Genomic DNA, 105944 nt, shown 5'->3' on the forward strand with positions numbered 1-105944 from the left:
GCAGGGTCGTGCGGTGGTGCGCCCTTAGATATTATTAAGAAATACATTCAAAACCAACAAGGTTAAAATCTGTGAAATTCACCTCCACCCTGACTGTCGGGTGGAGTCCTCTTTCACTTACAGATAGATGATATCGTACTTGTCCTTACCTAGACCTTGCGTTGCCAGCAAGGCTTCATTTTCCCAAGATAATAGTACATCGCCAATACCGCGCTCGGCAAAAGTCGTCAGTGAACCACGGGCACCGGAATCCAACACTTTGACATTTTGATAAAGCTTTTTGACCAGATCTCGGGCTTTGGCATCATTGCCACCGGGCTGTTTCAGCGCATAGCCCGAAGCAGACAGATAGATCCAACGTGGCGCTCCACCAGTTTTCGGGTTAGGTGTAATAATCTCGACACCCGGTTTGGTCAGATCATTCCAGTCCTTGATTTGCTTGGGATTGGCCTTACACACCAAAAAAACAATGGTAGACGTATAAGGTGCAGAATTACTCGGAAATTCTTTTTGCCAGCCTTTCTCGATTAAATCGGCATTGACGATTTCCTCAATGTCATTGGCCAAAGCCAAAGTCACCACATCGGCCTGTAAACCATCGACGACCGAACGTGCCTGCTTGCCTGAACCGCCATGTGACTGTTTAAAATTGATTGTCTGTCCGGTTTTCTGCTTCCAGAACTGGCCAAACTCCTGATTATATTCCTGATTATATTCCTGGTAAAATTCACGGGTCGGATCATAAGAGACATTCAGGAAATCTTTGGCCATTACATTTTGCATGGTGGTTGCTTTAAATATTGTCAAGATTGCGGTTGCTATTATTTTTTTCATGTTATGTGACTCATTATTGAGATAACCACACTGTATAAATAAAAAATAAATATAACAATCATGTGTTTATAATAATATTGATGATCTATTTCTGATTTTGAGATATCTGCTAACAATTAAACCTGGATACATATTCTGCTAAAAAATTAATCTCCTGCTACAATATAAGACAGTTCTTCACGTTCTCTTCACAGTTGTCTGTTAAAAATAGGCCGCCAAAAGAGAGAATTACGATTTTTAGTAATTTTCCATAGATGTTATATTAATTTTTTGTAAAAAATGTGACTTGGTTCTACTTCTTTATAATCAACTGTGATTAAATTGTAGACGGAGTATTAAAAAAACATTTTTAACAGAATAAAACCAACCAGAAGCAAGGAGGAAGTTTGGATATGAAATTTAAATTATTCACAGCTAGCATCCTAAGTCTGATCATGCTGTTTTCGATTCAACTGGGTCATGCCGTCGTTGTGAAGACAGATTTGCAGAAGGCCTCAGTCACTACTGTTGAAAGCAAGACATCGCCGATTGAAAAAGCAATTCAACAACAAAAAAGCGAAAAAACCCTGCATACAGACGATAATCTTAAAGTCTTAACTGCGCTGAAAGTCGCACCTTCACAAAATTTCTTTGCAGCACAAAATTATCGCTTTACCCGCTTCGTACAAAGCATATTTTCTAGCGATCATTCTTAATCAGTTTTAACCAACTCGAATAACAGCAGGATTTAAAGCCACATCACTGAATGTTGAATAAAGCATTAAGTGATGTGGCTTTTTCGCTATAATAGAACCAAATTTATATTCTAGATTATATCCGGCTATGACTGTTCGTACTCGTATTGCACCTTCTCCTACAGGTTTTCCTCATGTAGGTACTGCCTATATTGCCTTGTTTAACTTATGTTTTGCTAAACAGCATGGGGGTGAATTCATCCTTCGTATTGAAGATACCGACCAACTGCGCTCAACACCTGAATCTGAAAAAATGATCCTGGATTCATTGCGCTGGCTCGGTCTCAACTGGTCTGAAGGTCCAGATGTGGGTGGCCCACATGCACCGTACCGCCAGTCAGAACGCATGGATATTTATAAAAACTATGCGCTGGAACTGGTTGAAAAAGGTCATGCCTTCTACTGTTTCGCTACTGCCGAAGAACTGGATCAAATGCGTGCTGAACAGCAAGCACGTGGTGAATCTCCACGTTATGACGGTCGAGGCTTAAACCTTTCTCAAGAAGAGGTCGAGCGTCGTTTGGCTGCTGGCGAAGCACATGTGATTCGCATGAAAGTACCGACTGAAGGTATTTGTAAATTTAATGACATGCTGCGTGGTGAAGTCGAGATTCCATGGGCGCAGGTCGACATGCAGATTCTGCTGAAAACTGACGGCTTGCCAACTTATCATTTGGCCAACGTGGTGGATGACCATTTAATGCAAATCACGCATGTGATTCGTGGTGAAGAATGGATTCCGTCTGCACCGAAGCATCAGTTGCTGTACCAGTATTTCGGTTGGGAGATGCCGGTACTGTGTCACATGCCACTGCTACGCAACCCGGACAAATCAAAATTGTCTAAGCGTAAAAACCCAACTTCAATCAACTATTACAAAGATATCGGTGTACTGCCTGAAGCCTTGTTGAACTACTTGGGTCGTATGGGCTGGTCAATGCCAGATGAAAGTGAAAAATTCACATTGGCAGAAATGATTGAACATTTTGATATCAAACGCGTATCACTCGGTGGTCCAATCTTTGATGTTGAAAAACTCAACTGGCTCAATGGTCAATGGATCAAAGCCCTTTCTCCTGCTGAATTGCTCGATACGCTGCTGGCATGGAAAGCAGACCGTGCCAAATTAGAAGAAATTGCAGCTGCGATTCAACCACGTATCAACTTGCTGTCTGAAGCAGTGAACTGGTCTGCGCATTATTTCAACCACTTCCCGACACTGACTCAGGAGCAGTTTGTCAGCAAAAAACTGTCTGACGAACAGGTACGTCAGAGCTTGCAGTTTGCCATTTGGCGTTTAGAAAGCCTGTTCACCTGGAACAACGACACGGTCAGCCAAACCTTGATGGATTTGGCAGCACAAATGGAAATTAAACTGCGTGACTTCATGCCGGCCTTTTTTATTGCCATTGCCGGTTCAACTGCGTCTACCCCGGTGATGCAGACTATGGTCACCATTGGCCCTGATTTGACCTTCGCACGTTTACGTCATGCGCTGGAAATTGTCGGTGGCCCAAGCAAAAAAGAGCTGAAAGTCTGGGAAAAACTCAATGAAAGCTTAAAATTGCCGAAAAATGAAGCGGTTGATCAAGCTTAATTAATTTTTTTGTTGACGTGTGAGCGCGATATCCCTAATATAGCGCTCACACAGACTGGGGTCATAGCTCAGTTGGTAGAGCGCTACAATGGCATTGTAGAGGTCAGGAGTTCGATCCTCCTTGACTCCACCAAATCAAGTCTTGCTTTAGCTGTGTAACGCCTCAATTGTCCCTATCGTCTAGAGGCCTAGGACATCGCCCTTTCACGGCGGTAACCGGGGTTCGAATCCCCGTAGGGACGCCATATTCAAGATTACTTTTGAAGTGGTCTTTTAAAAAACCCAAGCATTATGACTTGGGTTTTTTATTGCCTGTATATTTTATGTTGGGCAATATTTCGGTTTCTTCGCATCTTCCGATAAAATAATCAGTAATTTAGAATTTTGGAGTTGTAATGCAATATCGTTGCCCTAAGTGTCAAAGCCCGAAAATCATGCCGGTGGCCCAGCCAGGTCAAGCAGCTCCACGTCCGGTGGTTCCTAAAAGCCTGATGTTTCTGGTGCCCGCCCTGTTCCTATTATTATTGCTGGTGATCATCAGTATCGCGATGTGGATCTTTGGTGATGGTGCAGGTACAACTTTACAGACTGCAACCGTCATCGTCTTTATTCTTTCTTTGATTGCAGGCTTTATATTCTATAAAGATTTGCCTGATTTTAAAATTTCCATGCAGGCCTTCATGCAGACCCAAAAGAAATGGAAATGTCGCGAATGTAATCATGAGTGGGAAATCTAAGTCATTACCCACCACCCTATAAGCACAAAAACCAGCCCGAAGGCTGGTTTTTTATTTTAAAATCAGGGATTAAACACCAATTTTACGGTATTTTTGACGCTTCGCAACCAGATCATCACCATCGCGCTTACGGCGATATTCTTCAAACTCAGCATAGTTACCGGTGAAGAATTCAGGTGTTTCGCCTTCAAATGACAAAATGTGCGTTGCAATACGGTCCAGGAACCAACGGTCATGCGAGATCACCATCACAGTACCCGGGAACACCAGAATGGCATCCTCAAGCGCACGTAAGGTTTCGATATCCAGGTCGTTTGACGGTTCATCGAGCAAGATTACGTTTGCGCCCATTTGCAGGATTTTAGCCAGTTGTAAACGGTTACGCTCACCACCTGACAATTGACCGACACGTTTTTGCTGATCCTGGCCTTTAAAGTTAAAACGACCGATATATGCACGAGATGCAATTTCGTATTCGCCAATCTTCAAGATGTCTAAACCGCCAGAAACTTCTTCCCAAACCGTTTTGTTGTCATCAAGCGTGTCACGAATCTGACCCACATAAGCCACTTTCACCGACTCACCCAGTACCACAGAACCGGTATCCGGTTGTTGTTCACCGGTCATCATGCGGAACAGTGTGGTTTTACCTGCACCGTTCTCACCGACGATACCCACGATCGCAGCAGGCGGTACAACGAATGATAAATCTTTATACAGGGTACGATCACCAAACGATTTGCTGATGCCTTCAACTTCTACAACCTTGTTGCCTAGACGTGGGCCAGGTGGAATGTAGATTTCAGAGGTTTCGTTACGCTGTTGGAATTCACGCGAGTTAAGCTCTTCAAAACGCTCCATACGCGCTTTGTTTTTCTTTTGCTGGCCTTTGGCATTTGAGCGAACCCATTCAAGTTCTTTTTTCAATGCTTTAGCAAAAGATTCTTCTTGCTTGTTCTCTTGCTCTAGACGGGCATTTTTCTGCTCTAACCAAGAAGAGTAGTTGCCTTGGTATGGAATACCCATGCCACGGTCAAGCTCAAGAATCCACTCAGCCACGTTATCCAGGAAATAACGGTCGTGCGTAATCGCAACGATGGTACCCGGGAAGTCTTTCAAGAAACGTTCTAACCAGGCAACAGATGATGCATCTAAATGGTTCGTCGGTTCGTCAAGAAGCAACATGTCTGGCTTAGACAAGAGCAAACGGCACAGTGCCACACGGCGGCGTTCACCACCTGAAAGCAGTTTAACATCGGCATCCCAAGCTGGAAGGTTCAGTGCAGCAGCTGCCTGATCCATCTGATTGGCAAGGTTATGTGCATCCCATGCATGGATAATGGCTTCGAGCTTTTCTTGCTCTTTTGCAAGTGCATCAAAGTCAGCATCTTCTGCTGCATATTCTGCAAATACTTCGTCAAGACGTGCCAAAGCATCCAGCGGCTCACGCAGACCATCTTCAACGTTGCCACGCACGTCTTTAGTTTCATCTAAAGGCGGCTCTTGCTCGAGATAACCGATTTTAGTACCTGGTTGTGCACGTGCTTCACCAGAGAAATCTTTATCTACGCCCGCCATAATACGAAGCAAGGTCGATTTACCTGCACCGTTTAGACCAAGCACACCAATTTTTGCGCCCGGGAAAAATGATAAGGAGATATCTTTCAGGATTTCGCGTTTCGGCGGCACCATCTTAGACACTCGGTTCATCGTATAAATATATTGGGCCACGTAGGACTCCTCAACTGAAAAACCAAATGGGGTTAAAACAACCACCCCAGCTCAAAAAAGAGCGAAAAAATAATCGGCTATTATACGCAGAAAGCTGCGAAAACATAAGCCATTGCCATGAACTTCAATGCATTGTTACAAGTTTATTTATGGTGATTTTTCAAACAGCTGATTTAAGTCAAATAAGTGCGTCGAATCCCAATTTATATATGATTATTTCATCTATCTATTTCAGTAAAATTGCACTTTTACTTATATATGAAAATGTTACACTCAAGTCATAAACTTAAACACAAGAAGATCAGTCATAATGAGTTATAAAGCAGAAACCCTTGCGATTCATGCAGGTTATAGCCCTGAAGCCACCACCAAAGCAGTTGCAGTGCCAATTTACCAAACTACGTCTTATGCCTTTGACAATACTCAACATGGGGCCGATTTGTTCGATTTAAAGGTACAGGGCAATATCTATACCCGGATCATGAACCCGACCACGGCGGTGTTAGAGCAACGTATCGCCGCACTTGAAGGCGGGATTGGCGCACTTGCTTTAGCGTCTGGTATGGCTGCAATTACCTATGCGATTCAGACCATTGCTGAAGCCGGTGACAATATTGCATCCGTATCTACGCTCTATGGCGGCACCTATAACCTGTTCGCACACACCCTGCCGAAGCAAGGTATTGACGTGCGTTTCTTTGATTATGAAAAACCGGAAAGCTTGCGTAGTTTAATTGATGACAAGACCAAACTGGTCTTTGTGGAATCCATTGGTAATCCACTGGGTAATATTATTGATCTGGAAGAGATTGCAAAAATCGCGCATGAGTACGGTGTGCCTGTGGTCGTGGACAACACGGTGGCAACGCCAGTGCTACAAAAATCTTTTGATTTTGGTGCCGACATTATCGTGCATTCATTGACCAAATATATCGGCGGTCATGGCAATTCGATTGGTGGCATCATTGTCGATAGCGGTAAATTCCCGTGGGGTAAATATCCTGAACGCTTTCCCGCGCTGAATACCCCCGATCCAAGTTATCATGGCGTAAACTATGTCGAAGTTCTCGGTGAAGCGGCTTATATCGCTCGAGCGCGTGTGGTGCCACTACGCAATACTGGGGCCGCGATCAGCCCGCAGAATGTGTTTCTGATCCTGCAAGGTTTGGAAACTTTAAGTCTGCGTATGGAGCGTCATACTGAAAATGCGCTTAAAATTGCGGAATATTTACAGCAGCATCCTAAAGTAAAATGGGTCAATTACGCTGGTCTGAAAGATCATCCACAACATGCCTTGGCACAAAAATATGTGAAAGGTAAACCATCTGCGATTCTAACCTTTGGCGTAGAGCATGGTCTTGAAGGCGGCACACGTTTTATTGATGCGCTGCAACTGTTTACCCGTCTGGTCAATATCGGCGATGCCAAGAGTCTGGCCTGCCACCCGGCGACCACCACACATCGTCAGCTGAATGCTGAAGAACTCAAATCTGCCGGTGTTAGCGAAGACATGGTGCGTTTATCGATTGGCATTGAACATATTGATGACCTGATTGCCGATCTGGATCAGGCACTGGCAACCGTTTAAAGCCCGACTACATCAGCCCCAAAACTCCATCCATACCGGTGGAGTTTTGATTTGTTTTTCTAAAACAGCCACTTGCTTTGCTTTTTATTTTCATGGTAAAAGTTAAATGAAATAGCGAACACAAATAGAGCAATTACTCTAATTTTTATTTTAATTTCAATAGTTTAATATATAGATTTTCCTGAAGAATTGTTTATCATATCTGTACTCACCTTCGCTCTCATTTTTTGTTAGAGCGCCATAGACCTTTAATAAAAACAATTTGAACGTTGACTTCAAATTAGGGATAACAAACGTGAAAACTAGACTACACAAACAACTGGAAAAATCTGTTGCAGGTAAAACCATCCTGATTACCGGTGCATCCAGCGGTATTGGTTTAACGACAGCACATCAACTGGCCGATGCAGGCGCCCATGTTTTACTGGTGTCCCGCACACAAGAAACCCTAGAACAAGTAAAATCAGAAATTGAAGCCAAAGGCGGCAAAGCCTCGATATTTCCATGTGATTTAAATGATATGGAAGCCATTGATGAAGTCTCCAAACAGATCATTGCTTCAGTCGACCATATCGATATTCTGATCAATAATGCAGGACGTTCGATTCGCCGTGCGGTACATGAGTCAGTGGATCGTTTCCATGATTTTGAACGTACCATGCAGCTGAATTATTTTGGCGCGGTGCGTCTGGTCATGAATATCCTGCCACAAATGATGATTCGCCGTGCAGGTCATATTATCAATATCAGTTCAATTGGCGTACTGGCTAACGCCACCCGTTTTTCGGCCTATGTTGCCTCAAAAGCAGCATTAGATGCCTTTAGTCGCTGCCTGTCTGCAGAAGTACATTCGCACAAAATTGCAATCACCTCGATCTACATGCCTTTGGTACGCACCCCGATGATTGCACCGACCAAAATCTATAAATATGTACCGACACTTTCTCCGGAACAGGCGGCTGACCTGATTGCCTATGCAATCGTGAAACGTCCGAAGAAAGTCGCCACCGGTTTGGGTCGTCTGGCATCGATCACCTACTCAATAGCCCCAGATATTAACAACGTGTTGATGTCGATTGGTTATAACCTGTTCCCAAGTTCAAGTGCCTCTGTGGGACAACCACAAAAACTGAACCTGGTACAAAAAGCATATGCGCGTCTGTTCCCGGGCGAACACTGGTAATTTTTACTGGAATAATTTCCTGAAAATACAGGCCGCCTACCGGGCGGCTTTTTAATGCTTCAGTCTTGAAACATCCAGATCAAAGCCGGTGATTCTGATGTATACACGACACAGCCTGTCCTGTCGATACAGATTTTTGTCGCAAATGCTGCGAGATCACGTACACTATCAGCGGATATTTCCTATCCGTATTTTTATATTTTGATTGAAATGATGGAAACCCTTATGAATAACGCGCAATGGCTCGATGAAGTAAAATTTAACGAACAAGGATTAGTCCCTGCCATTGCCCAGCATCATCAAACTGGTCGTGTGTTGATGGTGGCCTGGATGAACCGTGAAGCGCTGGCACTGACTGCTGAAAAAAATCAGGCGGTATATTTTTCCCGTTCACGCAACAAGTTATGGCATAAAGGTGAAGAATCCGGACATTTTCAAACGGTACATGAAATCCGTCTGGACTGTGATGCTGACGTGATTGTGCTGCAAATTGAACAGCATGGTGGCATCGCCTGCCATACCGGCCGTGAATCGTGTTTTTATCGCAAACTCACGCCAAATGGCTGGGAAATTGTCGATGCACAACTCAAAGATCCGTCTGTGATTTATGCTGAAAAGTCTAGTAATCCACATACGCTGGCGATGGAAGCATCAACCGCCCAATCTGAACAGGTTGAAGTTTTGTCTTATCTGGGACAGATGATGGCAGAACGCAAACAGGCCGATCCGGATTCATCTTATGTGGCCAAGCTCTATCATAAAGGTTTAAACAAAATCTTGGAGAAAGTCGGTGAAGAAAGCTTTGAGACTGTACTGGCAGCTAAAGACTTTGACCAAGATGCATCTATCGACAATAAAAATGACCTGATCTATGAAGTTGCTGATTTGTGGTTCCACACCATTGTCATGCTGGGTTATTTCGATATCGAACCGCAGCTGGTCTTGAATGAACTGGCACGTCGTCAAGGCTTATCCGGTCTGGTCGAAAAAGCCAGCCGTCAGCACTAAATATTGAACTCATCTGTGTCTGATTTAAAAAAACCGAGCGCAACCTATGAGCAGGCAACTGCCATTGATAACGCACGTCTGGGCAAATCCTTTAAGGTGATTGCCTATGCAGGCACCGGTAAAACCACCACCCTGCAAATGATCAGTGATGCCATGCCGCAAAGACGCGGCATGTATCTGGCCTTTAACAAAGCCATTGCCAGTGAAGCGCAAGCCAAGTTTCATCGTGGCGTAGATTGCCGCACATTTCACTCGCTGGCGTTTCGTAGCGTTCCACGTGGAGTCACCGACAAACTGCGTCTGCCACGCCTGAGTCCAAGTTTTATTGCCAAGGAATACCGGCTTGAACCGATAACCATGCGTCGTATGATGGGTGGGCGTTATGAAAAATATGTACTGATGCCTTCGCGACTGGCCAGTCTGGTCGCCAATGCGGTCGGTTATTTCTGTTCGACCAGTTCGCAATACCCTGCCCCGCGGCATATTCAGGCGCCAAGCTGGTTGCATCCGGATGATATCGAGACGTTGCAGAAGAAACTCTATCCGGCGGTAGAACGGCGCTGGTTAGAGTCAATTGATCCGAATCATCAGGCCGGGATCGGACATGATATTTACCTGAAACTCTGGGCACTGTCCGAGCCGAATATTCCGGCCGATTATGTGCTGTTCGATGAAGCCCAAGATGCCGACCCACTCATGCTCGGAATTTTGCTGAAACAGCGGAATACTCAGGTGATTTATGTCGGTGACGCGCATCAGCAGATTTATGCCTGGCGCGGTGCGGTGAATGCCATGCAGCAACTGCCTTTACCCGAATCACGCCTGACCACATCGTTTCGTTTCGGCCCTGAAATCGCGTTAAATGCCAATGCCATTTTAGGTGCACTGAATGAAACCGTGCCTTTGCTTGGCAATCCGTTGTTAGATTCTAAAGTCGTGAATAAACCGCATACCAAAATGCGGGATGCAATTTTATGCCGGACCAATGCCCGGGCCATGGAACTGTTACTTGCCGGACTGGTGCGTGGTGATAAAGTCAGCCTGCAAGCCGATCATGTCAAACTGAATCGTTTTGTCGATGCGGCTGCCATGTTGAAACAGGGCAAACGTGTGGTCGATGTGCCGGAATTGGCTTGGTTTAATTCCTGGCATGATGTGCATGAATACTGTGAAACCAATGAAGGTAGCGATATCAAACCGCTGGTTAAACTGGTCGATGAACATGGCACCGATCCATTGAAAAAAGCCCTGGCCAAAATCACCCCGATTGGACAGGCGGACTATATTATTTCCACTGCACATAAGGCCAAAGGTCTGGAGTGGGAACGGGTGCATATTGAAGATGACTATCAGTTTAAGCTGAATGAAAAAGATCATAAAATTAGTGATGAAGAGCTACGTTTACTTTACGTGGCCTGTACACGTGCTAAAGTAAGCTTAAATATTCATCACATTTATGACCTGATTCAACAACTGAAGATCAAGATGCCGCAGTCGCTTCGTCAAGCCGTCGGTTAAGGTATGGATGTAAAATCATGGTACAGGTGATCTATGCACATCGAAGCGCTTCAACTGAAACACACCCTGCATTTTCCAGAGATTCAGCTTCAGCTTGATTATTCACAATATCCGCTTACCTTAATTTTGGGCAATCAGGGTACTGGCAAAACCACTTTGTTACGCTGTGCTTATCAGGCGCTGACCTGGTTTGCAGCGCGTTATCTCGATAGCCGGGCTGCCGGTCTGGTGATGCCTGATCAGGACATCATGCAACACCGGCTGCAATCCAAAATTGATATCCGGGTTGGCTTTCCCGAAGAGGTTTCAGCGCTTACAGAATCCAGCCAGACTGAAGCTGCACAGCAACAGAGCTGTTCCTGGCAAGTCTATAAGACTTTAAATAGTCAGGGACTCGGCTTTAGCAAAGCAGAAACCGCGCAACTGGACAGCATGCTTGGGCTTTATCAGAAAGCCCGACTCAATGATCCTCTGCTCGGCTTGCCGCTAATTGCCTATTATCCTACCGACCGCTTTGTCAATGACGTCAATCTGATCAGCAAAAACAATCCGGCCATTTTCCATACAGCGTATGCTTACGACATTGGCGCGATTCCGTTTACGACCTTTGCCCGTTTCTTTGAATGGTTGCGTGAAGTCAGTGATATTGAAAATGCGCAAAGCGCCAAGATCATGGATCAGATTTTAGCGCGTGCCTTGCAGCAGCCTGAAGATATTCGGGGAGATGAACTGGCGCGGCAGATTGAAAAAGCGCAAGCACAGCTGCATACCCCGCATTTAACGGCCTTAAAAAACGCCCTGTCGCAGGTACTGCCTGACATCAGCCAGATTGAGTTAAAATACCAGCCCAAGCTGCAACTGATGCTGACCTATCAGGACAAGAGTTTTACTTTTCAGCAACTTCCCAATAGCATCCGCACCTGGATTGCACTGGTGGGCGATATTGTACGGCGTCTTTGTCTGCTCAACCCGAACAGTTTATTTCCATGTCAGGAAGGTACAGGAGTGTTGTTGATTGATGCCATTGATCATCAGCTGGATCAGGATCTGGCAGCAGAGATTCTGCCACGTCTGCATCAGGCATTTCCTAACTTGCAAATTATTGCCACCGGCAACCGACCTGAGTTACTGGAACATGCACAGGCCTTTCAGTGCTTAAGACTCGAAAATAAACAGTTGCATCCAATTCATCTTGAAAGCATGAAAATCCAGTTTGATCAGATCTATGCCGAAATGGGTCTACATACTGATCCAGACGCAATTCCTGCCGAAGAAGCGCTAATAGAAACCGTCACCGAACCGACTACACCGCTTGCTGTATTACAGCGGATTCAGCAACAGTTGAATCCTGAACAGCAGCAGGAATTGTTACGTTTACTTGCTCAGGATCAGCCGACGCTACCGCAATCGCTCTAAGTAACGTTGAAAAACAGTAATGATCGTTTCGATGAATATCGAGATTTATCCAGACCATTTTAGTGCTGTCTTTTTGCAATTGTAAAACTGTATTTAGTCATATTTACAATCAATGCTTGCAATTTAATCTTAATTTTCGGTCACTTCTGGATGATCTGTTTAAGCATCCACCCCACGCCAAAAGCCTGCTCACGTATAATTTATAAGTTCGACATAAAAACGTTGATGTTGTTGTTATCCTGTAATATGATCGGTTTTATTTGCGAATTTCATTGTAAAATCGGAATTTGCTATCGTTTATAAGTTGCGCAATACAACTGTTTTTATATTCTTTTTGAATATTCTTTTGGCTTTCAAGATTGAGAAGTTTGGGTTGCTCCTTGTAATCCTGTAGTCCTTGAAAGATGAAGATTCACCCTAGGTTGGTCACAACCTAAATCACGACAATGGATACGAGTGTGCTGCCGATTATTATATTGTTACCGTTAGTATTAGGCACAACCCTTGTCTCGTGGCTGAAGCAATTTTCGCGCGGGGTAACGGCTTTAGGGGCAATTGGTGTCAGCCTCAGCAGTTTCTTATTATTATTAAGTCAGGCGCCTGCCATCTTTGATGGTGCCGTGATCATTCAGACCTGGTCCTGGCTGCCCCAGCTCGGGATCGATTTCAGTTTCCGTCTGGATTCTCTGGCCCTGCTGTTTGCCTTGCTGATCAGTGGCATAGGCACCCTGATCTATATTTATGCCTATTATTATCTCAATCCTAAAAATTCGCTGAGCAAACTTTATTTCTTGCTGATGCTGTTTATGGCAGCCATGCTCGGAATTTCATTGTCGAATAACTTGCTGATCCTGCTGGTTTTCTGGGAACTTACCAGTATTTCATCATTTTTACTGGTGGGCTATTGGAGCAATTACGAAGCCGCACAGCGCGGCTCACGTATGGCCTTGACCATTACCGGCATGGGTGGCTTGGCCATGCTTGGTGGCTTCATCCTGCTGGGTCAAATTACCGGCACTTATCAGATTGATCAAATCCTGACGATGACTGAACAGATCCAGTCACATGCGCTATTTGTTCCCACTTTGTTGCTGATTTTACTCGGTGCCTTTACCAAGAGTGCGCAGTTCCCCTTCCATTTCTGGTTACCCAATGCCATGGCAGCACCGACACCGGTCTCTGCCTATTTACACTCGGCCACCATGGTCAAAGCCGGCCTGTTTCTGGTCGCACGTTTACTCCCGATTTTTGCGGGCGCGGCACTGTTTCATAATATTGTGACCTTTGTCGGTCTGTTTACCCTGTGCATGGCCGCCTTTTTTGCCATTTTTAAGGAAGATCTGAAAGGCTTGTTGGCCTATTCAACCATCAGTCATCTGGGTCTGATCATGTGTCTGCTCGGGATTGGTTCTCCACTGGCAGTCGCAGCGGCAATTTTCCATATTATTAACCATGCCACCTTTAAAGCGGCCCTGTTTATGATTGCCGGTATTATCGATCATGAATCTGGCACCCGTGATTTACGTAAGCTTTCAGGTCTATGGCAACTGCTGCCCTTTACTGCAACGCTGACCATGATCACTGCGGCCTCTATGGCCGGTGTTCCATTGACCAATGGTTTCCTCTCCAAAGAGATGTTCTTTACTGAGCTGATGGCCAATTTAAGCGGGCCAGTGCTGGTCGGTTCAGCCATTGTGGCAACATTGGCCGGAATTTTTGCAGTCACTTATTCGATTCGTCTGGTGCATGGGGTATTTTTCGACGGCCCACTGGGCAAGCAAGTCCCGAATAAAAATGCACATGAGCCACCATTTGGCATGCGCGCACCCGCCACTTTACTGGCATTTCTATGTATTTTAGTGGGTCTATTGCCAGCACTTTTGGTCGAAAAAATCGTGAATAGTACCACGCAGGCAACGACTCAAAATTTTGCTTTTGAAGGTACGCATCTGGCCCTCTGGCATGGGTTTAATCTGCCATTATTAATGAGTGTGATTGCTTTGGCCGGTGGTGCAGTGTTTTACTTTTCTCTGGCCAAAGGTGGTGCCTTACGTGAAATTGATCTGGATCCAAAACTGGGCCGCTTACAGGGTCGGATCCTGTTTGACCTGTTCCTGAAAAATCTGCTGTTAAATTCACGTCGTTTCCGCCGTGCCACTGAAACTGGCAAATTACAAAGCTATTTATTATGGATTGTGATCTTTACCATCGGTCTGGTTGGTTTCCCATTGCTATCCAATGGTATCGGTAGCGGTACGCGTGAGCTGACCCACGCCCCTGCCCTGGCCATTGTCTTGTGGATGTTGCTATTTTCTGCCTGCTGGATGCTGCTATGGTTCCATCATGAACGGATTAAAGCGGTACTGATCAGTGGTGCAGTGGGTCTGGTGGTAACCATGGTCTTTATTGGCTTCTCGGCACCTGACCTGGCATTGACCCAAATTACAGTCGATGTGGTAACCACCGTCTTGTTATTAATGAGTTTATCTCTGCTACCGCAGCTAACCCCTTATGAATCCAGTCCAACCCGGCGCTGGCGCGATGCGATCATTGCGCTGGGCGGCGGTCTCGGTATTGCCACCATCGCCTGGCTGATCATGACCCGTGATCATAATTCTATTTCATGGTTCTTCCTGCAGCAGTCAATTCCACTCGGCGGCGGCACCAATGTGGTCAATGTGATTCTGGTCGACTTCCGTGGTTTCGATACCTTCGGCGAAATTACTGTACTCGGGATTGCCGCGATTGGTGTGCTTAGCCTGATGGATGGCATGCGTGCGCATGGCACCACCATGACCCAAGGTTTGACCTATCGATTTAATCCCTCCCCCTTGATGTTACGTATCACGGCATCATGGATTTTACCTGTAGCTCTGGTAGTCAGCCTGTATATCTTTATGCGTGGCCATAACCTGCCGGGCGGTGGATTCATTGCAGGATTAGTCACCTCACTGGCCTTAATTATTCAATATATTGCAGTGGGACAGGATAAAACTGAACAGTTGCTGGGTGCCAAATCTGGTCGTTTGTATGAAATCTGGATTGGCGTGGGTTTAACCATTGCCGGTTTGACCGGGGTTGCAGCCTGGTTCTGGTCACGCCCATTCCTGACCAGTGCGCATATTTATGTCTCGCCACCCGTGATTGGAGAAATGCATCTGGCTTCGGCGGCGCTGTTTGATGTCGGTGTCTATGTCACTGTAGTCGGTGCGACCATGCTGATGATTTCTGTGCTGGGCGATTCACGTCACTCCAGTATGACTGGCCCAGTACCAAGAGGATAATAGAATGATGAGTTTAGAATTTTTATTAGCCTCCGCCATTGGTCTACTCGCCGCCACCGGAATCTATCTGATTCTGCGTGCGCGTACTTTTCCGGTGGTGCTGGGCTTGGCCATGATTGGTTATGCGGTCAACCTGTTTTTATTTGCCATGGGGCGGATCCAGATGAATTCGCCTGCCGTATTGACCGAGGCCTCCAGAGTCACCGATCCCCTTCCGCAGGCACTGGTGCTGACCGCCATCGTGATTGGCTTTGCCACCACTGCCTTTATTGTTCAGCTGGCACTGCGTAGCCGTTATGAATCAGGAACAGACCACGTTGATTCAAAAGAAGAAACACCTCAGATTGACCCACGTGAGGATGAGCCTTAATGACTGATCTTCTTCACTTCTGGTCTCAACATACGCCAATTTTCAGTATTCTTTTACCGGCCCTTACCGCTTTTAGTCTGGTACTTTTAGGCAATCCGGGTTCTGGCTCCCTGACCACAGACTGGCGTCAGCCTTGGCGTCGTGGTATCAGCCATATCTCGGGTATCTTGGGTCTGATCATTGCGGTCAGTTATTTAATTGACAGCAGTCAGGGGCAAGTCAGTGTATATACACTGGGCGAATGGGCGGCACCTTTTGGGATCGTGCTGGTGTTGGACCAACTCTCTGCCATGATGCTGGTGTTGACCTATGCCCTGGCAGTACCGGTGGTCTGGTATGCCAGTAAAGAATGGGATACCCGTGGCCGTTATTTCCATACCATGGTGCATTTCCTGCTGATGGGCCTGACCGGCGCCTTCCTGACTGGTGACTTATTCAACCTGTTCGTATTCTTTGAAATCTTGCTGATGGCGTCCTATGTGCTGCTATTACATGGACAGGGCAAGGCGCGTTTCCAGCTGGGAATTCATTACGTCACCATTAACCTGCTGGCTTCTGCGCTGTTCCTGATTGGACTCGGCATGATTTATGGCAGTGTCGGCAGTCTGAACATGGCCGATGTGGCGCGCTTAATGCCTACCTTGGCAGCAGATCAGCATAAACTGGCCGTTGCCGGTGGACTCATGCTATTCGTGGTCTTCGGGATTAAGGCGGCAATGCTGCCGGTGGGCTTCTGGTTACCCAAAACCTATGCCGTAGCCACCACCCCTGTTGCCGCACTCTTTACCATCATGACCAAAGTCGGGATCTATGCGATTTTGCGAATCAATGGAACTGTTTTTGATGATGAGTATAGCCATCAGATTCTAATGAACTGTCTACTGGTGATTGGTCTGATTACTTCAGTTTATGGTGTCATTTGTGCGATTGGTACAGAACGCCTGCGCCGTTTTGTCGGCTTTATGGTGCTGTCTTCAGTCGGTACGATTCTGGTGGCCATTGGCATGAATACGACGGCAGCCTGGGCCGGCGCCCTATACTATATGGTACACAGTACCCTGATTGCTGCGGCATTTTATATCCTGTCTGGCTGGATTACCTCACAGCGCGGTGAGTTCAAAGATCATTTTAAAATCGCACCGCTGATGAAACAGAACAAGCTGGTTTCGATTGTCTATTTCATCATTGCCTTGATGATGGCCGGTCTGCCACCGTTCAGCGGCTTCTTTGGCAAAGTCTTTATTTTGCAGGCTTCTGCCAATTCAGAGCATCAGATGATCATTATCCTGACCATTCTGCTGGTGAGTTTCCTCAGTATTCTGGCTTTTACTCGAGTCGGCTTTATGCTGTTCTGGCGCTCGACCAAACCTGAAGATGATTTGAATTCTGACGATTTCCACAAATATGAAGCTTTACCCAGTAAGGCACCTGCACGTAATGATCACACGATCTATTTGCTACTTGCCGGCTTAACAGCTTATGTTGTATTTGCTGGACCGATCTATCAATATAACTATCAGACGGCAGAACAGATTAAAAACAATCCGGTCTATGAAGCTGCCCTGTTAAAACGTGATGCAGAAGGTCAATTTATTAGTGTGCAACCCTTTGATCCAAGTTATTTGCCAGAAACCAAATATGGTGGCGAGGTGGTGGATCCAAATGCACATCTGATTCCTTATATGATTTCAGAAGCCACTTTGGAAGGTGAAAATATTTCTGAATTCAAACAACGTCAGATTGACCAGCAGCATATTGAACAAACCCAACATGATGATAATCAACTTAAACCGGCGGAGGGACCTTAATGGCTGAATCATTCCTGCAACGTTGGTTCCCGCACCCGTTGGTTTCTGTAATCGTGGGACTCAGCTGGACTTTACTGTCACATAGCACAGAAGCCGGAACCTTGCTGGTGGCCCTGCTTCTGGCGATTGTCATTCCCAAAATGGTCGCGCCGTTTATTGACTATACCCCGAATATCCAGTGGCGGCCTGCGCTGCGTCTGTTCTTTGTCGTGGTCTGGGACATTGTGGTGGCCAATCTTAAAGTTGCAAAACTGGTCTTGGGGCCGACCAAAAACCTACATCCCAAATGGTTCCGTGTGCCTCTGGAAACCGAGCATGAAGAAGTCAACACCTTACTGGCCATGATTATTACCACTACACCGGGCACAGTCACTGCCGGTATTGATCAGGATCGTGGTGATATTCTGGTGCATGCTTTAAGCACGGATGATGAAGCAGCTGAAATCGAGCTGATCAAACAACGTTATGAACAGCCCTTGCTTAAAATTTTCAGCGCACAGACAGGAGAAAAAATATGACGATTCTGCCTTATGCATTAATGATTTGCCTGGGTGCAGTCACTGTCTCGATGTTACTCTGCCTGATCCGACTCATTACCGGCCCTTCTATCGTTGATCGCCTCCTGGCACTCGATACCCTGTTCCTGAATGCCACCTGTCTGATTGTCATTTTGGGAATTTACTGGAGCAGCACTTTTCTGTTTGAAGAGGCCTTACTGGTGGCGATGCTCGGCTTTGTCTCTACAGCAGCTTTGGCGCGTTATTTCACCACTGGCCATGTCATCGACTAGGAGTTTTTAAATGCCGTTAATTTTAGAAATACTAGTTTCGATTTTTTTATTGATTGGTGCTTTCTTCATGCTGGTCGGTGGGATCGGGATGGTGCGCCTGCCCGATCTGTTTATGCGGCTGCATGCACCGACCAAATCCAGTACCTTGGGCTTGGGCAGTTTTCTGATTGCCGCGATTATTTTTTCTGCCATGTACGGCCGTTTCGGTTTTGCTGAAGTGCTGATTACCCTATTTGCCTTTATCACTGCACCCGTATCGGCCAATCTGATGGCGCAGGCAGCATTGCATTTACGTTTACGCTCACTAAGTGGTGAGGTTCCAGAAACACTAGAGCGTCCCCTGCCTTGGCAACGTTCACGTCGCCGTGCTTTTTATGAGAAAAAAATGAATCATAAAAATGATGATCTCACTTGATTTTGACTATTTTTAGATAGGTCGATTCACTTCTAATGTTTAAAGTTTCAATAAAGCCAGCTATAAAAAAGCCACCCGAAGGTGGCTTTTTTATTGTCCTAAGACTTATTCATCATCTTTTTTTGCTTCAGCTTCAGGTAAGTCCTTCACAGCTTCAGCAATCAGACCAAACATATAGTTACCATAGGCATTGGTCTTGTCGTAATGGAAACGTAGACGAGGTGTAATACGGGTTTTGATACGACGGCTCAGTTCGTGACGCAGGAAACCAGAGGCTTTGTTTAATACCTCTAAAGTTTCTTTATTCGCCGCTTCACTTTGTTCATCGCCCAGCTCACGTCCCATAACAGTGACATAAACTTCCGCATATCCCAAGTCCGGGCTCACCTTCACGGCAGAGATGGTCACCAGACCACCTAAGCGTGGATCTTTCAGCTCCTGACGGATCAGTTCTGACAACTCGCGTTGTACTGTATCCGCCATACGCTTCAGACGTTGACTACCCGCCATTAAAGACTCCGTTTGATCAGTTGAACATCGTACACTTCGATCTTATCCAGTGCTTTGATGTCTTTATAACCTTTCACCGCAAGACCACATTCCATACCGGCACGAACTTCTTCAACCACTTCTTTATAGCGACGAAGAGATTCAAGCTCGCCCTGGAATACCACCACGTCATCACGGAGTACGCGAATCGGTTTGTTACGATGCAATACGCCTTCAAGAACCATACAGCCCGCAGCCGCACCGAATTTACTTGAGTGGAATACTTCACGTACTTGTGCAACACCCAGAATTGTTTCACGATGTTCAGGTGCCAGCTTACCGCTCATTGCTGCTTTCACATCATCAATCAATTGATAGATGATTGAGTAGTAACGAATGTCGATGCTGTCTGCATCGGCTTTTTGCCGCGCAGTGTTGTCCGCACGAACGTTAAAGCCAAGTAAAACTGCTTCTGAAGATTCAGCCAGTGTTACGTCAGACTCGGTGATTGCACCAACGCCCGAACCAATAATACGTACTTTCACTTCATCCGTTGCAAGTTCAGCAAGTGCAACATGCAAGGCTTCCAGTGTACCGCGTACGTCAGTTTTCAGCACCACGTTCACGATAGGCACATCTTTCTTGCCCATAGACGCCATGATGTTTTCAAGACGCATTGCAGATTGACGCTCAAGACGTTTTTGACGTTCACGATCCATACGTGCATCGGCAACTTCACGTGCTTTTTTCTCATCGCTAACAACAAGAACTTCGTCACCTGCCATTGGCGCTTCTGGAAGACCCAAAATTTCCACTGGAATTGAAGGACCTGCAGATTTGATACGCTGACCATTTTCATCGGTCATTGCACGAACGCGACCATAAGATGAACCAGCAAGAACCAGGTCACCCACTTTCAAGGTACCGTTTTGAACCAGAATAGACGTGACCGCACCACGGCTGTTGTCTACACGTGCTTCAATCACCACACCTTGTGCAGCACCTTCTTCCGATGCTTTCAATTCAAGCAATTCAGCCTGGATCGAAATCAGGTCTAGAAGTTCATCGATACCTTGACCAGAATGCGCCGAAACCATGGCAACTGGTACATCACCGCCCCATTGTTCAGGTACGATCTGTTTGGTGGTCAATTCGTTCAATACGCGATCTGGATCAGCAGATTCTTTATCCATCTTGTTGATTGCAACAATGATTGGTGTACCTGCAGCACGTGCATGGTCGATTGCTTCCGCAGTTTGTGGCATAACACCATCATCTGCTGCAACAACCAGTACAACGATATCCGTTGCTTTGGCACCACGTGAACGCATTGCAGTAAACGCTGCGTGTCCCGGAGTATCAAGGAAGGTAATAATACCTTTGTCGGTTGTAACGTGGTAAGCACCGATATGCTGGGTAATACCGCCTGCTTCGCCTTGCGCCACTTTGGCACGGCGGATACGATCAAGAAGCGATGTTTTACCATGGTCAACATGCCCCATGATGGTAACCACTGGTGCGCGCGTTGTTTGTGCACCACGTGCTTCTTCAGCCGCTTCAAGCAGGTTATCTTCAGCTTGCGTATCAGAAACCAATACCGGGTTATGACCCATTTCTTCTACGATTAATGCTGCAATTTCCTGATCAATGGCTTGGTTCTGAGTAACCAGCTCACCCATTTTCATGAGAGATTTAATAACTTCACGAACCTTGATCGCCATTTTCGCAGCCAAATCAGCCACAACAATGGTTTCACCAATTTCAACATCGTAAACCTGTTTCTTCACAGGTTTTTCGAAGCCGTGCTTGTTGCCCTGGCTGGTTTTCAAACCGCGTTTAGGCTGTTTGCTGAAGCTCTGCTCTTCCTGACCACGACGTCCACCTTTTTTCGGTGCACGTGCAGCTGGGGTATTGGTACCACGTTTGATCTCGCGGTCTTCTTTGGCAAATGAGTCTTCATATGCCTGACCCACCAGACCGGCAGCAAGCGGAGAATCGTCTACGACACGAATCGTTGCTGTTGTATCTTCAGCGGTGTACTTAGACGCCATCTGACGCATTTGTTCAAGCGTACGTTGCTGCGCTTCTTCAGCCGCTTTACGACGTGCTGCTTCTTCAGTCGCTTTTAATTGCGCTGCCTGAGCTTCACGTGCTTTTTTCTGTTCAGCCGTTTCAGTTTGTTTAACAACCTGTTTTACAATCGGCTTGTTGGTCGATTTGCGTTTTACCACGACTGCCGCTTTAGAAACTTCTTGCTTGTCGCTGGTTTGTTTTGCAGCAGCACGCATCGCTTCTAGAGCTTTACTCGCGTTATTTACGCCAGTTTTCGGAGCTTCAGCAGAAGAAGCAGCTTGTGCTGTATTCTGCTCAGGCGCAGCTTTGGCCTGTTGTTCAGCCTTGGCTTTCGCCAATGCTTCTGCTTTGATCTGTTCTGGATCAGGCTTAACAAATGTATGCTTCTTGCGAACTTCTACATTAATCGTTTTCGCCTTACCTGAAGTACTCGCAACTTTTGCAGTACTGGTTGTTTTACGTTTCAACGTGATTTGCCCTGCTTGGCTTTCTGAACCTTGTGATTTCTTCACATGGCTCATCAAGCTATCTTGTTGTTCGGTGGTAATAATATCGTCAGCTTTACGCTGTGGTAAACCTGCCTCACGAACCTGCTCTAGGAGCTTCTCAACTGGACGACCCACGCTGAGGGCTAACTCTTTAATCGACTTGTCCGTCATATACTACCTCCTAGTTAAACCATGATTCGCGCGCTTTCATAATGAGTTGACCGGCTTTCTCAGCACCCAAACCTTCAATATCTTCGATATCGTCGGTCGCCTGATCTGCCAAATCGTCAACTGTTACCACACCACGAGCTGCTAGAGCTTGCGCGATCTCTGCTGTCATGCCTTCCATTGCAACAAGTTCTTCACTTGGCGCTTGTATATTCTCTTGCTGTTGTAATGCATCAGCAAGTGCAATTTCTTTCGCACGGCTTTGCAATAATTCAACCAGTTCAGCATCAAGTTCGATTTCATCAAACGTTTCTGCAGGGACATAAGCAATTTCTTCAAGCGAGGTGAAGCCCATTTCTACCAGTGCCATCGCCAAATCTTCCGCGATATCCAGACGTGTTACAAACATGTCCAGATACTGTTGCGCTTCGTTTTGTTGACGGGCGTAGTATTCCTCTTCCAGCATCATGTCCAGCTTGTAGCCAGTCAATTCTGATGCCAGACGAACGTTCTGACCTTGTGAACCAATCGCACGAGCCAATTGATCACTCGTTGCAAAGATGATGTCTGCAGTACGGGCATCTTCATCGATGACAATACTCGATACATCTGCTGGTTCCAGTGCGCTGGCGATGTACTGGGCAGGGTCGTCAGACCATACCACGACATCGATACGCTCACCGTTCAATTCTTGTTGAACAGCCTGGATACGTGTACCACGCATACCAATACATGCACCAACCGGATCAATACGGTGATCATTTGTTTTTACTGCAATTTTAGCACGCACGCCTGGTTGACGAGCTGCTGCTTTAATTTCAATAATTTCTTCAGAAATCTCAGGGATCTCTTTCTTCATCAATGCGATCAGCATATCCGGCTTGGCACGTGACAACTGGAGTTGCGCACCACGACCTTCACGGTTCACATTGAACAGAATCGCATTCATACGTTGCTTCGGACGAAGAATTTCTTTCGGAATCATTTCTTCACGTGCAAGGTATGCTTCAGCATTATCACCCAAGTCAATGATAAAACCATCTTTGGTTTGTTTCTTCACTTCACCATAGATCAGCTCGCCGACTTTAGATTCGTAAGCATCGGCCACAAGTGCGCGTTCTGCTTCACGGATCTTCTGTACAATCACTTGCTTGGCAATTTGTGCTGCAATACGACCGAAATCAATCGATTCTACTTCGAGTTCACGAATATCACCAATTGACCATTGTGCAGGATCAAGATCAGAAATCGCATCCTGACACGCTGGCATTTCATGATCTTCGTCAGCGACTACTTCCCACTGACGAAAAGTACGGTAGTCACCTGTTTTGCGATCAATTTCCACACGTAAACGTGCTTCTTCAGAGCGAGTTCCTTCGTAGAATTTTTTCTTGGTCGCCGCAACTAAAGCTTGCTCAAGCGCTTCGAAAATTGCTTCACGAGGTACACCCTTTTCGTTACTAACCGTTTCAACGACGGTCAGAATTTCACGTGCCATACGTCACCTATTCGTTAAATTTTTATTTATTCAATTAATCTTGGAAGACCAAATTTGCTTTATCGATATTGTGACTGTCGATCTCCAATACCTGTTGCTTTTCTACTTCAACTTGAATCATTTCATTGTCTAGGTCGACTGCAACCAGTTTGGCCTGGAATTTACGACGGTTATCTACTGCACTAATCAGACGTAATGCTACGCTATGACCAATATAGCCTGACATCTGTTCGAGCTGGAAGAATGGACGATCCCAGCCTGGAGAAGACACTTCAAGTGAATATTCACCCGAGATCGGATCATGAACATCCAGCATGGCGCCGACTTGCTGCGTTACACGCACACAATCCTGAACACCAATACCACGCCCCTGTTCCTCTTCACCGTCTTCATTAACGGCCGGTTCAGCGCTTGCATCGACCGGTTTGTCGATGTAGATACGTAATAACGAACGTTTACCCTGTGGCAGGAACTCAATCCCCCAAAGGTTTACATTACAGGCTTCAACTGCCGGTGCAATCAAGTCCTGAAGTGCTTGAGTTTTATTTGATAGCTTCATTTACTCTCGTCATCTGGTGCGATTTTATGATCTATTTGACCACTACAAACCAATACAAACTATAGTAGTAGTGAAACATGGAGACGTGACCAAATAATGTCGACACTACACGATAGCCAATAAAAAAGGGCGTAAATCGCCCCAATTAAGCACAATAGCGATTTTTTTCAAATCCCACTGTGCAAAAAGGCCCACCTTGTTGTGAGCCTCTTTTTAGAAACTTGGTAGCGGGAGCTGGATTTGAACCAACGACCTTCGGGTTATGAGCCCGACGAGCTACCAGACTGCTCCATCCCGCATCAACGTGCAAAAATTATATACAAAAGATGAGAGCTTTTCAATCAAAACTGCATCATTCTGCATATTTGTCATCTGTGACTGAAAAAATGGTAGTGGGTGCTGGATGTAAACCAACAACCTTCGCCAGTTTATAGAGAGTTGAGCCCGACAAGCAATCAACTAAATCCATAAATAACGTTTACCAAACCATTTAAATGGTAGCGGGAGCTGGATTTGAACCAACGACCTTCGGGTTATGAGCCCGACGAGCTACCAGACTGCTCCATCCCGCATCAGCGTACAAATAACATTCAGCTTAAAAAAACTTAAACTGCTTTTAAAGTTTGCATCTTTAAAAGATTGGTAGCGGGAGCTGGATTTGAACCAACGACCTTCGGGTTATGAGCCCGACGAGCTACCAGACTGCTCCATCCCGCAACAACATGCAAATTATATTTCTCAGCTTAATAACTTATTAAACTGCCTCTTAAAAGTTTGCGTCTTTAAAAAGGATTGATTGGTAGCGGGAGCTGGATTTGAACCAACGACCTTCGGGTTATGAGCCCGACGAGCTACCAGACTGCTCCATCCCGCATCAACAGAAGTTTTTTCAGCTGCATACACCAACTTAAATTTCTGGATTATAAGTTGGTGCGGAAGGGGGGACTTGAACCCCCACGCCCGAAAGCACTACCACCTCAAGGTAGCGTGTCTACCAATTCCACCACCACCGCAGCTGTGACGCATTCTAGTCGCATCACTGGAAAAAAGAAAGGACTAATTAAAACTATTCGGTCGTTTCTGGTGCAGTTGGTGAAGTTTCATTCGATTGCACAGGCATGGTCGGCGCAGATTGAACCGTTCCCAAACTATAGGCATTTGTGCTGTCTTTCTTGGCCAAAACAGCCAGAGTCAAACTGGTCACAAAAAATAGCGCCGTTAAAATGGCAGTCAAACGGGTCATAAAATTGCCGGAACCCGATGCCCCGAATACTGTCGCCGCACCACCGCCACCGAAAGAGGCACCAGCATCTGCACCTTTACCATGCTGAACCAAAATCAAGACAATCATCAAAACAGCTAAGATAATATGTACTACCAGCACAAAAGTTTGCATGCTGAACTCCTAATTATTGTGTATTTGCAAATGCGTGAGCAATTTTATGGAACGACTCAGCATTGAGTGATGCACCACCGACCAGTGCTCCATTGATATCCGGGCAGGCTGCTAACTCTACTGCATTTTCCGGCTTGACACTACCACCATATAAAATCGCCATGGTTGCACCATAGCCGGTGATCTGGCTCAAACCTTGACGGATTTGTGCATGCATGGCTTGTGCATCTTCAGGAGAGGCGGTTTTACCGGTACCAATTGCCCAGATCGGCTCATAAGCAATCACGATATTTTTCCATTGCTCAGCGTCCACTACCGCTGCAATATCACAAATCTGTTGCAATACGACCGCTTCAGCCTGCCCTGCTTCACGTTGTTCCAGGCTTTCACCCACGCAGTAAATCACCGTTAAACCGGCAGTTAATGCATGCTTGATTTTGGCATTCAGAACTTCTGCGTTTTCTGCGAAAACTTCACGACGCTCAGAATGACCAATCAGTACATAATGAATCTGGCTGTCTTGCAATAATTCAGCGCTCACTTCACCGGTATAAGCACCCGTTCCTGAAATACGTGAAACATCTTGTGCTACAGTGTAAACAGGACGAGTCGCAGATGACAGTTCCGCCTGAATCTGGGTCAGGGCAAGAGCAATCGGGGCTACACCGATATGACATTTATCTGCGGCGATTGGTGCAGTTTCCAGTAAATTTTTAATACCGTGCACCAGTGTTAATGCATCTGCCTGCAGCGGATTCATTTTCCAGTTACCTATTACCCAAGGGGTAATCGTCGAAACTGACATAATTAACCTATTTTATTTACATATTTCGAATTGGGCACATTCTACACGGAATTGGAAAATTTAAAGAATAGTTTTCTTATCACTTATTCTAGGTTTAGACTATTCAAAATGGTTGTTTTTTGTTATCACTTAAAAAAATGGGAACTTCTTCTAACCAGTTCAAAGTTTTACTGGATATGAGGAAGGTAGCAGCACTCTTAGCTATGGTATTTTTACGTAACAAACGTATAATTTTAATATAGCAATTAAAAAAATTTGATTTATAGGCATTTATAGCATGACAGCATTACAGGGGTCGCCAAGATTTACCGGATTTATTCGTCGTTTGGTCGAGGAAGGCGTCATCTCGGCTGAAGATATGCGCAGTGCTTTGGCACATGCCAAGCAAGAAAAAATAGATATTGTGGCGGAGCTGATTAACCAGCAACAGCTCTCCCCAACCGTTATTGCTGAAACGATTTCAGTCGAATTTGGTGAGCCGCTGTTTGATATCAGTGCCTATGATCCTGCGCAAATTTTGCGGGATATCATTGATGAGAAGCTGATTACCAAGCATCGCATCCTGCCAATTTTTAAAAATTCCAGTATTTTATATATTGCCATCAGTAATCCGACCAATATTGAAGCGATTGATGCCGTTCGCTTTTCAACCAAGCTCAATATTGAAACCATTATTGTTGAACACAATAAACTGGAAAAACTGATCGAGCAGAATTTTACCGAAGAAAGCACTTTTGAGTTTGATGAAGACTTTGATCTGGATGTAGATTTCGATTCATCTGATCCGAGTAAAGAAGAAGATGAAAAAGACAAAGGTGAAGAAGAAGCACCGATTGTCAAATATATCAATAAATTATTAATCGATGCGATTCGTATGGGTGCTTCGGATCTGCATTTTGAACCTTATGAAAAAATCTACCGGGTTCGTTATCGAGTCGATGGGGTATTACGCCAAATTGCAACACCGCCGCTGCAGTTGGCAACCCGCCTGTCTTCACGTTTAAAAGTCATGTCGCAAATGGACATTTCTGAAAAACGTGTTCCTCAGGATGGCCGTATCAAGCTGAAACTCTCAAAGAACAAAGCCATTGATTTCCGTGTCAACTCATTACCGACCCTGTTTGGCGAAAAACTGGTACTGCGTATTCTAGATCCATCTAGCGCGATGCTGGGGATCGATGCACTCGGTTATGAACCGGAACAAAAAGAACTGTTTATGCAGGCGCTGGATAAACCGCAAGGCATGCTGCTGATTACCGGGCCAACGGGTTCTGGTAAAACGGTTTCACTTTATACCGGTTTGAACATCCTGAATCGTGAAGATACCAATATTTCCACCGCGGAAGATCCGGTCGAGATCAACCTGCAAGGAATTAACCAGGTCAACGTCAACAATAAAGTCGGCCTGACCTTCTCTGCTGCCTTGAAGTCATTCTTACGCCAAGATCCAGATATCGTGATGGTCGGTGAGATCCGGGATCTGGAAACTGCAGAAATTGCCATTAAAGCGGCACAGACCGGTCATATGGTGATGTCAACGCTGCATACCAACAGTGCGCCTGAGACCCTGACCCGTTTACGCAATATGGGCGTGCCGTCTTTTAATATTGCCACTTCAGTGAATCTGGTTATTGCACAACGACTGGCACGTCGCCTGTGTTCACAATGTAAAAAACCTGCCGACATTCCACAGCAGAGTTTATTGGAAATGGGTTTTACCGAAGCAGATCTCCAGCAACCAGAGTTCCAGATCTATGAGCCGGTAGGTTGCAATGAATGTCGCGAAGGCTATAAAGGTCGTGTAGGTGTTTATGAAGTCATGAAAGTGACGCCTGAGATTTCTAGAATTATTATGGAAGATGGCAATGCACTTGAAATTGCCGATGCTTCTGCCCGTGCAGGTTTTAACAATTTACGTCGATCAGGTTTAATCAAGGTGATGCAGGGGGTGACTTCTTTACAGGAAGTCAATCGTGTCACCAGCGAATGATCGTGCGCTGATCTAAAATAAGGATAAAGGTATGGCAGCAGTAAAGAAAGGCCAGATGATGCCGATCTTCAGCTATGAAGGAATTGATCGTAAAGGGGCAAAGATCAAGGGGGAATTGCCAGCACGCAACATGGCACTGGCCAAAGTGACGCTCAGAAAACAGGGCATCAGCATCAAGACCATTCGGGAAAAGAAAAAAAACATTCTCGAAGGCTTAATGAAAAAACGTGTCAGCACACTGGACATCACGATTTTTACCCGACAGCTCGCGACCATGATGAAAGCCGGCGTACCTTTAGTACAAGGCTTTGAAATTGTTGCAGAGGGTCTGGAGAATCCAGCCATGCGTGAAGTCGTTCTGGGGATTAAAGGTGAGGTGGAAGGTGGTAATACCTTTGCCGGTGCACTGCGTAAATACCCGCAATACTTCGATAAACTATTTTGTTCACTGGTCGAATCGGGTGAACAATCCGGTGCGCTAGAAACCATGCTGGATCGGGTCGCGATCTACAAGGAAAAAAGTGAACTGCTCAAGCAAAAAATTAAAAAAGCCATGAAATATCCTGCAACAGTAATCGTAGTAGCATTGATTGTAACCATCATTTTGATGGTCAAAGTAGTGCCTGTCTTCCAAGACGTTTTCTCTTCATTTGGCGCTGACTTACCGGCTTTTACTAAAATGGTGGTCAATATGTCGGAATGGATGCAAAAATATTGGCTCCTGCTCATTATTGCCATTGGGGCCATCATTACGGCTTTTCTGGAAGCAAAAAAACGCAGTAAAAAATTCCGCGACTTTCTGGATAAAGCAGCACTTAAAGCACCGATTTTCGGTGATCTGGTGTATAAAGCGATTATTGCCCGTTATAGCCGTACCTTGGCCACCACTTTTGCAGCCGGTGTACCCTTGATTGATGCACTGGAATCCACTGCCGGCGCAACCAATAACGTGGTGTATGAAGACGCCGTCATGAAAATCCGCGAAGATGTTGCCACTGGTCAGCAATTACAGTTTGCCATGCGGGTGACCAACAAGTTTCCATCTATGGCCGTGCAAATGGTCGCCATTGGTGAGGAATCCGGTGCGTTAGATGCCATGCTGGATAAAGTTGCTACCCATTATGAAAATGAAGTCGACAATGCCGTAGACGGTCTCACTTCCATGATGGAACCCTTGATCATGGCTGTTCTCGGTGTACTTGTCGGTGGTCTGGTGATTGCCATGTACCTTCCAATCTTCCAAATGGGTTCTGTGGTTTAATGCAAGATCTTATTCAATATTTCATTCAAAACCCAACAGCGCTGTATAGCGCAGTTGGGCTTTTTAGTCTCTGCATTGGTAGTTTCTTAAATGTGGTGATTTATCGCACTCCCAAGATGATGGAGCAGGAATGGCGTACCGATTGCCAAATGTTCCTGCATCCGGAACAGCCAATTATTGATGAGACCAAATTAAGTTTAAGCAAACCCGATTCGACTTGCCCCAAATGTCATCAGCCAATCCGCTGGTACCAGAATATTCCCGTCATCAGCTGGCTGGTCTTGCGCGGCAAGTGCGGCAACTGTCAAAATCCCATCAGTATCCGCTATCCATTTATTGAGCTTCTGACCGCGGCCTGTGCGCTGATGGTGGTGGCTGTTTTTGGTCCGACTGTCCAGATGTTATTTGGCCTGATTCTGACTTATGTCTTAATTGCACTGACCTTTATTGATTTTGACACCCAGTTATTGCCGGACCGTTATACCCTACCCCTGGCCGCGCTGGGTCTGGGCGTCAATAGTTATGCCCTCTATACCTCACCGAGCGCTGCCATCTGGGGCTATATCATTGGCTTCCTGTGTTTGTGGGTGGTGTATTATGTCTTTAAAATCGTCACTGGCAAGGAAGGTATGGGCTATGGCGATTTTAAATTGCTTGCCGCCTTGGGTGCCTGGATGGGGCCTTTGCTATTACCATTAATTGTGCTCCTTTCTTCTTTAGTGGGCGCGATTATCGGGATTATCCTGCTGAAAGTCCGTAAGGAAAATCAGCCTTTTGCCTTTGGTCCCTATATCGCGATTGCCGGCTGGATTGCTTTTCTGTGGGGCGAGCAGATTATGAAAGTGTATTTAGGTCAATAAAGTGAAATTTATACTCGGATTAACCGGCGGGATTGGTAGTGGCAAGTCTGCGGCCAGCCAATGGTTTGAAGCACAAGGCATTGTCGTTGTGGATGCCGATGTGGTGGCGCGTGAAGTGGTCGCGATTGGCCAGCCTGCACTTGCCCAGATTCAGCAAGTTTTTGGGGATTGGGTACTGCTTGAAGATGGTTCACTGAATCGTCGTGCCTTGCGCGAATATATTTTCCAGTCTCCTGAAGCACGTAAAACCCTGGAAAATATTACTCATCCAGCAATTCGCACCTCGATTATTCAGCAGTTAGATGCTGCGCAAAGTTCCTATGCCATTCTGGTTTCACCGCTCCTGTTTGAGACCAATCAACATGAGCTCACTCAGCATCGCTTACTGATTGATGCCACAATCGAATTGCAAATTGAACGTGCCTCACAACGTGATGGTCAAAATATTGAGCAAATCCGAAACATTATTGCCGCACAAATGCCACGTGAACAGAAACAGGCCATGGCTGATGATATTGTGCTGAATGATGGTCATCTGGATCATCTTTATGCCCATCTCCGCCCATTGCATGAAAAATATTTAAACATGGCAGCTGCCTGAGGTATAAAAAAAGCAGTCCGATTAAGACTGCTTTTTCTGTGCTGCAAGTTGTGCTTCTAAACTATCTTTACGGCCAATCCAGCGCCAAGGCTGTAAGGCCCCAATTGCCATCCCCACCAAGCCACAAATCATCGCCTGGCTCAGCGCTTCATTTAATAAAGGCACCGCCAGAATCGCAGCAATAAATGGTGCAAGATTGGTAATGCTACCGGCTTTAAATGCACCGAGACGCTTGATTGCTTCGACATAGCTTAAAGTGGCAATAATTACCACAAAAACCCCATGAAAGATGGTTTGAAACAATAAGTGCTGGGGTTCTGGCACACTCAAATTTTTGGGTAAAAACAGCAGATAAACAGGTACGTAAACCACTGCTGACCAGATCGCGACACCGCTCATTGCCTGCCATGCAGTTAACTGATATTTCCGCAATAACACGGTAAAAATTGCCCAGAGTATTGCACTGATAAAAAATAGCCCATCCCCTGCCCCGAATGCCACTCCGGTTTCCTGATACATCAACAGACTCATGATACAGAGCACCGCAATCATAATAATCAGGCTGGCCCAGGTATGCTTATCAAAAGCCTGCCCCATCAGGAAAAAAGCCATGATGGCAGTACAAATCGGAATACAGCCATTCAAGAAAATCGCGGCATGGGCGGTAGGCGCATAATGAAAGGCGCTATAGGCAAACAGACAGTAAATTACTCCGCCAATCATGGCCAGAATAAAGGGTTCTTTTTTCAGTAAAAAAGCCGCCTCCTTGCGATAGAGCAAGATCGGCATCAGAATCAGAAAAGCCAGAGAAAACCGCAGAGCCACGATATCCCAGGCACTGATGTTCCAAAGCGCATTCAGACGGGCGGTTAAAGTAAAACCGCCCCAGATACACATAGTCGTCAGTAGAAAGACATAGCCCTGTGTACGATCTGACAATGCCATCATCAATTACAGGTTACGCTGGCGGCAAGCTTCATACAGTGCCATACCTGTTGCAACACTGACATTCAGGCTTTGCAGATTACCCGCCATCGGGATATACACCGTCTGATCGCATTGGCTTTGTGTAATTGGACGTAGACCGGTATCTTCCGCACCCATCACCACACAGACACCAGTACCGGTGAAATCAAACTCCTGAATCGGCAGCGCTTTTTCATCCAGCATGGTACCGACGACTCGCACATTAAAGTCTTCTTTGATTTGCCCCAAGGTACGCGCCAGATTAGTCACCTGAATAAATTTGACTTTGTCAGCACCACCGGCAGCCACTTTACGTGCAGTCGGAGTCAAGCTTGCAGAACGATCACGTGGTGCAATCACCGCCTCAACACCCATCGCAGCGGCGGTACGCACACATGCTCCGAGGTTGTGTGGATCGGTAATATGATCAAGGGCCAATAACAAGGCTTGCGGATTTGCGCTCAATAATGTCTCAAGATCTTTTTCATTCAAGACCGGATGGGCACGAACGGCTGCTACAACACCCTGATGAAAGGGTTGACCGGCCAATTTTTCCAGTTTGTCACGGCTGGCTTGCTGCACACTGATGCCAAACGGTTCAGCCAGTTCCAGTACACGTTTTAAACGCTGATCATCGCGTCCTTTGAGAGTGAATAATGTCAAGACACGTTCAGGCTCAAGCTCTAACAATGACTCCACTGAATGTACGCCATAAAAATATTCAGGTTTTGCCATGAACGACCTCTAAATTAAATTTATATATAAAAGAAAAATCCCGTAAAGCTGACTTCACAGGATTTCTATAGAATGATTAGTTTAACCGATTCGCACTGAAATTTCTTGCCCGGTTTGCACTGATCTTGCGCTGTACTTAACCTTCAAAATGGCAGACATAGTCCAGCACATCATCGGTTTCGATTTTAAAACGGCTATTACCCGGCACATAGAAGGACTGGCCTGCACGGAACAGCTCACTTTCTTCGCTATCTCCGATCTGAACACGACATTCACCTGAAACAATTTCCATGCGCTCAGGCACATGCGTTTCAAAGGTTAAGGCATTTTCTGATGGTAAAATGACCCCCAAAGTCTTTTTGGTGCCATCTTCAAATTGAACAATATGGCTGATACATAAACCGCCGAAATATACATTTGATTTTTTAAGTACAGATACATGATCAAACTGAGCTGACATGCGATTTCTCCAGATAAAGCATTTTGTAATATTTTGATTGCTGTAGTTTAAATGTGCACTCTCAACTAATCAATCGAAGTTTGTCGGCAGCGGTGAAATATTCTATCTCGCCTGAATGCCTGTTGCGAAAGGGGTATTCTGGCCGCTTGTTTACTGGCTTGATGGTATATTCAGCCCGCCAGATTTGGTTTCTAGCTTAAACTTTGACAATGTCAAAACTATGGAAACAAGCAGTGAATTTGCCGGCTTTTGAGTCAGCTTCTTTCGAAAATACAGTGAAATAAGCATATATGAATCGCTAAAATTTAAGATAGAATGAAATTGATTCATCCTGATTTATAATCACAGCCGTGTTGTGACCCCAATCCAACATCAGGCTATTTCACTCAAACTTTTCGCAGCCCGGATGCGTTTATGCTGACACATTTAACTCTGATCAATTTTGCTTTAGCTGAGCACCTTGCTATTGATATTGATAAAGGTTTTAACGTTTTAACCGGTGAAACCGGTGCAGGTAAATCCCTCTTGTTAGATGCCTTGTCTGCCTGTCTGGGTGAGCGAACCGATACCAATTATGTGCGTTATGGTTCCGAAAAAGCCGATGTGACTGCAAGCTTTAGCTATCAGGAACATAGTCCTGAAGCCGCGTGGTTAAAAGAACATGAGCTGGATGATGAATCAGGTGAAATCCATTTACGCCGGGTAATTTTTGCCACCGGTCGCAGCAAAGCCTGGATCAATGGACGACCGAGCAGCCTGTCCGAACTAAAAGAAATTGGACGTTTACTGGTTCAACTCTATAGCCAGCACAGTCAGCAACAACTACTCGAACCCCCTTATCCGAAGCATTGGCTGGATCGTTATTATCATTTTTATGCGCCGGCGCAAGCGGTACGGGATGCTTACAGTACCTGGCAGAAAAATATCCGCCAGCATCAGGCAGCACTGGATGCACAAGCCACCCGTAAACAGCGTATCGAAACCCTTGAGCTGCAACTGGAAGAACTGGAAGACATCGTTCAGACTGATTATCAGGAGATTGAGCAGGAATTTGACCGGCTTTCCCATCATGAAGCCATCATGCAGGATTGTGTCTATAGCCTGAATGTACTCGATGAGGCTGAACAGAACATGATCCAGGAGCTGGCATCAATTATGCGTCGGGTCGAATCGCATGCCGGTCGTAGTGAGCAGCTTTCCGGAATTTATAATTCCTTATTAAATGCACAAAGCGAACTTGAAGATGCTGCGGCGAATTTACGTCAGTTTATGGATCGTCAGAGTTTTGACCCGGAACGCATGGAAGAACTGAATTCAACTTTAGAGGTTTTCCATCGTCTGGCACGTAAATATCGTACTCAACCGGAATTGCTCAAGGCAGAATATGAAACCTGGCAAACCGAATTAGAACAGCTGCATCAACTGGAAGACCCGGAAACACTAGCTGAACAGGTTGCAGTCTCTTATCAGGATTTTCTGGAGAAAGCCCAACATCTGGAACAGATTCGCCGTGAAGCCGCAGCACCTCTGGCCAAACAGCTCACAGAACAGGTTAAACAACTGGCACTACCAGAAGCCCATTTCGAGTTTAAGTTTGAAGCTTTGGAACAGCCATCGAGTGAAGGCCTCAGCTTTATTCAACTCCTATTTACTGCCAATAAAGGAATTCCAGCACAACCCCTGGCTCGCGTGGCATCAGGTGGTGAGCTGTCGCGTATTGCACTGGTGATGCAGGTCATGAATGCAGAAAAAACTGAAGCCGAAGTACTGGTCTTTGACGAAATTGATGTCGGGATCAGTGGCGGTACGGCAGAGATTGTCGGGCGTTTATTGGCAGGTTTGGCCCAGCATGTACAGATTCTGTGTATTACCCATCAGGCACAAGTGGCCGCACAATCCGATCAGCATTTACTGGTGAAAAAGCAGCAAACCGACCCGGCCAGCAGCACCATTCTGAGTTTGCAAGAAGATGCACGTATTGATGAACTCGCGCGCATGACCGGTGGTGTTGAAATCAGTGAAACGACTTTACAACATGCCCGTCAGTTACGTCAGTTGAAATTTCAGCAGGTTTAAATATCACAATCCAGACAAATAAAAGTTGGTAAATCCATAAAGCTCGAGTAACGTAGCGGTTAGGATCATACGATTTCTTTGCGAAGAAATTGATTTTAAGGAGAACTGCTCAGGTGACCAAACAGTTTCTGACACATCGTTGTCTGATTGCGCCGCCACATGCGGATGATGATTTTTTTGCCCAGACGGTGATCTATCTGGCTCGCCATGATGAAGATGGTGCACAAGGCATCATCATCAATCGCCCTGCCGGTATTCAAATTAAAGAATTGCTGAATGATCTTGATATTGAAGCAGACAATGTCAATCCGCATGAAGTCTTGCAAGGTGGCCCTTTACGCCCTGAGGCCGGCTTTGTGCTGCATACCGGTCAGCCGACCTGGCATTCCTCTATTGCGGTGGGTGAAAACGTCTGTATCACCACCTCCAAAGATATTCTGGATGCAATTGCGCATAATGAAGGTGTGGGTCGCTATCAAATCGCACTTGGCTATGCCAGTTGGGGCAAACACCAGCTAGAACAGGAAATTGCCCGTGGTGACTGGCTGATTTGTGATTCTGATATGGATCTGATTTTTAACTTACCTTATAACGACCGTTGGGATGCTGCCTATAAAAAGATGGGCGTCGACCGCAACTGGTTATCTTCCGAGATTGGACATGCCTGATGTAAACACGCCACAAACCATTATGGCGTTTGATTTTGGTACACAAAAAATGGGAATGTCTGTTGGACAATCCCTGATTGCAAGTGCCAGTCCCCTACCTTTATTTCCCATGAAAGACGGTATTCCGAACTGGGATGAACTGCTCAAAATAGTAAAAAGCCATCAACCGAATCTATTTCTGGTCGGTTTGCCACTGAATATGGATGATAGTGAATCGGAGCTTTCGACACGGGCACGTAAATTTGCGCGCCGTTTACGGCACCAGACCAATATTGCAACCTTGATGGTGGATGAGCGTCTGACCACCCGTGAAGCACGCGATGAGCTGGATCATTATCAGGCGCAAGGTCGCGGCAAGAAACTTTCTGCTGATAGTATCGCCGCAGCCTTATTGATTGAAAGTTGGTATCGCCATCCTGCCGGAATCACCCCTTAAACTGCTGATGAAATTTTAAAATCAGCATCCTTTGGGATGCTTTTTTATGCCTAAAAACATGATTTAAGGATAAAAATAACGAAAGGTCAGATTAATTCTGGGTGTCAAAACTTTGCTACTTTTACCAATGCTGTGTTTCCAGTACTGCTGGGTCTGGCCGCGCATTACAATCAGTTGGCCACTGTGTAACAGTAACTCGACTTTATCCCCGTGAGTTTTATGTTTAAAACTCATTTTACGGATCGCGCCCAGACTCAGAGAAGCAATGACATTTTCCCGAGAACTTCCTGTATATAAGGCAGGCTCATCATCGCTATGCCAGCCCAAGCCTTGTGAACCATCTTCATATAAATTGGCCAGACAGGAATTAAAGGGATGACCCACCAGCTGTTCAATATGCTGCTTTAAACGCAATAATCCCGGGGTCCACAACTGAGCTTGCTTGAGCGTCCCCGAATAGCGATATTGATAGTGCGCATCGCCATACCAGACCACCTTGCGTGCTGTGACATAGTGCTTGCCGAACAACCGTACTTCATCATGTTGCCAGGCCAACTGGCTCAGAAAATACTGCAAATACTGCTGGCTTTGTGCCTGATCCAGAATCAGACCATAGTCCTCCACCACCCCATCAAAGGGTAAGATATTCGTTTCAGGTTGGGGCGCAAATAAATCTAAAGTCATCTCAATTAGACCGAGTATCTTACTGAAAATACTGACATTGACTTTGACTTTGAAAAAGTACAACCGGATTTCACAAATGACTACAAGATTTGCTCTTGTGACTTGTCCTGTTCCTGCCTAAACTGAATTTAACTTTCACAATAAAAATAATCCTTTATGAACTTATGGCAGCTGTTTCAGAAACTTCGTCCTTTTGTTCAGCCCTATCGGGTACTGGTCATTGCCACGCTGATTTTGACCCTGATCGGTTCCTTTACCGCACAGGTCAATGCGCTGACCCTGCAATATGCAGTCGATAGTATCAATGCGCTGCTGGAACAAGGTCAGGGACTGGAGCAAGGCTGGCATATTCTGATTACGATTTCAGCGATCTTGCTCGGTAAAGAGATTATCAATGCCTTTGTCCAGTTCGGCCAGAAGTTTTATGGAGAAAAGCTACGGATTTTTGTTTCTCAAGATCTGGCCCAAGGAATTATTGAAAAATTCTTAAAATATCGTCTGGAATTTTTTAATCAGGAAAATAATCAGGCCGGAAAATTACAGACCCGTATTGATCGTGGTATCGGCTCACTGACCCGTCTGGTACAGATCTTCTTTATTGATATTTTACCGTTATTTACCAGCGCAATTGTGGCTTTGGGCCTGATGTACTATGCCAATATTTATGTCGGCCTGGTGGCCACCGCCATTGTCCCAATCTATTTCTGGCTGACCTATAAGCAGGCACAAAAGCTCGGTGGCTGGCGCCGTAGTTTAAGAGATGGCCGCGAGAAAAAGAGTCAAGGTATTCTCAGTATTATTAATTCAATTACCGTGATCAAATCCTTTAACCGGGAAGCGATTGAGTCGGAAAAGCAGTTAGGATTGCAGCGCGAACTGACCGACAACCAGATGAAAACCCGCCAGACCAGTTTCCTGTTTGATGGTCTGAAAACGTTCCTTGAACAGATCGGCATTGTGCTGATTATTATTCTGACCTCTTATTTTGTGCTGGATGGCCAGATGAGTATCGGCATGATCATGTTTCATGTGCTGCTGTTTAATAATGTCTCCGCCCCGATTCGCTCACTGCACCGGATTTATGATGAAGTGAATGATGCCATGATCTATTCAGAAAGCTTCTTTAAGATTCTGGAAGCAGATCAGGAAATTGAACAAAGTGGTCAACAAAAACCGCAAGTGACTGGTAAATTTGAACTGACTGGGGTGAATTTTTATTATCCGAATGGCCATCATGCCCTGAAAGATATTGAGATGGAAATTCGTCCGAATAAGATCACGGCTTTGGTCGGCTTATCCGGTGCGGGGAAATCTACCCTGATCAGCCTGCTGGATAAATTTTATGAGCCGCAACAAGGCCAGATTAAACTGGATGGCATTGACCTGAAAGACTATGACACCCAATTTTTGCGTGATCATATTGGTCTGGTGTTGCAGAAAAATCATATTTTTCAAGGCACCATTTTTGAGAATATACGTTATGGAAAAATTACAGCTTCAATGGACGATGTCATTGAGGCGGCAGAAAAAGCCTCGATTCATGCGCAGATTTTACAGTTACCGGATGGCTATGATAGTGATGCTCTCATGCTCTCTGGCGGACAGCAGCAACGCATTGCCTTGGCGCGGATGTTCCTGAAAAATCCACCGATTATTTTTCTGGATGAACCGACGGCGAGTCTGGATGCCATCGCTACCGAACAGATCAAGCAAAGTCTGGATCAAATCAAGCAAGGCCGTACCGTGATCATCATTTCACATAGCCTGTCGCAAATTATTGACGCGGATTATACCTATGTGATGAAAGAGGGAAGGATTGCCGAACATGGTGAGCACGCTCAGCTTTATCATCAGCAAGGCGTGTATAAGGAAATTTTTGATGCGATGGCCAAGAGCCTGAATATTGAAAAAATCGCCAAGACTTTTGAGGATGATGCCGAGGAAGAAACCCATAGTTAGAGCCTCTTCCAAGCCAATAAAAAAACCTCCGAGCGGGAGGTCTTTTATTGAGAGATAATTGTTTTAACGCTGAACTTTTTGCTCAATTTCTTCGACGCTGGTATGACGTACGTCAAAACCTTTGACCATATAGATCACCTGTTCAGAAATATTCCGGGCATGGTCGCCAATTCTTTCGAGTGAACGAAGCACCCATAGCACATTGATAACACGACTAATATGTCGCGGATCTTCAATCATATAGGTCATGAGGGTACGTGTTGCTGACTGGTATTCACGGTCGATATCCGCATCTGCCAACATCACTTTTAAGGCCTGATCTACATCCAGACGTGCAAAAGCATCCAGTGCATCATGAATCATCACCCGAACCTGGTTGCCAATATGCCGGGTTTCCATATAACCGCGCGGTGAGCTACCCTCTTCGCTCAGGCTTTGTGCAATCCGGCCTATTTTAGACGCTTCATCACCAATACGCTCAAGATCGGTATTGGCCTTGGACATGGCAAGCACCATCCGTAAATCAATCGCAGCAGGATGACGGCGTGCCAGAATCAGGGTCAGTGCTTCATCAATGTCTCTTTCCATCTGATTGACAACATTGTCCTGAAACTGCACATCAATTGCCATGGCGACATCGGTATCCAGTAAGGCATGAATGGCGTTGGCCACCTGCTGTTCCACCAGTCCGCCCATGGTCATGAATTTGGTATTGACGTCCTGCAACTCTTCATTAAATTGCGAAGAAATGTGATGACTTAACACAGGATTATTTGGACACAAGGAAGTCTACTCCTGAAACGGCATATAGCGATGATCAATAATAAAGCACATTAAAGCATATTTATGATGAAAGTTTGATGACAATCGTAGCGTCATCTGGGCTGAGGTGAATCATATTCGATCAGCCAGGCATTCAGCTCTGCCAGCTCCTTTTCGGTCAGCTGCCCGACTGAAGCCTGTAACTGGAGTACATGCAGCAGATAATCATATTTGGCATTCAGATAATCCGTTTTGGCAGAAAAAGCATTGCGCTGGGCCAGCAACACATCGACCATGGTCTTTAAGCCCTCCTGATATTGGGCTCTGGAGGCTTGTGAAACCATTTCCGAAGATTCCATCGCCGCTTTACGCGCATTCAGTTTGGCCTGATCGGTTTCTACCTGCATGAAGGACTGCTTCACATCGGTATTGGCTTTGCGGATCGCAGCGTCTAATTGGGCTGCACTTTTTTGTACATTGACCCCAGCCTGACGAATACTTTTCTGGGTACGGCCACCACTAAATAGGTTCCAGTTGACTTCCACCCCAATCTGGTCGAAATCACCATTGCTGGACATAATCGTTTCTGGTGTCTGTTTCAGATAGCCATAGGTGCCGACCGCTTCAACCTGCGGATAGAGAGCGGCCTGCTCAACCCGTTTGGCATCTTCAGAATAGCGTTTTTGCAGACGGGCTTGCAGAATGTTCAGATTCTGGCTTTGTGCCAAATCTGTCCAGGACTGCATGTCACTTGGAATCGGTTTCTGAAACTGGAAGTCATTGCGTAATACCGCCAGATTTTCCTGATAAGGCCCGATCAGCTGAGCCAGTTGCTCCTGAGCGAGAACCAGCTGAACTTGGGTCGAAATCCGGTTGGCTTGGGCACTTTGATACTGGGCATTGGCTTCACTGACCTCACTACGTGCCACCAGACCTTCTTTTAGTTTGGCATTCATCATGCGCAGCTGCTCAGATAGAGCCTGTTCTTCCTGCAAATATGCCGTGGTCAAAGACTGCTGACGCAAGACATTAAAATAGGCTTCTGCCACCTGTAAAATATGCTGCTGTTTTTGCAGACGTAAGTTGACTTCGCTGAGTTCGACCGAAGTTTTGACCTGTTTATAGCCCTGCCAGGCATCCCAGCGGAATAAAGGCTGGCGTGCAGTTAAAGCCAGCTGGCGGGTGGTATTACTGGAAGTAATGAAATTAGAAAACTGTGGATCGGCAGGTGCATCAACAGACTGGTTTTTACGGGTGATATTTCCTGAAAGGCTCACGGTCGGCAGTAAATTTCCGCTAGCAATCCCCAGATTGAGCTGATCGGCCTGATATTGCAACAGATTCGCTTGCCAGTTCGGATCGTTTTGCTGGGCGCGCGCATAGGCTTGTTGCAAATCCAGGGCAAAAATCGCCGGACTACTGCACAATAAACCGGCCATGACACTGAGTTTTAGTTTCATTTTATAGTGTTAACCCCTAACAGCCATTCAGATCAAAAATTCTGGCGCTTTAAGCTAAGCCATACTAAAGAGATTTTTTGCATTTTTGCGTATGATTTTTATTAACTTTTTAATATAACTCTCGGGTTTTATCCACGATTAATTCAATTTTCAAGATCTATACCCGCAATGTAACAAAGCAATTCACAATACTAAACATAGTATTTTTATTTGATCTATACAATATATCTCCCAGCAAGGCCGTTATTTTCTGAATTCACCTATACAGAGTCCTGAAACATAGTGTTAATGCCATTCCCGTCGATATTCAAAGCCTGTCTAATTTCCGGCAGCCTGCTGTTTCTGGCAGGCTGTCAGCAGCCGTCAGAACCACAGATCCAGGTTGAACAGACTGAGACCAATCAGAAGCAAAGTCCAGTCAATGACTTTAGCCTGATGTGCAAGAATATTGAAAAAAATATGTCCCAGATTAATGACCAGCGCACCACTTTTGCGCTGGAACAGGTTAATCAGGATCTTAAAGTGTGTCTGCCCCTGATGGAATTGGCGGAGCAGAAGCATCTGATGCTGCGTTCTACTGAAATGTATCAGCGCTTTTTAGCCGTCGACCGTACTGAGTTCCAGCAACGCGCCTTTGAACAGTATGCGCTGGAAATGGCCCAGCATCCGACCATTCAGCAAGCCCATTTTCAGCAGCTCACCTCACGTGACCAGTACCTGTTAAAACACAAAGGTCAGGCTTATGTCGAACTGCTGGATCTTGGCGATGGCAACTTACATTATCGTCGTAGTCCGGAATATCTGGCCCGCATTTTTGCGCCTTATTTACCCGACGCTGAAAAAGCCTTTATTGAACATCTGGCTGAACAGAATATGCAGCCGGTACTGGTGGAAAAACGCCTGCAAATTGAAGCAGCTGACATTGCAGCCCGCAGTCTGCTTTGGGAAGATTATCTCAAGACCTATCCTGAGAGCAGCTATAAGCGGGATGCCGAATACCTGCTGAAACAATATACCTATTTTTTGTTTAGAGGCACCGAAGCATCTCCCGTTTCTGAGGATTATCGCGACCGTTATGCAGTCGATACCAGTCATCTGGAAACCATTATTGGTCTATCCAGCGGTCAGAAATCAACGCTTTCGACCCAGGCTCGCCAATTTCTGGAGTTTCTGGACATGAATCCGCAACAGCGCCAGCAAGCCTTGCCTGCCGACTATCGAAACCGTTCGGATGCTGAACAGATTCTGTATTATGCCAAGATCAGCCCACCCTCACAAAAATATGATAAAGACTGTTTTATGGATGCGTTCTGTATCTAGCTGGAACGATTTAGATCAGAGTCCAGCTTCCCCTGCCTGAAGAGACCATCGCTAAAGTTGAGAGATTTAGACCTGTTTATTCGGCATAAACTGAGCTAAGCTTTAGCCTCGCTTGACGGAGCGCGAGTAATCCCTCGCTGAGATCATGTAATTCCTTTTATCTTTATCAGGAATTGAGCATGGGTACCGTTGAACCTGATCAGGTTAATACCTGCGTAGGAATCAAGCCAGCTAAAAACCCAGCCCCTGCTTTATCTGCTCAGGATAAATCTGCCCGCGTTTTTGGTCGTGCTTGATTCGTTGATGTCATTCATAAGGATCATAGCCATGAACCAGTTAACGAATCTTTCTTCTGAAACTTCTCTCTCCGCTCATGAACAGGAAGCACGTGATTTAACGCGCATTCTACCCGCTTCACGTAAAGTCTATCTGCCAGGCTCGCGTCCTGATATTCAGGTGCCGATGCGGGAAATTTCCCTCAGTGAAACCCCGACCGGCTTGGGCGGTGAATATAATCCGCCCTTGATGGTTTATGACACGTCTGGTGTCTATACCGACCCCAATGTGACGATTGACCTGAATAAAGGCCTGCCCAATATCCGTGACAGCTGGATTGAACAGCGTAACGATACAGAAATGCTGGACGATTTAAGCTCTGAGTTTGGTCGACAACGTTTACGTGATATCCGTACTGCGGCCATCCGTTTCGCGCATATTCAAAAACCGCGCAAAGCCAAACGCGGCCAGAACATCACCCAGATGCACTATGCCAAACAAGGCATGATTACGCCAGAAATGGAATATATCGCCATTCGTGAAAACCTGCGTCAACTGGAAGGTGTCGATATGCGCCAGCATCCGGGACAAAATTTCGGCGCTAAAAACCTGACTGAAATCACCCCGGAGTTTGTACGGCAGGAAGTCGCTGCCGGCCGCGCGATTATTCCGGCCAATATCAATCATCCGGAACTGGAACCGATGATCATCGGACGCAATTTTCTGGTGAAAATCAATGCCAATATTGGTAACTCGGCTTTGGGTTCTTCGATTGAAGAAGAAGTCTCGAAAATGACCTGGGCGACACGCTGGGGCGCAGATACCATTATGGATCTCTCAACCGGGCAGAACATCCATGAAACCCGGGAATGGATTATCCGCAATTCTCCCGTGCCAATTGGCACCGTACCGATCTATCAGGCCTTGGAAAAAGTCAACGGCGTAGCCGAAGACCTGACCTGGGAAATCTTTAAAGATACCCTGATTGAACAGGCGGAACAGGGCGTGGATTATTTCACCATTCATGCCGGTGTACTTTTAAGATATGTACCGCTCACGGCCAACCGTCTGACCGGCATTGTTTCGCGTGGCGGTTCGATCATGGCACAGTGGTGTCTGGCGCATCATCAGGAAAACTTTCTCTACACCCATTTCGATGACATCTGCGACATTATGAAAACCTACGATGTGTCTTTCAGCCTCGGCGATGGCTTGCGTCCGGGCTGTGTGCAGGATGCCAATGACGAAGCACAGTTCGCTGAACTGAGAACCTTGGGTGAACTGACCCATCGTGCCTGGGAACATGATGTACAGGTGATGATTGAAGGTCCGGGCCATGTGCCGATGCACATGATCAAGGAAAATATGGACCTGCAACTGGAAGTCTGTAAAGAAGCGCCCTTCTATACCCTTGGCCCTTTAACCACCGATATCGCCCCGGGTTATGACCATATTACTTCAGCGATTGGTGCCGCAATGATTGGCTGGTATGGCACCGCCATGCTGTGCTATGTCACCCCGAAAGAGCATCTTGGCTTGCCAAATAAAAAAGATGTCAAAGACGGCATTATTACCTACAAGATTGCAGCACATGCAGCCGATCTGGCCAAAGGGCATCTAGGCGCACAGGCCCGGGACAATGCGCTGTCCAAGGCACGTTTTGAATTCCGCTGGGAAGACCAGTTTAATTTGAGTCTGGATCCGGATACAGCTCGCAGCATGCATGATGAAACCATGCCCAAAGCAGCCCATAAATCTGCACATTTCTGTTCCATGTGTGGACCGAAGTTCTGTTCAATGAAGATTAGCCAGAATGTTCGCGATTATGCCAGTCAACAGGCCAATCCTGATCAGCCGGCAAGCTCTCAGGCCGAAATTGAAGCCGGCATGGATCAGATGAAAGCCAGCTTCCACAACTCTGGTCAAAATTTATACCACAAACTATAAAACTGTAAAAAAAACAGTTGTCTTCAAAAAAAACTCAGATAGGATGAAAATAAATCAATTCATTCTATCTGAGCATATGAATATTATTAAACAGGCCTCTTATAATAAAAAAGACTTTAGCGTAGAGGCACGTGAGTTCTTGTACCGGGGATTTATTCAGGTAGAAAAAGTCAGCCTGAAACATCGTCTATTTAATCAGGAAAGCTCAACCCCTATTTTGCAACGTGAGCTGATTCATCGGCCAGAAGCAGCGGGTGTGCTGATGTACAACCATCAACAGCAGAAATTTGGCCTGATCGAACAGTTCCGGATTGGCGGACTGGACGATGTCGATTCTCCTTGGCAACTCGAAGTGATTGCTGGCGTTCTGGATGGCAATGAAGCGCCTGAAGTATGCATCCGTCGCGAAGCACTCGAAGAATCAGGTTGTATTCTGGATGAGCTACAACACATTTTTAGCTTCTATCCGTCCGCCGGAGCATGTTCCGAATTATTTCATTTATATGTGGCCCAGACCAAATTGCCTGAACAGGGTGGTATTTTTGGCATGCCGGATGAAGGTGAAAATATCCAGCTGCATATTCTGGATTATGCTGATATTCCGTCCTTGCTCACGAATGGTCGCTTAAGAAATGCGCCTGTCATTATGGCCTTGCAATGGTTGCAACAACATATTCATACTGCAGGAATATGTCTAAGGGGAAAGACATGAGTTTTCAGCAGTCAAGCACAAGCACACAGCCGGATTGGACCATTATCCAGATTTCTGATACGCATTTGATGGATCGGGAAGAGCTGGAATTTGCCCGGATGAATCCCGAGCAGAGTTTTCATGAGGTGATGCAGCAGATCCAACAGCGCTTTCCCCAAATGGATGCACTGATTCATACCGGGGATCTGGCACAGGTGCCGGTCGAAAGCACTTATCAGCGCTATCTGGAATATATTCAGTCTTTAAACGTGCCGCATTATCAGATTCCAGGTAACCATGATGACATTCGAGTATTCCCTTTTCACCAGAATGCGAATCAGGTGCATGCCATTCATTTTGGTACCTGGACCATGATCCTGTTGAATAGTGCCGTTCAAGGCAAGGTCGATGGCTGGGTGGAACAAGCTCAACTTGATCAATTGGACCAATTATTGCTTGAATTTAAACATCAGCATGTCATTGTCGCTTGTCATCACCATCCTTTTGCGATGAAATCGCACTGGATTGACCAGCACCGGCTGAAAAATGCTGAAGATTTGAAAGATGTACTGGCTCGCCATCAGAATATCAAACTGGTTCTGTTTGGTCATGTGCATCAGGATTCCTGTAATGAATGGCATGGTATCTATTTTTTATCCACGCCATCGACCAGTGTGCAGTTCAAACCTAAAAGCCAGGATTTCGCGCTAGATCAGGCGGCGCCCGGTTATCGTGTATTACATTTGCAACAAAATGGTGAGTTTGATACCTATATTGAACGGGTGGCATTGAGTCAGCAAAATATTAATACTGAAATTTCAGGTTATTAACTTTTCAATTTGTTTTTTTTGCATTACTTTATTGCAACCAAAGGAAATGTGATATGCATAGTCCAGACATCAAAGACTATCAATAAGCATAAAAAGTCTATATGATGACGGCCCCCACAGGAGGATAATCCTTCTACAGGGTGGATAAAAATTGCATATCACCATATTTTTTGCGTAGCAATCATACGCATATGATGAGGAATGCCCTAAATGGCGAATGACAACCAAAATCAAGTCTTAGACAATCAAACTGATGTTGTAGAAGAGAAAGCTGCAAAGCGCGTACGCAAATCTAAGCCTAAAACGACTGACGGTGGTTCTACTGCTAGCTTATTTGGTATTGAACCTTATCAACCTAAAAAAAATGAAGAATACATGTCTGAAGGTCAGCTTCAGCATTTCCGCCAAATCTTGCTGGCCTGGAAAGCCGAGTTGATGTCAGAAGTGGATCGTACGCTGAATACGATGCAAGATGAGAATACTGCCCTGCCTGATGTCAACGATCGTGCCACTCAGGAAGAAGAATTTGCAATTGAGCTGCGTACCCGTGACCGTGAACGTAAACTGATCCGTAAAATCGAACAGTCAATCGAAGCGATCCAGAATGATGACTATGGTTTCTGTGAAACTTGTGGCATCGAAATTGGTTTGCGTCGTTTAGAAGCCCGTCCAACGGCTACTTTATGTATTGACTGCAAAACCCTGGCGGAAATCAAAGAGAAGCAAAATAACGGTTAATGATGCTGTTGAATAATCCTCCCCTAACCCCTCCTTTAAAAAAGGAGGGGGACAATAGGATGGCTTATGTGGGTCGGTTCGCGCCATCGCCAACCGGCCCTTTGCATTTTGGCTCCCTCATTACCGCAGTTGCCAGTTATTGCGATGCCAAAGCCAACCACGGCACATGGCTGGTTCGGGTGGAAGATACCGATATTCCGCGTATTTATCCGGGCAGTGAAGAGCATATTTTGCGTGCCATGGACGCCTTTCAGCTTGAGCCAGACGGCGAAATCATTTTCCAGAAAGACCGTTTAGATATTTATGCAGATGTGATCGAACAATTACGTCAGCAGGGTCTGGTTTATGCCTGTCAATGTACCCGTAAAATGCTCGGTTCCAATCATATCTATCAGGATACCTGCCGTGACCTAGCTCTGGCATTCGACAATCAAGCGATCCGTTTAAAAGTCGAAGATATCGAAATCTGTTTTGAAGATCAATTACAAGGTCGACACTGCTCAAAGCTGAAGAAAGATCTGGGAGACTTTGTCTTAAAACGTCGTGACGGGATTATTAATTATCAGCTGGCGGTAGTGGTCGATGACTATCTGCAAGGCATGACCCATGTGGTACGTGGTGCTGACCTGCTGGACAATACCGAACGGCAAATCTATCTGGGGCAGTTGCTCGGTTATCCGCGTCTGAATTATATGCATCTACCCCTGGCGATGAATGATCAGGGACAAAAACTCTCAAAACAGAATCTGGCCCAAGCACTGGATTTAAGTCAGGCCCCACAACTCTTAAAACAGGCACTTAATGCTTTGCATCAGGCTGAAGTTGATCTGGATACGCCACAACGCATGCTGCAACAGGCGGTTGCGCAATGGAACATTGAACGGATTCCACATACAACAGCGCTACAAGGTTGTTATCAATAAAAACCTGTTTTGGCTTAAGCTAGAATTCTAGAATTAAAATCAGAGAGGAAAAGCAGATGTTTTTTATTTTTGGATTCGGCCCTAAAACCAAAACTATTGAAAAGAGCCAGTTCCTGTGTCCAGTCTGCCGAACCCGTACAGGCTATGAGCTGAAACAGCAACGTCATTATTTTTCTTTGTTTTTTATTCCATTGATTCCACTTTCCAAGCCTAAAACTGCTTTTGTGACCTGTTCCAATTGCGGAACTGCAATGCCGAGCACAGTGCTTGACCATGCTCAGCCGGAGCCCGGGTCCAACTCCAATCTAGAAGCTTGATTCTTCCCGGCTTGGATTGACCTGCCGAGTGGTCGAATCAATTTTCAGCACTAAACTGATCATCACCGCACAGATAATCAATGATGAACCCCCATAACTAATAAATGGCAGGGTCAAACCTTTGGTCGGTAACACGCCCATATTCATACCGGCATTCACCAGAATCTGTAACAGGAAAATGATACAGATCCCATAGGCCAGATAGCCGGCGCGTAGATATTGATGTTGCAAGGCACGATGTCCGATCCGGATACAGCAGACCAGCATGGTAAAAGACAGGATCAGGATGGTCGCAATACCTAAAAAGCCAAATTCCTCACCTAAAATCGCCAGCATAAAATCAGTATGCGCTTCAGGCAGATAAGACATTTTCTGAATGCTGTGCCCCAATCCAACCCCGGCCCACTCACCACGGCCGAAGGCCATTAGTGCATTCGAGAGCTGATAACCGCTACCCAGTGGATCTTCCCATGGATTTGAAAAAGACATCAAACGCTGCAAGCGATAAGGCTCTAATAAAATCGCTGCGGCAAATGCACCGACCAAGGTCATAAAGGCCACACCAAACTGAATCCACGGCGCACCCGCGAGGAAAAACACGCCAAGCATGGTCAAGGTAATTACTACGGTTGCCCCCAAGTCCGGCTCAAGAATAATCAAACCGACGGTCACACCCATAATCGCACTTAAACGAACCAAACCTTTAATATTGTTCCGGACTTCTTCCGCACGGCGTACCACATAGTCCGCGGTAAAAATCGCCATCATCACTTTCGCCACTTCCGAGGCCTGCAAGGTAAATCCGGCCACCCGAATCCAGCGCTTGGAACCATTGACCTCAGTCCCGACCACCAGCACGGCCACCAACAGTACAATGGTAATAATCCACAAAAAGAAGGTGTTATTAAACCAGACCTTTAAGGGAATTTTATAGGTTAGATAGGCGGCTACTGCTGCCACAAAAATCGAAATGCCATGGCGGCTAATATAATGAAAGGCATTTTCATGCATACGTTCAGCATAAGGCATCGAGGCCGATGCCACCATGATCGAACCAATACACAGTAAAGCCAATACACAGAAAATTAGTACATTCCGTGGATTTAGCTCAGCGGGGAGCTTGGGTACCCACTGGCTATAAAATTGGTTTAGTTTATTGATCGTAGTCTGAGCAAACCCAGCCATATCACGAATCCTTGTTATTCTTAATTGAGTTCATTCACATACGCAACAAACTTGCGACCACGCTCAGGATAACCCGAGAACATATCAAAACTTGCGCATGCAGGAGACAATAGCACGACATCATCTGCCTGGGTGTGCTTTTGGCAGATTTCTACGGCCTGCTGCAAACTCTCTGCATGAACCAGCTCAGTCGTGCCCCTAATCGCTGCTTCGATGATCGGACGGTCTTCACCAATCAGCACTGCAATCTTGGCATATTTACTCAATGATTCACGCAAAGCCTTAAAGTCCTGTCCTTTGCCCTGTCCACCGAGAATAATCGCAACTTTGCCACCTTGGGCTTCAATCGCCATACCGAGACCATCGAGAGCCGCCAAGGTTGCACCGATGTTGGTGCCTTTGGAGTCGTTATAATAACGTACGCCCTGCACTGCTTTGACAAATTCGCAGCGATGTTCCAGACCTTTGAAGGTTTTTAAAGTGTTTAGCATGCTGTCCAATGGCAAACCAATCGCTTCACCGAGTGCCAGACAAGCCAGGGCATTGGCAACATTATGCGTGCCCTGCATATACATCTCGGTACTTTTTAACAGACGTTCACGACCACGCGCCAACCAGATGCCACCATCGGTATCTTTAAGAATCCCGTACTGGTTCATATCGGGTGCATTCAGGCCAAAACTTTGCATCGGCGTCACATCTGGCACCAAAGGACGGGTCAAAGAATCATCCCGGTTATACACCACTTTTTTCACACCCTGAAAAATCCGGTGCTTGGCGGTGTGATAGCCCATCATATCGCCATGCCGATCCAAATGATCTTCACTCATGTTCAGTACCACCGCCACTTCAGCCGCCAGATTTGAAGTAGTTTCCAGCTGAAAACTGGATAATTCTAAAATATAGAATTCAGGATCATCTTTGGTTAAATCCAGTGCAGGACGGCCCAAATTGCCACCGACGGCGACTTTTTTGCCAGCATCGGCTGCCATTAAGCCAATCAAAGTGGTCACTGTACTTTTGGCATTGGAACCGGTAATCGCGACAATCGGCTTGTCGGTGGCGCGGCGTAAAATCTGGATTTCACTCACCACAGGAATACCCTGCGCCATCGCCGCCTGAATTTCTGGCAATTTTGGATCCAGTCCCGGACTGATCACGACTTCTTCAGCAGACAGCAACAGCTCGGCATCAAACTGGCCGAAACTGGTCTGGACTTCGGCCGGAATCTGGTCATGTCCCGGGGGGGTTGCTCTAGAATCCGTTACTGCAACGCGGTAGCCCTGGTCATGTAAGAAATTGACTGCTGCAACACCTGATATTCCGAGTCCTGCAACGACTTTTAACCCACCACGTTGTATTAACATTTTCGCCCCATATTTTGGTCTATTTTGAAACTGACGAAATGGTAGCACTTTGCTGTTTTGAATGCCTTTTCTGATTGAGCTTTCTGTACATTTTTTTGTGTCCATGCGTAAAAAAACCGTCATGCTCATGACGGTTTTTAAAATTACAGCAAAAAAGGAACTTATTTCCATTTGACCGCTTGCTGGGCTGGCTTTTCCTGTGCACTTTGCTCCGACACCGGACAGGCACAGTTGCCACCACAGCCTGCAGCCATACCCGGTTGCAGCCATTTGGCCAGACGCGTCCAACCTTTTGCTGCGCAGGCATCAGACAGCTTCTGGAAGACTGAGTGAGAGGTGTTCGGAAACACCTTTTTAAATACCACCAGCGCACTCCACAGCACCAGTGCCGCCACAATCAGAATTTCAATCATCTCAATCTCCCATGCATATACTCAGGCAAGCTCAACGGGCCGAGGCCAACCTGAGATTAGCCCAAATAATATGAAGCAATTTGATAAGTCAGGAATGACATGAAATATGCCAAGCCAAACAGGTAAACCGTCATGATACTGACCGTTTTCCAGGAACCAGTTTCACGTTTGACTGTCGCCAAAGTTGCCAGACAATGCGGTGCATAAATAAACCACACCAGTAAAGACAGACCTGTCGCCACTGACCAGCCCAGATCACCACCACTACTGATGAGTGAAGAGAGACCTTCGGACATTGCATCGTCATCTACGGCAGACAGTGCATAGACAGTGCCCAATGCAGCAACCACCACTTCACGTGCTGCCATGGCTGGAATCAAGGCAATACAGATCTGCCAGTTAAAACCGAGCGGTGCAAAGATTGGCTGCATCAGATGACCGAGCATACCTGCCAGTGAATAATCAATCGCCGGCAAAGTCGCACCTTCTGGGGGTTGCGGGAAGGTACACAGGAACCAGAGTACAATCGATAAGGCAAAGATGATACCGCCGACCCGCTTCAAGAAGATTTTGCCGCGATCCAGCAAGCCGATCCAGACGTTTTTCAGATCCGGGAAACGGTAGCTTGGCAGCTCCATCAACAGCATGTGCTGGGATTTATCTTTATGGAAAAATTTCAGTACAAAAGACACCGCCAGAGCACTGACAATACCCGCCATATACAGGCCAAATAACACCAGACCTTGCAGGTTCATAAAACCCCAGACAGTTTGCTGTGGAATGAAAGCTGCAATCAGCAAGGCATATACCGGCAAACGTGCTGAACAGGTCATCAGCGGTGCCACAAAAATCGTGGTTAAACGATCTCGCGGATCACTGATGGTCCGCGATGCCATGATGCCGGGAATGGCACAGGCAAAGCTGGACAATAACGGAATAAAGGCACGTCCTGATAAACCGGCTTTAAACATCAGTTTATCGAGCAAGAAGGCTGCACGCGGTAAATAACCCGATTCTTCCAGTACCAGAATAAAGAAGAACAGAATCAGAATTTGTGGCAGGAATACGACTACTCCGCCTGCACCGGCAATAATCCCATCTACCACCAGACTATTCAGTAATGGGTGCGAAATATATTCGCCGAGGAACTCACCCAGCCAGCCGAAGAAGGTTTCAATCCCATCCATAAACGGCGCAGCCCAGGCAAATACCGCCTGGAAAATCACGAACATCATTACGGCTAAGCTGAGTAAACCCAATACCGGATGTAGAAAAATCTTGTCGAGGAAGTCGGTACGTTTATCTTCCTGATCGACGAAATTGACCACGTCGTTCAGAATGACTTCCACCTGCTGATGCGGGTCACCCTTTAAGCCACTCAGTTCAGTCTGCGGTACCGAGAATTTTCCCTGATCCAGGGCATTCTTCAGGTTTTCAATCCCTGAACTGCGTACCGCTACAGTTTCCACCACGGGCACGCCGAGACGTTCAGACAGCTTCTGGGTATTGATTTGCATCCCACGACGGCGTGCTTCATCCATCATGTTGAGTACAACCAGAATCGGACGACCCAAAGCAATCATTTCTAGGACCAGACCCAGATGCAGTTTCAGGTTAGTGGCATCTACTACACATAAGAATGCATCCTGCTGCTGTTCTTCTGCGATTTTACCTTGCACCACATTACGGGTGATTTCTTCATCCGGACTGGTCGCATCCAGACTATAAGTTCCTGGCAAATCCAGTACCCGCACCGCTTTGCCTGAAGCAAGCTGAAACGTACCGACTTTACGTTCAACCGTGACCCCCGCATAGTTACCAACTTTTTGGCGTGTTCCGGTTAAATGGTTGAATAATGAAGTTTTACCGCAATTAGGGTTACCGACAAGGGCAATACGTAATGTATCACTCATGCCGACACCGCCTGTTCGATTTCAATTTTGGCTGCTTCTGATTTACGCAAAGCAAAACGGGTAAATCCAACTTGAATCAAAATGGGATCTCCACCAAAAATACCTTTCGTAATCACCTGTACCTTCGTACCCGGCACAAAGCCTAGAGTTTCCAAACGACTCGCGACGACATCGTGTAGAGCACTTTCACCATCAGTTGTTCGACTCACTTTTCGAATGATGGCAATTTGTTTTGCTTTTAAATCAGACAAACGCACCGTGAAATTCCTGAACTATTTTGTACAGTATACAAACAAATGAGAATAATTAACAAATAAGATTGATTACATGCTGAATTAGTTTTTATATCACATCGACAGTCTGGTGAAATTAAACTACAGTGGAGAATACCTATTAAATTCATCGCTTTTTCAGATCAGATCCTTGCACCCTATGCTGAATAAAAAACCCCGTATTCCCGCCCCGGTTCAAATTCCTGAAGCCTTGAGCTATTTACAGGGTTTTCGTGATTATCTGATTGCGCAAACGGTCAGTCCACACACCCGAAATGCCTATTTATCTGATTTGCTGCAATGTGCAGAATGTCTGAGCAAGCCTTTGCCAGAATGGACCCATGACGATATTTCCGATGTATTGATTGCACTGACCAAACAGCAAAAAAGCCCACGCTCAATTGCCCGCTGTCTGTCAGCCTTGCGTTCATTTTATAAATTTCTGCGTGAACAGAAGCTGCGTAGTGATAATCCGGTGGCAGCGCATAAAACCCCGAAGCTTGGCCGTGCCTTGCCCAAAGATTTGTCTGAAGCCGATGTTGAGGCCTTGATTGATGCCCCCGATATCAATACTGCTTTAGGCCTGCGTGACCGTGCCATGTTTGAAGTGCTGTATGCTTGCGGTTTACGTGTCACTGAACTGATTAACTTACGTCTGGAACTGATTAACTTAAAACAGGGCTATTTACGCATCGTCGGTAAAGGCAATAAAGAACGTCTGGTACCGATGGGCCAAATGGCCTGTGAATGGGTAGAAAAATATTTAACCGAAGCCCGTCCACAATTATATAAAACTTCGACCGATTATCTGTTTTTGACTCAGCATGGCGGGATCATGAGCCGGCAAAATTTCTGGTATGCGATTAAACGCTATGCTTTACAGGCCGGAATTGCATCCGAGCTGTCACCGCACACCTTGCGGCATGCCTTTGCAACGCATCTGCTCAATCATGGCGCAGATTTACGTGTGGTACAGATGCTGCTTGGACATAGTGACCTGTCGACCACCCAGATTTATACCCATGTCGCGCAAGTGCGGATGCAGCAGCTGCATGCAGCGCATCATCCACGGGCTTAAAACATCTACATATGGAATAAACTGAGAAGTTTGACGTGTTTGTATTTTTTTTTGTTATGCTAATGCTCTGTTTTTAGTCCAAGAAGAAAAGGGTTATTTATGACATTTGCCCGCTCAAAAGTTTTTATGGCTTGTACACTTGCTGCTGGTTTGGGGCTTAGCGCATGTTCCAATTCCGATAACAACACTAAAAAGCAAGATACACTGACTGCAAGTGCACCAGCAACGGGAGAAGCCTCTACCCTGACCGAACGCAATGCACAACAGCGTCTGGTCTCTACCTTGGAAAAGCATTTCAAAACTGCGGGGATCAGTGCCAAAATTATCGATATTAAAACCACCGAAGTACCGAACCTGTTCTGGGTCAGTCTGGAAGGTATGTCTGCGGTCTATGTCACCAGCGATGGTAAATACCTGATTCAGGGCGACGTGATCCGACTCGGTGATAAACAGCTGCATAATGTCAGTGAAAACCTGCAAGCCGGAATCAACAATAAACTCTTTGCCGAACTGAAAGCAGAAGATCTGCTGATCTATCCGGCCAAAGGCAAGGCCAAGCATGTGGTCTATGTCTTTACCGATGTCAGCTGTCCGTATTGCCATAAATTCCATGAACAAATGGATGAAATGAATAGTAAAGGTATTGAGGTCCGTTATATCGCCTGGCCGCGTGGTGAACAGCATATGCCGGCCATGGAAGCAATCTGGTGTAGTGCTGACCGTCATAGTGCTTTTGATCAGGCCATTGCCGGCGCACAGATTAGTGCAGAGAAATGTGAAAATCCTGTTCAAGATCAATATCACATGGGCCTGAATATGGGCGTCAATGGCACCCCTGCCATTTATAGTTCGGAAGGGGTTTACCTCGGCGGATATCTGTCTAGCGCTGAATTATTGAAGCGACTTAAATAACTCATTTTAATACGTTATTTAACTTTATTTTATACATAAAGATATTCTGAAATGACCCTAGAGTCATGGCGTTTTTTTAGCTATGATCTAGGTTCTCGTAAAAAACTGTTTATTTGGAGTGTGACGTGAAACCAGTTCGTCTGGCTATCCTCGGTCTTGGTACTGTAGGTGGTGGTGCCTTGAAACTATTAAAAGAAAATGCTGCTGAGATTAAACGTCGCACCGGTCGTGAAATTGAAATTACCTATGTAGGCACCCGTCGTCCACGTCCTGATCTGGACCTACCTGCATCAGTGAAACAAAGTGCAGACTTGATGGACATCGTGCGTCAACCTGACGTAGACGTGGTGGTCGAAGTCATGGGCGGGATTCATCCTGCTTTTGAAATTATTATGGAAGCCATGAAACATGGCAAACATATTGTCACTGCCAACAAGGCGCTATTGGCTGAACATGGGAATGAGCTGTTTAAAGCGGCTGAAGACAACGCCGTGCAGATTGCCTATGAAGCGGCAGTGGCTGGCGGTATTCCCATTATTAAAGTGATTCGTGAAGGTCTGGCGGCCAACAAGATTGAATGGCTGGCGGGCATCATCAATGGTACGGGTAACTTCATTCTCAGCGAAATGCGTGAAAAAGGCCGTACTTTTGAAGACGTACTCAAAGAAGCACAAGAACTCGGATATGCCGAAGCCGATCCAACCTTTGACGTGGAAGGTATTGATGCTGCACATAAGCTGACCATTCTGGCTTCATGTGCCTTTGGTATTCCGCTACAGTTTGACAAAGTCTTTACTGAAGGTATTGGCAAAGTCACTGCACAAGATGTGAAATATGCAGAAGACCTCGGTTTCCGTATCAAGCACCTGGGAATTGCACGCCGCACTGATGCCGGGATTGAACTCCGTGTTCATCCAACCCTGATTCCTGAAGAAGAACTGATTGCCAACGTCAATGGCGTGAAAAACGCCGTACTGGTACAAGCCAATGCGGTTGGCCCAACGCTCTACTACGGCGCAGGTGCGGGTGCAGGCCCAACGGCTTCTGCTGTGGTCGCAGACGTGGTGGATATTGTCCGTGATATCATTTATACCGAAGACGGTGCCGGAACCATTCCGCAACTGGCCTTTGAAGCACTGACCGATTTACCGATCTTGAGTCGTGAACAAATGACCACCGGCTATTACATCCGTATTAATGCCGAAGATCAAATGGGCGTGCTTGCCGATGTCACCACGATCCTCAGTCGTGCCGGGATCAGTATTGATGCCATCATGCAGCAACCTCGCTTAAAAGACCTTATTCCGATCGTGATTCTGACCGATCCTATCGTCGAATCAAAAATGGATGCAGCGCTCTCACAAATTCAAGCATTACCCGTCATTCATGGCGAAATTGTACGAATTCGTTTAGAATCGCTTGATAATTAATCGGGTTAAGGGGAGTATTTCCCCTTGCCAAGCTCTACACACAATTGGAACATCATCATGTCGAATGCCAATCGTTATACTGGTTTAGTTGACCGCTATCGCGACCGTTTACCAGTGTCTGCAACTACTCGTGCGATCTCTTTGGGTGAGGGTAATACTCCACTGATCAAGCTTGAGAATATTCCACGCATTATTGGTAAAGATGTTGAAATTTATGTGAAGTACGAGGGCTTAAACCCGACTGGTTCATTTAAAGACCGCGGTATGACTATGGCAGTGACCAAAGCCGTTGAAGAAGGCTCTAAAGCCATCATCTGTGCATCCACTGGTAATACTTCTGCTGCTGCGGCTGCATACGCTGCTCGTGCCGGTATCAAAGCATTCGTGCTCATCCCGGAAGGCAAAATTGCCATGGGTAAAATGGCCCAAGCGATGATGTATGGTGCAATCACCATGCAAATTCGTGGTAACTTCGATGACGGCATGCGTCTGGTGAAGGAAGTTGCTGATCAGGCACCGGTAACGATTGTAAACTCAATCAACCCGTACCGCCTGCAGGGTCAAAAAACCATTGCTTACGAGATCGTTGAAGCTTTAGGTCGTGCCCCGGATTACCACTGCCTGCCAGTGGGTAACGCAGGTAATATCACTGCACACTGGATGGGCTATACCGAAGCGGTGGCCAATCAGTCGAAAGAAGAATTTGAGCAAGTGATTTACGATGCTGAAACCGATGCTTTCACTGGTCCTAAACCGGCTGGCTTGCCAATCATGGCCGGTTACCAAGCGTCTGGTGCTGCTCCGTTCCTGCGTGGTGGTCCAGTAGAAAATCCGGAAACTGTTGCAACTGCAATTCGTATTGGTAATCCGCAAAGCTTCAATCATGCCAAAGCTGTCGTTCGTGATTCAAACGGCTGGTTTGATGAACTGACGGATGCTGAGATTCTTGAAGCGCAACGTCTGCTGTCGATGTATGAAGGTGTATTCGTAGAACCTGCATCTGCTGCGTCTGTTGGCGGTGCAATCCGTGATATCAAAGCAGGTAAAATCGCTGAAGGTTCAGTAATCGTATGTACCGTAACCGGTAATGGTCTAAAAGATCCAGATACCGCGATCAAACAATGTGCCGATGCGGTGATGCTGTCTATCGACGCAACCATGGCTCAGGTAAAAGACTCTATTCTGTCGAACATGTAATTTCAGCCAGAATAAAAAACCCTGCATTTGCAGGGTTTTTTTATGAGTGCAGAGATTAGATTCGTTTTGGTTGCTGGCTCACCCAGCTCATCAAACGGGTCGCATCATTGGTACGCGCCTGTGAGCTATTTGCACCTAACAGTACCACTGCCACCGGACGGTTATTCAGGGTCGTATGCATCACTACACAGCGCCCTGCTTCATTAATAAAACCGGTTTTAGAAATATTGATATTCCAGCCGCCGTTACGCACCAGTGCATTGGTATTATTCGATTTCAGTACACGATAACCCAAGTTAAAGTCATAGCTTGGTGTGGTCGAGAATTGACGAATCAAACCATATTGAGAAGCGGTATTCACTAAAATACCCAAATCACGTGCTGATGCCACATTTCCAGGGTGTAAGCCGGTTGATTCCATAAAGCGGGATGAATTCATGCCTAAGGCCTTGGCCTTACTGTTCATCGCTGCAATAAATGCACTGCGACCACCTGGATACGTTCGCGCCAAGGCTGCAGCTGCCGGGTTTTCAGACTTCATTAGAGCAAACAATAAAGCTTCGGCACGGTTCATGCTATCGCCAGCACGTAAGGTCGAGCTTGAGCTTTTACAACCTGCGCAAGAGAAATCAGCCTGTTGCAGCGTGATTTTTTCTGACATGTTTAAACGTGCATCGGAAATCACCACTGCTGTCATTAATTTGGTAATAGATGCAATCGGCAAAGCGGTATTGGTGTTTTTGCTAAACAGCACCTCACCGGTTTGCGCATCCATAACCAATGCAGCACGGGCATTTACAGAGGGTTGATTGCTATAACTGTTTGTATCAAAAATCTGTGTTGTTTTTGCTGGTTGCTGAACACTGACCGACTGCTGGGTGCTCGGTACACTCTGACGCAAGGTCGTGGTCACGGTGGCTGAACCGGGTGGCGAAGGCTCATCAGCAGCCACACGGAAATCATCACTCATCAGCTGATTGACTTCCTCAGAAGACCAACTAATGCTGGATCCGCCCTCTGTCGTGCCAGAATTCATAATGATTTCAGCAAAACTTGTCGCACTCATGCTGACTAACACGGACAGGCCCAATACATGCCTTAAAGACTTGTTTATTTTCTTCACTATTTCTTCACTCAACTAACAGAGGTAAGATTGATTTGCGTATTACCTCTAATATGCCTTACATTTAAACACATTGCAGAACATTTTTTGATCTTGACACTGTGTGATAAGTTTCAGATTTTATCTTGCGAATAGGATTGCTAATTTTGTACTTTCATTGCAAGCTTATTTTGCTTTATGTAACAAAAAAATGATTTTTTTAACAGAGGGAGAGCGTAGGTGATCACAGTTTTAGTTGTGGACGACCATGAATTAGTACGTACTGGAATTTGCAGAATGCTGGAAGACCATGCGGAGGTTCAGGTGATTGGACAGGCTGAATCTGGTGAAGAAGCGATTTCTCTGGTTCGTCAGCATCATCCGAATGTGGTTTTACTGGATGTGAATATGCCGGGCATTGGTGGCGTAGAAACCACGCGTCGTCTGCTTCAGAGCGCCCCTGAAACCAAAGTACTGGCTGTCAGCGGTCTGGCAGAAGAACCCTATCCTTCGCTGTTATTAAAAGCCGGAGCCAAAGGTTATATTACCAAAGGGGCGCCGATTTCAGAAATGGTTCGCGCCATCAATAAAGTCATGCAAGGCGGTAAATATTTTAGTGCCGACATTGCAGAACAGTTAGCGAGTTCTTACCTTTCTGATACACAGCAATCGCCTTTTGATGCACTGTCAGAACGTGAAATGCAAGTGGCGATGATGGTGGTGAACTGTATCAGCGCGCAGGAAATTGCTGACAAGCTCTTTGTAAGTGTTAAAACCGTGAATACTTATCGTTACCGTATTTTTGAAAAACTGAATATCGATAGCGATGTTAAACTGACTCATCTAGCCATGCGCTATGGACTGATTAAACCTTAGTCTTTAACGAGTTCCGGTGCATATGGCACAACAATCCAGTTATTCTGCACTCAATCAATATCATCTTGGTATCTGGTATAGCGCTTATCGCCTACTGATCAGCACCGGTTTGTTGCTGATTTTCCTGCTGACTTATCCCGATATGACTGCGGATTATCAGTATCCTAAACTCTATCACTATGCCTTAATGATTGGCGTCGCCGTCAATACTGTGCAGCTGTTTACGCTAAGATGGGTAAAGCGCCTGATTCAGCCACAGTTCATTCTGATTTTTGCCAGCGATGTCTTTTTTCTTAGTTTATTGACCTTGGCCAGTCAGGGTCCAAATGTCCATCTCGGACTGATTTTTGTTATTACCATTTTTTCAGCCTCATTATTACTGGATGCCAAGAAAGCCCTGATCATCACCCTGATTGCGGTAATTAGTATCATCTATCAGCATTTTATCGGCAGTATTTTTGCCTTTTCCTCACTTTCCAATATCGGGAATAGTGCCCTGCTGGCCTTTCTGTTTTTTGTCGTCTATGGCTCAGGACAAATTGCGGTACGGCGCTTTCAGATTCTAGAAAACCTAAATTTTTCTCAATCGCTTGAACTATATCGCTTACAGAATATTAACCGCTATATTCTGGAACAGATTGAAACTGGCTATCTGGTCTTAGATGAGAATTACCATGTGGTGCTCAGTAATCCAGCTGCCTGTCATCTGCTGGGCATTGAACCAATGTATGCCCATGAAAGATTTTCGTTATACCAATCTCAAAATGACTTGTTTGAACTGATCCAGTTTGAAACGCTGGAAAATGGCGAGCGTTTTCAATTTGAATCACAGCAAAGTCGCTATAACATTCATGTACAGGTACAAAAGCTGATTGTGCCGCATCAAACCCTGATGTTATTGGTGTTACAGGATGCCAAAAAACTCAATCAACAGGTGCAGCAACTCAAGCTTGCTGCACTGGGCCAGCTTTCAGCCAGTATTGCGCATGAAATTCGTAATCCATTGGCAGCTATTGTGCAGGCCAATGATTTATACCTTGACTCTGACAATGAACAACAACAAGTACTCAACCAGATGATTGGCCGACAGGCGACCCGGATCGACCGGATTATTCAGGACACGCTGAATATGGTCAAAAATAAAGAAACCCATCCGGTGCCGATTCATCTCAATGAATTTATCCCGTTATTTATCCAGGAAGATTTGGCCGATATTTGCGATCAGATTCAATTTAATATTGATGTGCCGCTGCTGATTCAGTTCGATGAAGCACAATTTCGTCAAGTCCTGATTAACCTGCTTCGCAATGCCATCCGTCACAATTCAGCAGATGCCAATTACATTCAGCTGAATATACATCCCTATGAACATCGGGTCTGGATTGATATCCGGGATTTCGGCTCAGGTGTAGCCATACACGACCAGGCCCTATTATTTCAACCTTTTTTCAGCACCTCGATTAGTGGAACCGGATTAGGACTGTACTTATCACATAGTTTTTGTGAAGCAAATCAGGCACAATTAAACTATATACAACAAGAACAGGGCGCATGCTTTCGCATTAGCTGCCAACGTATTACGGTATAAAGGGGTTTAAGGGAAATGAGTGTGGAACAACAGCCACTGGTGCTCTTGGTGGATGATGAAGAAGATTTATGCACCCTCATGCAAATGTCGTTGCTGCGGATGGGGATTCGTACGCACATCGCACATTGTCTGCAAGATGCTAAAAAATGTCTTGCAGATCATCAATATGATGCCTGTTTAACTGACCTGAACTTGCCCGATGGCAATGGTTTGGAGTTACTGGAGTGGATTGGCCATCTCTACCCTGCACTTCCGGTCGCGGTTCTGACCGCCTATGGCAACATGGAAATCGCGATTGCTGCACTCAAGGCCGGTGCCTTTGACTTTGTCAGCAAACCGATCAATCAGAAACATCTGGAACAGCTGCTACAAAAAGCACTGAATAAACCGGTGGATTATTCCCATAATAATCTAAATGATGCTTTAGAACATAAAATGCTGATTGGGCAATCGATACCGATTCAGCACTTACGTATTACCTTACAAAAAATTGCCCGCTCACAGGCACCGGTTTTTATTACTGGCGAATCGGGAACTGGCAAGGAAGTGGTGGCCAATCTGGTCCATCGCCTGAGCAACCGTAATGAAGGCCCTTTTATTGCAATTAACTGTGGTGCGATTCCCACTGAACTGATGGAAAGCGAACTGTTTGGGCATAAGAAAGGCAGCTTTACTGGCGCCGCTCAGGACAAACAGGGGCTGATTCAATCGGCACATGGCGGCAGCCTGTTTCTGGATGAAATTGCCGAATTACCACTTGCTATGCAGGTCAAACTGTTACGTGCCGTACAGGAAAAACGTATTCGTCCCCTCGGTTCAGATACTGAGATTGATGTGGATTTCCGCGTCATCAGTGCCACGCATCAGGATCTGGAAGCCTTGGTACAACAAGGCAAATTCCGTCAGGATTTATATTTCCGTATTCATGTGATGGATCTGACTTTACCGCCGCTGCGTGAACGGAGTCAGGATATTCTCTTGCTGGCCGAACATTTTATTCAGAAGATTTGCCAGGAATGGGGCATTGCCAATAAAAAACTGACAGAACGCAGTAAAGAATTTTTATTGGAACAATATTATCCGGGTAATGTACGTGAATTGCGTAATATTATGGAACGTGCAATCACCTTGAGTGATGAAGAGCGGATTGATCTTCAGCACCTGCAAAGTGCACCGTTACGTCAGGCTCTTAACAGCGCTCAGGAGATGAATACGCTCACGAGCGAGATCATTGCGACTGACACCCTGATTGCCCCGAGAAAGCTCCCAGAAGAAGGCCTAGAGCTATATTTAGAAAAGATTGAAAAAGAAGTTCTACTCAATGCGCTGAATCTAACGCACTGGAACCGCACACTGGCCGCGAAAAAGCTCGGTATGTCATTCCGCTCTCTACGCTATCGTTTGAAAAAGTTCGGACTGGATACTGAGGAAGACGAATAATTATTTTTGCAGGAGCAGCAGGTCTGTGACGTGTTCCAGATAGCTCTCCTCACGCATTTCCTGCTTAAACGGATAACTGAAATGTGGCTGCACGCCCCGCCCTTCAATCATCTGACCACTCGGACTGAAGTATTGTGCCACTGTCATTTGTAAAGCAGAACCATTACTCAGTGGAAATAGCTTTTGTACCACACCTTTGCCATAGCTTTGCTCACCGACCACCCAAGCCCGGCTATGTTCTTTCAATGCTGCCGTAAAGACTTCAGCTGCCGAAGCTGAACGGTTATTAATCAGAACGCCCACTTTCAGATTCTGAAATTCAAAACTCGGCAAGGCCTGAAATTGCTGATTACCTTCAGCGCGGCTTTTGGTCGACACAATTACACCCTGATTCAAAAATAAATCGGCCGATTCTACTGCGGCAGAAAGTAAGCCACCCGGGTTATTGCGGAGATCAAACATCACCGCTTTTAGGCGTCTGTCAGCGTAGCTTTCAATCAGGCGTTTGATTTCATTGGCTGTATCTTGCTGGAAAACTTTGACCTGCAATACCAGTACCTGATTATTGTGCAGACTGGATTTAATTTCAGTATCAAGCTTGGTATTCCTTACCAGACGAACCACCAGACTTTGCGGGGAAAGCTGGATCATGAGCGTTGAGCCGACCGCTCCGCTCAATAACTGCCGCACCTGTTCCTGATTCAGGCTACTCAGTACCTGATCATCAATTTTATAGACCGTGACACCATTACGCAGTCCCTGCTTGGCAGAATCGGCATCGGCATTCAGGCCCTGAACCACCCATTGCTTCATCCGCGGGTCAAATTGCAGATCAAAATCAATGCTGGCCAGATCACCTTCAGTATATTCACGTAGCTGCTTATAATCTTCAGGAGACAAATAACGCGAATAGCGGTCTAAGCCACTGACCAGCCCTTGGATTGCCTGTTGGAACAAGGCGTCGTCATTTTTGTCTTGAATATAATTGTCTTTGACGATGCCGTAAATTTGTACAAATTCTTGAATGGATGCCACAGGAATTTCAGTATAAACCTGACCATCCATTTCCATATCATCGAATACCGGCTCTTTTGAGCCCGCACCCCAGGCCGAATGACTCAAACACATCAGTAAGCATGGTATAACGACAGACTTCCAATGTGTTGTTGCCATTTTTTACCTTTCTTTAAAATCTTATCGAAAATTATTGATTCAGTTTAATCAGGTTGCGACCTTGCATTTCCGCAGGGACTGGAACTTGCATCAGACTTAATAAGGTCGGTGCGACATCTGCCAATACGCCACCTTCTGCGATCGTGGCCTGAGTTGGACCTACATAAATAAATGGAACCAATTCAGTGGTATGTTGAGTATGCACCTGACCACTGTGATAGTCCTGCATCTGCTCTACATTACCATGATCGGCAGTGATAAGCATATGACCTTTTTGCGCCATCACCGCCTCATAAACCCGGCCTAAGCAGGTATCGACCGCTTCGACCGCTTTCACTGCGGCATCAAAAACACCGGTATGACCGACCATATCACCATTGGCATAGTTCACCACCAGCAGGTCAAATTCGCCTGAATTGATCGCAGCGACCAGCTCATCAGTCACTTCATAAGCACTCATTTCCGGTTTGAGGTCATAAGTTGCTACATTTGGTGATGGAATCAGGATACGTTTTTCACCCGGATATTCATCTTCACGACCGCCACTAAAGAAGAACGTCACGTGTGCATATTTTTCAGTTTCAGCAATACGCAATTGGGTTTTACCCAGATTTGACAGGTATTCACCAATCGAGTTGACCAACGCTTCTGGCATATAGGCCACAGGCGCATCAATCGTTGCTTGGTAACGCGTCAACATCACAAACTTGGCTAAGTTCGGCACCACTTTACGTGCAAATCCAGCAAAGTCCTTTTCAACAAAGGCTTTGGTAATTTCACGGGCACGGTCAGCACGGAAGTTCATGAAGACCACGCTATCACCATCCTGAATTTTTGCCAGCTCACCAATGCGGGTGGCTTTGACAAACTCATCCGACTCATCTGCGGCATAAGCCTGTTCCAGACCTTGAACTGCGGTGGCAGCTGTACGGGCCGCTTCGCCTTCAGTCAATAAACGATAGGCCTGTTCGACGCGATCCCAACGGTTGTCACGATCCATCGCGAAGTAACGACCAATCATGCTGGCAATACGACCCTGACCCGGATATTGTGCAAACAGCGCATCCAGTTTTTCCAATGACGGTTGGGCACTTCGTGGCGGCGTATCACGACCATCCAGGAAAGCATGCAAATAAACTTTGACACCACGTTTGAGTGCCAGTTCAGCCATCGCAACAATATGGTCTTCATGCGAATGCACACCGCCTTGAGATAAAAGGCCGAGCAAATGCACTGCACCACCTGAAGCTTTGGCTTTCTCCACCGCATCGACGAGTACTTCATGATTGAAGAAATCACCGGTACGAATGTCTTTGGTAATCCGGGTAAAATCCTGATACAGCACACGACCTGCACCGAGGTTCATATGTCCGACTTCCGAGTTCCCCATCTGGCCATCTGGCAGACCAACATCTTCGCCTGAACCCGAGATCAAACCATGCGGATGCTTGTCCTGCATTGCAGTTAAATTTGGTCGTTTAGCTGCTAAAAACGCGTTGTCTTCGACCGCTTCGCGATGACCCACACCATCCATAATCACCAAAACGTGAGGGATTTTGCCAGCAGTTGCATCCGTCATAATGAAATACTCTGTTCGTCTACGAATTAATCGCTCTATTTTAGCGAAGTTTGCAAAAAGAGGCCATGACCAGAGTATGGTTTAAGCCGCTCATCGCGATTGATTTGTTCTATTTTCCTGGGTCTTAGCGTGCCCGATGCAGCAGGTAACCCCCAATACCGAACATGATCAGAATCGGAATAAAGACAAACCATGCCGGAGATGGCGCATAGACCAGACTGGCATAGCCGAGGAAATCCTGTAGATAGAAAAAGCCCAGACCGGCAAATAAGGCAATCACCAGACGAAAACCCATGGATTGCTGACGCAGCGGCCCGAAAATAAATGAACAGGCAATCACCACCAGTGCAATCAGGGCAAAAGGAGAACCGAGTTTCTGCCAGAAAGCCAGTTGATAGGTTTTTGGCACCTGACTATATTCATGCATATAACTTGTGAAACTGACCAGTTGGCTCGGTGACAAGTCTTCAGGATCGATGGTGACCATATGCACATATTTTGGCTGTAATGCCAGTGCCAAAGGTTGCTGTTCCTGCTTGATCAGGGTAGCACTACCATTTTGCAGAATATCGAACTGCTCGGTATTGCTTAATGTCCAGGAGCCATCTGTGACGAATTCGCCCTGATCCGCTTGCAAGGTGCCGCGTAAGCGATAATTTTCATCAAAATCCAGCATCTGCACATTTTTCAGCTGACCTTGCGAATTGGCATAATCAATATAAATAAAGCGCTGCCCTTCCCGTGTCCAGTAACCCCGCACTTCGCCCAGTTGCGCGGCTTTACTCGAACTTTTTACGCTCTTGGCCTGTTCATTGGTATAAGGAATCACCCACTCGCTCAAGGCAAATGACAAGACCACCAGCAGTAATGCTGAACGGATCACCCAGCCAACAATCCGCCACAGACTGATCCCGATCGAGCGCATCACAATCAGTTCACTATTTGAGGCTAATGTGCCCAAACCTAAAACCGCACCGATCAGCGCCGAGATCGGCAGAATTTCATAAAGATAATTCGGAGCACCCCAGAGCACATATTTCAAGGCATCCCAGGCGCCATAACCTTCTTTTAGTGAACCCAGCTCACCCAGATAAGTAAATAACACCTGTAAACCCGCCAACACAGCGGTTGCACCCAGCATCGCCAGCGCAGTGGTTTGGGTCACATGTTTTGCAACTATACGACGTGCCAACATTATTAAGACCTCACTCGCTGAATCTGTTTCTTGATTTTCGGGGCCAAATTCTGTTTACGTGAGAACAAGGCACCCGCAATCGCATAAGCAATCAGGATCAATGGATAAGCCCAGATCCCCATTTCCTCTTTACTGATCCGGGTTTTCACGGCCATTAACGCCACAATCAGACTGGCAAAAATCATGAGCGCCGGAAATAACTTGAGATAACGACCTTGGCGTGGACTCACTTCAGACAAGGCCACGGCCAGAATCAAAGCAATCAGAATCGCAAATGGTACAAATACCCGCCAGCCTAATTCACTGGCCACCACAGGATCCTGACGGTTCTGCCACAATTGCGAGGTTGGCAGGGCTTCAACTTCAGCACTGGCAAACTGTGCTTCCTCATCATTTTCTAAACGCAGACGATAGCTTGCAAATTCAGCCTGGGTATATTGCGGAGTGCCCGGATAAATTTCATAACGGCGACCTTGAACCAGATCGACCACATTGGCCGCATCATTTGGCACCTCGATGCGGGTGGCTTCTTGGGCCAGAATCATCACATCCGGTTTACCGGGTTTTTCTGCCCGCTGATAGAAGAAAATATCTTTTAAGTTCTTGCGGTCTTCAGACAGATCACCGGCATAAATGGTATAGGGGCCAGAGGAAATAAATTCTTTGGGTCGTACCAGATCAAAGCCGGTGCGTACCGCCTGACTGGTGGTCAGCGCTTCAAACTGGCGGATTCCCCATGGCGCTGCCCAGAGCATCAAGCCGGCTTGAGCAATGAGAAACACCAAGGTCATCGGCACCAGAAGGCGCGCCAATTGATGCCGACTGACACCACTGCCATTCATCACCGCCATTTCATGGTCGACATATAAACGGCCAAATACCAGCATCAGGCCAATAAAGAAACCGAGCGGAAGAATTAAGGTTAAAAACTCAGGCAAACGGTAGCCAATGATGCTAAATAAAATGCCTGCATCCAGACGGCCTTGCGCTGCGACACCAAAATACTTGATCAGTCGGCCACCCATCATGATCAAGGTCAATAAGGCAATCACCACCAAAGATGTCGAGACAACTTGCTTGACCAGATAACGCCGAATAATCAAATTAATTCTTCCAAAATAAGGTCTATAAAACGAGTGCTAGTTTACCCGAATAGCAAAAATATAAAACCTAGACGGCCCTACCCATTGAAACTCTATTCAGATAAATGGTTCAATGACTGAATGATTTACAAATCTAGACAGGCGTGAAAACAGAATATGAAACTTACAATTAATACGTCATTCCCAGAGAATGGATCAAGTCAATCTTTGTTGATTTTAGTTGACTCAGAACAACTTCAAAATACCACCTCAACCTATCAAATCAACAATTTAGACCGATTAATTGAAGCATCTCAGTTCAAAGCAGCTTTAGCTGAAAGTCTGAGCCTGATTGGCCAAGTCAGCCAGTCCAGCCATGCAGCACTGATCGGTTTAGGCAAAGTCGCTGAATTGCAACCAGCAAAACTCGCAAAAATTGCCCAGACTATTATTCAGGCCACTCAAAAAAAATTCAAACAGATTTCTGTAGACCTGACACAACTTCCACAAGAATTGCATTATCTGTTTGCTCTGGCTTTGACTCAAGCCAGCTATGGTTATGATGAATATAAGTCGAAAAAGAATGAATTTGTACTTGAACAGATCGACCTGATTGCCACGCATAGCGTTTTAACGACAGAACAGCTGCAACTGGTTCAAGCAGTACAGAGCGGGCAAAACCTGGCACGTGATCTGGGCAACCGTCCGGGCAATATCTGTTTCCCGGAATATCTGGCAGATCAGGCCATCGCCTTGGCTGCTGAATATCCGGATCTACTGAAAGTCACGGTACTGGATGAACAACAGATGGCAGATTTAGGCATGGGTGCCTTCCTTGCAGTCAGCCAGGGTTCAGAGCGTCCGGGTCGTATTATCAGCATTGAATATCAATCAGAGCGTAGTGAAGCGCCAGTGGTACTGGTCGGTAAAGGCATTACCTTTGATACCGGTGGTATTTCACTCAAACCTGGCGCAGGTATGGATGAAATGAAATACGACATGTGCGGTGCAGCCTCTGTACTGGGTACCATGCGTGCATTGTGTGAGTCCCGCTTAGCTCTGCATGTGGTAGGAACCATTGCCGCAGCAGAAAATATGCCTTCAGGTAAAGCCACTCGTCCGGGTGACATCGTCACGACGATGAGCGGTCAAACGGTTGAAATCCTGAATACCGATGCCGAAGGTCGTCTGGTGTTATGTGACACCCTGACCTATGTGAAACGTTTCAACCCTGCTCTGGTGATTGATATTGCGACCTTGACCGGTGCATGTGTGGTGGCTTTGGGTTCCGTGCTGACAGGTCTGTTCACACCAGATGATAAATTGGCAGCAGAACTGGAAACTGCCGGCCAGCATTCATTTGACCGGGTATGGCGTATGCCGGTCATAGATGACTATCAGGAACAACTCGATTCACCATTTGCCGATATTGGCAATATCGGTGGCCCAAAAGCTGGTTCTGTCACTGCAGCCTGCTTCTTGCAACGTTTTACCCGTGAATATCGCTGGGCACATCTGGATGTTGCAGGTACAGCATGGAACTCAGGTGCCAATAAAGGCGCAACTGGGCGTCCAGTGCCATTATTGATGCAGTTCCTGGCCAACCGCGTTCAAACGAATGGCTAAGGTCAGCTTTTATTTATTTGAAAAAAGTCCTGAACGACAAGTCGAAAGTGCTTGTCGTTTATGCCGCAAGATTCTGCGCCAGCCGGCGCGGATCTGGTTACTATGTGCCGATGCAGCCTTGCAGCAGCAGCTGGATGAACGCCTGTGGAGCTTTGATCCCGCGAGTTTCATTCCGCATGGCATTGATCAGCCTGAGGCGAGCGTGTGTATTTCGGCAACATTGCCTGAACAGTCCGACTGGATTATTTTCAATTTTAATCCGGAAGCACTTGAACCTTACGCAAAATTTAGTCACATTATTGAGATCATTGAAAACCATGAAACGGCTAAACAGCTGGGTCGTGAAAAATTCAAACAATATCGTCGTTTAGGTATTGAGCCCAACACCCATAAGCTTTAACCGATATCACCCACAAGGAGAGGCATGTGGCATTAAATGTAGGTCCAGATTTTAAACAGCGCTGGTTAAATGTGCCGGAAGCTGTACGTCAGACCTTTATCGATGACCTCTCTCGGATCTGTGACATTTTAAAGCCTGAAACCTCTTTAGAAGAATGGCAGATTCGTGATCAGCGCTTACAGCAGGAATCTGAACGCAAGATTGAAGAAGCCTATGCGCAGCGCAAGGCTGAATTGATTGAGGCTGCACGTATTCGCAGACAGCTGGCACTCGAACAGGCTCTGGCCGATAAACGTGCCGCAGAGCAGGCTGCGATTGCACAGCTATATCAGGATGAACAGCGTAAATTTGCTGAGCAGACCCAAGCCCTCGCTGACATAAACCTCAGTCTAGAGACAGAAATGCAGCACTATGTTGCCCGTTATCAGAAAAATCCTGAGCATAGTTTTGACTTTGCCCAAGGTCGTATCCAGATTCAAGACCACACCATTTTATCCGAATTAGAGAGTGTGCGTTTGCGTCTGGAACTTGAGGCAGAAACGGTGATTGAACAGACCATCAACGCACTAAGAGAACAAATGCGTGTGGCGGCCCAAGAAGAAATCGACTACATACTGAAAAATTCAGAATTTTCCGAGCAAGTGAGACCTGATTAAAAATCCCAACTCATATAAAAAGTCCGCTCATTCGGTAATGCTGATCAGTTAAGGAGTTTAGAAATAGATGCTTTAACTGTTTAGCCGTTCACGATGGAGCCTTAAGGTTTTACATCAAACATCTGTAAATTATTGGTTAATTTGGTTTTGCCCAAATGAGAAGCGGAGCTTCGCAAGGAGGACATCTTGCGGTGCAATTCACCGCATGCCTCAGACAGTTGCGGATGACCTTTCCATCCATCAAATATAATTATGAATTTAAAAAAGAAAATACCAGTCAATTGCTTAACTAACTGGCATCCGGCTGATTCGGATTTTTAATTTGATCTTTTAGAGCACATCGGCCAGCATAAAGGCAGCATTTCCAAGCAGATAGCCAATAGTTAATAAAGTACCAATCCAGAGAATACCACCCGTAATATTATAAAAGCTGAATGTGGCAAAACTCATATGGGCTGAACCGGCAGCAAAAGGGCCAAATGAACGAACAAAAGGAATAAAACGCGCAATCAGAATGGTTTTACCGCCATGTTTCATAAAATAGTGATTGGTTTTCACCATATATTCCGGCTTGAAATAGCGTGAATGCCGATTAAAATATTTTAGACCCAGCACTTTTCCAGTGTAATAATTCACGGTGTAGCCGAGTACCGATGCAGTAAAGAGCAGTAATCCCATCGAATGCAGGGTCAATATATCGCTGCTGGCACATAAAGCTCCTACAGCCAGCAATAAACTGTCACCGGGCAGAAAAAAGAAAAATACTGAGCCGGTTTCCGCAAAAATCACCAGAAACAGGATCGCGTAGATCCATACCCCATATTGATCAAGCAATAGCGGTAATGACTGTTCCAAGTTGAGTAAAAAATCGAGCATTCGACCCGTCCACCAAGGCAATATTTGCAAATTGAATTGCTGATTATCCCGAAAAATAAAAAAACAGTCTAATTTTTCAATCAGACTGTTCAGTATTTAAGCATTCCGCTTATTTTAAAAAGCCATTTTCAGCCAGAAAATCCATGCTGATCTTAGACTGTTCAGTGGTATCTGCGGCTTTATCACCGAGCAATAAACGCTCGATATAACGTGCCAGCACATCCACTTCCAGATTGACCTTGCTACCCACTTTCCAGGTACTGATATTGGTACGTTCAGCCGTATGCGGAATCAAGTTCAGACTAATCACACAGCCACGCAAGTGATTAATGGTCAGGCTAATACCATCGACTGTGACCGAACCTTTTTCTGCCAGATATCTGGCAATTTCAGCCGGTGCAGTGACTTCATAATAAATCGAGCGTGCATCTGCACGCACCAAAGTGATCTCGCCGACTGCATCGACATGACCTGAAACAATATGGCCGCCAAAACGCGTGGTCGGCAACATGGCTTTTTCGACGTTAACAGGTTGACCGGCTTTCCAGTTGCCCAGTGTCGTCCGGTTCAGACTTTCACGGGACACATCAGCTGCATACCAGTTTTCGCCCCAGTCTATGACTGTCAGGCAGATGCCATTTGTAGCAATAGAATCACCCAGATGTACATCCGACATGTCCAGGTCAGTCTGGATACGTAAACGTACATCACCACCCACACTTTGCAGACTGTCTACTTTGCCAAGGCTTTCGATAATACCTGTAAACATTTTTATTTCCTTTTCTATTCTTTTACCAGAGTGCCAACTGGGTACTGACACCGGTGGTATCCACACCGCCCAATTCTGCATAATGATGCAACTGGCTGAGGAGTTGACGGATCGGTGGACCTGACCTGGCATGGGTATCGGTAATCACAATAAATTCCAGTACGCGTGCACGTTCAGATTGGCGCTGTTTGCTGACCCGATAACGTGGTACATCCTGAGTCAGCAAGGTCACCCGGCCACGTTTCAGGTTGGCCTGCAATAAATCAGTGGCGCTGATATTACCATCCGTTGAATAACTGGTCAGAATGAAACGCGCATTGATGGTCGCCAACAAGTTTTCATAGGCTTCTTTGGCATATTTGGAAGAGTTGTACTGGCTCGGACGCTCTTTGCGCCATGCCCGGTCAATCCCGCTCTTGAAGCCCTTGGTATCTGGCGTCGGTAAATCGGCCTGATCCCATAAGGTCAAAGCATTCAGGACATGGTAATTACTGCTATAGGCATGCTGATTATACGGTGGATCCAGATAAGCCACATCTACTTCAAAACCGCTCATCTGATTGGCCAGATGCTGGGCATCGACACACCACATTTCGGCAGCCATACCTTTCTTCTGATCCGACTCGCAAAAGCGGCTTGGGGTCAGCCACAGTAAAGATTCAATCCGTTCCAGCGCCGTTTGGGTTTTTCCGCCCCAGCCGTGGTGGAAACTCTTGAAAACGCCCGAGGTATTGCTGACAAAACTGGCTGAATACAGTAATGGTGCCAGCAAGGCAGACATCTCTACATCGTCAATGGCACCTTGGGCCTGCCAAGCTGCAATCTGCTGACGAATCGCATCAATACGCATGCCGTTACGACGTTTAAAGAACAAACGGTCACGGGCGGGATCATAAATTTCATCATTGCGCGGACACAGGTTATGCGTGACCCAGCCTTTCACTTCCGGCAGACGGTTCAGATAATCAATGGCTTTCTGATAGCCACCCAATTCTTTAAACGCCGGTGCTTCAGTACAGGCCAGCACCGCATGATTCAATGCATGGCTATAGGGTTCCCAGTCATTGGCAATCACGCGATAACCATTTTGACGGGCTAAGCGTGATACCACACCAGAACCAGCAAAAAAATCAGCAAAAATCGGCGCACGGCCATCTTCACGCTTCAGAGTTCCTGTAATTTCAAGTGCTTCCAGAATCAAATGTAATAAACGGCGTTTGTTGCCCAGATAAGGAACCAGCTGATGGAAAAGATATTCATCGGTGGTACGTGCCGCATGGCGACGTTTATGATAAACCGTAGACTCTGAACTCATAGTGTCTCTTGAAAAGGAATTAACCTGAAGCGCACGTCATCACCCAAGCGAGTCACATCGCGCAGCTTAAATCGGAGTTGTTCTGCCATAAGGCTGAATTCTGCATTAAACATAGTACGTGCAGACTGACCCAATAAGGTCGGTGCAACGTAACTGATCAGTTCATCAACCAATTGTTCTTGTAAAAATGCCGTAGATAAGGTCGCCCCTGCTTCCACCAAGACATCATAAATCTGATGCTGCTCAGCCAGCTGGGACAATAATTGTTTTAAAGGCTGTACCGGCAATTGTAACACACCCAGATCGGCCAGCTCTTGCCGAAAAGGTCCCATCACCAACACGGTGTCGGCTTGCGCTAGAATTTTCGCCGTTAATGGCAAACGCCCCTGACGATCCAAAATGATACGCTTGGGCTGTACTACTGTTTCAATATCTTCAATGCCATCGAGTTGCCGCACATTCAGCTGACAGTCATCGGCCAGAACTGTTTCAATCCCAGTGATGACTGCACCGGAAATGGCCCGCCAATACTGCACGTCCTGACGCGCCTCGGCTCCGGTAATCCATTTCGATTCACCGGATGCCATCGCCGTACGGCCATCCAGACTGGATGCAATTTTAAGTCGCACATACGGCATGCCGGTCGCCATGGCTTTCAGGAAACCTTGATTCAGCTGATGCGCTTGTTCCTGACCAATCCCGACTTCAACATCGATACCGGCATCTTTTAAAATCTGTACACCCTTGCCCGCCACCAGCGGATTTGGATCAGGACAGGCCACGACCACTTTAGCCACACCAGCTTCAACCAGACCCTTGGCACATGGCGGCGTTCGCCCATAATGCGCACACGGCTCCAAAGTGACATACGCGGTTGCACCACGTGCCTGCTCACTAGCCTGACGCAGCGCGAATACTTCAGCATGCGGCTGCCCTGCTTGAGGATGAAAACCCTCACCGATAATGACGCCATCTTTGACAATGACACAGCCGACATTCGGATTGGGCTTGGTCGAGTATTGACCTTGCTGGGCAAGCTGAATTGCGCGGCGCATCCAGACTTGATCTTGATTCAGTTCAGACATGCTTATTCTTGTGATTCTCGCTGTTGCATCTGTTCAATTTGATGACGAAAAGCTTCAACATCCTGGAAATCCTGATAAACCGAAGCGAAACGCACATAGGCCACGTGATCGAGTGCGAATAAAGACTGCATGACAATTTCACCGATGGTACGCGATTTCACATCACGTTCACCCAGACGGCGAATCTGTAACTGGATATCGCTCAATACCGTTTCAATCTGTTCCTGAGTTACCGGACGTTTCTGCAAGGCATGCATCAGGGAACGACGTAATTTGGCTTCATCAAAGGGTTCATTCTTGCCATCCGATTTAATCACGCGCGGCATCACCACTTCATAACTTTCAAAAGTCGTAAAACGTTCATTACAACTGACACATTCACGGCGACGACGAATCTGACAGCCTTCAGCTGCCAGGCGTGAATCAATCACTTTACTGTCGGCAGTATTGCAAAATGGGCAATGCATAGCGGTTTAATTGAACAAATCCAGATGGATTCCGAGTGTAGCAAAAATTGCAAACTTTGTAGAGTCTTACGCAACATATAGAAAAAAAACAGCCCATTTGGGCTGTTTTGCACTATATATTGATTATTGTGTGTTTATTATTATTCGACACGTTCACCATGCTGGCTCAAATCCAGACCCATGCGCTCATCATCAGATGCGACACGGATACCAATGATCAAGTCAATCACTTTCAGGATAATGAAGGTCATGATGGCAGAGTAAGCAATGGTCGCCAGTACACCTTCAACCTGAACCCAAAGCTGGCTCATCATGTTGGCTGGTGCAGCATCCCCCATAATGAATTCGCTGGCAAAAAAAGCGGTTAAAATTGCACCGACCACACCACCTACACCATGCAGGCCAAACGCATCTAAAGAATCATCGGCTTTCAAGGCACGTTTCAGCGCAGTGATTCCCCAGAAACACACCACACCACCGATCAGACCCATCGCCAATGCACCACCGACAGTCACAAAACCTGCGGCTGGTGTAATCACCACCAGACCAGCAACTGCACCCGATACGCCGCCTAATACAGATGCTTTGCCACGTGCCAGTTTTTCAGTAATCAGCCAAGAGATCGCTGCCGCTGCCGCTGCCACTTGAGTCACCACCAGCGCATAACCTGCAGAGCCGTTCGCACCCAGGGCAGAACCACCGTTGAAACCGAACCAGCCCACCCAAAGTAAAGATGCACCCACCACAGTAAGGGTCAAGTTGTGTGGCGCCATCGATTCACGGCCCAGGCCCATACGTTTGCCCAGCATATACGCTGCTACCAGACCGGCAACACCCGAGTTGATGTGAACCACTGTACCACCAGCAAAATCGAGCGCACCGTCATTACCCAACCAGCCGCCGCCCCAGACCCAGTGAGTAATCGGCGCATAGACAATCACCACCCAAAGTGCAATGAAAGCAACGAAAGCACCAAATTTCATCCGTTCTGCGATCGAACCACTAATAATTGCAACGGTAATGATGGCAAAAGTCATTTGGAAAATGACAAACAGAATTTCAGGAATGGTGCCTGAAAGCGCCTCTGTGGTAATACCGGCCAACATAAATTTGTCCAAGCTACCAATGAAGGCATTCCCTTCCCCGAAGGCCAGGGTATAACCGATAATCACCCAGACAATGCTGACGACTGCAGCGGCAATAAAGCTATGCGCCATGGTCGCCAGGACGTTTTTCTTACGGACCATACCGCCATAAAAGAGTGCTAGACCCGGAATGGTCATGAGTAAAACTAATGCGGTGGACGTTAAAACCCAGGCAGTATCACCTGTATCTAATGTTGCTTCTTCTGCAGGTACTGCTGTTTCAACTGGCGCTGCTTCAGCAATTGCTGCTGGAGTATCTGCCGTATTATTCAGTGTGGTTTCGCCTGTTTCTTCAACAAGCACAATGTCTTCTGCGGGTGGTGTTGCTGTTGCAGCATTTTCAGCCCATGCAACAGAACCACCAAAAAGTGCGCCGGCCATGCCGAACGCAAGTAGCATTTTTTTCATTCGTATCCCCCAACCAAGTTTTTGTGAGTTCTTAGGTACTCAGCAAACTTCGTGCCAAGTTAAACAGCGTCTGCACCTGTTTCACCTGTACGAATACGGATGACTTGTTCTAAGTTCGTCACGAAAATTTTTCCGTCACCAATTTTTCCAGTGCTAGCAACACGCGTAATAGATTCAATGACGGAGTCAACCATGTCATCGCTAATCGCGATTTCAATTTTGACTTTCGGCAGGAAATCTACAACGTATTCAGCACCACGATAGAGTTCAGTATGGCCTTTTTGACGACCAAAGCCTTTCACTTCAGTTACAGTGATGCCTTGAACACCAATTTCAGACAATGCTTCACGAACATCATCCAATTTAAAAGGTTTTACGATTGCAGTTACGAGCTTCATGTTTGTTTTCCTTCGGCTTATTTCACCAGTAAGGTTTTACGTTCAAATTTCATGCCAAGATTCCTAAGGTCGGGGGAAATTAGAAAGCCCGGCATGCGGTTTATTTATACCTTATTTTATACTTATAAAGGTTTTGAATCTTTAAAAAACCGACATTTTTTATGTGGATTTTTACAATATCTCTTATCGATTAAGCCTATATTTTGTCTGAAATACTAGGGTCTGTATTCGAGCAATGCTAAACTGTCGCTTCCTTTCGATGGCGATGGATCAGACAATGATTGAAACCCTATTACAAGCAATTTTGCAGCAAGTTGAACAACCTAAGAAAGATCTGGAACAGAATATTCGTGCTCTATTAAATGAAGCTGTGACAAAAATGGATCTGGTGTCCAAAGAAGAAATTGAACGTCAACGTACTGCCCTCGATAATGCCAATCATCGCCTCAATGATTTGCTGAAACAGGTTGAAGCCTTAGAAGATAAAATTTCGAATAAAAAATAAGCACAAGTACAGTGCACAAAAGACCTAAGACCGATAAAAATAATGCACTAAATTGGAACAATAATAATGTCTTTTGCCAAAATTTATACACGAGGCTTGCTTGGCCTGCACGCGCCTTTAATTGAAGTCGAAGTTCATGTCAGTTCCGGCATGCCTTCACTCACGATTGTGGGGCTTCCTGAAGCCGCAGTCCGGGAAAGTAAAGACCGGGTGCGTTCTGCCATTTTAAATAGTGGCTTTCAGTTTCCGACCAAACGCCTGACCATTAATCTGGCTCCAGCAGATCTACCGAAAGATGGTTCGCGTCTGGATTTACCGATTGCTTTAGGTATTTTGGTCGCCTCCGGACAGCTTCCGGAAAACTGCACCGATGATCTTGAGTTTATTGGAGAATTGGCTCTCGATGGTCAACTTCGCCCAGTCACAGGGATCCTGAGCATTGCGATTGCCTGTCAACATGATCAGCATCAACTGATGCTGCCGGGTCCGAATGCACAAGAAGCCTGCCAACTCCCGGACTTTAAGGTCTTTGCTGCCAATCATCTAAAAGAGGTGTGTGAGCATCTTGCTCAGACGCAGTGCTTAGCAGAAATACAAACCATCCCAGTCGATACCAACCATTTTTATAAATGTGATCTTGCCGATGTCAAAGGCCAATTGCGGCCACGGCGTGCACTGGAAATTGCAGCAGCGGGTGGCCATTCCCTGCTGTTTCGAGGACCACCGGGGACAGGAAAAACCTTACTCGCATCTCGATTAGCCAGTATTTTACCGCCTTTAAAAACCCAGGAAAATCTGGAAGTTGCCAGTATTTATTCAGTCGCCAATGCCAATCATCCTTTTGGCCAGCGGCCGTTTCGAGCCCCGCATCATACCGCTTCTGCGGTTGCATTGGTCGGTGGCGGCTCACACCCCAAACCGGGTGAAATTACGCTGGCGCATTTGGGCGTGTTATTTCTGGATGAATTGCCTGAATTTGATCGAAAGGTACTGGAAGTTTTGCGCCAGCCTCTGGAAGCCAAAGAAATTGTGATTTCACGTGCATCACGTCAGATCACTTTTCCAGCCAATTTTCAACTGGTGGCTGCCATGAATCCTTGCCCATGCGGTTATGCCTTTAATCAGGATATTCGCTGCCAATGTTCGCCTGACAGTATCAAGCGCTATCAGAACCGGATTTCAGGGCCGCTGCTGGATCGGATTGATTTACATATTGATGTACCGCCCTTACAGGCGCATGAGTTACAGGATAATCGGCCGACAGAGGACTCTGAAACGGTCAGACAACGCGTGATAGCAGCTTATGAGATTCAGATGCAACGGCAAAATAGCTTGAATATGAGTTTGAGTCCAAAACAGTTAGAACATTATGCTAGCTTGGATCAGACTGCCCAGAATATGCTTGAACTGGCTCAACAAAAACTGAATTTATCCGCACGTGGCTATCATCGGGTATTACAGGTGGCACGTACCATTGCTGATTTAAATCAAAGCACAGAAATCCAGAGTCAGCATCTGTCTGAAGCTTTGTCTTATCGGGGACAGCAACAGATCTAAATCAACAGATAAAAAGCGACCTGAGGTCGCTTTTTATCTATAGGAAATTAGAAGCTGTAAGCCAACCCGAAGACCACTTTATTATTTTGTTTTACATCATTACGATCATAACCACCCAGAATATAATTCATGCTTGCCGTTACGCCTGTATCGGCAAGCGGCTTGCTTAAACCGATATCAAAATGACGGAAGCCAAAGCTTTCAGTTGAGTCAGGAATATAATCACCACTTTCTTTATAAATATACAAACCCAGTGCGGTATCCAGGCTAAAATCATGAGGTAAGGCATAGCTATAGCTGCCTTTGATGTAGGTATCGCCAGTATTGCCCCAAGCGGTATCTTCCAAAAGTGTTTGAGCGCTTATACCGAAATCTTTGTAGCTCAGACCTAACATGGTTTCAAAGCCATTCGAGTCTGTATTTCCGACATCATAGTAATAATAGTAAGTTAAACCGACGGTATAAGCCAAATCTTCATTAATTGAACCGTTATAACCTGCATAAAAGTTATTTTCGAATTCGCTACCATTATCGCTGCCATAATCTAGGGTTGAACCCCACCATCCTGCATAAAAACCAGAGGCATGGTTATAATCGAGTCCACCTTGTAATGTCGCGCCTTTATTTTCAGGTACATTGGTGATACCACGCAAGTTATAGCTCGAAAGTACGCTAATATTTCCAGAGAATGTATGTTCCGATGCAGGTTCAGCTGCAAAAGTGAAAGTAGATGCAGCACCCAGCACAGCAACGGATAAGGCTTTTAAAATTAGTTTCATTATATGGCTCCCCAAGACCGTCCTCAGACGTTTTTATGATCATTTATTGCACTCGGGATAAACTTTGCAAAAGCTATGCCAATCGAGAAAGAAATACAAATGAGCTAAAAATAGAAAAATACTTTCCACTTTAAGCATTTGATTTAAAATTAAAAAATAGAATATTTAAAATACCTTTACGCTGGATAATTCATTCTCAAAATGTTTTTCAATACTCTCTTATTGTTTTTTTAAACAATATATATTTATTTACATATTGCCTCTTTTTAACCCCATTTCCATATTGATTAAAATTTATGCTAAAAAACAGTGCATTATCACCACTCTTGATCTTGTTGTAGAATTTTAACTTTAAAAAAGTAAATAGACTGAACAGTTCTAGGATGAAGATGCTTAAGCTCATTATTTTGATATTTAAATATACTATTGTTTTTAATAAATTTTTTATGATAGATAAAAAAATACGCCACTCAATATTCAATCAGATTCTTATGTAATCTGTAAAAAATCTTAACTTTAGTGGAATATGCTCAATAAAAAATGACATTTTTTCAGCAATTCTTATACAATTCCTAAAAATTCCGATCAATTTGTATAAGGCTCTCTCCCCAATGCAAAATTCAAAAAAATTAATGTTGGCAGTTTTGATTCAGGCTGCTTTGGTTTCATCTGTATATGCAAATGAACAAAGTGAAGCAAAAGGCTTTGTTGAAGGCGCTGAAGGAACAGTTTTATTCCGTACTGGTTACATTAGCCGTGATTATAAAGATGCTGAACCCGGTGATGATCGGAGTTCATTTGCACAAACTGCAATTGTTAAACTGGATTCTGGTTTTACTCAAGGTACAGTAGGCTTTGGTGCCGGTATTATTGGTGATGCTTCTTTCAAACTGGGGGAAAATGCACATGCTGGTAATGGCATGATTCCAACACATGGTGGAAAAGATGCACAAGGTCGTGTAGATGCATATGATCATTGGGCTCGTGGTGGTGCATATGTCAAAGCACGCGTATCGAATACCACTGCTATTTATGGAACGCAAGTTTTAGATATTCCAGTATTGGCGAGCAATACAGCACGTTTAGTACCTGAATACTTTGAAGGTTTGCTTGTTACAAGTAACGAAATTGATAATCTGAGTTTAACTGCTGGTAAATTTACCAAGAACCAATATTCTGATCAAATTAATTCAGATGGTCGTGAATTGGATCGTGCTGTAGTTTGGGGTGCAAAATACACCTTTAATGATGACTTAAATGCATCTTATTATGGTGTTGACGTTAAAGATAAATTAGATCGTCATTATGTCAATGCCAACTATAGCTATGCTTTGGCAAATGAAAGCACTTTAACTCATAGCTTTAGTGGTTATCATACTGAATTCGAAGCTGGTAGCTCATCAAATATTGAGACTTTGACTGAAGATAAACAGAACTCTATTTGGGCGATTTCTAGTACGTATAGTAAAGATGTACATAACGTAATGCTTGCTTATCAACAAAATACTGGCAGCTTAGGCTACGATTATGGCAACAACGCTGACGGTGCACAAAGTATTTACCTACCGAACTCTTATCTTTCAGATTTTATCGGCAAAGATGAAAAATCACTTGGCCTACAATATAATTATAACTTTAAGAATCACGGTTTAGCAGGTTTAAACTGGACTTCTGCATTTGTCTATGGATGGGATATTGATGTTCTTGACAACGAGCAAGAAGGACAAGAACGTGAATTTTTTAATCAAGTGAAATATACAGTTCAATCTGGTTTTGCGAAAGACGCGAGCCTTCGCGTACGTCACTCATATTACCGTGCAAATGATAGCTACAAATCTATTTATATGAATGATACCAATGAATGGCGTATCTGGTTAGACATTCCTGTGAAATTATTCTAATTCACTCGAAGTTCAAGCCATAAAAAAAACCTGCACAATGTGCAGGTTTTTTCAATTTAAGCTTTAAAAATTTAAAATCTTAAACTAACGCAAAGCAATTATTTGTTTGCTTCTGCATATGCAGCAATTGAGTCCAGTACTTCTTGTTTCGCAACATCAGCACCTTCCCAACCGCTTAACTTAACCCATTTTCCAGGCTCTAAGTCTTTGTAGTGCTGGAAGAAATGTTCAATTTGGCTAATCAACAATGGCGGAAGATCAGTATATTCCTGAATATCTTTGTAGATTGGAGTCAATTTGTCGTGTGGAACTGCAACCAGTTTCGCATCAACACCACCATCATCTTCCATGTTCAGTTTACCAACAGGACGGCAACGGATCACAGAACCTGGCTCTACTGGGTGTGGCGTTACAACCAATACGTCAAGTGGATCACCATCAAGAGAAAGTGTATTAGGTACATAACCGTAGTTTGCTGGGTAGAACATTGCTGTACCCATGAAACGGTCTACGAATAATGCATCAGAATCTTTATCAATTTCGTATTTGATCGGTGCTGCATTTGCAGGAATTTCGATGATCACATAGATATCGTTTGGCGCATCTTTACCCGCTGGGATATTGCTGTAGCTCATAGCATCACTCTTTAACAAGTTATATCTTTTAAAAAACCGCGACAATTATAACGGTTTTTAAAGATTTTTTTGGATTTTAAAATATCGAACTGTAAATATGTCCGCTGACTTGATGACTTAAACCAACTTGATGATCAGCAGCAATAAAGCCACCGGACATAACATCGAGAGCAACCATACGATGGAACGTAAAGTTGCCCAGTTAGCCAAATAGCAGACTCCATACAACACTCGAAAAACCAGATAAGCCACACCAAAAGTCATGACCACCTCTTGCTGCACCACCATGTACTCTGCCATCAAGATCGCAGCAATAAAAAGTGGTAAACTTTCAAAGCTGTTCTGCTGGGCAGCATTGGCACGACTGGCCAAGCCCGTAGACTTTTCTAAAAATGCCCGTGGGTTCTGATTGTCTTTAGTACTGAAGCCTGCTGATTTTTTTGCAATCAATGTAAACACATAAGGCAAAAGACAAGCGGCTAAAATGAGATAAATCACCCCACTAATGCTGTGCATCTGTTTTTTCTCATGAAAATTTTATCTCTATCATAGCATGGCATTTCGTGAATAAATTTTGTTAAATAGAGTGCTTTTTATTACTTGTTAAGGATTCACTATGGTCGCACCTGATCAAAATGAAATGTTCGATGTCCTCGAGAAACAACGCCAGCATCAACGTCAAGTGGATCGCGTATTAAAAATTGTCCTGCCGATCGTGGCATTTTTGATGGCCGTGATTTGTGCCAATATGAATATCTGGTCGCCAATCTTCACCTTTGCCATTTTATGGATTGCCTTTTATTTCGTAGGTATCAAGCGTACGCCTCTCTGGCACTGGCTGGTCGCGATTCTGGTTTATTGTTTGGTCGATAACATTCTAAGTTATGGCAGCTTTAATCAAACCGGATTTACCCGCCAGTTTGGCACCATGTTTATTTTCTTGGGGGTGGTCGGTGTAGGACGTCCGTATTTTGACCGCTGGCTCATGAAAAAATAAAAAGCCTAAATCAAAAAAAGCGCCTAACGGCGCTTTTTTTCTTTGAGGTATTAGGCTGTTTTACGCAGATCTTTTCGCAGGATTTTACCTACGTTTGATTTTGGCAATTCATCCATAAACTCGACATAACGTGGACGTTTATAACCGGTCAGGTTTTCTTTAGCAAATGCTAAAACTTCTTCTGTGGTTAAAGATGGATCTTTTTTCACGACAAACAATTTTGGTACTTCACCTGATTTTTCATCTGGCACACCAATCGCGGCCACTTCCAGTACTTTTGGATGTGTTGCTACAACTTCTTCAATCTCAGATGGATACACGTTAAAACCAGACACTAGAATCATGTCTTTCTTACGGTCTACAATTTTCACATAACCACGTGAATCCATGACACCGATATCGCCGGTACGAAAGAAGCCATTGACCATGACTTTTTCAGTTTCATCTGGACGGTTCCAGTAGCCTTTCATGACCTGAGGACCACGGATTGAAATTTCACCTTGCTCACCCAGTGGAACTTCATTGCCTTCATCATCCAGAATAGCCACTTCAGTTAATGGCAATGGAATACCGATGGTGCCACTGAATTCTTCAGACGCAGGTGGGTTTGCTGTTGCCACTGGAGAAGTTTCAGATAAGCCATAGCCTTCAACGATATTGGTTCCAGTGACTTTCTTCCATGCTGCTGCAGTAGAAGGAAGTACCGCCATACCGCCGCCCATCGCCATTTTCAATTTGCTATGATCAAGCTGTTTGAACTCTTCATTGTTCACCAGCGCATTGAATAGTGTATTCACTGCCGGGAAGAAAGTCGGCTGGTATTTACGTAGTTCCTTCATCACCGCAGGAAGATCACGCGGATTCGGAATCAGGACGTTGGCCTGACCTTTATACATGCCATAAAGTGCGCACACCATGAATGCAAAGATATGATAAAGCGGCAAGGCACAGAAAATACGGTCATCTGGCTGGCCATCTTGTGCACCAAACTTACTCTGGAAGATCCCGTCACACTGCAACATGTTCGCAACCAGGTTACGATGTGTCAGTTCAGCCCCTTTCGATACGCCGGTAGTACCACCAGTATATTGTAGAACCGCGGTATCGCTCAGGCTCAACTCAGGACGTTTGTAATTGCTCGGGCTAATTTTATTTAATGCCGTATTGAATTTCACGTGGCCTGGAATGTCCCAAGCTGGAATCTGCTTACGCACAGAACGCAAGACAAAGTTCACCAGAGTTCCTTTCAAAGCACCCAGCATATCGCCTACAGAAGCAATAACCACATGTTTTACCGGGGTTTTACCCAGAATCGCCTGGTAAACAGATGCAAAGTTCTCAATAATCACCAGTACTTCAGCGCCTGAGTCATTTAATTGATGCTCAAGTTCACGCGAAGTATAAAGTGGATTCACGTTGACCAGTACCAAACCTGCGCGGAAAACCCCAAGTGCCACGACCGGATACTGAAGAACGTTTGGCATCATCACCGCCACACGTGAACCTTTTGCCAACCCCAAGCTTTGTAAATACGTTGCAAACTTACGGCTCGCCTCTTCCAGATCATTGAAAGTCATGGCCTTATCCATAAAGATAAAGGCATCACGCGAACCAAATTTTTGGAAATTACGTTCAAAAACATCGACTAGAGAAGTATTCTCTGCCGGTAATTCTACTGTTTCCGGAATCCCTGTCTTTTGGTATTCAGCCAACCAAATTTTTTCCATAATGCCCATCTCTCCAATCATAATCCTTAGTGTTTTCAACTGTTTTTTTCAATATCACACGCCATTTTTAGACTTGTATATGTGCAATATTGCATCCATCTTGTTGAATCGTTGTTCATATATAACGTATTTTACAGGATGGATGCTAGTCTTATCTTTGAATCAACAGTTTATTTGCTTTTTGATATCCGCGTGGTAAAAGCTGTCCTTTTGCACCGCGCTTGCCGATATATTTCTGCAAATCATCCCCTTTTAATTTTAACTGCTGTTGTCCTGCAAGCACTTGAATTATTTCATCAAGCTTGAATATTGTCATGGACAAAATTTGATCACCACCTTCAAGTTGTATCAATTTATTTCCTTTACCTTTGTTCAATACAGGCAATTCTGCTAAATCGACAATCAACAGGCGTCCTGCTGAACTGAGCAGTGCAACATGCGTGGCATCTTCGAGTGGCTGCAGGCTCATGACTTGCGCCCCATCGGATAAGTTCAGGAAGGCCTTCCCTGCTTTGGCATTGGTATCCAGCTGTTTGGCCTGCGTTTTAAAACCATAGCCCTTGTTACTCAGCGCCAGGACTTCCGTCTCATCCTCTGCAACAAAGACCTGTTTAAAACTGATGCCGCTGGCAGGTGATAATTTTGAACTTAAAGGTTCACCCAGACCACGCGCCGATGGCAGGTTATTGATTGGCAAGGCATAACTACGTCCCGATTCATCCAATACATAGACACGCTGATTGGATTTGCCCTGTGCGTGGCTGAGATATTGATCACCGGCACGGAAATTCAGATTTTCAGCGTCGACATCATGGCCTTTGGCACAGCGAATCCAGCCGGCTTCTGACAAAATCACGGTCACAGGATCGGCTGGCAGCATCTCATTTTCATTAATCGCAGCAGCTTCGGCACGTTGCACCAGTGGCGAACGGCGATCATCGCCAAATTTCTTGGCATCATCTTTCAGTTCATTGATGATCAGCGCTTTTAAAGATTCCGGATTGGCCAGCTGTTCACGAATCACCGCAGCCTTCGCTTCCAGTTCTTCCTGCTCACGGCGCATTTCCATTTCTTCAAGCTTGGCCAAATGACGCAATTTCAGCTCCAGAATGGCTTCGGCCTGAATCTCATCAATGCCAAAGCGTTCCATTAACACGGGCTTGGGCTGATCTTGTTCACGAATAATCTGAATCACTTCATCGATACTCAAGTAGGCAATGATCAGCCCCCCCAGAATATGCAGGCGTTTTTCGATTTTGTTCAGATGATATTGCAGACGACGGGTCACCGTGGTTTTACGGATCTCGATCCATTCCAGTAAAATGCGACGAATCGATTTCACCTGTGGACGGCCATCAGCACCAATCATATTCATGTTGACACGGTAGCTCGATTCCAGATCAGTGGTGGCAAATAAATGACTCATCACCGCTTCGGCATCAATCCGGTTAGAACGCAATACAATCACTAAACGGGTTGGATTGGCATGATCCGATTCATCCCGTACATCGCTGACCAAAGGCAGTTTCTTGGCCTGCATCTGGTCGGCAATCTGGGTGATGATTTTGGAGCCTGAGACCTGATATGGCAGTTCGGTAATCACAATCTCATTTTTATCGACGGTATAGACCGCGCGCATACGATAACTACCACGACCTGTGACCTGAATTTTTAACAGTTCAGCCGGTGGGGTAATAATTTCTGCTTTGGTCGGCAAGTCCGGCGCAGGAATATATTCTGAGATTTTTTCATCGGTCAGATTCGGGTTACGAATCAGGGCAATGGTGCCTTTAATCACTTCACGCAGGTTATGCGGCGGAATGTCGGTGGCCATACCGACGGCGATTCCCGTTGTACCATTTAAGAGAATATTCGGTACACGTGCCGGCAAGTTCACCGGCTCTTTCATCGAACCGTCAAAGTTGTCCTGCCAGTCACAGGTACCCTGACCCAGTTCAGACAGTAACAGTTCACTGTACTGAGACAGTTTGGCTTCGGTATAACGCATTGCGGCAAAAGACTTCGGATCATCGGGTGAGCCCCAGTTGCCCTGTCCTTCAATAAACGGATAACGATAGCTAAACGGCTGTGCCATCAGCACCATGGCTTCATAACAGGCCGAGTCACCATGCGGATGATATTTACCCAGTACGTCACCGACGGTACGTGCAGATTTCTTTGGTTTGCTGGTCCATTTCAGGCCCAGCTCACTCATGGCATAGACAATACGGCGCTGTACCGGTTTCAGGCCATCACTGATGTGCGGTAATGCCCGATCCATAATCACGTACATGGCGTAATTCAGATAAGCTTGTTCGGTAAATTCTGCTACGGAGCGGTTTTCTGTCGCATGATGCGCAAGGCTTGTCATAACAACCTATAGTCCTAAATAATTCGTTTTTGTATCAATGTTTCTTATGCTATGTCGCGGCTGGGGATGACACAAGAGCATCAAATGCCTCAGCGCGACAATTTGTGTCTTATGGCCTAAAAATATCCACTTTATAGACCCTAAGCAACTAAAAATTCATCAAGTTTATAAGCCCATCGACTCAAGGGTCTTGCCTTTGGTTTCTTCACCCAAAACCAGAATCACAATTGCAACGGCAACCAGAACCGCAGTAAACATGGTGAAGACATAACTGAAACCATTTGGCATGCCCATCAGATGGGTGACAGCAAAAGGTGCTGCGATGCCCCCAATTCGGCCTACTGCGCCAGCCCAGCCTGAACCAAAAGCACGGATATTGGTTGGATATTGTTCTGGTGTATAGGTATAAAGCACGCCCCAAGCACCCAGATTAAAGAAGGACATCAGACAGCCCCAGATCACAATTTCGGTGACACTGCCCGACTGGCCAAAGAAATATGCCGAGATGGCACACATGCCGATGAAACCTGCCAAGGTCGGTTTACGACCGAGTTTTTCGACCAGCCATGCTGCCACCAGATAACCGGGCAACTGCGCTAAAATCATAATCAGCACGTATTCAAAGGACTGGACGATGCTATAGCCCTCTTTGACCAGCAAACTTGGCAACCAGGTAAAGATGCCATAATAAGAAAATATAATACCGAACCAGATCAGCCACAGCATGAGGGTACGACGCGCAAAGATACCCGACCACAACTGGGTAAATGAAATATACTGTTTCTCTGCGACCGGCTTCACTTCAAAGATTTCATAAACTTCAACGCCGCATTGACGCTCGATCTTTTTCACCAGTGCCGAAGCTTCTTCTACACGGCCACGGTTAATCAGAAATGGAATAGATTCCGGCACCATTTTCCAGATCACAATCGCATATAGCGCAGGCAGACCACCGATCAGGAAAGCGGTTTGCCAGCCAAAATCCGGAATGACAAAGCGCGATACCAGAGCCGCAACCAACCAGCCCAGTCCCCAGAAACTTTCCAGCAACACGATAAAACGGCCACGTACATGCGCAGGAATATATTCACTGACCAGCGTCACTGCCACGGGTAACTGTCCACCCAGACCTAAACCGACGATAAAACGAAACACCAACAACCAGGTCAAATTCGGTGCAAAAGCGCAGGCCGCTGTAGCCAAGCTATAAATCACCAGTGTCACAGCGAATACGGTTTTACGGCCGAAACGGTCTGCCAGACCACCTGAACAGATTGCACCGATTGCCATACCAACAAAACCAATCGACACTACCCAGCTTTTTTGATCCGCAGTCATCTGCCAGTCTTCAGCCATTTTTGCCAGAATAAACGAAATCAATCCGGTATCCATGGCATCAAACATCCAACCGAGTCCAATCACCACCAGCAAGGTGTAATGAAACCGACCAATCGGTAAGCGTTGTATGCGAGAAACTAAATCCATAACAAAAATCTCTGATCAGGTGGAACGGGAGATGCTGCTTTCTCAACAGGTAGGCTGCTTTGTATTTTTTATACTATGAATTAAGCTGAATGCGGCTATTTTTTATAGCCGCATTCATGACGATTACAAATCAGGATTCGTCTTTGGAAGATGCCGAATGTTCATCATCTTCTTTATAAATGAATTTTGGCATTTCCAGTCCAAAATAGATGGCGATCAAACGCAAGCTAAAGCCGAAAATCAGGGTGGAAAGAATGGTCAGGTCCTGCGACAAGCCGTAATGGCTACAGAGCCAGTAAAAGATCACTGAAACAAAAGCAATACTGGCATACAGTTCACGACGGAAAACCAAAGGTACATCATTACATAGGATGTCACGCAAGATCCCGCCGGATACACCGGTCAAGACACCTGCAACGGCACTCACCACAAAACCATGTCCCATTTCCAGAGCAATCTGGCAGCCAATAATGGTAAAACCAATCAGACCCAAAGCATCCAGTACCAGGAAGACATTACGTAACTGGCGCATCCATTTTGCAATCAGGATGGTGACGAAAGCAGCGCAACAGGTCAGCACCAGATATTCGGGGTGTTTGACCCAGGTTAAAGGATAATGTCCCAGCAGAACATCACGAACCGACCCACCACCCAGTGCCGTAACACAGGCAATGATCATGACACCAAACCAGTCCATGCTGCGCCGGCCAGCGGACAGTGCCCCGGTCATCGCTTCAGCGGTAATTGCAATAATATAGATGACGGTCAGTAACATCGCCCTGCTTCCACCTGAGGCTTTGAGATGGCGCTTATTCTAAGCTAAATCTATGTGAAAGTTATAAAAATCCCGCACAACATTGCTTAAATTTTTTCCCCGAGCCACAAATGCAAACCTGTTCCATGCTGATTTTCTGCTCCGTGGTCGGGTCCAGAAAATACCAGTGGCCTTCAAATTTTACAAAATGCGAAGCTTCATGATGCACGTGTGCCTGCTTGCCATCATGAAAATGCGCCTTAAACTCGACTAAGGCGTGATTTTTATCTAATTTTTCATTGGCTTGAATAATCTCAAGCTTTAACCACTGATTGGCCTTGCTCCAATCGCTAATGGCTTGCAAATCCAGTGCCTGCTGCTGACCCAGCGCAGTCGTGGTTTTGATGTAATCGATTTCATGCTTGGCAAAGGCACTATAACGGGAACGCATCAGTTGCTGCGCAGTCTCTGCGACCTGTTGTCCAGTATGTAAGGGCTGACAACAGCTATGATATTCACCGTGTCCACATGGACATGCTTCTGACATTTCAGTTCCATAAAAATAGCCCGACGATGCGGGCTATTTTAGCAAACTTTACCAACCCAACGCTGACTATAGTTTAGTCCTGCGCAGGAAGCTGCGGAATGATATGCACTTTATCGATCTTATGACCGTCCATGGTCACCACCTCAAAGATATGCCCGTCTGCTTCAAACTTTTCACCGCTATGCGGTAAACGTGCCATATGGAATAACACATAGCCAGATAAGGTCGAATATTCTTCAGTTTCATTGACCAGATCACGATCCAGCAGCAAGGAAACGTGACGAATATCGGTGGAACCGTCCAGAATCAGGCTGCCATCATCCAGACTTTCTGCTGCGACTTGCAGCTCATCTTCATCTGGAAATTCACCGGCAATCGCTTCAAGGATATCAATCGGTGTGGCAATCCCTTCAATTGAGCCATATTCATTCAGCACAATTGCCATCTGTAAGGGCGCTTGACGCAATTGATCCATCACCATCAGTACCTGAGCATTTTCATGCACGATGACTGGCTCACGTAAATGCTTTTCAAAGTCCAGCACCCCAGTTTCAATATATTCATTCAGGACTTTATGGGTCAGCACCACACCGGCAATATTGTCCAGTTCGCCGCGAGCGATGATCAGACGCGAGTGGCTCATCTGCAACAATTGTGCTTTGATGCTGTCGGCATCATTGTCCAGATCGATCCATTCCAGTTCGGGACGCGGCGTCATCACCGATTTTACCGGACGTTCAGACAGACCCAAAACTCCCTGCACCATGACACTGTGATAGATGCCGTTGTCATCATTAAAGACTTCATCAGCAAAGGCACGGGTTGCCAGAACATCTTCCGGCTCCGAAGAATCATTGTCCTGAGCAGGTTTACCCCCGAGCATCCGCATCACTGCAGAAGCAGTTCGGTAACGCATATCCGTGGTGGTCACCATTTTTTCCTGATTGCGTTTCATGGTCTGATTAATAAACTCGACAATGACAGAGAAGCCAATTGCTGCGTATAAGTAACCTTTCGGAATATGGAAACCAAAGCCTTCTACCACCAGCGAGAAACCGATCATCATCAGGAAGCCAAGACACAGAATCACCACGGTCGGATGCTTATTGACGAAATCCATCAAGGCTTTGGATGCCCACAGCATAATCCCGATGGCAATAATCACGGCAATCATCATCACAGACAGGTCTTTGACCATGCCCACCGCAGTAATCACGCTGTCGAGCGAGAATACCGCATCCAGGACTACAATCTGGACAATGACCATCCAGAATACCGCATGTACCGGATTTTCTTCTTTAATGACAGGTTTGGCTTCCAGACGCTCATGCAGTTCCATGGTGCCTTTGAACAGCAGGAATACCCCACCAAACAATAGAATCAGATCCCGGCCCGAGAAAGCATGATCAAAAATCTGGAACAGTGGATCGGTGAGCGTTACGACCCAGGCAATCGAAGCCAGCAAGATCAAACGCATCACCAGGGCCAGCATTAAGCCCACAATCCGCGCGGCATTACGTTGTTCTGGTGGCAGTTTCTCCGCCAAAATGGCAATAAAAACCAGATTGTCGATCCCGAGTACAATCTCAAGAACAATTAACGTGAGTAAACCGACCCAGGCTGAAGGGTCCGACATCCATTCAAAGATCATACGCTTGGCTCCTGAAGCTCAGGACTGCAGCATTGAATGAACCGAGACTGTAATGAAACAGCATAATATTTTTGATATTGAACAATACCAATTACTTGACGGCGATTTATAGCGTTACACGGCCAACTACCACTACCCATTTTCGTTCTATTGTTGTGAAACCAATTTTCAGTATATCAAGATCAATTTGAAATTCACCTGTTTTCATGGCTGTTTATCGATGAATTTTGCTGAGCCCTATTGCAGTGAAAATGTAGCCGCACACAGAATTGTCATATTTATTAATTAAGCTAGAGTCACCAGAAAGAAAAATGATAAGGTGAAGAAAATAAATGCAAAGCGTAATTCAAATGACAGATTATTTTAAAGACAACTCCCCAAAAACAACTCGCCCTCTAGTGGCACTCTATTGTGGTTCACGTGCAGGCAACAAACCGGTTTATTTAGAAAAAGCCATTCATCTCTCGCAAGGACTGGCAGAACATGGTTTCGGGCTAGTCTATGGTGGCGCCAGTATTGGCCTGATGGGACAGGTCGCGGATGCCATGATCCAGCATGGCGGTGAAGCCGTTGGGGTGATTCCCGAATTTATGCTGGATTATGAAATTGCCCATAACCAGCTCACTGAATTACATGTGGTGACCAGCATGCATCAACGTAAGGCTATGATGGCTGAGCGGGCCTGTGCCTTTGTGGCACTACCGGGCGGACTGGGCACGTTTGAGGAAATTCTGGAAATTGCCACCTGGGGTCAGCTGAACCAGCACCAGAAACCGATGATGCTATATAACGTTAACGGTTTTTATGATGCCTTGATTATGCAGCTGGACCGTGCCGTTGAAGACGGGTTTTTGCCTCCCCAGCATCGCGCCAAACTAATTGTTTGCGAAGATGAAAATGAAATTTATAGCTCATTAACCAATTTGGGCCATCCTCAAAGATTTGTGGTTTAAAGCATTCAAAGTAAAAAAGCGAGCACTGGGCTCGCTTTTTTTATGGATTATGGCTGCTAGTTATTGACCATAATTCGTCACAAAATCATAGAACATCGGCAATGTGGTCGCCAGAATCACAGACATGGCCAGACCGAACATCAGTTTCATCGCATCTGCACTGACATTACGTGAAGTCCGATGTTTGTTGACTTCATCCAGAATCATCGACATGGCAAATTCACGACCTGCGAGTAAGCCCAGGAACACCCAAGTAGTACTCATTGGAATATTGCTCCACTCTTTGAAGATCAACAGGATAATGGCATACAGGAAGTCGATAATCGTGGCAGCACGAATATCGGTGACACCAGTTTTGGTGTCGACAATGTTCTGGATCGCCCCGCCACGTTGATACAGAATCACGCCCAGCAAGACCACGAATACCATAATCGCAAACATCAGGAATTCAAACGGCACCTGACGTGGTACATACACGAAGATGTTGGCCAGATCCTGAATCAGCCATTGGCTCCACAGAAAACCGGTAGAGACCCACTGTAAGCCCATCCAGACCTTGGAGTGCTCCTGATGACGTGTCTTGGCAAAATGGCGTGCCAGCTGCTTGACCACAAAACGATAGATGACAATCGCCACGATAAAGGCCACGGCGTAGCCCATCATTGATTTGACCATCATCGAGCCCAGGCTGGCAGGAGAGAAGATCGTCAGTACCAGGAAGGTCGTACTGACCGGAATCCCGTATCTGGTCAGTATTAACAGGAGAATAGGCGGCACAATATACAGCCAGGTAATCCCTCCTTCAGGGAAAGGAATGGTTTCTAGACGACCATATGAGGCATCACCGACTCCAGAGACATACCAGCCATAGGTCAGTACGACAATTAGAATTGAGCTGATATAAATCCACAACACCCACCAGGGACGATGTGCATTCGAAGAAATAAATGTCCCTAAGGTTTGAGGCACATCATTTCCGACAATAGAATAGGCGGCTAAACAGAAGCCGATCACCATCAAAATCTCGATTGTCATAAAAACAAACCTATACGCGAGGAGATTTCAGCATTGCTGAAAAGTTGGCCCAAGATTATGACGGTTTTATTTCATTTTCATGACAATTTTGTCATATTTTCATTTGATGAAGATGAAATTGACAGAGAAAGCTGTTTATAAACAAAAAAGTACTGCTTTAATTTTATTTTTATCGCTCTTTACAGCTATGGAGCTCCGATCTGATAAATACTCACTTTGTTATGAGTTTTACACTTATAACTGATTTATATCTTGAAAAAAAGTTCACACGTATTCACTACACCTGTGCCTTAATCTTCCTTTAAACTATTCAAAATTTTCAGTTTTCCAGAATTATGAATGCCACGCCTACGCATCAAGCCTTAGATCCCGAATTCAGACTGCTGGTCTTGTTGGTATCGATCGGATTTTTTATGCAGGGGCTGGATACCACCATTATTAATACAGCTCTGCCCGCGATTGCACATAACCTACAGGCCGATCCTTTACGCATGCACAGTGTTGTGGTGGCTTATGTCTTGTCTGTGGCAGCCTGTATTCCCTTGAGTGGCTGGCTGGCAGACCGTTTCGGCGTCAGAAATATCTATTTTGCTGCAATTATTATTTTCTCTTTGGCCTCTTTGGGCTGTGCCTGGTCAGATAGTCTGAATGAATTACTGGCTTATCGGATCTTGCAAGGAATGGGTGGCGCCTTACTGCTCCCCGTCGGCCGTTTGGCCATGCTCAAGATCATTCCCCGTACCCAGTTTCTGGCCGCCATGAGCCTAATGAGTCTGGCCGGCCTGATTGGCCCCCTGATTGGTCCAACTCTTGGGGGCTGGATGGTGGAATATCTGTCCTGGCAATGGATTTTCCTGATCAATCTGCCGATTGGCTTACTGGGAGCGCTGATTACTTTTAAGGCCATGCCGAATGTCATTGAACCGCTGGTCGCTCGCTTTGATTATTGGGGCTTTGTCTTGCTGGTTGTGGCCATGGTGGGACTCTGTCTGGGAATTGAAAATTTTGCCAGTCCACAAAATTCGCTGTGGTGGAGTCTAAGCCTGATTCTGGCCGGAATCTTGGCGGCCTTGATGTATGCCTATCATTCGCATACGCATAGCAATGCCCTGTTCCGCAGTCGGCTCTTTAAAAATAAAATTTATGCGATTGGCATTCTGGGGAATTTTTTTGCCCGTCTTGGCGGTAATTCGATTCCGTTTTTACTCCCCCTTATGTTGCAAGTCGCCTTTGGTTTTGAGCCCTTTATTACCGGTCTATTGATGATTCCAACCGTACTCGGCTCTCTGGCGTCTAAACCGATTATCCGAAAAATCATTCAGCGTTTTGGTTATCGTCGGGTTTTGCTGGTCAATACCTTATTGGTGGGTTTATGTATTGCCAGTTTTGCCCTGACCACGGCGGACACCCCGATCTGGCTGCGTGCAATTCATTTCTTTATCTTCGGCATTTTAAATTCCCTACAATTTGTATCGATGAATACCCTGACTTTAAAGGACTTAAGCCAGCAGGATGCCAGTAGCGGCAACAGTTTCCTGTCGATGATCATGATGCTGTCAATGAGTATTGGGGTGGCGCTGGCAGGCACCCTGGTCAACATGCTGAGTGCCTATTACGGCGCTGACAATCTGGTGGCTGCTTTTCATGTGTCACTGATCTGTTTAGGCTGTATCAATATTATTGCAGCTTATATTTTCTGGCATATTCCTAAAAACACCCCTGTTTAATACGATATATTAACGCCAGGCGAATGCAGCCTTTAAGCTCAGGTTTAGATACAGGTAAGAACTGAAAATGCAAAAAAATCTGGCTCTGAACAGATTCAAACAGCCGCTTTTCATCGGGCTTGGCATTCTGATCGCCGTGATGATTATCGCCATGATTTATCTTTGCCTGATTAAAGCCCCTTCTGCGCATGCAGCAGATTATCCGATCCAGGGTTTCGATGTATCACACCATCAACAAGAAATTCAATGGCAGCAGATTTCGCCGGAAAAATACCGTTTTGTCTATCTGAAAGCCACAGAAGGTGGTGACTTTAAAGATACGCGTTTTCAAGAGAACTGGCTCAAGGCGCGGGAACGCGGCTTTCTGGTCGGTGCCTATCATTTCTATCGGCTTTGTCGCGATGGCAGCATTCAGGCACAGAACTTTATCGACTCCGTCCCCAAGCAAGCCAATGCTTTACCGCCGGTGATTGATCTGGAATATGACAGCAATTGCATCAATACCTATTCCAAAGAGCAGCTTCTAAACGAAATCCAGATCATGCACGATGCCCTGCAAAAGCATTATGGCAAACAGCCAATTTTCTATATTTCTAAAGCATTTTATAATATTGTACTGGCAGGATATTTTCCCGAAGTGCCACTCTGGGTACGCGAGTATAAGGGTCTGCCCGATTTAAACAACCAGCCCAAATGGACCTTCTGGCAACATAGCAATCAGGGTAAAATTCCCGGCATTAGTACAACTGTGGATCTGAATGTGTTCTATGGCTCAGAACAGCAGTGGCTGGATTTTCTGAAAATGAATGCAATTGCAGTACCATCATCTACTCATCAGGCCAAATAAAATCGATCGTTTGAAAACAAGCGCTTTATAAAAGTAGAAAAATAAGGAAATAAAAATCTTGAAATGGATTAAAGGTATTTTACTCAGTCTGGTGATTGTTCTGCTGCTCATAGCGGGTGTGCTGGCTTATCTGCTGCAACCTTCAGGCAAGCTCAGTGACTTTCAGAACTGGCAGCCGCAAAGCAGTTCCTCTCGTTCTGGACTAAACGTTAAATTTTTCGGTGTTTCCACCCTGTTGCTGGATGATGGTCAGGATCAGATCCTGATAGATGGTTTCTTTAGCCGGCCGTCGTTGTCGCAAGTGCTTAGCGGTCCAATTCAGAGTGATAGCGTGCTATTAAGGCAGCTAATTCAAGAGCATGAACTGCACCGGGCCAAAGCCATTCTGGTCAGTCACTCGCATTATGATCATGTTCTGGATCTACCGGCTTTACTGGAAATGCTTCCTGAAACCGCTGTCATCGGTTCACCCACTAGCCTGAATATCGCCCGGGCAAATCCCAAAGTAAGTCCGCAGCAGTTACACTCCGTCACGCCTAGGCAAATACAGCACGTCAACAAATTTCAAGTAACCGCAATTCCTTCACAACATACGCCAGCCACAGCGGTAAATGATGACCTAGGCGAAGAGTTATTCCAACCTTTAGCCCTGCCGGCCAAATTTTCCGAATTTAAGGAAGGCGGCAGTTGTGATTACCTGATTGAGCATTCAGGACACAAGATTCTGGTCAAGGCCAGTACCGGATTTATCCCGGATCAATTTAAAAACCTGCAGGTCGATACGTTATTTTTGGGTATTGCCCAGCTCTCCAGACAATCCAATGACTATCAGCGGCACTATCTGGCTGAAACCCTGCAAACGCTCAAACCCAAAGTGGTCATCCCGATACATTGGGATGATTTTTTCCAGCCTTTAAGCCAGCCGCTACAATTTTTACCCCGTCTTGCCGATGACACTCCAAAAAGTTTGAATCTTCTGATTCAGGCCGCCGAGGCACAAGGAACAAAAGTCGTTCTGCTCAGCGGACCGCAACCCTATTTACTCAACTCAGCCGTCGCTTCCCAATCCGATTAAAGCCCCTTAAGATAGCGGCTATGCGCAAAATTATTCATATCGATATGGATGCGTTTTATGCCTCGGTCGAGCTGCGTGAACGTCCAGAACTCAGACACCTGCCTGTGGTGATTGCCTCGCATCATCCCCGGGCGGTGGTTGCGGCTGCCTCCTATCCGGCACGCGAATATGGTCTACGTTCTGCCATGTCGATGGGACAGGCGCGCAAGCTCTGTCCGCAGGTCATCGTAATTGAGCCGGACTTTGCCAAATACCGTCAAGTTTCTGCACAGATCCATCAAATTTTCCAGCAATATACCGCCCTGATTGAGCCTTTATCGCTAGATGAAGCCTTTCTGGATGTCACAGAAAATTTACAACAGATTCCGAGTGCTACCGAGGTCGCCATGCGGATTCGGGAGGATATTGTTCAAGTGACTGGACTGACTGCTTCTGCCGGCGTGGCACCGAATAAATTTCTGGCCAAAATTGCCTCGGACTGGCACAAACCGAATGGCATCTGTGTGATCAAGCCCTCACAGGTGCAGCGTTTTATTCAGAATCTGCCGCTGAAGAAAATTCCCGGGGTGGGTAAAGTCACCCAGGAAAAACTGAAAAGCCTGAATCTGGATACCTTGGGTGACTTACAACAGATGGATGAAGCCATCCTGATTCAGCATTTTGGTAAATATGGACGGCGGCTGTTTTTATATGCGCAAGGCATTGATGAACGACCGGTCGAAGTAGAACGGGAACGCCAGCAGATTTCCAAAGAGACCACCTTTGATGATGATCTTTATTTAAATCAGTGCCATCCCTATTGGGAAGCTTTAGTTACACAACTGTGGCAAAGCTTGCAAAAAAAACAGCTTTCAGCTCGCGGCGTTACGGTCAAATTAAAGCTCAAGAATTTTCAGGTGATGCAGCACAGTAAAAGTTTTAAGCAGCTCTTGCGCAGTCCGCAGGAATTAGCACAAGCCTTGGACTTACTATTGGATGATCTGCATATCGCGCCGCAGATGCAATTCCGGCTGATCGGTGTCGGCGTCTATCAACTCAGCGCCCCCGAGACTGAAACCCAATTATTACTGCTCTAAACGACTTTTGTTCATGTTTTGAACATCAGTTTAAAAATACAGCAACTTTATTTTTATATTTTGATTTTTTAGAGTACTCTATCTGCGCAATGCATTATCCATGTATATGCTGAGATGCTGAAAATCACCTTTACTTTCAGCATGCTGTCCTGTGATTGGCGTGACGATCAAATCCGAATATTACAGGGCAACTCTGATGTAACTCATGGAATCCCCTCCTGCATGCCTTCTGTAAATTCTTCTGTTATTCAAGAACAACGCGCACGTAAAGCTGCGCTATCTAGTTTTGTTGGTGCTGTTGTCGATTGGTATGATTTTCTCCTTTACGGCATTGTTGCAGCCTTAATTTTTAAAGATCAGTTTTTCCCCAGTATTGGCGAGAACATGGGCACCCTGGCGGCACTAGCCACCTTTGGGGTCGGCTTCCTGTTTCGTCCTTTAGGCGGTGTGGTATTTGGTCACTTTGGTGACAAGCTCGGCCGCAAAAAAATGCTGGTACTCACTGTAATCCTGATGGGAATTTCCACGGTCGGGATTGGCCTGCTGCCAAATTTTGAAGCGATTGGCTGGTGGGCACCGGTACTGCTGGTGTTTTGTCGAGCCTTGCAAGGCTTTGCCGTGGGTGGTGAATGGGGCGGTGCAGCCCTCATGGCCGTAGAAAATGCGCCAAAAGGAAAAAAAGCCTTTTACAGCAGTGGGGTTCAGGTCGGCTACGGCGTTGGTCTGGTTCTGGCGACCGGTGCAGTATCACTTATTCTTGCGACACTGGGTGAAGAAGCCTTTGCCGAGTGGGCATGGCGTATTCCCTTTTTAGCCAGTATCGTGTTGATCGGCATTGCCATGTGGATTCGCCGTGATCAGGATGAATCACAAGAATTTGTAGAAAAGGTGGTGAAAGCAGACCATCAACCAGAAAAGCTGCCGATCTTGCAGGCGATTAGCAAACATCCAAAAGCTTTCTTTTATATTATTGCCTTACGCTTGACAGAGTTGCTGACCATGTATCTGGTTACCAACTTTGCCCTGAACTATTCGACTAGCAATCTGGGCATGGACAAACAGTTCTTCCTGAATATCACCCTGATGGTCGGGGCAATCAGCTGTTTCAGTATTCCATTTTTTGCCTGGCTGGCAGATAAATTTAATCATCAGAAAATGTGCGTCTGGGGCGGTTTGATTGGTGCACTCTCAGCCTTCCCATTCTTTATGGCGCTCGATGCACAAAACACCTGGATGATTATTGTTGGCGCAATTTTACTGGCGAACGTCGCACACGATATGGTAGTTAGTGTCCATCAACCGATTTTCACCTCACTGTTTGGCACAGAATACCGCTACAGCGGTGCCGGAGTTGGCTATCAGGTGGCGAGTATCATTGGTGGTGGTTTTACCCCATTTATTGCAGCAGCACTGGTGATTTGGGCGGATGGTTCATGGCATTATGTAGCCCTCTATCTGGCAGTGGGTTGCTTGCTGACTGCACTGGTCGCAGCCCTGATGCCCAAAACGCAGGATGAATAATATGACAGTGGAACGCTTACATATCTCGAAACGCTTTTCAGAAATTGCCATTGCGGGCAATCTGGTACATCTTGCCGGGCAACTGGCCACAGATGTTGAGCTGGATATCAAAGGTCAAACCCAACAAACTTTAGATATTATCGACCAGTTTCTGGCAGATGCCGGTACAGACAAAAGTCACATCATGTCAGTCACTATTTATCTCAAGGACATTGAGCGTGACTATGCAGCTTTTAATGAAGTCTGGGATGCCTGGGTCGCTGATATCGAAGCGCTGCCTCGTACCTGTGTAGAAGCAAAACTCTATGATCCACGGGTATTGGTCGAACTGACCGTCGTGGCGGTTAAGCCGGAATAATGTTTCAAGATCGATATTCATAAAAAAAGCATGCTTCTGGCATGCTTTTTTGTTTTAACCGACTGCTTTGATTTTACTGCGCTTTAAATCTGAATATAAATAATACTTTTTCAGATCATTGCTGACCGTATATTTGGGCATTTTCTTCATTTGCGCTTGCTCCTGCAGAAAATCTTGCCGCAACTGGTAATATTCCGGCACATCATCGTAGCGAATCACCCGATAACCGGCCATACTCAACAAGGCATCCTGAAAACCCGTCTGCTGTGGACGCTTCAAGATTAAAGGATCATCCACAGCCACAATGGCTATAATCTGATGCTGTTGATCCATAATCACAAAATCTGCAGTCAGGTTGCGATATTTATGTCGCGTCCGGTTAAATTTGGTGGTCATTAAGGCATCATAGGACACATGGGCCAAAACAATATATTCAGGTAATACTTCCTTCAAGCGCGTGAAGGTCAATTGCTCATTCAGGTTAAAAATAGCACGCTGCTTTAACGCGCTGTCTTGTGGTTTGGAATTATTTCCGAGCGTTTTCCATGCCATGAGCACGACACAGAAGAGCAGGAAACTCCCAATCATAATATAGGTGGTCATGCCTCAATCCTTGCATTCTTATCATCATTTTTGTTTTATTGTGGTGCAGTATAAACTCACACTTTATTTTAAATAGGTCTTACAACTAATCTGCTTAGATACCCATACAACCGGTATCAAAACCTGATTCTGCGTTACCTAAAATGACATCTTTCCCTATGTCAATGAAAGTGGATTTAAGGTACTGATAATGCACTCTAAAACATCCCTAGAATTGATCGCAATACAAATCTGCCCAACTGTAGAACAATTCCGATAAAGTGTTATTTTTATATCACTTTTAAGCCAGACTTAATGTAAATAATACATCCTTTTACATTTTTCAGTCCTCGTTTCAAGCTACGTTACTTTACCTAAGTGCTAAAAAAAGACACCGAAGTGTCTTTTCTATTAACTCAATTATGCACGTGATTTAGGCTTTGCTTTCGGCTTTGATCCACCAAATGGTTTTTTGGCATCCCCTGTTTCACGCGGCGGTAGGCCTGTGTGCTGGGTCAGGATTTGACCACGCTCAGGACGCTTCTTGGTATTTGAAGGACGGGACTGAGCTTGTGCAGCCTTGCCACGATTTCCCTGCTCACCGGTACGTTTCTGCGAATCACCCGCCACTGTCGAGTTTTTCTTGCGCGCAGACTGGTATTGACCTTCTGCACTGCCAGCAGGCTGATAAGTCGGAATCAAATGCTGTTTGGAGTTACCAATCAAATCCTGACGACCCATTTCTCTCAGAGCTTCACGCAACAACGGCCAGTTGTTTGAATCATGGTAACGCAAGAAAGCTTTGTGCAGACGACGACGTTTATCACCTTTGACAATATCTACTTGCTCAGTATAACGTGCCACTTTGGCAAGCGGGTTTTTACCGGTGTAATACATGGTGGTAGCCGTTGCCATCGGTGATGGATAAAAGGTCTGTACTTGGTCAGCACGGAAACCGTTCTTCTTCAACCAAATCGCAAGATTCATCATGTCGTAATCGGTAGTCCCCGGATGCGCTGCGATGAAATAAGGAATCAGATACTGTTCCTTGCCGGCTTCCTTACTATAACGTTCAAACATCTGTTTGAAACGATCATAGGTTCCGATTCCCGGCTTCATCATTTTATTGAGTGGGCCTTTTTCGGTATGTTCCGGTGCAATTTTTAAATAACCACCGACGTGATGGGTTACCAATTCTTTGACATATTCAGGGTTTAAAACCGCTAAGTCATAACGTAAACCAGAACCAATCAAGATCTTCTTAATACCCGGTAATGAACGTGCTTTACGGTATAACTGGGTCAATGGTGCATGATCGGTATGCAGGTTCTGACAAACGCCCGGGAAGACACACGACGGTTTACGGCAGTTCTTTTCAATCTCTGGATCTTTACAGGCCAGACGGTACATGTTGGCTGTCGGGCCACCTAGGTCTGAAATAATCCCGGTAAAGCCCGGCGCCGTATCACGGATTTTTTCCACTTCACGCAGAATTGACTCTTCAGAACGGTTCTGGATAATACGACCCTCATGTTCTGTAATCGAACAGAAGGTACAGCCACCAAAACAGCCACGCATGATGTTCACAGAGAACTTGATCATGTCAAACGCTGGAAAACGCGCTTCACCATAAGCAGGATGTGGCAAACGTGCATAAGGCAGGTCAAACACATAGTCCATTTCTTCCGTGGTCAACGGAATTGGTGGCGCATTTAGCCAGACATCACGTTCACCATGCTTTTGTACCATGGCACGGGCATTGCCCGGATTGGTTTCTAAATGCAAAATTCGGTTGGCATGGGCATAAAGCACCGGATCTGCAGCCACTTCTTCAAATGCAGGCAAGCGAATTACGGCCAGTTCACGCGGTGGTAATTTATGTTTAATTGCTTTTGAAGCGGGTTGTAATTGCACGATTTGCGTATCAGGATCTAGCTCATCGCCGGCCCGCACAATCGGATTGGCGACAGGCTCTTTCTGGAAACCTTGATATTGAGTCAGACTATCTTTGTCTTTTTCAATTTCACAACCTTCCAGATCTTCAGTCATCACATAAGGGTTAATGATTGGATCGACACGGCCAATCGCATCAACATCATTCGAGGCAATTTCGACAAACTTTGCTTTCGATGCACGGTTATGTTTATTGACAATGAACGCAGTACCGCGAACATCGGTAATCTCGTGAATTTTTTCGCCACGCGCCAGACGATGCATAATTTCGGTAATTGAGCGTTCGCCATTGCCGTACATCAAAAGATCGGCTTTTGAGTCCATCAACACTGAACGACGGACTTTATCTGACCAGTAATCATAATGTGCAATACGACGCAGAGAAGCTTCAATTCCACCTAATAATACAGGCACATCTGGATATGCTTCACGGACACGCTGACAATATACCGTTGCTGCACGGTCTGGACGTTTATTTGGCTGATTATCTGGGGAATAGGCATCATCCGAGCGGATTTTACGGTCGGCGGTATAACGGTTGATCATGGAATCCATGTTCCCTGCCGTTACCCCCCAAGCAATATTCGGTTTACCCAGAACGCGGAACGCATCCACGTTGGTCCAGTCTGGCTGTGCAATAATACCGACACGAAAGCCTTGGGCTTCTAATACCCGGCCAATAATACCTGAACAGAAAGACGGGTGATCAATATAGGCATCGCCACAGACCAGAATAAAGTCACAGCTGTCCCAGCCGAGTTGATCCATTTCCTCGCGTGACATCGGCAAAAAAGGCGCAGGGTCAAAACAAGACGCCCAATATTTGTCGTAATCAAACAACGCTTTTGGCGCAGTCTGCATGGTATAAGCAGTAGACATGGCTAGCAATTCTCGGCTGGCAGATGATAGGAGATCTAAAATAAGATCAAAGATGAAAGCCGATCATTTTACCATGAATTAGACCCAGCTTGCTTGATTATAATTTATACAAAATCAGGAACTAAGCGAATCAAAACTTGGGCATCATCAGAATTGAAAGCAAAATGATCCGCAAGATAAATGCACAGGGTTTATTTTATAGAGAAAAATCTAAATACGATGTTCTAATCTGAGCGGAGCTTGAAACTGAATGCCAGACCACTCAACAACAGTAGCGCAATAAATACAGTTAATCCACTCCAACCATAATTTTCCCAGACCAGTCCACTCGAACTGCCCAACACACTGGAACCGAGGTAATAACAGAATAAATATAGCGAAGAACCGACTGCCCGATATTGTAGCGACTGGATCGACACCCAGCTACTTGCAGTAGAGTGCGCCGCAAAAAATGAAAAAGTGAAGATTAGTAATCCGATAAAGACCAGAGCCAGCTGGTTGAGCAGCATGAGCGTTAATCCAAGGAGCATCATCAGCATCATGACGACCAATGTCTTGAATTTACCGTAATGCCGACCCCAATGTGCTGCTCGGGGGGAGCTATAAATACCAGCCAAATATGTCACCGAAATTAAACCAATCCAGGCCTGTGATAATTCAAAAGGTGCCTGAAGCAAACGATAGCTGAGATAGTTAAATATCGAGACAAAACAGCCCATCAGGATAAAACCTTGCAGAAATAAAATCTGAAGTTTCGGATCGGCCAGATTATGCATGAATGAGTTTTTGAATCGATTAAACTTGATCGGATAAGCCTTAAAATGTTGCGATACCGGCAACAGATAATAAAATAATCCTGCAATACAGATATTTAAAATACCAATTATCAGAGTAGCAGATTGCCAGGAGATAAAATCCACCAGAACTCCGGCAATTAAACGCCCGCCCATACCGCCAATTGCTGTGCCAGAAATATATAAGCCCATAGCAAAACCGATATCTTTTTCGGCAATTTCTTCCCCGATATAAGTCATGGCCACTGCCGCCACACCACTGACACAGAGACCAATTAAGATCCGAATCAATAAAAATACCGACCAAAGAGATAGTATCGAACTGAGCATTAACAAAATTGCAATCAGTGCCAGGGAGCAGACCATCACCGGTTTACGTCCGAAACGGTCTGAAATCAGTCCGGTAAATAGCAAACCAATGGCTAAGGCAAGAGTAGAAAGTGATAAGGGAAAACTACTTTGAGTCGGACTGACCTGAAAATAATCTGCCAAAATGGGCATCATCGGCTGTAGGCAATACAAAGATGAGAAAATGGCAAAGCCGGCAAGAAATAAGGAAAAAAGTACTGCTTTAAATGCGGTAGTACCATATTCAATATGGCTAGAAGATGAATTTGAGGACATATCCGCTCCTTAGATAGATCCAGTATACGCCTTTCGCTCATTTTTTCTGTGGAGATTTCATCTGAGTGATCACCTAAGCCTTTCTTCACGCACAAAAAAACACCCCCAACTGTTAAGTTGGGGGTGTTTCGAATAATGAGCTGGCGATGACTTACTCTCACATGGGTAACCCCACACTACCATCAGCGCAAAGAGGTTTCACTTCTGAGTTCGGG

93 protein-coding genes, 7 tRNA genes, 1 pseudogene and 1 riboswitch are annotated in these 105944 nt (G+C 45.7%); of the genes and pseudogenes, 52 read left to right on the forward strand and 49 right to left on the reverse strand.

All coding sequences use genetic code 11. The annotated features are described in order from the left end of the window. Positions 1–123: 123 nt before the first annotated feature. Positions 124–834, reverse strand: a pseudogene (locus FTU40_RS11165) (sulfate ABC transporter substrate-binding protein); the annotation flags it as partial. 392 nt (positions 835–1226) lie between these two features. Between FTU40_RS11165 and FTU40_RS11170 the strand changes: the two are divergent. From FTU40_RS11170 to FTU40_RS11190, 5 genes are all read left to right on the forward strand, one after another. After that, a complete protein-coding gene (locus FTU40_RS11170; RefSeq protein ID WP_005094351.1) occupies positions 1227–1529 on the forward strand; it encodes a hypothetical protein in 303 nt (100 codons plus the stop codon). A 127-nt stretch (positions 1530–1656) separates the two neighbouring features. Further along, a complete protein-coding gene (gltX, locus tag FTU40_RS11175) occupies positions 1657–3165 on the forward strand; it encodes a glutamate--tRNA ligase (RefSeq protein ID WP_005168912.1) in 1509 nt (502 codons plus the stop codon). Between the two features lie 57 nt (positions 3166–3222). Continuing rightward, a tRNA-Ala gene (locus FTU40_RS11180) sits at positions 3223–3298 on the forward strand. A 36-nt stretch (positions 3299–3334) separates the two neighbouring features. Continuing rightward, positions 3335–3410: transfer RNA gene (locus FTU40_RS11185), tRNA-Glu, on the forward strand. A 150-nt stretch (positions 3411–3560) separates the two neighbouring features. Further along, entirely contained in the window at positions 3561–3902 is a 342-nt protein-coding gene (locus tag FTU40_RS11190; RefSeq protein WP_074383638.1) for a hypothetical protein, read from the forward strand. 69 nt (positions 3903–3971) lie between these two features. On the opposite strand, the gene ettA is transcribed toward FTU40_RS11190, so the two are convergent. Next, on the reverse strand, positions 3972–5633 hold the full coding sequence (gene ettA / locus FTU40_RS11195) for an energy-dependent translational throttle protein EttA (RefSeq protein ID WP_005168915.1): 1662 nt from the start codon (positions 5631–5633) through the stop codon (positions 3972–3974). 310 nt (positions 5634–5943) lie between these two features. Here ettA and FTU40_RS11200 point away from each other — a divergent pair, with 310 nt between their 5' ends. The 11 genes from FTU40_RS11200 (at position 5944) to FTU40_RS11250 (ending at position 19013) form a co-directional block, all read left to right on the forward strand. After that, entirely contained in the window at positions 5944–7221 is a 1278-nt protein-coding gene (locus FTU40_RS11200; RefSeq protein ID WP_180040883.1) for an O-acetylhomoserine aminocarboxypropyltransferase/cysteine synthase family protein, read from the forward strand. A 295-nt stretch (positions 7222–7516) separates the two neighbouring features. Next, positions 7517–8404: an SDR family NAD(P)-dependent oxidoreductase gene (locus FTU40_RS11205; protein ID WP_180040885.1), complete on the forward strand. Its 888-nt coding sequence runs from the start codon at positions 7517–7519 to the stop codon at positions 8402–8404. Between the two features lie 225 nt (positions 8405–8629). Beyond that, positions 8630–9412 (forward strand): bifunctional phosphoribosyl-AMP cyclohydrolase/phosphoribosyl-ATP diphosphatase HisIE, encoded by a 783-nt coding sequence (gene hisIE, locus FTU40_RS11210; protein WP_180040886.1) that lies wholly within the window; start codon positions 8630–8632, stop codon positions 9410–9412. 15 nt (positions 9413–9427) lie between these two features. Continuing rightward, positions 9428–10930 (forward strand): UvrD-helicase domain-containing protein, encoded by a 1503-nt coding sequence (locus FTU40_RS11215; RefSeq protein ID WP_180040888.1) that lies wholly within the window; start codon positions 9428–9430, stop codon positions 10928–10930. A 33-nt stretch (positions 10931–10963) separates the two neighbouring features. Next, complete coding sequence (locus FTU40_RS11220) at positions 10964–12346, forward strand: AAA family ATPase (protein WP_180040890.1); 1383 nt, start codon at positions 10964–10966, stop codon at positions 12344–12346. A gap of 446 nt (positions 12347–12792) precedes the next feature. Then, on the forward strand, positions 12793–15630 hold the full coding sequence (locus FTU40_RS11225; protein WP_180040892.1) for a monovalent cation/H+ antiporter subunit A: 2838 nt from the start codon (positions 12793–12795) through the stop codon (positions 15628–15630). 4 nt (positions 15631–15634) lie between these two features. Continuing rightward, positions 15635–16000 (forward strand): Na+/H+ antiporter subunit C, encoded by a 366-nt coding sequence (locus FTU40_RS11230; protein ID WP_005168933.1) that lies wholly within the window; start codon positions 15635–15637, stop codon positions 15998–16000. Beyond that, on the forward strand, positions 16000–17808 hold the full coding sequence (locus FTU40_RS11235) for a monovalent cation/H+ antiporter subunit D (protein ID WP_180040894.1): 1809 nt from the start codon (positions 16000–16002) through the stop codon (positions 17806–17808). Before FTU40_RS11230 ends, FTU40_RS11235 begins: the two co-directional genes overlap by 1 nt. Further along, positions 17808–18326, forward strand: a complete 519-nt coding sequence (locus FTU40_RS11240; RefSeq protein WP_005094373.1) for a Na+/H+ antiporter subunit E — start codon at positions 17808–17810, stop codon at positions 18324–18326. Before FTU40_RS11235 ends, FTU40_RS11240 begins: the two co-directional genes overlap by 1 nt. Beyond that, positions 18323–18598 (forward strand): monovalent cation/H+ antiporter subunit F, encoded by a 276-nt coding sequence (locus FTU40_RS11245; RefSeq protein ID WP_005094376.1) that lies wholly within the window; start codon positions 18323–18325, stop codon positions 18596–18598. The genes FTU40_RS11240 and FTU40_RS11245 overlap by 4 nt, the downstream gene beginning before the upstream one ends. Positions 18599–18608: 10 nt before the next feature. Next, a complete protein-coding gene (locus tag FTU40_RS11250) occupies positions 18609–19013 on the forward strand; it encodes a Na+/H+ antiporter subunit G (protein ID WP_005094378.1) in 405 nt (134 codons plus the stop codon). Positions 19014–19118: 105 nt separating this feature from the next. Here FTU40_RS11250 and FTU40_RS11255 read toward each other — a convergent pair whose 3' ends face one another. From FTU40_RS11255 to tpiA, 11 genes are all read right to left on the reverse strand, one after another. Beyond that, positions 19119–19523, reverse strand: coding sequence for a ribosome-binding factor A (locus tag FTU40_RS11255; RefSeq protein ID WP_005094380.1), 405 nt, complete (start codon positions 19521–19523; stop codon positions 19119–19121). After that, positions 19523–22234 carry a translation initiation factor IF-2 gene (infB, locus tag FTU40_RS11260; protein ID WP_005094383.1) on the reverse strand — a complete coding sequence of 904 codons (2712 nt, stop codon included), beginning with the start codon at positions 22232–22234 and terminating at the stop codon, positions 19523–19525. Before infB ends, FTU40_RS11255 begins: the two co-directional genes overlap by 1 nt. Positions 22235–22244: 10 nt before the next feature. Continuing rightward, positions 22245–23729, reverse strand: a complete 1485-nt coding sequence (gene nusA, locus FTU40_RS11265) for a transcription termination factor NusA (protein ID WP_005094384.1) — start codon at positions 23727–23729, stop codon at positions 22245–22247. Positions 23730–23763: 34 nt separating this feature from the next. After that, the gene (gene rimP, locus FTU40_RS11270) at positions 23764–24288 is read right to left on the reverse strand and encodes a ribosome maturation factor RimP (RefSeq protein WP_005094386.1); all 525 of its coding nucleotides are present in this window, start codon (positions 24286–24288) and stop codon (positions 23764–23766) included. Between the two features lie 222 nt (positions 24289–24510). After that, positions 24511–24587: transfer RNA gene (locus tag FTU40_RS11275), tRNA-Met, on the reverse strand. Between the two features lie 196 nt (positions 24588–24783). Continuing rightward, positions 24784–24860, reverse strand: a tRNA-Met gene (locus FTU40_RS11280). A gap of 68 nt (positions 24861–24928) precedes the next feature. Beyond that, positions 24929–25005 (reverse strand) — tRNA-Met (locus FTU40_RS11285). 80 nt (positions 25006–25085) lie between these two features. Next, positions 25086–25162, reverse strand: a tRNA-Met gene (locus tag FTU40_RS11290). 54 nt (positions 25163–25216) lie between these two features. Further along, positions 25217–25301 (reverse strand) — tRNA-Leu (locus tag FTU40_RS11295). A 53-nt stretch (positions 25302–25354) separates the two neighbouring features. Beyond that, a complete protein-coding gene (secG, locus tag FTU40_RS11300) occupies positions 25355–25684 on the reverse strand; it encodes a preprotein translocase subunit SecG (protein WP_005094388.1) in 330 nt (109 codons plus the stop codon). Between the two features lie 13 nt (positions 25685–25697). Continuing rightward, positions 25698–26489, reverse strand: a complete 792-nt coding sequence (gene tpiA, locus FTU40_RS11305) for a triose-phosphate isomerase (protein WP_005094392.1) — start codon at positions 26487–26489, stop codon at positions 25698–25700. Between the two features lie 277 nt (positions 26490–26766). Here tpiA and pilB point away from each other — a divergent pair, with 277 nt between their 5' ends. Genes pilB through coaE form a run of 4 tightly spaced genes read left to right on the forward strand, consistent with a single transcriptional unit; the run spans position 26767 to position 31201 of the window. Next, positions 26767–28479 (forward strand): type IV-A pilus assembly ATPase PilB, encoded by a 1713-nt coding sequence (pilB, locus tag FTU40_RS11310; RefSeq protein ID WP_005094394.1) that lies wholly within the window; start codon positions 26767–26769, stop codon positions 28477–28479. A gap of 31 nt (positions 28480–28510) precedes the next feature. Continuing rightward, positions 28511–29740: a type II secretion system F family protein gene (locus FTU40_RS11315; RefSeq protein ID WP_180040896.1), complete on the forward strand. Its 1230-nt coding sequence runs from the start codon at positions 28511–28513 to the stop codon at positions 29738–29740. Next, complete coding sequence (locus tag FTU40_RS11320; protein WP_180040898.1) at positions 29740–30600, forward strand: A24 family peptidase; 861 nt, start codon at positions 29740–29742, stop codon at positions 30598–30600. The genes FTU40_RS11315 and FTU40_RS11320 overlap by 1 nt, the downstream gene beginning before the upstream one ends. 1 nt (position 30601) lies before the next feature. Beyond that, entirely contained in the window at positions 30602–31201 is a 600-nt protein-coding gene (gene coaE, locus FTU40_RS11325) for a dephospho-CoA kinase (RefSeq protein ID WP_180040900.1), read from the forward strand. A gap of 21 nt (positions 31202–31222) precedes the next feature. On the opposite strand, the gene FTU40_RS11330 is transcribed toward coaE, so the two are convergent. The 3 genes from FTU40_RS11330 to FTU40_RS11340 all read right to left on the reverse strand — a co-directional run bounded on the left by FTU40_RS11330 (position 31223) and on the right by FTU40_RS11340 (position 33362). Then, on the reverse strand, positions 31223–32146 hold the full coding sequence (locus FTU40_RS11330) for a DMT family transporter (protein WP_373686060.1): 924 nt from the start codon (positions 32144–32146) through the stop codon (positions 31223–31225). 6 nt (positions 32147–32152) lie between these two features. Continuing rightward, a complete protein-coding gene (gene rlmB, locus FTU40_RS11335) occupies positions 32153–32902 on the reverse strand; it encodes a 23S rRNA (guanosine(2251)-2'-O)-methyltransferase RlmB (RefSeq protein ID WP_005168959.1) in 750 nt (249 codons plus the stop codon). 136 nt (positions 32903–33038) lie between these two features. Next, positions 33039–33362 carry a pyrimidine/purine nucleoside phosphorylase gene (locus FTU40_RS11340; RefSeq protein WP_004281089.1) on the reverse strand — a complete coding sequence of 108 codons (324 nt, stop codon included), beginning with the start codon at positions 33360–33362 and terminating at the stop codon, positions 33039–33041. 414 nt (positions 33363–33776) lie between these two features. On the opposite strand from FTU40_RS11340, the gene recN reads away from it, so the two are divergent. The 3 genes from recN to ruvX all read left to right on the forward strand — a co-directional run bounded on the left by recN (position 33777) and on the right by ruvX (position 36542). Beyond that, positions 33777–35438: a DNA repair protein RecN gene (gene recN / locus FTU40_RS11345; RefSeq protein WP_180040905.1), complete on the forward strand. Its 1662-nt coding sequence runs from the start codon at positions 33777–33779 to the stop codon at positions 35436–35438. A 113-nt stretch (positions 35439–35551) separates the two neighbouring features. After that, a complete protein-coding gene (locus FTU40_RS11350; protein WP_005094405.1) occupies positions 35552–36106 on the forward strand; it encodes a YqgE/AlgH family protein in 555 nt (184 codons plus the stop codon). Beyond that, a complete protein-coding gene (ruvX, locus tag FTU40_RS11355) occupies positions 36099–36542 on the forward strand; it encodes a Holliday junction resolvase RuvX (protein ID WP_005094407.1) in 444 nt (147 codons plus the stop codon). Before FTU40_RS11350 ends, ruvX begins: the two co-directional genes overlap by 8 nt. Before the next feature lie 63 nt (positions 36543–36605). On the opposite strand, the gene FTU40_RS11360 is transcribed toward ruvX, so the two are convergent. Continuing rightward, a complete protein-coding gene (locus tag FTU40_RS11360) occupies positions 36606–37226 on the reverse strand; it encodes an alpha-ketoglutarate-dependent dioxygenase AlkB (RefSeq protein WP_180040907.1) in 621 nt (206 codons plus the stop codon). Positions 37227–37382: 156 nt separating this feature from the next. On the opposite strand from FTU40_RS11360, the gene FTU40_RS11365 reads away from it, so the two are divergent. Further along, entirely contained in the window at positions 37383–39185 is a 1803-nt protein-coding gene (locus tag FTU40_RS11365) for an ABC transporter ATP-binding protein (protein ID WP_180040909.1), read from the forward strand. Positions 39186–39248: 63 nt separating this feature from the next. Here FTU40_RS11365 and phoU read toward each other — a convergent pair whose 3' ends face one another. Both phoU and FTU40_RS11375 read right to left on the reverse strand, forming a co-directional pair. After that, positions 39249–39968: a phosphate signaling complex protein PhoU gene (gene phoU / locus FTU40_RS11370; RefSeq protein ID WP_005094412.1), complete on the reverse strand. Its 720-nt coding sequence runs from the start codon at positions 39966–39968 to the stop codon at positions 39249–39251. 92 nt (positions 39969–40060) lie between these two features. After that, positions 40061–41407: a TolC family outer membrane protein gene (locus tag FTU40_RS11375; protein ID WP_005168974.1), complete on the reverse strand. Its 1347-nt coding sequence runs from the start codon at positions 41405–41407 to the stop codon at positions 40061–40063. Positions 41408–41695: 288 nt separating this feature from the next. Between FTU40_RS11375 and FTU40_RS11380 the strand changes: the two genes are divergently transcribed. The 7 genes from FTU40_RS11380 (at position 41696) to FTU40_RS11410 (ending at position 48449) form a co-directional block, all read left to right on the forward strand. Then, a complete protein-coding gene (locus tag FTU40_RS11380; protein ID WP_074383657.1) occupies positions 41696–42727 on the forward strand; it encodes a hypothetical protein in 1032 nt (343 codons plus the stop codon). A 106-nt stretch (positions 42728–42833) separates the two neighbouring features. After that, positions 42834–42966: riboswitch (TPP riboswitch) on the forward strand. An 88-nt stretch (positions 42967–43054) separates the two neighbouring features. Next, positions 43055–44950 (forward strand): phosphomethylpyrimidine synthase ThiC, encoded by a 1896-nt coding sequence (thiC, locus tag FTU40_RS11385; protein ID WP_180040911.1) that lies wholly within the window; start codon positions 43055–43057, stop codon positions 44948–44950. Between the two features lie 76 nt (positions 44951–45026). Further along, positions 45027–45662 (forward strand): NUDIX domain-containing protein, encoded by a 636-nt coding sequence (locus FTU40_RS11390; RefSeq protein WP_180040913.1) that lies wholly within the window; start codon positions 45027–45029, stop codon positions 45660–45662. Further along, positions 45659–46471: a 3',5'-cyclic-AMP phosphodiesterase gene (gene cpdA, locus FTU40_RS11395; RefSeq protein ID WP_180040915.1), complete on the forward strand. Its 813-nt coding sequence runs from the start codon at positions 45659–45661 to the stop codon at positions 46469–46471. The genes FTU40_RS11390 and cpdA overlap by 4 nt, the downstream gene beginning before the upstream one ends. 210 nt (positions 46472–46681) lie before the next feature. Further along, positions 46682–47209: an RNA polymerase-binding protein DksA gene (dksA, locus tag FTU40_RS11400; protein ID WP_004281072.1), complete on the forward strand. Its 528-nt coding sequence runs from the start codon at positions 46682–46684 to the stop codon at positions 47207–47209. A 2-nt stretch (positions 47210–47211) separates the two neighbouring features. Next, on the forward strand, positions 47212–48132 hold the full coding sequence (gene gluQRS / locus FTU40_RS11405; protein ID WP_225553535.1) for a tRNA glutamyl-Q(34) synthetase GluQRS: 921 nt from the start codon (positions 47212–47214) through the stop codon (positions 48130–48132). A 56-nt stretch (positions 48133–48188) separates the two neighbouring features. After that, on the forward strand, positions 48189–48449 hold the full coding sequence (locus tag FTU40_RS11410) for a zinc ribbon domain-containing protein (RefSeq protein WP_005094432.1): 261 nt from the start codon (positions 48189–48191) through the stop codon (positions 48447–48449). On the opposite strand, the gene ftsW is transcribed toward FTU40_RS11410, so the two are convergent. The 5 genes from ftsW to FTU40_RS11435 form a co-directional block, all read right to left on the reverse strand. Next, the gene (ftsW, locus tag FTU40_RS11415) at positions 48438–49634 is read right to left on the reverse strand and encodes a putative lipid II flippase FtsW (protein ID WP_005094435.1); all 1197 of its coding nucleotides are present in this window, start codon (positions 49632–49634) and stop codon (positions 48438–48440) included. The genes FTU40_RS11410 and ftsW overlap by 12 nt on opposite strands. Positions 49635–49654: 20 nt before the next feature. Continuing rightward, complete coding sequence (gene murD / locus FTU40_RS11420; protein ID WP_180040917.1) at positions 49655–51001, reverse strand: UDP-N-acetylmuramoyl-L-alanine--D-glutamate ligase; 1347 nt, start codon at positions 50999–51001, stop codon at positions 49655–49657. A 161-nt stretch (positions 51002–51162) separates the two neighbouring features. Continuing rightward, positions 51163–51414, reverse strand: coding sequence for a DUF6587 family protein (locus FTU40_RS11425; RefSeq protein ID WP_005094438.1), 252 nt, complete (start codon positions 51412–51414; stop codon positions 51163–51165). A 56-nt stretch (positions 51415–51470) separates the two neighbouring features. Then, positions 51471–53327, reverse strand: a complete 1857-nt coding sequence (locus FTU40_RS11430; protein ID WP_180040919.1) for a ferrous iron transporter B — start codon at positions 53325–53327, stop codon at positions 51471–51473. Further along, positions 53324–53584, reverse strand: a complete 261-nt coding sequence (locus FTU40_RS11435; RefSeq protein WP_004281065.1) for a FeoA family protein — start codon at positions 53582–53584, stop codon at positions 53324–53326. Before FTU40_RS11435 ends, FTU40_RS11430 begins: the two co-directional genes overlap by 4 nt. A gap of 175 nt (positions 53585–53759) precedes the next feature. On the opposite strand from FTU40_RS11435, the gene xerD reads away from it, so the two are divergent. From xerD to thrC, 4 genes are all read left to right on the forward strand, one after another. After that, positions 53760–54677 (forward strand): site-specific tyrosine recombinase XerD, encoded by a 918-nt coding sequence (gene xerD, locus FTU40_RS11440; protein ID WP_180040921.1) that lies wholly within the window; start codon positions 53760–53762, stop codon positions 54675–54677. 99 nt (positions 54678–54776) lie between these two features. Next, positions 54777–55589 (forward strand): DsbC family protein, encoded by an 813-nt coding sequence (locus FTU40_RS11445; RefSeq protein WP_100329427.1) that lies wholly within the window; start codon positions 54777–54779, stop codon positions 55587–55589. A gap of 125 nt (positions 55590–55714) precedes the next feature. Beyond that, positions 55715–57019 carry a homoserine dehydrogenase gene (locus FTU40_RS11450; protein ID WP_005094444.1) on the forward strand — a complete coding sequence of 435 codons (1305 nt, stop codon included), beginning with the start codon at positions 55715–55717 and terminating at the stop codon, positions 57017–57019. 57 nt (positions 57020–57076) lie between these two features. Then, positions 57077–58216, forward strand: a complete 1140-nt coding sequence (thrC, locus tag FTU40_RS11455) for a threonine synthase (protein WP_005094446.1) — start codon at positions 57077–57079, stop codon at positions 58214–58216. Positions 58217–58271: 55 nt separating this feature from the next. Here thrC and FTU40_RS11460 read toward each other — a convergent pair whose 3' ends face one another. Continuing rightward, positions 58272–59339 carry a serine hydrolase gene (locus FTU40_RS11460; protein WP_141667085.1) on the reverse strand — a complete coding sequence of 356 codons (1068 nt, stop codon included), beginning with the start codon at positions 59337–59339 and terminating at the stop codon, positions 58272–58274. Positions 59340–59558: 219 nt separating this feature from the next. Between FTU40_RS11460 and FTU40_RS11465 the strand changes: the two genes are divergently transcribed. From FTU40_RS11465 to FTU40_RS11475, 3 genes are read left to right on the forward strand one after another with little or no spacing between them, the layout of a single operon-like run. Continuing rightward, a complete protein-coding gene (locus tag FTU40_RS11465) occupies positions 59559–60194 on the forward strand; it encodes a response regulator (RefSeq protein ID WP_005108454.1) in 636 nt (211 codons plus the stop codon). A gap of 22 nt (positions 60195–60216) precedes the next feature. Beyond that, positions 60217–61782 (forward strand): PAS domain-containing sensor histidine kinase, encoded by a 1566-nt coding sequence (locus tag FTU40_RS11470; RefSeq protein ID WP_100329451.1) that lies wholly within the window; start codon positions 60217–60219, stop codon positions 61780–61782. Positions 61783–61797: 15 nt separating this feature from the next. Beyond that, entirely contained in the window at positions 61798–63222 is a 1425-nt protein-coding gene (locus tag FTU40_RS11475) for a sigma-54 dependent transcriptional regulator (protein WP_180040923.1), read from the forward strand. Here FTU40_RS11475 and FTU40_RS11480 read toward each other — a convergent pair whose 3' ends face one another. From FTU40_RS11480 to lptF, 4 genes are all read right to left on the reverse strand, one after another. Further along, positions 63223–64395, reverse strand: coding sequence for a S41 family peptidase (locus FTU40_RS11480; protein WP_180040925.1), 1173 nt, complete (start codon positions 64393–64395; stop codon positions 63223–63225). It abuts the gene before it with no gap. Between the two features lie 31 nt (positions 64396–64426). Continuing rightward, entirely contained in the window at positions 64427–65974 is a 1548-nt protein-coding gene (gpmI, locus tag FTU40_RS11485) for a 2,3-bisphosphoglycerate-independent phosphoglycerate mutase (RefSeq protein WP_180040927.1), read from the reverse strand. Positions 65975–66098: 124 nt separating this feature from the next. Continuing rightward, the gene (gene lptG / locus FTU40_RS11490) at positions 66099–67169 is read right to left on the reverse strand and encodes an LPS export ABC transporter permease LptG (protein WP_100355203.1); all 1071 of its coding nucleotides are present in this window, start codon (positions 67167–67169) and stop codon (positions 66099–66101) included. Between the two features lie 2 nt (positions 67170–67171). Beyond that, positions 67172–68272 carry an LPS export ABC transporter permease LptF gene (lptF, locus tag FTU40_RS11495; RefSeq protein ID WP_005094462.1) on the reverse strand — a complete coding sequence of 367 codons (1101 nt, stop codon included), beginning with the start codon at positions 68270–68272 and terminating at the stop codon, positions 67172–67174. Between the two features lie 156 nt (positions 68273–68428). Between lptF and FTU40_RS11500 the strand changes: the two genes are divergently transcribed. Genes FTU40_RS11500 through FTU40_RS11510 form a run of 3 tightly spaced genes read left to right on the forward strand, consistent with a single transcriptional unit; the run spans position 68429 to position 70933 of the window. Continuing rightward, the gene (locus FTU40_RS11500; protein WP_005094464.1) at positions 68429–69877 is read left to right on the forward strand and encodes a leucyl aminopeptidase; all 1449 of its coding nucleotides are present in this window, start codon (positions 68429–68431) and stop codon (positions 69875–69877) included. Continuing rightward, on the forward strand, positions 69870–70277 hold the full coding sequence (locus FTU40_RS11505; protein ID WP_005169032.1) for a DNA polymerase III subunit chi: 408 nt from the start codon (positions 69870–69872) through the stop codon (positions 70275–70277). Before FTU40_RS11500 ends, FTU40_RS11505 begins: the two co-directional genes overlap by 8 nt. 26 nt (positions 70278–70303) lie before the next feature. Next, on the forward strand, positions 70304–70933 hold the full coding sequence (locus FTU40_RS11510; RefSeq protein ID WP_180040929.1) for a hypothetical protein: 630 nt from the start codon (positions 70304–70306) through the stop codon (positions 70931–70933). A 330-nt stretch (positions 70934–71263) separates the two neighbouring features. Here FTU40_RS11510 and FTU40_RS11515 read toward each other — a convergent pair whose 3' ends face one another. From FTU40_RS11515 to glnK, 7 genes are all read right to left on the reverse strand, one after another. After that, positions 71264–71809 (reverse strand): VTT domain-containing protein, encoded by a 546-nt coding sequence (locus FTU40_RS11515; RefSeq protein WP_005169036.1) that lies wholly within the window; start codon positions 71807–71809, stop codon positions 71264–71266. Positions 71810–71918: 109 nt separating this feature from the next. Further along, positions 71919–72578, reverse strand: coding sequence for a riboflavin synthase (locus FTU40_RS11520; protein WP_179999282.1), 660 nt, complete (start codon positions 72576–72578; stop codon positions 71919–71921). Positions 72579–72600: 22 nt separating this feature from the next. After that, positions 72601–73893, reverse strand: coding sequence for a DNA adenine methylase (locus FTU40_RS11525; RefSeq protein ID WP_005094477.1), 1293 nt, complete (start codon positions 73891–73893; stop codon positions 72601–72603). After that, a complete protein-coding gene (ribD, locus tag FTU40_RS11530; RefSeq protein WP_005169044.1) occupies positions 73890–74978 on the reverse strand; it encodes a bifunctional diaminohydroxyphosphoribosylaminopyrimidine deaminase/5-amino-6-(5-phosphoribosylamino)uracil reductase RibD in 1089 nt (362 codons plus the stop codon). Before ribD ends, FTU40_RS11525 begins: the two co-directional genes overlap by 4 nt. Before the next feature lie 2 nt (positions 74979–74980). Then, on the reverse strand, positions 74981–75445 hold the full coding sequence (gene nrdR, locus FTU40_RS11535) for a transcriptional regulator NrdR (protein ID WP_005094481.1): 465 nt from the start codon (positions 75443–75445) through the stop codon (positions 74981–74983). Positions 75446–75585: 140 nt separating this feature from the next. Continuing rightward, positions 75586–76998, reverse strand: coding sequence for an ammonium transporter (locus tag FTU40_RS11540; RefSeq protein WP_180040931.1), 1413 nt, complete (start codon positions 76996–76998; stop codon positions 75586–75588). A 59-nt stretch (positions 76999–77057) separates the two neighbouring features. Next, positions 77058–77396 (reverse strand): P-II family nitrogen regulator, encoded by a 339-nt coding sequence (gene glnK / locus FTU40_RS11545; RefSeq protein ID WP_005094485.1) that lies wholly within the window; start codon positions 77394–77396, stop codon positions 77058–77060. A 277-nt stretch (positions 77397–77673) separates the two neighbouring features. Between glnK and FTU40_RS11550 the strand changes: the two genes are divergently transcribed. Continuing rightward, positions 77674–77901, forward strand: coding sequence for an accessory factor UbiK family protein (locus FTU40_RS11550; protein WP_005094487.1), 228 nt, complete (start codon positions 77674–77676; stop codon positions 77899–77901). Between the two features lie 66 nt (positions 77902–77967). Beyond that, entirely contained in the window at positions 77968–79458 is a 1491-nt protein-coding gene (locus FTU40_RS11555; RefSeq protein WP_180040933.1) for a YifB family Mg chelatase-like AAA ATPase, read from the forward strand. Positions 79459–79505: 47 nt separating this feature from the next. Here the strand turns inward: FTU40_RS11555 and FTU40_RS11560 are convergent, their stop codons facing one another. After that, the gene (locus FTU40_RS11560; protein ID WP_180040935.1) at positions 79506–80237 is read right to left on the reverse strand and encodes a TorF family putative porin; all 732 of its coding nucleotides are present in this window, start codon (positions 80235–80237) and stop codon (positions 79506–79508) included. A gap of 611 nt (positions 80238–80848) precedes the next feature. Between FTU40_RS11560 and FTU40_RS11565 the strand changes: the two genes are divergently transcribed. Then, the gene (locus FTU40_RS11565; RefSeq protein ID WP_180040938.1) at positions 80849–82138 is read left to right on the forward strand and encodes an OprD family outer membrane porin; all 1290 of its coding nucleotides are present in this window, start codon (positions 80849–80851) and stop codon (positions 82136–82138) included. Between the two features lie 98 nt (positions 82139–82236). Here FTU40_RS11565 and ppa read toward each other — a convergent pair whose 3' ends face one another. Both ppa and FTU40_RS11575 read right to left on the reverse strand, forming a co-directional pair. Further along, positions 82237–82773 carry an inorganic diphosphatase gene (gene ppa / locus FTU40_RS11570; protein WP_074383675.1) on the reverse strand — a complete coding sequence of 179 codons (537 nt, stop codon included), beginning with the start codon at positions 82771–82773 and terminating at the stop codon, positions 82237–82239. Between the two features lie 117 nt (positions 82774–82890). Next, entirely contained in the window at positions 82891–83289 is a 399-nt protein-coding gene (locus FTU40_RS11575) for an MAPEG family protein (protein ID WP_180040940.1), read from the reverse strand. Positions 83290–83389: 100 nt separating this feature from the next. Here FTU40_RS11575 and FTU40_RS11580 point away from each other — a divergent pair, with 100 nt between their 5' ends. Next, on the forward strand, positions 83390–83770 hold the full coding sequence (locus FTU40_RS11580) for a hypothetical protein (RefSeq protein WP_005101515.1): 381 nt from the start codon (positions 83390–83392) through the stop codon (positions 83768–83770). Positions 83771–83820: 50 nt separating this feature from the next. On the opposite strand, the gene FTU40_RS11585 is transcribed toward FTU40_RS11580, so the two are convergent. From FTU40_RS11585 to FTU40_RS11610, 6 genes are all read right to left on the reverse strand, one after another. Then, the gene (locus FTU40_RS11585; protein WP_100355224.1) at positions 83821–85497 is read right to left on the reverse strand and encodes an AMP-binding protein; all 1677 of its coding nucleotides are present in this window, start codon (positions 85495–85497) and stop codon (positions 83821–83823) included. A gap of 151 nt (positions 85498–85648) precedes the next feature. Next, entirely contained in the window at positions 85649–87868 is a 2220-nt protein-coding gene (gene parC, locus FTU40_RS11590; RefSeq protein WP_180040942.1) for a DNA topoisomerase IV subunit A, read from the reverse strand. A gap of 165 nt (positions 87869–88033) precedes the next feature. After that, positions 88034–89353: an MFS transporter gene (locus tag FTU40_RS11595; protein WP_005108434.1), complete on the reverse strand. Its 1320-nt coding sequence runs from the start codon at positions 89351–89353 to the stop codon at positions 88034–88036. A 130-nt stretch (positions 89354–89483) separates the two neighbouring features. Beyond that, positions 89484–90128 carry a trimeric intracellular cation channel family protein gene (locus FTU40_RS11600; protein ID WP_005108433.1) on the reverse strand — a complete coding sequence of 215 codons (645 nt, stop codon included), beginning with the start codon at positions 90126–90128 and terminating at the stop codon, positions 89484–89486. 61 nt (positions 90129–90189) lie between these two features. After that, on the reverse strand, positions 90190–90654 hold the full coding sequence (locus FTU40_RS11605) for a YchJ family protein (protein WP_180040944.1): 465 nt from the start codon (positions 90652–90654) through the stop codon (positions 90190–90192). A gap of 73 nt (positions 90655–90727) precedes the next feature. Further along, complete coding sequence (locus FTU40_RS11610; RefSeq protein ID WP_179999268.1) at positions 90728–92305, reverse strand: TerC family protein; 1578 nt, start codon at positions 92303–92305, stop codon at positions 90728–90730. A 332-nt stretch (positions 92306–92637) separates the two neighbouring features. On the opposite strand from FTU40_RS11610, the gene FTU40_RS11615 reads away from it, so the two are divergent. Then, the gene (locus FTU40_RS11615) at positions 92638–93258 is read left to right on the forward strand and encodes a TIGR00730 family Rossman fold protein (RefSeq protein ID WP_100355210.1); all 621 of its coding nucleotides are present in this window, start codon (positions 92638–92640) and stop codon (positions 93256–93258) included. Between the two features lie 60 nt (positions 93259–93318). Here FTU40_RS11615 and FTU40_RS11620 read toward each other — a convergent pair whose 3' ends face one another. Further along, positions 93319–94293: a hypothetical protein gene (locus FTU40_RS11620; RefSeq protein WP_074383680.1), complete on the reverse strand. Its 975-nt coding sequence runs from the start codon at positions 94291–94293 to the stop codon at positions 93319–93321. A gap of 335 nt (positions 94294–94628) precedes the next feature. On the opposite strand from FTU40_RS11620, the gene mdtD reads away from it, so the two are divergent. From mdtD to FTU40_RS11650, 6 genes are all read left to right on the forward strand, one after another. After that, on the forward strand, positions 94629–96020 hold the full coding sequence (gene mdtD / locus FTU40_RS11625; protein ID WP_074383681.1) for a multidrug transporter subunit MdtD: 1392 nt from the start codon (positions 94629–94631) through the stop codon (positions 96018–96020). Positions 96021–96087: 67 nt separating this feature from the next. Further along, complete coding sequence (locus FTU40_RS11630; protein WP_159516357.1) at positions 96088–96867, forward strand: GH25 family lysozyme; 780 nt, start codon at positions 96088–96090, stop codon at positions 96865–96867. 58 nt (positions 96868–96925) lie between these two features. After that, positions 96926–97942, forward strand: coding sequence for an MBL fold metallo-hydrolase (locus tag FTU40_RS11635; RefSeq protein ID WP_180040946.1), 1017 nt, complete (start codon positions 96926–96928; stop codon positions 97940–97942). Positions 97943–97962: 20 nt separating this feature from the next. After that, positions 97963–99018 (forward strand): DNA polymerase IV, encoded by a 1056-nt coding sequence (gene dinB / locus FTU40_RS11640; RefSeq protein ID WP_100355214.1) that lies wholly within the window; start codon positions 97963–97965, stop codon positions 99016–99018. A 222-nt stretch (positions 99019–99240) separates the two neighbouring features. Beyond that, complete coding sequence (gene shiA, locus FTU40_RS11645; protein ID WP_180040948.1) at positions 99241–100539, forward strand: shikimate transporter; 1299 nt, start codon at positions 99241–99243, stop codon at positions 100537–100539. A gap of 1 nt (position 100540) precedes the next feature. After that, positions 100541–100897: a RidA family protein gene (locus tag FTU40_RS11650; RefSeq protein WP_074383685.1), complete on the forward strand. Its 357-nt coding sequence runs from the start codon at positions 100541–100543 to the stop codon at positions 100895–100897. Between the two features lie 54 nt (positions 100898–100951). On the opposite strand, the gene FTU40_RS11655 is transcribed toward FTU40_RS11650, so the two are convergent. From FTU40_RS11655 to FTU40_RS11665, 3 genes are all read right to left on the reverse strand, one after another. Further along, positions 100952–101500 carry a DUF2726 domain-containing protein gene (locus FTU40_RS11655; RefSeq protein WP_180040949.1) on the reverse strand — a complete coding sequence of 183 codons (549 nt, stop codon included), beginning with the start codon at positions 101498–101500 and terminating at the stop codon, positions 100952–100954. 399 nt (positions 101501–101899) lie between these two features. Then, positions 101900–104311: a YgiQ family radical SAM protein gene (locus tag FTU40_RS11660; protein WP_005169087.1), complete on the reverse strand. Its 2412-nt coding sequence runs from the start codon at positions 104309–104311 to the stop codon at positions 101900–101902. A 224-nt stretch (positions 104312–104535) separates the two neighbouring features. Next, positions 104536–105729, reverse strand: a complete 1194-nt coding sequence (locus FTU40_RS11665) for an MFS transporter (protein ID WP_180040951.1) — start codon at positions 105727–105729, stop codon at positions 104536–104538. Between the last annotated feature and the right edge of the window lie 215 nt (positions 105730–105944).

This window comes from Acinetobacter sp. YH12100 (assembly GCF_013419135.1).
Taxonomy (GTDB): Bacteria; Pseudomonadota; Gammaproteobacteria; order Pseudomonadales; family Moraxellaceae; genus Acinetobacter; species Acinetobacter pseudolwoffii.

Coding starts and splice junctions, on each gene's coding strand:
- FTU40_RS11170 (WP_005094351.1), top strand. CDS start 1,227: ATGAAATTTAAATTATTCACAGCTAGCATCCTAAGTCTGATCATGCTG.
- gltX (WP_005168912.1), top strand. CDS start 1,657: ATGACTGTTCGTACTCGTATTGCACCTTCTCCTACAGGTTTTCCTCAT.
- FTU40_RS11190 (WP_074383638.1), top strand. CDS start 3,561: ATGCAATATCGTTGCCCTAAGTGTCAAAGCCCGAAAATCATGCCGGTG.
- FTU40_RS11200 (WP_180040883.1), top strand. CDS start 5,944: ATGAGTTATAAAGCAGAAACCCTTGCGATTCATGCAGGTTATAGCCCT.
- hisIE (WP_180040886.1), top strand. CDS start 8,630: ATGAATAACGCGCAATGGCTCGATGAAGTAAAATTTAACGAACAAGGA.
- FTU40_RS11220 (WP_180040890.1), top strand. CDS start 10,964: ATGCACATCGAAGCGCTTCAACTGAAACACACCCTGCATTTTCCAGAG.
- FTU40_RS11225 (WP_180040892.1), top strand. CDS start 12,793: ATGGATACGAGTGTGCTGCCGATTATTATATTGTTACCGTTAGTATTA.
- FTU40_RS11230 (WP_005168933.1), top strand. CDS start 15,635: ATGATGAGTTTAGAATTTTTATTAGCCTCCGCCATTGGTCTACTCGCC.
- FTU40_RS11235 (WP_180040894.1), top strand. CDS start 16,000: ATGACTGATCTTCTTCACTTCTGGTCTCAACATACGCCAATTTTCAGT.
- FTU40_RS11240 (WP_005094373.1), top strand. CDS start 17,808: ATGGCTGAATCATTCCTGCAACGTTGGTTCCCGCACCCGTTGGTTTCT.
- FTU40_RS11245 (WP_005094376.1), top strand. CDS start 18,323: ATGACGATTCTGCCTTATGCATTAATGATTTGCCTGGGTGCAGTCACT.
- FTU40_RS11250 (WP_005094378.1), top strand. CDS start 18,609: ATGCCGTTAATTTTAGAAATACTAGTTTCGATTTTTTTATTGATTGGT.
- FTU40_RS11255 (WP_005094380.1), bottom strand. CDS start 19,523: ATGGCGGGTAGTCAACGTCTGAAGCGTATGGCGGATACAGTACAACGC.
- infB (WP_005094383.1), bottom strand. CDS start 22,234: ATGACGGACAAGTCGATTAAAGAGTTAGCCCTCAGCGTGGGTCGTCCA.
- nusA (WP_005094384.1), bottom strand. CDS start 23,729: ATGGCACGTGAAATTCTGACCGTCGTTGAAACGGTTAGTAACGAAAAG.
- rimP (WP_005094386.1), bottom strand. CDS start 24,288: ATGAAGCTATCAAATAAAACTCAAGCACTTCAGGACTTGATTGCACCG.
- secG (WP_005094388.1), bottom strand. CDS start 25,684: ATGCAAACTTTTGTGCTGGTAGTACATATTATCTTAGCTGTTTTGATG.
- tpiA (WP_005094392.1), bottom strand. CDS start 26,489: ATGTCAGTTTCGACGATTACCCCTTGGGTAATAGGTAACTGGAAAATG.
- pilB (WP_005094394.1), top strand. CDS start 26,767: ATGACAGCATTACAGGGGTCGCCAAGATTTACCGGATTTATTCGTCGT.
- FTU40_RS11315 (WP_180040896.1), top strand. CDS start 28,511: ATGGCAGCAGTAAAGAAAGGCCAGATGATGCCGATCTTCAGCTATGAA.
- FTU40_RS11320 (WP_180040898.1), top strand. CDS start 29,740: ATGCAAGATCTTATTCAATATTTCATTCAAAACCCAACAGCGCTGTAT.
- FTU40_RS11330 (WP_373686060.1), bottom strand. CDS start 32,146: ATGGCATTGTCAGATCGTACACAGGGCTATGTCTTTCTACTGACGACT.
- rlmB (WP_005168959.1), bottom strand. CDS start 32,902: ATGGCAAAACCTGAATATTTTTATGGCGTACATTCAGTGGAGTCATTG.
- FTU40_RS11340 (WP_004281089.1), bottom strand. CDS start 33,362: ATGTCAGCTCAGTTTGATCATGTATCTGTACTTAAAAAATCAAATGTA.
- recN (WP_180040905.1), top strand. CDS start 33,777: ATGCTGACACATTTAACTCTGATCAATTTTGCTTTAGCTGAGCACCTT.
- ruvX (WP_005094407.1), top strand. CDS start 36,099: ATGCCTGATGTAAACACGCCACAAACCATTATGGCGTTTGATTTTGGT.
- FTU40_RS11360 (WP_180040907.1), bottom strand. CDS start 37,226: ATGACTTTAGATTTATTTGCGCCCCAACCTGAAACGAATATCTTACCC.
- FTU40_RS11365 (WP_180040909.1), top strand. CDS start 37,383: ATGAACTTATGGCAGCTGTTTCAGAAACTTCGTCCTTTTGTTCAGCCC.
- FTU40_RS11375 (WP_005168974.1), bottom strand. CDS start 41,407: ATGAAACTAAAACTCAGTGTCATGGCCGGTTTATTGTGCAGTAGTCCG.
- FTU40_RS11380 (WP_074383657.1), top strand. CDS start 41,696: ATGCCATTCCCGTCGATATTCAAAGCCTGTCTAATTTCCGGCAGCCTG.
- thiC (WP_180040911.1), top strand. CDS start 43,055: ATGAACCAGTTAACGAATCTTTCTTCTGAAACTTCTCTCTCCGCTCAT.
- FTU40_RS11390 (WP_180040913.1), top strand. CDS start 45,027: ATGAATATTATTAAACAGGCCTCTTATAATAAAAAAGACTTTAGCGTA.
- cpdA (WP_180040915.1), top strand. CDS start 45,659: ATGAGTTTTCAGCAGTCAAGCACAAGCACACAGCCGGATTGGACCATT.
- dksA (WP_004281072.1), top strand. CDS start 46,682: ATGGCGAATGACAACCAAAATCAAGTCTTAGACAATCAAACTGATGTT.
- gluQRS (WP_225553535.1), top strand. CDS start 47,212: ATGCTGTTGAATAATCCTCCCCTAACCCCTCCTTTAAAAAAGGAGGGG.
- FTU40_RS11410 (WP_005094432.1), top strand. CDS start 48,189: ATGTTTTTTATTTTTGGATTCGGCCCTAAAACCAAAACTATTGAAAAG.
- ftsW (WP_005094435.1), bottom strand. CDS start 49,634: ATGGCTGGGTTTGCTCAGACTACGATCAATAAACTAAACCAATTTTAT.
- murD (WP_180040917.1), bottom strand. CDS start 51,001: ATGTTAATACAACGTGGTGGGTTAAAAGTCGTTGCAGGACTCGGAATA.
- FTU40_RS11425 (WP_005094438.1), bottom strand. CDS start 51,414: ATGATTGAAATTCTGATTGTGGCGGCACTGGTGCTGTGGAGTGCGCTG.
- FTU40_RS11430 (WP_180040919.1), bottom strand. CDS start 53,327: ATGAGTGATACATTACGTATTGCCCTTGTCGGTAACCCTAATTGCGGT.
- xerD (WP_180040921.1), top strand. CDS start 53,760: ATGCTGAATAAAAAACCCCGTATTCCCGCCCCGGTTCAAATTCCTGAA.
- FTU40_RS11445 (WP_100329427.1), top strand. CDS start 54,777: ATGACATTTGCCCGCTCAAAAGTTTTTATGGCTTGTACACTTGCTGCT.
- thrC (WP_005094446.1), top strand. CDS start 57,077: ATGTCGAATGCCAATCGTTATACTGGTTTAGTTGACCGCTATCGCGAC.
- FTU40_RS11470 (WP_100329451.1), top strand. CDS start 60,217: ATGGCACAACAATCCAGTTATTCTGCACTCAATCAATATCATCTTGGT.
- FTU40_RS11475 (WP_180040923.1), top strand. CDS start 61,798: ATGAGTGTGGAACAACAGCCACTGGTGCTCTTGGTGGATGATGAAGAA.
- FTU40_RS11480 (WP_180040925.1), bottom strand. CDS start 64,395: ATGGCAACAACACATTGGAAGTCTGTCGTTATACCATGCTTACTGATG.
- gpmI (WP_180040927.1), bottom strand. CDS start 65,974: ATGACGGATGCAACTGCTGGCAAAATCCCTCACGTTTTGGTGATTATG.
- lptG (WP_100355203.1), bottom strand. CDS start 67,169: ATGTTGGCACGTCGTATAGTTGCAAAACATGTGACCCAAACCACTGCG.
- FTU40_RS11500 (WP_005094464.1), top strand. CDS start 68,429: ATGAAACTTACAATTAATACGTCATTCCCAGAGAATGGATCAAGTCAA.
- FTU40_RS11505 (WP_005169032.1), top strand. CDS start 69,870: ATGGCTAAGGTCAGCTTTTATTTATTTGAAAAAAGTCCTGAACGACAA.
- FTU40_RS11515 (WP_005169036.1), bottom strand. CDS start 71,809: ATGCTCGATTTTTTACTCAACTTGGAACAGTCATTACCGCTATTGCTT.
- FTU40_RS11520 (WP_179999282.1), bottom strand. CDS start 72,578: ATGTTTACAGGTATTATCGAAAGCCTTGGCAAAGTAGACAGTCTGCAA.
- FTU40_RS11525 (WP_005094477.1), bottom strand. CDS start 73,893: ATGAGTTCAGAGTCTACGGTTTATCATAAACGTCGCCATGCGGCACGT.
- ribD (WP_005169044.1), bottom strand. CDS start 74,978: ATGTCTGAACTGAATCAAGATCAAGTCTGGATGCGCCGCGCAATTCAG.
- nrdR (WP_005094481.1), bottom strand. CDS start 75,445: ATGCATTGCCCATTTTGCAATACTGCCGACAGTAAAGTGATTGATTCA.
- FTU40_RS11540 (WP_180040931.1), bottom strand. CDS start 76,998: ATGAAAAAAATGCTACTTGCGTTCGGCATGGCCGGCGCACTTTTTGGT.
- glnK (WP_005094485.1), bottom strand. CDS start 77,396: ATGAAGCTCGTAACTGCAATCGTAAAACCTTTTAAATTGGATGATGTT.
- FTU40_RS11550 (WP_005094487.1), top strand. CDS start 77,674: ATGATTGAAACCCTATTACAAGCAATTTTGCAGCAAGTTGAACAACCT.
- FTU40_RS11555 (WP_180040933.1), top strand. CDS start 77,968: ATGTCTTTTGCCAAAATTTATACACGAGGCTTGCTTGGCCTGCACGCG.
- FTU40_RS11560 (WP_180040935.1), bottom strand. CDS start 80,237: ATGAAACTAATTTTAAAAGCCTTATCCGTTGCTGTGCTGGGTGCTGCA.
- FTU40_RS11565 (WP_180040938.1), top strand. CDS start 80,849: ATGCAAAATTCAAAAAAATTAATGTTGGCAGTTTTGATTCAGGCTGCT.
- ppa (WP_074383675.1), bottom strand. CDS start 82,773: ATGAGCTACAGCAATATCCCAGCGGGTAAAGATGCGCCAAACGATATC.
- FTU40_RS11575 (WP_180040940.1), bottom strand. CDS start 83,289: ATGCACAGCATTAGTGGGGTGATTTATCTCATTTTAGCCGCTTGTCTT.
- FTU40_RS11580 (WP_005101515.1), top strand. CDS start 83,390: ATGGTCGCACCTGATCAAAATGAAATGTTCGATGTCCTCGAGAAACAA.
- FTU40_RS11585 (WP_100355224.1), bottom strand. CDS start 85,497: ATGGAAAAAATTTGGTTGGCTGAATACCAAAAGACAGGGATTCCGGAA.
- parC (WP_180040942.1), bottom strand. CDS start 87,868: ATGACAAGCCTTGCGCATCATGCGACAGAAAACCGCTCCGTAGCAGAA.
- FTU40_RS11595 (WP_005108434.1), bottom strand. CDS start 89,353: ATGGATTTAGTTTCTCGCATACAACGCTTACCGATTGGTCGGTTTCAT.
- FTU40_RS11600 (WP_005108433.1), bottom strand. CDS start 90,128: ATGTTACTGACCGTCATCTATATTATTGCAATTACCGCTGAAGCGATG.
- FTU40_RS11605 (WP_180040944.1), bottom strand. CDS start 90,654: ATGTCAGAAGCATGTCCATGTGGACACGGTGAATATCATAGCTGTTGT.
- FTU40_RS11610 (WP_179999268.1), bottom strand. CDS start 92,305: ATGATCTTTGAATGGATGTCGGACCCTTCAGCCTGGGTCGGTTTACTC.
- FTU40_RS11615 (WP_100355210.1), top strand. CDS start 92,638: ATGCAAAGCGTAATTCAAATGACAGATTATTTTAAAGACAACTCCCCA.
- FTU40_RS11620 (WP_074383680.1), bottom strand. CDS start 94,293: ATGACAATCGAGATTTTGATGGTGATCGGCTTCTGTTTAGCCGCCTAT.
- mdtD (WP_074383681.1), top strand. CDS start 94,629: ATGAATGCCACGCCTACGCATCAAGCCTTAGATCCCGAATTCAGACTG.
- FTU40_RS11630 (WP_159516357.1), top strand. CDS start 96,088: ATGCAAAAAAATCTGGCTCTGAACAGATTCAAACAGCCGCTTTTCATC.
- dinB (WP_100355214.1), top strand. CDS start 97,963: ATGCGCAAAATTATTCATATCGATATGGATGCGTTTTATGCCTCGGTC.
- shiA (WP_180040948.1), top strand. CDS start 99,241: ATGCCTTCTGTAAATTCTTCTGTTATTCAAGAACAACGCGCACGTAAA.
- FTU40_RS11650 (WP_074383685.1), top strand. CDS start 100,541: ATGACAGTGGAACGCTTACATATCTCGAAACGCTTTTCAGAAATTGCC.
- FTU40_RS11655 (WP_180040949.1), bottom strand. CDS start 101,500: ATGACCACCTATATTATGATTGGGAGTTTCCTGCTCTTCTGTGTCGTG.
- FTU40_RS11660 (WP_005169087.1), bottom strand. CDS start 104,311: ATGTCTACTGCTTATACCATGCAGACTGCGCCAAAAGCGTTGTTTGAT.
- FTU40_RS11665 (WP_180040951.1), bottom strand. CDS start 105,729: ATGTCCTCAAATTCATCTTCTAGCCATATTGAATATGGTACTACCGCA.